This is a genomic window from Xanthomonas sp. NCPPB 2933 (assembly GCF_056725225.1).
Map to the genome: position 1 here is coordinate 4,313,167 of NZ_CM161518.1, position 112,932 is coordinate 4,426,098.

Consider the following 112,932-nt stretch of genomic DNA (forward strand, 5'->3'; position numbering starts at 1 on the left):
CCTATCACGGTTGTGTGACGCCAACGCTCGCGGCTTATCAGCCTGCGGGCGTTGTCGTTTCTGGGATTTCGTTCAGCGCCATCCTCCACACAACGCTTACAACCGCCGCGCGCGCACTGCCTAGAATCCGGATTCCTCAACTGGCGTAGCGGACAATGGCAAACATTGCAGTGGTGATGGTCGACGGCGTGGCCGATTGGGAAATCGGCGTCGTACTGCCGGCGGCGCGTGAATGGTTCGGCGACCAGGTTGCCATCGCCAGTATCGACGGCCAGCCGGTGCAGTCGATTGGCGGCTTGCGCATCACACCGGACTTCGCGCTTTCCGATCTGGCACCGCTGGAGGCCGATCTCTGGATCCTGCCCGGCAGCGAACGCTGGCAGGCCGGCGAGATTCCCGGATTGAGCGGCCTGTTGGTGGAACGCGTGCAACAGCAGCGCCCGGTCGCTGCAATCTGCGGCGCCACCATCGCATTGGCCTATGCCGGTTTGCTCGACGACCGCGCGCATACCAGCAACACGTTGGCCTTTCTGCAGGAACACGTGGTGCCTTATGCAGGCGCTGCACACTATCGCCACGAAAAAGTCGTCGCTGCCGACGGCGTGATCACCGCGCCCGGCACCAGCCCGGTCGGTTTCGCGCTGGCCTGCATGCGACTGCTGCATCCGGAACGCACCGACATGCTCTCGCAGCTGCGCGGCATGTTCGCCGGTGAGTTCGTCTGACCTGGAAGATGTGAGCCGGCGGATCTGAACCGGCACAGCTGATTGTCTGCACGCATTGCATCGCTGCTCCCCGCCGCGTCGCAGACATTGCCTTGCGACCGCCGCAAAAAAAGATGGCCACGTTGTCTCCAACGTAGCCATTCAAGTTGCCTGGCATGCACTCCCATGCGCTGCCTGATCGTGATAACGCTGCCGGTCACTGTTGGCCATCGGCACGTCACCACAATGGATGACAGCGCTCAATCCGACCCGCCTTTCCGTCAGGCATCCAGCCCGATCGGGCAGCTCACTCCCGTTCCGCCAAGCCCGCAATAACCATTGGGATGTTTGGCGAGATATTGCTGGTGATCGTCTTCGGCGTAATAGAACGTAGGTGCCGGGAAACGGATCTCCGTGGTGATTGCGCCATACCCGGCTGCGTCCAGTTGTTGCTGGTACGCATCGCGGCTGGCCAGCGCAGCGTCGTATTGCTCCTGTGTCGTGCAATAGATCGCCGAGCGGTATTGCGTGCCGACGTCGTTGCCTTGCTGCATGCCCTGGGTGGGGTCGTGGCTTTCCCAGAAGGTGCGCAGCAATTGCGCAAACGACACCGCCTGTGCGTCATAGACCACCAGCACCGCCTCGGTGTGGCCGGTCTGCCCTGAACACACTTCGCCGTAAGTGGCATTGGGCGTTTCGCCACCGGCGTAACCCACTGCCGTGCTGTACACCCCTGGCACGTTCCAGAACTTGCGTTCTGCGCCCCAGAAGCAGCCAAGCCCGAATTGCACCTGGGCCAGGCCGGTGAACTCCCCGCGCAACGGATGGCCGTTGATCAGGTGCGTGTTGTGCAGCGGCAGCGCTTGCTCGCGTCCCGGTAGTGCTTCGCCTGGACGTGGCATGCGTTGCTTGAAGGCGCCGATTCCCAGCATGGTGCAACTCCCGCGTGTGTAAGGGTTGCCTGCTGGATGGCGCCGGCCGTAGCGGCTTTCAAGCCACTACGGCCAATACGGCGTTACTTCTTGGTCAACGAGGCAGTGGCGGTGTCCACTTCCGGCATCGCCGAGCTGTGGTGGTTGATGATCAGCCACTTGTCGTCGCGCTTTTCGTACACGAAGGTGTAGCGCGCCTGCACCTTGCTCTTCTTGCCGTCCTTGTCGGTCAGCGTGAAGGTATAGACACCGGCATCAACTGCGCTGTCTTCATCGAGTACGCGCACAGTGCGGTAGTTGACGACGCCCTGCGGCTTCTTGGTCAGGAACATCTCGAAGTACTTTTCGATCTGCGCCCGCGAAGCGCGCACTTCGTTGGAGACGGTCGGCAGCAGCACACCGTCCGGTGCGTACAGATCGGCAACCTTGTGCGGGTTGCCGGTGGCCAGCGCCGCGTTCCAGGTGTCGAACAACGCAGCCACTTCGCGCTCTTCGCCATCGGCAGGCAGCTTGGCCTTGTCGGTGTAGTGCATCACGCCGCCAGCCAGCGCCGGGGTGGCAGCCAGAGCCAGAACCAGAGAGATAAAGGTGCGACGCATGGGGAATCTCCGTGTAGTTGATGGGGGTGCCTCATCGGGCAGGCTCAGTATCGAAATCGCCTGGCCTCGAAAATTCTGCCGAGTGGCATATACTCAAATATGCTGATCGGCCTAGAGGCAAAACATGGAAACCCCCACCAATGCTGGTGATTGGCGCCTTGCGCTACGGCGCGACGCCGCCGATAGCGCACGTTGGCAAGCGCTCTGGGAGACCGCTGTGGCGCTGCGGCAGGCACAGACCCCGGAGCAGGCCTGCGATGCGGTGCTGGGACGCGTGTTGCTGTTGCTGGGCCTGGAACACGGCGCGGTGCTCGCGCAACGCGGTCCGCGCGCGCAGGTACTCGCCAGCCGCGGCCGCGCACTGCCGCCCGGCGCCAGCGCTGCCGGCGACAGCCATGAGGCGACCTGGTTGATGCCACCGCGCCCGGCCGATATGCGCGAAGCCAAGGTACAGATCCATGCGCTGGGTACCACCCACGGCATGCTGTGCGTTGCCTGGAACGACAGCCGCCCCGCACCTGGCAACGACGATGTGCAGGCGCTGCAGGCGTTCGCGCTATTGCTGCCGGCAATGGTGGCCGAACCGGCCAAACCGCTCGCCACGCGCCGGCGTAAACCGGTGCAGGACGATCGCCTCAGCGCACTGAGCAAACGCGAGAAACAGGTGCTCTCGCTGCTCCCGCGCGGGCTCACCAACGCTACGCTCGCAGCTGAACTGGGGATTTCTCCCGGCACGGTAAAAGTGCATGTGGAGCGAATCCTGCAGAAACTTGAGGTAAAAGATCGCACCCAGGCCGCGGTGTACGCGGTCCATGCCGGACTCGCGCTATGAATGCTTTGGCGGTGCGTTGGAACGATTGGCCGATCACCCGCAAGAGCCTGGCGGTGGTGACCTTGCCGCTGCTGCTGCTGGCGGTCGCACTGATGGCGATCTACAGCGTGGAACGGCAGAACATCGCCGCCGAAAACGATGTGCGGCAGACCCTTGAAGTGCTGAGCGATCTATACGAAGCGCACGCACTCTTGGCAGAAACTGCAGCCGGCGTGCGCGGTTATCGCCTGGTGCGCCGCGATGAATTCCTCACCCCGTATCGCGATGCCGAACCGCGTTTGCAACGCGTGGCAGAGCGGCTGTCGCAACGCATCACCGACCCGGGGCAAGCGCAGCGGTTTGCGCGCATCAAGCCGTTATTTGCCGAAAAAATGCAGGGCTGGCGCCGTTTGCTGGCACCGGATCTGAGCCGCGAAGAAGAGATCCGCCAGCTCTGGGACGGCAAGTACAAACTCGACATCCTGCGCGCCGAATTGCGCGAACTGCGCAACTACGAAACCGCGCAGTTGCAGGTGCGCACCGCCAAGGCGCAGGGGCTGCGCCAGCGCAATCTCATCATCACCTTGAGCGCGGCGATGCTCGGTGGCCTGGGCGCGGTCTTTGCGGTGGCGTGGTTCGCATCGGCGTTGTCCGGGCGCTTGCGCACGTTGGCGGCCAATGCGGATCGGCTGGGCGAAGGCTTGCCGCTGGCACCGCAGCCGCGTGCAGGCGATGAACTGGGCCAGGTCGGTCAGCGCCTGGCCCAGGCCAGCGAACTGCTCGCCGCGCGCGCGGCCGAAGCGCAATTGGCACGTCGCGAGGCCGAAACCGCCAACCGCGCCAAGACCGAATTCCTGTCGCGCAGCAGCCACGAATTGCGCACGCCGCTCAATGCGATTCTGGGCTACGCGCAGGTGCTGGAAATGGATCTGCCCGAACCTGCGCACCGACGCCATCTGCAACACATTCTCGGTGCCGGCCGGCATCTGCTGGGGCTGATCACCGAGTTGCTGGATATCGCCCGTATCGAAGCCGATCAGCTGGATCTGAGCCCGGAACCGATCTCGGTGCGTGCCGCCGTCCACGAAGCCCTTGGCCTGATCGCGCCGGACGCGGACAAGCACGGCATCGCGCTGCAACCGGCCGCCATCGATGGGCCATGGACAGTGCGCGCCGATGCGCAGCGGCTGCGTCAGGTGCTGCTCAATCTGCTGTCGAACGCGGTCAAGTTCAATCGCACCGGCGGCCAGGTGCAGGTGAGCGCGCAGCCGGATGGCGAGCAGGTGCGGATCACGGTCGCCGACCAGGGCGCGGGGCTCACGCCGGCGCAGATCGAACGCCTGTTCACGCCGTTCGAGCGGCTGGGTGCGGAGCGTTCGGCGGTGGAAGGCACCGGCCTGGGCCTGGCGTTGAGCAAGCGCCTGATCGAGGCAATGGGCGGGCGCATCGGCGTGGACAGCAGCCGCGATGGCGCGCGCTTCTGGATCGCGCTACCGCAGGGTGACCCGCAACGTAGCGAACCGGCGCGCACCATCGTGCCGCCGAGCAGCGCCGGCAGCGGTGTGTGCCGGTTGCTGAGCATCGAAGACAACCCATCCAACCAGGCTTTGATCCGCACCCTCAGCGAGCGTCGCCCGCAGTGGCAACTGCTCGAAGCGGCCAGCCTGGCGCAGGCGCGCGAGCTGCTGCAGCAAGGCCTGCCGGATCTGATCCTGCTGGATCTGCATTTGAGCGACGGCAACGGCGAAGAATTGCTGCGCGAGTTGCAAAGCCAGCCGGCCACTGCGGAGGTGCCGGTGGTGGTGATCAGCGCCGATGCCACCACTGCCACATTGGCACGTGTGGGCAATCAGGGCGTACGCGCGTATCTGACCAAACCGCTTGATGTGGCGGAATTCTTCACTGTGATCGACGAGCTGCTGGCATGACACGCGACGAAATCCTAGGTTCCCGCATCCTCATCGTCGACGACGAGCCGGCCAATGTGCGGTTGCTCGAAGACCTGCTGCAGCGCGAAGGCTTCCAACAGGTGATCGCCACCACCGACCCATTGCGGGTGATGGGGCTGGTGTCTGCATTCGCGCCGGACCTGATTTTGCTGGATCTGAAAATGCCCGAGCTGGATGGCTATGCGCTGCTGGAACAACTGGCGCGGCTGTCCGACCCCGGCCACTTTTTGCCGGTGATCGTGCTCACCGCCGACCCCAGCCGCAGCGCGCGCCACCGTGCGTTAGGCCTCGGCGCGAAGGATTTTTTGACCAAGCCCCTGGACACCTTCGAGGTCGCGCTGCGGGTCTGGAACGTGGCCGAAACTACGGTGCTGTTCAAGCGTCTGCGCGCCCTCGCTGCGCCTGATGCTGCGCCGCCGGGGTGGCGTCAGCAGAGTTAAGTTTTTAGAGCCGATGGTCTGCGGCTTGGCTGTAGGGCCCTTGCCCGCCGACCGTCGCGGGACACGCCGCAAGTACGTCCTTGTAGTAGCGTCTGCGCGTCGGATGCTGCGCCGCCGGGGTGGCGCCAGCAGAGTTGGGTTTTTAGAGCGGATGATCTGCGGCTTGGCTGCAGGGCCCTTGCCTGCCCACCGTCGCGGGACACGCCGCAAGTACGTCCGTGTAGGCTCTTACGCGGCATCCATGCCGCGTAAGGTCCCGCGACGGTGGGCCGGCAAGGGCCAGTCGAGAGTGTCGGTGTGCATGGCTTTCAAAAAAGCAACCAGCAGACTCTCTGGCGCGGTGCCCTCACCGCTTGCGGGACCGTGTGGCGGCATGGATGCCGCCACCGAGCCTCCAGGGACGGATTTACGGCGTGTCCCGCTAGCGGTGAGGGGCATCGCGCCCTCGACCACCTAGGCTCATGACCTAGACATTTGACTGCATCTAAGCCACACCACGACTCGAAAGAGTCGCTAACAAAACGACTACTCAACCGCTCGCTACGTCCTGATTGCCGCCATGAACATCACACCGCCCGCGTAACCTCGCCGCACAACCCGATCTGAGCCAGCACCGCCTGCGCCTGACTCAGATGCAGGTCGGCCACGCAGACCTGCAGTACGCCGAATGCGGGTAGTTCGCCGGCGCCGCCCAATAGCGACTCGCCGAACACAAACGCGGTGATGCCCGCATCTTCCAGCGCGTGCTTGGCCAGATGCGCGTCGATGATGTGACTGGCGCGATACGCGATCTGCATGATCAATGATGCCCCAGACGTTCGCGCTCGGCGCCCTGCTTCCACTCGCGCAGTGCCGGCAATGCATCGAGTGCGGCCAGATAGTCGCCAGCGGCTTCGAACAGCGGAACGCCGTAGCCGGCAAAGCGCAGTGCGACCGGGGCGAACATGGCATCGACAATGCCGAACTCACCGCACAGGTACTGGCCTGCGTGCCCATGCTCGGCGCGCAGGCTTGCCCACAGCGCCTGGATGCGGGTGATGTCACGCTCAGCGGCCGCGTCCCAGTGCGCGGGGCCGGGCGCGCGGGCCAGATCCATCGGCAGTTGGGTACGCAGGGCGGCGAAGCCCGAATGCATTTCCGCGGCGGCGGCGCGCGCCTGCGCCCGCACGGCCAGGTCGGCCGGCCAACCGCGCCCGGCGAGCCAGCGCTCGTTGACGTATTCGCAGATCGCCAGCGAATCCCAGACATGCAGGGTGCCGTCCCACAGCACCGGCACCTGCCGGGTCGGCGAATAGCCGGCGATGCGGGCCTGGAACTCGGGCGTATTCAGCGGCAGTGCGATTTCCTCGAACGGCACCTGGAAGTGCCGCAGCAACAGCCACGGGCGCAGCGACCAGGAGGACAGGGTCTTGTCGCCGATCACCAGGCGGGGCAATGGCATGCGTGGGGCACTCCGAAGGATCGGCGCAGCGTACGCGTCGGCGGCGATGACGGCCAGCCTGGTTATCGCTCGCCAATGCAGTTGGTCCTGCATGGGGTCGACCACACGGAGCCCTTGCCAGCCCGGTGATTGCCCGCAGGTAACGAAGGCGCGCGATCGCCGCAAACTGCCCGGCTACCGACACGCGTCCTACCCCTAAACCGGTGCCACCGCCTAAACTTGTGGTTTACCTATTGCTGATGCGCGCATGTCCGAGACCCTAGCCACCGACGCCACCGCCCCGGCGGAGAAGAAAGACTTCATCCGCCAGATCGTCCGCGAGGATCTGGCCAGCGGCAAGCACACGGTCATCCGCACCCGCTTCCCGCCCGAGCCCAACGGCTACCTGCATATCGGCCACGCCAAGGCGATCTGCCTGGATTTTGGCCTGGCGGCCGAGTTCGGCGGGCTGTGCAATCTGCGCCTGGACGACACCAACCCGGCCAAGGAAGACCCCGAGTTCGTGGTCGCCATCCAGGACGACGTGCGCTGGCTGGGCTTCGAATGGGCGCAGCTGCGCCACGCGTCGGACTACTTCGAGGTGTATTACCTGGCTGCGGAAAAACTGATCCGCGACGGCCATGCCTTCGTCTGCGATCTGTCCGCCGAGCAGGTGCGCGAATACCGCGGCACGCTGACCGAGCCCGGCCGCAATTCGCCGTTCCGCGAGCGCAGCGTCGAGGAAAACCTGGACCTGTTTCGGCGCATGCGCGCCGGCGAATTCCCCGATGGCGCACGCACGCTGCGCGCCAAGATCGACATGGGCAGCGGCAACATCAACCTGCGCGATCCGGCGCTGTACCGCATCAAGCATGTCGAGCACCAGAACACCGGCAACGCATGGCCGATCTACCCGATGTACGACTTCGCACATTCGCTGGGCGATGCGGTGGAAGGCATCACCCATTCGCTGTGCACGCTGGAATTCGAAGACCACCGCCCGTTGTACGACTGGTGCGTTGACAAGGTGGATCTGGCCGCGCATCCGGAGTTGCTGCAGCCGCTGCTGGACAAGGGCCTGCCGCGCGAGGCCGCCAAGCCGCGCCAGATCGAATTTTCGCGCCTCAACATCAATTACACGGTAATGAGCAAGCGCAAGCTCACCGCGCTGGTGGAAGAACAGCTGGTGGACGGCTGGGACGACCCGCGCATGTACACGCTGCAGGGCCTGCGTCGACGCGGCTACACGCCGGCGGCGATGCGCCTGTTTGTGGATCGGGTCGGCATCAGCAAGCAGAATTCGCTGATCGATTTCTCGGTGCTGGAGGGCTGCCTGCGCGAGGATCTGGATACGGCCGCCGCGCGCCGCATGGCGGTGATCGACCCGATCAAGCTGGTGCTGAGCAATCTGCCGGAAGGCCACACCGAGACGCTGACCTTTTCCAACCACCCCAAGGACGAGAGCTTCGGCACGCGCGAGGTGCCGTTCTCGCGTGAGCTGTGGATCGAGCGCGAGGACTTTGCCGAAGTGCCGCCCAAGGGTTGGAAGCGTCTGGTGCCGGGCGGCGAAGTCCGCCTGCGCGGTGCCGGCATTGCGCGCGTGGACGAGGTGATCAAGGACGCTGCTGGCGAGATCGTGGAGCTGCGTGGCTGGCTGGATCCGGAATCGCGTCCGGGCATGGAAGGCGCCAACCGCAAGATCAAGGGCACCATCCACTGGGTCAGCGCCGCGCATGCGGTGGAAGCGGAAATCCGTCTGTACGACCGTCTGTTCTCGGTCGAAAAGCCCGACGACGAATCCGAAGGCAAGACCTACCGCGACTATCTCAACCCCGAGTCCAAGCGCAGCGTGCGCGGCTATGTGGAGCCGAGCGCCGCGCAGGCTGCGCCCGAGCAGTCTTTCCAGTTCGAGCGTACCGGCTACTTCGTTGCCGATCGCCGTGACCACGGTGCCGCCACGCCGGTGTTCAATCGCAGCGTGACCCTGCGCGACACCTGGGCCAAGTGAGTCAACTCCGCACCGGATGGCAGCCATCCGGTGCGGCTGCGGCAATGACAGTCGCAGTGACGCGTGGCATCCGGTTAGCGGCGCGTTGATGGCTGCCACGCGCGTCACGCACCCCACGTGACACCACCTCAGAGCGTTGTCTTCTGAGCTAATGAACAATTGAACAAGCGCAATGGAGCCTGCGTGCAGCACTTCATTGCATGCTGCACGGCATAAAGGAGCAGCACGATGCGTGAGCGCTTGATGGTGGGTGTCGCCTGCGGGATCGGTGCAGGCGCGCTGTGGGGATTGGTGTTTCTGGCACCGCAATTGCTGGCGGCATTTACGCCGTTGCAACTGGCCGTGGCACGCTATCTGTCGTATGGCGCAGTGGCGGCGTTGGTGCTGGCACCGCGCGCACGCCAGACCGCTGCACGGATGGGGCGCGCCGAATGGTGGGCGCTGGTGCGTCTGAGCTTGTTGGGCAATCTGATCTATTACGTGCTGCTCGGCAGCGCAGTGCAGTGGGCCGGCAGTGCGGCCACCGCGCTGATCATCGGCCTGTTGCCGGTGGTGGTCACCGTGATCGGCACGCGGGCCGCCGGCGCAGTGCAATTGCGGCGCCTGGCTGCGCCGTGCCTGTTGTGCGTCATTGGCGTGGCGCTGGTCGCACTGGACACCTTGCAACACGATTCCGGCCAGCACGCCAGCGATCGCGCCACCCGCATTGCCGGCCTGCTGTGCGCATTCGGTGCGTTGGCATCGTGGTCGGCCTATTCGATCGTCAATGCGCGCTGGCTGCGGCGGCGCCCGGACCTGTCCGGCGGCGATTGGTCGCTGCTGACCGGCGTGGTCACCGGTGCACTGGCGCTGGTGCTGGCGCCGGCCGCGCTGATTGGCAGCGCGACGCACGCGCCGATCGAATGGGCGAGTTTCTGGGGCATCTCGCTGTTGCTGGGCATCCTGGCCTCGGTGATCGGCAACGCATTGTGGAACCGGGCCAGCCGGGTATTGCCACTGACCCTGGTCGGCCAGATGATCGTGTTCGAAACGATCTTTGCGCTGCTGTACGGCTTTGCCTGGGAAATGCGCCTACCCACGCCGCTGGAGCTCGCCGCTATTACCTGTTTATTGGTCGGCGTGTTGTGGTGCGCGGCGCTGCATGCGGAAGCGAAATGACACAGTCGGCTTGCAATGCGTGATGAACCGCAATGGACTCCACTGAGACGGATTACCCGGCCTCATTGTCTGCACAAGATCAGCTGGTGATAAATCGCTACTACGGACACGACCAAACCGCCGTAAGGCCTGAAGCATGCACGAGTGCGCGGTGCCCTCGCCGCTCGCGGGACACGCCGTAAATCCGTCCGTGGAGGCTCGGTGGCGGCATCCATGCCGCCACACGGTCCCGCAATCGGCGAGGACACCGCACCAGAAAGTTTGCCGGCTGTTTTATTGAAAACCCTGCACACCGACCATCTCGACTGGTCCTTGCCCGCCCACCGTCGCGGGACCTTACGCGGCATGGATGCCGCGTAAGAGCCTACACGGACGTACTTGCGGCGTGTCCCGCGATGGTGGGCGGGCAAGGGCCCTGCAACCAAGCCGTAGATCAGACGCTCTACGACCGATCTCTCCGCAATTCCACAAGTGCTCCGTCACCAGTTGCCCGAACTAGACCAGGCAAAGCAGCCGTCACTGACCCAAGTCTCGCCACACTCCGCACATCAGGGGCTTACCATGGCAGCTCACATGTCCTGATCGGAGCGGCCGCATGTCCCGTCCTTTGTCCTGGTGCCTGAGCACGATATTGCTGCTGGGCTGCCTTGTTTCGATCGGCTGCGTGGCCGCACCACCAACCGATACAACCACGCCGCCTCCGGCCACCGGCTCGGCAAGCGGGCCGGCAACCGGCAAGCCGATCACCGTCACCACCACCTGCCGCACCGATGCCGATTGCACGGTGAAGAACGTCGGCAACTGCTGTGGCGCATTTCCCGCCTGCGTCAACGTCGACAGCGCCACCGACCCCAAAGGCGTGATGGCGCAGTGCCAGGCCAGCGGCATGATGAGCGTGTGCGGATTCCGCGAGATCAGCGCCTGCCAGTGCGTGGCCGGGCAATGTGCCGCAAAGGACGCCCAGGCCGATACACTGCGCCCCGCTCCCCCCTCTACCGAAATGGTCCACTGATGCTTTACGCGCAAGTCCACCTCACGCTGCCCGATTGGATCCACGCGCATGTCGACGACAGCCGTGCCTATCCCAGCGACGCCGACAAGGTGGCGCTGGCGATCGAGCTGTCGCGGATGAACGTGCAGGAACGCAGCGGCGGCCCATTCGGCGCGGTCGTGTTCGGCCCGGATCACCGCATCATCGCTGCGGCAGTGAACCGCGTGGTGCCGCAGACCACCTCGCTGGCGCATGCCGAAAACATGGCCTACATGCTCGCGCAACAGCGCCTGCAGACCCCGCGCCTGAACGACGTGCTGTCGCCGGTGACACTGGCCACCTCTGCGCAGCCGTGCTGCCAGTGCTACGGCGCCACGGTGTGGGCCGGCATCGATCGCCTGCTGATCGGCGCACGCGCCGAAGACGTGATGGCATTGACCGAATTCGACGAAGGCCCGCTGCCCGCCGATTGGGTGGGCGAACTCACCCGCCGCGGCATCGAGGTGGTGCGCGACGTGCATCGCGACCAGGCCTGCACCGTGCTGCGTAACTACGGCGAGGGCGGCGGTGACCATTATTGATCTCGAACGCCTCGATCAAGCACGCCAGGCACTGCGATGAGCGGCCTGCTGTGTTATTGCCGCCAAGGCTTTGAGCCGGAGCTGGCTGCCGAGTTGAGCGCACGCGCCGCATTCGTCGGCATCGCCGGCTATGCGCGCACGCAACGCAACGATGGCTATGTGCTGTTCGTCTGCGATGAGGCCGCACAACTGGCCGCCAAGCTGCACTGGCGCGAGTTGATCTTCGCGCGGCAGAAGCTGGTGGTCATTGCCGAGCTGAAAGGCATCGACCCCAAGGACCGCATCACGCCGATCCTGGCCGCACTGGAAGGGCAGCAGCGCTTCGGCGATCTATGGGTGGAACACCCGGATTCGGACGCGGGCAAGCCGCTGGCAGGGCTGGCACGCAGCTTCGGCAATGCGCTGCGTCCGGCCTTGCGCAAGGCCGGCCTACTCACCGACAAACCGCAGCCGCGCCAGGCACGCCTGCACATCTGCTTTCTCGATGGCGACCACGCCCTGCTGGCGGTGGCCGACAGCGCCGACAGTGCGCCGTGGCCGCTGGGCATCCCACGTTTGAAACTGTTGCCAGAGGCGCCATCGCGCTCGGCGCTCAAACTCGACGAAGCACTGCTCACCCTGCTCACACCCGAAGAACGCGAAGCACTGGTCAAGCCAGGTATGCGCGCGGCCGATCTGGGCGCGGCGCCTGGCGGCTGGACGTGGGTGCTCACGCGCCAGCACGTGCATGTCACCAGCGTCGACAACGGCCCGTTACGCGAGCATGTCCTGGAAACCGGTCTGGTCGAGCATCTGCGCGCCGACGGGTTTCATTGGAAGCCTGCGCAGCCGCTGGACTGGATGGTCTGCGACATGGTCGAACAACCGCGTCGCGTCGCCGAACGCATGGCCACCTGGATCCGCGAAGGCTGGTGCCGCAACACTATCTTCAACCTCAAGCTGCCGATGAAAAAGCGCTGGGACGAAACCCGCCTGTGTCTGGATCTGTTCGAGCAACAGTCCGAGAAATCGCTGATCGTGCGCGCCAAGCAGCTGTATCACGATCGCGAAGAGATCACGGTGCTGGCGATGCGGGGCTGAGAGCTGGGATTGGGGATTCGGGATGGGGGATTCGTAAAAGCGGGGGATTGGTGGCGTCATTGCTTTGGGCGCTGGTGAGCATTCGCGTGGCTTGATGTGATGTTTCACCCGCGCGCAGTCGCAGTGTTGGCAGTCCGGCGTGATTGCTGGCAGCCGCTCCGTTAGTGGACTGCACGGCCTGTGGTACGTCATCGTGGCAGGCTGGTGCGCGCCAGCCTGCTCGCTTGGCTCAGGCGGGCCTGCCCCGTCGATTGACGAAGCGAGGCGCGATCACAGCACGATCCGCTTGCTGCCCTCGCGTGCCGAGCGGTAGATCGCATCGACGATGCGGATGTCGCGCAGGCCTTCTTCACCGGGCGCACGCAGCGGCGTGCCGTTGATGATCGCCAGTGCGTCTTCATCCATTTGCAACGCCTGCTGGTGCGGCACCTTGGCGTCGAACACGCGTCCGTCGCTGGCCTTGCCGGTCACGCCCTGATAGCTCTGGAACGGCGACAGCTCGTACCAACCGCGCTCGCACTCGGCGCGCAGCACATTCATGTTTTTGCCGAAGCTGGTCTTGCACTCGGCGCGCACCGCATTGGGGAATTCCAGGGTGAAGTCCATATGCTCGTCGACTTCGTCGAATAGGTCGGGACGATCGGTCCAGCGCTTGGCCGTCACCGCAAGTGGTTCGGTGCCCACCGTGTAGCGAGCGGCATTGAGCGGATACACACCCATGTCGTACATCGCACCGCCGCCGAATTGCGAACGCAACCGCCACGGACGATCGGCCTTGGTCGCATCGTGATAACCGTTGTAACCGGCCTCGGCACGCACACGCTGCATCGCGCCGAACGGCTTTTCGCCAGCCATCGCAATCAGGCGACGCGTATTGGGCTCGTGCTGCATGCGGTAGCCGATCGTCAATGCCACCTTGTTGCGCTTGCAGGCCTTGATCATGGCCTCGCATTCGCCGGCATGCATCGCCATCGGCTTTTCGCACCACACATGCTTGCCGGCCGCCGCGGCGCGCAAGGTCAGCGGCGCATGCAGATGGGTTGGCGTGACGATGTACACCACGTCGATCTCGTCGTTGTCGGCGATGCGATCGAAGTTCTCGTAGTTGTAGACGTTGCGATCGGCGATGCCGTACTTGGCCTGCCACTGCGGAATCTTCGAGGGAGTGCCGGTGACGATGCCGGCCAGTTTGCAATGTTTGGTCAATGCCAGACCCGGCGCGAGTTGTTCGCTGGCATAACTGCCCAGGCCGGCCAACGCCACATTGAGCGGCTTGCCCGGCTTTTTCTTCGGCAATGCCCAGCCAGGCGCAGCAAGCAGAATGCCTGCACTGCCGAAAGCGGCGAGCAAACGGCGACGTGTGATCGATTCCACGGACATGCAAACCTCCTTCGCAAGATGAGAGCGGCTGACACAGCCAGCGCGCGCAATCGTCATCTGACGACGACGCACCCAAACCGGAGTGCCAGCGGATACATGCCGCACCGCGTCCCGATCGCGCCACCCGAAGGTGGGCGCCATCGTGAAACTGGTCGCCGTCGGCCAATGCTGCCCGGGCACCTTACTTGATCGTGCATGATCACCGCCATGGTCGCTGCGCACGTTCTGGCACACTGCCAACGATCCCATCCGGAGCATGCCGCATGATCGCTGTCGCACGCCGTCGTTTCCTTCCCTTGGCATTGCTGTTGTCCAGCTCGCTGGCGATTGCCGCCGATGCGCCCTTCGTTGCGCGCGACCTGATCGGCGATGGCGCCTTCACACATAACGCCGAGGGTCCAGCAGCCGGGCCAGATGGCGCGCTCTATGCGGTGAATCTGGGCAAGGACGGCACCATCGCACGCATCGTCTTGCACGCCGATGGCAGCGCAAAAGCCGAGGTCTTTGTGACCTTGCCCGAAGGCAGCACCGGTAATGGCATCCGCTTCCGCGACGGCGTGATGTATGTGGCCGATTACACCGGCCATAAAATTCTGCGCGTGAACATGCAAACGCGCGCAGTGAGCACCTTCGCCGCGCTGCCCGACGCCGATGGCCCCAACGATCTGGCACTCGCACCCGATGGCAGTTTCTATGCAAGCGACCCGAACTGGAAGGACAACAGCGGGCGCCTGTGGCAGATCAGTCGCGAGGGCGTCGTGCAATTACTGGAAGCCGGCATGACCACGCCCAACGGGCTGGACGTCAGCCCCGACGGCAAGCATCTCTACGTCAACGAAAGCATGTCGCGCAAAGTGTGGGTGTACGACCGCGTCGACGGCGCATTGCGCAACAAACGCCTGCTGATCCAATTCCCCGACTTCGGCATGGACGGCATGCGTTGCGATGCCGACGGCAATCTCTACATCGGCCGCTACGACGCCGGGCAGATTGCGGTTGTCTCGCCACAGGGCAAGTTGCTGCGTACGGTCGCACTGAAAGGCCGCAAGGCCAGCAATGTCGCGTTCGGCGGCAAAGATGGCAAACAGGTGTTCGTCACCTTGCAGGATCGCGGCGCAGTTGAAACGTTCAGATCCGATCGCCCGGGGCGCGAAACCGGACGCTGAAACTGCTGCCCGCGTCGCATTGGTTCTCAGGTCGCGCAACAGCGTCCTGGCATCCTGCAGATCACCTGTAGAGGACTCCCCCATGCAACCGATCGAACTCAAGGACGCAGCCGCCTTCGGCAACGAATTCCTGCGCCTGACCCTGCTGCAGGGTTTCCAGTCGCTGACCAAGCGCGATCTGGAATTGCTTATCTTCGTGCTGCTAGAACGCGACGGCGCCATCTCGCGCAACAGCTCCAACGCGATGGTCGCATTACACCTGCGGGTGACCTCGGCCAAGGTCAAGGCCTTGCGCCGCGACGGCTATGCGCGCTGGCGCTCGCTGGTGCCCGAAGAGGGCGACGCGGCGATGCAGCGCATCGTCGCCAACGTGCTCACCGAAGACAATCTGCGCTCCGGTGCCAAGCACGTCAGCGAACGCAGCCGCAAGGAAGGATTTCTGGCGGTGCGTATCGAACACCCGGATGATGCGCAGCAATTCGAGCAGGCCATTCTCGATGTCGGCGCCCTGCCGGTGTACGAGCGCAATCGCGAAGTGGTTGCGGTGCGCTTCGACACGCTGCTGAAGATCGCCGAACGCTGGGGTTATCTGCAGCCGGATCCGCAGGCCACCGTGCGTGAACTGCAAAAGCTCACGCCCACCGCTGAAGAAGTGGGGGATCTGTTGAAGAAGGACATCGCGCAACTGCGGTGGGAAGACGTGCGGCGCGCACTCAACAGTCTCGGTGCCAAGGCCGTGGCCAGCACCGCCGAGGGCGGCTTGAAGGGTCTGTTAAAGATCGTGTTCCCGTTCATTCCTGGCTGAGCAGGACGCACAGTGGCGTGTCCCCCGGTGGCGCGCGATCACCGTGGCGACACGCCATGCATCATGGCTCATCACCAACGCAGATCCTCGCAAGGGGCGCCACACGTTCTAGACTTGCGGGCTGTTCCACATCAGGGGGATCTGATGACCATCACCACCCGCATCACCGTAACGACCATCTTGCTGCTTTTGGGCAGCAACGCTTTCGCGCAACAGACGCCCACACCCGCCAGCAGCATGCCGCTGGTCGACGTTCCCAACGTCATTCGCACCCAGCCGCTGTCCAGCGGCGACGTCACCCACCAGACTCAGTTGGAGCGCCCACGCGGCGAATCCAGCGTGATCGTGCGTTCGATTCAACCCAGCAGCGTGGTCGGCAGCTACCGCATCGACTTTCAGGCGATGGATACCGATGGCGACGGCCGCATCAGCCGCGCCGAAGCGCAGGCCAACCCCGCGCTGGCCGACGAATTCGATGCGCTAGACACGCGCCATAGCGGCCACCTGACCCGCGAACAACTCGCCGGCTGGTTGATCCAGTAACCAAGAGCGACCAACAAAAACTGCCAAACGCCGTAGCGATAGCTGCAAGTGTTTGGCCACACGAGCCTTCGTTGACGGCTGGTGTGATGTCGAAAATGGAAGTGGCCTTGTTCGGATCGAAAGGACCGATCGACCGCACCTCATCGAACGGCCGCAAAACGCACACTGCTCGCAACCAAGCTCACCGACCACCTCCACTGGTCCTTGCCCGCCCACCGTCGCGGGACCTTACGCGGCATGGATGCCGCGTAAGAGCCTACATGGACGTACTTGCGGCGTGTCCCGCGAGGGTGGGCGGGCAAGGACCCTGCAGCCAGCCTGCAGATCAGTCGCTCACACGAGCCAACACACCGACACTACGCCATCGCGCACCACGCTTCGTTTGTCATCGCATTTGCCTAGATGGACGTACCTGCAGCAGGTCCCGCGATGCTGGGCGGGCAATGACCTTGCAGCCAGGCCAAAGATCAGTCGCTCTACACGTGCCAACACGCCGCCGCTACGCCATCGCGCACCGCGCTTCGTTTGTCGTCGCATTTGCCTCTTGCAGCGCCCGCTTTGGTCGGCTAGATTGTATTTAACGGATACAATTTGGATGGATCGATGACCGCTCGCCTGGCACTTGCCGCAGACCTTGGCTACCAACTGCAACTGGCCGCATTGGCGTCCAGCCATGCCGCGCGCCAGGAGCTGGCCGAGCTGCAACTCACCCCGGCGCGCGTCACCGCGTTGATCCATATCCGCGACCAGCCCGGCTGCGACCAGACCGAACTCGGTAACCGCCTGCTGGTCAATCGCGCCGCCGGTATGAAGATCGCCAACCTGCTGGCCGAGCAAGGCCTGATCGAACGCCTGGCCGGTCGCGACCGGCGCAGCAAGGGCCTGTATCTCACGCCATCGGGCGAACGCACGCTTGCCATGGCGCAGGCCTGCCTGGCGCGCGCGGTCGAGCGCACCTGCAGCGATCTGCAGGCCTCCGAGCGACAAACACTGCTGCGCCTGCTGTGCAAATTGAACGCCAGCGCCGCACTGGAACGGGCCGGCGTGGCAGACACCGCGCTGACCGAAGAACTCTGATCCCCGCACCATTACGACTCCAAGGAGACGCCGCTTGAACGAGCATGACGTGGTATCGGTCCGCATCGAAAACCGCATTGCCTGGGTGAAGTTTGCACGCCCCGACAAGCGCAATGCGATGAGCCCGGCGCTCAATCGCCGCATGATGGATGTGCTGGACGAGCTGGAATTCGACGACAACGTCGGCGTACTGGTGCTCGGTGGCGAAGGCACCGCCTGGTCGGCCGGCATGGACCTGAAGGAATATTTCCGCGAAACCGAAGCCCAGGGCCTGCGTGGCGTACGCCGCTCGCAGCGCGAATCCTACGGCTGGTTTCGCCGCCTGCGCTGGTACCAGAAGCCGACCATCGCCATGGTCAACGGCTGGTGCTTCGGCGGCGGTTTCGGCCCGCTGTTCGCCTGCGATCTGGCGATTGCCGCCGATGAAGCGCAGTTTGGCCTGTCTGAAATCAACTGGGGCATCCTGCCCGGCGGCGGCGTCACCAAGGTCGCGGTGGAATTGCTGTCCATGCGCGATGCGATGTGGATGACGCTGACCGGCGAAATGGTGGACGGCAAGAAAGCTGCCGAATGGCGCCTGGTCAACGAAAGCGTGCCACTGGAACGGTTGGAAACGCGTACGCGCGAAGTGGCCGAGCTGCTGCTCAAGAAAAACCCGGTCGCACTGAAATACGCAAAAGATGCAGTGCGCCGCGTCGGCACCATGACCTACGACGAAGCCGAAGACTATCTGGTGCGCATGCAGGAAGCAGCCAATTCCTTCGACAACAACGCCCGCAAGGAAGGCATCCGTCAGTTCATCGACGAAAAGAGCTACAAGCCCGGCCTGGGCGAATACGACCTCACTAAAAACAGCGCCTGAGTAACGCCTACGGCGCCTGGCGCGATGCGTGCACAACACGCATCGCTGGCGCTGCCAGTGGTTTTTCGCACCGAGGAGGCAGTATGGAAGCCTTGTCCGCAACCCTGCGCGGGATTGCCGCGCGTGGGCCGTTGGGTCTGTTCATCGATGGTCAGTGGCGCGCCAGCACCGGCGATCGCCATGTCGATGTGATCGCGCCGCACACCGAAGAGCGCCTGCTGCGTTACACCGAACCCTCCTCTGCCGATACCGATGCGGCAGTCGCTGCTGCGCGTGCCGCGTTCGACACCGGCCCCTGGCCACAGCTGTCGCCGCCCGAACGTGGCGTGGTGCTCAAGCGCATTGCCGAACACCTGCGTGCACGCATGCCGGAACTGGCCGAGGCCTGGACCGGCCAGGTCGGCGCCACCATCGGCTTCAGCCGCCGCGCCTCGCAGCAAGCGCCCGGCCTGTTCGATTACTACGGCGACCTGATCGCCACCCATCCGTTCGTGGAGCCGCGTACACGCGCCAACGGTGGCCGCGTGCATGTCGTGCAGGAACCGGTCGGCGTGGTCGCGGCGATCACGCCATGGAACGCCCCATTGGTGCTGCTCTGCTACAAGGTCGCCGCCGCATTAGCCGCCGGTTGCACGGTGGTGGCCAAGCCCTCCCCGGAAACACCGATCGATGCCTACATCCTGGCTGAATGCATCAGCGCCGCCGGTGTCCCCGATGGCGTGTTCAATCTGTTGCCGGCCGGTCGCGAGGTCGGCGAACAACTGATCGGTCATCCGCAGGTGGACAAGGTGAGCTTTACCGGTTCCACCCAGGCGGGCCGAGCGATCGGCATTGCCTGCGCGCAGCGGTTGGCACGGTGCGGGCTGGAGCTGGGCGGCAAATCCGCAGCGATCGTGCTCGACGATGCCGATCTGGCCAAGGTGCTGCCCAGCCTGGTGCCCTACTCCATGCCGATCACCGGCCAGGTGTGCTTCGCGCTCACTCGCGTGCTGGTGCCGGCGCAGCGGCGCGAAGAGATCCTGCAGGCCTATTGCGCGGCATTGAGTGCGCTCAAGCTCGGCGACCCGTTCGCCGCCGATACCGGCATGGGCCCGTTGGCGCTTGGCCGCCAGCTCGAGCGCGTGCAGTCCTACATCGCGCAAGGCAGCGCCGAGGGTGCGCGCCTGGTCATGGGTGGCGGTCGTCCGGCGCACTTGCCGCGCGGTTTCTTTATCGAGCCAACGGTATTTGCCGAAGTGACACCGGACATGACAATCGCTCGCGAAGAGATCTTCGGCCCGGTGGTCAGCTTTATCGATTATCACGACGACGCCGACCTGATCGCCAAGGTCAATGCCAGTGACTTCGGTCTGCACGGCACGGTCTACAGCGAAGATCCCGAGCGCGCGTATCGCATCGCACGCCGTGTGCGCAGCGGCAGCCATTGCATCAATGGCATGTGGGTGGATATCGAGATGCCATTCGGTGGGTTCAAGAATTCCGGTATCGGCCGCGAAGGCGGTATCGAAGGCCTGCACGCATTTCTTGAAACCAGGACCATTTATCTCAGTTAGAGCGTCCATCGACACAACGACGCGTCCGCTACATAAACGCTCGCTACGTTCTGTTGGCCACCTCTGTCAGCCACGTTCAACCTTCAGCTCTCAGCAGTCGCACTCACGCCAGTCACTCCCCAACTCCGCACTCCGGAAGACCGCGCCATGACCATGCCGACCGACTCGATCGCTTTTCACGCCCGTCTTGCGCCACACACGCTCGCCGCACGCGACCTGTTGCTCGGCGTGCAATGGACCTACGCCGAACTCGATGCGTTGATCGGCTGCTTCGCCGCGTTGCTGCAAGCGCGCGGCTGTGCGGATGGCGAACGCGTCGCGGTGCTGGCACGCAATTCGGTCTGGCAGGTAGCGCTGCATTTTGCCTGCGGGCGGGTCGGCGCGATCTACGTGCCGCTCAACTGGCGATTGAGTGCGGCAGAGCTGGATGCCTTGTTACAGCGTGCCGAGCCGAGGCTTTTTTTAGGCGATGACGTCGCCGCCGGGCGCGCCGATGTCGTGCCGCTGATCGACTTCATCGAAGAGGCCAACGCACGCGAACCCGCCGACACCGCGCCGATTCCGCCCGATCGCGTCAGCCTGATCCTGTTCACCTCCGGCACCTCCGGCCAGCCCAAAGGCGTGATGCTGAGCGAGCAGAATCTGCAGCAGGTGGCGCACAACTTCGGCGTCACCACCCGCGTGGATGCGACCAGCAGCTTTCTGTGCGAGGCGCCGATGTTCCATATCATCGGTCTGGTCACCAATGTGCGCCCGGTATTGGCCGTCGGCGGCTCGATCCAGGTGTCCAGCGGCTTCGAACCAAAACGTACCCTGGGCTGGCTGAGCGATCAATCGCTGGGAATCACGCATTACGTCGGCGTGCCGCAGATGATGCAGGCCTTCCGCAGCCAGCCCGGTTTCGATGCGGCCTCGTTGCGTCACCTGACCGCGCTGGTCAGCGGCGGCGCGCCACATGCCAGCGAGGATCTGCTCGGCTGGTTGGATGACGGCATCCCGATGGTGTGCGGTTTCGGCATGAGCGAGGCCGGTACGGTATTCGGTATGTCGGTGGACTGCGCGGTGATCCGCAACAAGCTCGGCGCGGTCGGCATTTCGACACCGGCGGTGCAGACGCGCGTGGTCGATGGCGATGGCAACGACTGCCCGGCCGGTGTCCCCGGCGAGCTGTTGCTGCGCGGGCCAAATCTCAGCCCCGGCTATTGGCGCGACCCGCAGGCAAGCGCCGAGGCGCTCGATGAGCACGGCTGGTTCCGCAGCGGCGACATCGTGCAGCGCGATGCAGATGGTTTTTTCTGGGTCGTCGACCGCAAGAAAGACATGTTCATTTCCGGCGGCGAGAACGTCTATCCGGCAGAAATCGAAGCCGTGCTCGCCGAGCATCCGCAAGTGCGCGAATGCGCGGTGGTGGGCATCGCCGACCAGCAGTGGGGCGAAGTCGGTTACCTGGCAATCGTGCCCACCGATGAGGCACCGGATCTAGACCAGATCCGCGCCTATCTGGTCGAACGCCTGGCCAAGTACAAGGTGCCCAAACACCTGCGCGTCGTCGAGACGCTGCCACGCACCGCGACCGGCAAATTGCAGAAGGGGCGTTTGAAAGAGGCATTGGCGAATGAGGCGTGACATGCGTTGGGCGCGTGCTGCGCCCAGCCATCTTCAAGCCATCAATTCAGCGGCCGGATGCGGACGACTTGGCCGCGCACAACAAAACGGGCAGCCTGGGCTACCCGTTGTTCGCTTGAATCAGACCCACAGCGCAGTAATCGACAGCACGCATCAAGCCCTTACCACGGCACTTTCAGTCGATTACGCAGACGCGTCCAGCAGCATATCGTCTTCGCCGATCTGCTCATCCACCCACACCGCACCCTGCTCGGCCATCACCCCCAACTGGTGCTCCAGCTCGCGCATCAACAAGCGCACGCCGGGTTTATGGATCGCTGCGCCATCGCGGTAGATCACTCCGCCTGCGCGCGCCTGCGAGGGCTGCTGCAGCTGGAACGCGCGCAGCTCGCCACGTGCGATATCGCCGGCCACCATCATGCTCGGCATCACCGCAATGCTGTCGGTGCCGAGCAAAATCTCGCGGGTGAAACTGGCCGAGCTGGAACGCAACTGATCGCGCGTGGCCAGGCCGTGTTCGCGCATCACCTGGGCCACGTCGCGCTCCACATGCTGGCTCAACGTCGGCAGCACCTGTCGATAGGCCGCGGCTTCAGCAATGCGCACCGGGCCGTTGGCAAACAAGGGGTGATCGCTGCGCGCGACCAAGGCGATCGGATCCTGGTACAGCACCTTGCGGATCAGCGCATCGTAACGAGCCAGCGGATACAGCCGACCCACGACCAGGTCGATCTCGTTGCCGGCCAGCTTGGGCAGCAACTCGTCGGTGCGGCCGTGCAGCAGGCGCACCCGCAACGTTGGCTCGGCGCGGTACAACGCGGCCAGCACGGCCGGCAATAATCCGCTTGCCGCCACCGGCAATGCGCCCACGGTGATGGTGAGCGCATCGTCCTGCAGCAGACCCTCGAAGGTATCTTGCGCACGCCGTAGCTGGCCAAGAACGACATGCGCGGTCTGTACCAGCACCTCGCCCATCGCGTTGGGGCGCACACCGCGCGAATGGCGCTCGAACAACGGCGCGCCGACGATCTCTTCGATCTCCTGCAGGGCGCGCGTTAATGCGGGCTGGGTGACGTTCAATACGCGTGAGGCGCGCAACAGGCTTTTTTGCCGGTCCAGCGCCTCGATGACACGTAGATGCCGGACCTTGATGCGGTGTTCGAAGAACACAGAGGACATGGTCATGGGGAGGACCTTACGTTTGGGAAGTCGGGTGAAGCCGCGCTGCGGCACAGGGCCGACGCGTGCAGATCAGCGTGCATCGGGCACACGCCGCGTCTGCATGAAGTCTTCGAAAGATTCGCCGCGCATGATGGCGTAAACCTGCAGATTGGTCATACGCACCACGCGTGCAAATTTCTCGATCACAAAAAAATTGGCGCCATACTGCACCAGGCCGAGCCAGTCGCGCGCACGGATCAGCGCTTTTTCCTGTTCGGTGAGCTCGGCTTCCTGCATCAGCGTTTCGGCATCCTGCAAAAAACGATCGCGCCAAGGGGCGCGGATCATGTGCCAGAAAAAACGATTGATGCGCAGCGCGCGGTTGCTGGTGCGCAGATCGAACACATAGGTGCCGCCAATCTGCTCCATGCCCTGTACTTGCGGATTCATCGTCAGGTCCTCATGCCGCGTTCGCGGTGTGTGCGAGCAACTCTGCCGAGCGCAGCGCGCCGGCGGCTTCTTCGCCAGGCTCGTACAGCACCACGGTCATCGCAGTGGTGGTCATCAGGTAGTAGTTCTGATGCAGCTTGCGGATCGGCCCGTCCAGAGCACCACGCATCGCCAGCCACATGATCTGCTCCACGCTCTCGGCACCGCCCAGGCGCACGTAATCGGTGTGGGTCAACTCGGTCAGCGTTTCCGGCGCATGCTGGAAGCGATCCAGAAATTCCATGTCCCACTCGGTGTTGTTGAAGCCGGTGCGTTCGCCATGGATCTGATGCGAGAGCCCGCCGGTGCCCACCACCACCACCTTGAGATCTTCCGGATAGGATTCGATCGCGCGGCGCACGGCCTGGCCCAGGCGGTAGCAGCGGCGCGCGGTCGGCAGCGGGTACTGCAGCACGTTGATGGCGATCGGCACCACCGTGCCCGGCCAGTCCGGCACGTGCGGCCACAGCAGTGGCAATGGCGCCGCGCAGCCGTGGTCGATCGGCTTGTCCTGGAACACGGTCAGGTCGAATTCGTCGTTGACCAGACATTCGGCGATATGCGCCTGCAGCTGCACATCGCCGCGGATCGGCGGCAGATTGCGCAGCCCCGCGCCTTCGTCGGCGACCGGAAAGCGCTCGCCGATGCCCAGTGCGAAGGTCGGGTACAGATCGAAGAAGAAGGTCGTGCAATGGTCGTTGTAGAAGAACACCAGCACGTCGGCCTGTTGTTCGGCCAACCAGGCGGCCACCGGTGTGTAACCGTCGAACAGCGGCTTCCAGAGCGGATCCTGCTGCTTGCCCTTGTCGTAGGCCACCCCGATGGTGGGAACGTGCGAGGTTCCGATGCCGCCGATGATGCTTGCCATGTTGCACTCCTGCGACGCGGGCCGGCCGCTTTTGGGGCCAAACGCGCGTCATTGGTTGAGTCGGGATCAGCGACGCAATGGATCCCAAAGAAGGAAGGACAACGACTCCGGACCGCCAAAACGGTATCCTTGGGATCCAAATTGCCATCAAGCGTTCTCATCCGCAAGGTTTTTATACAAGTAATTGCAAGTTTCCCCGCTCGAAGGAACGTGCGCTGCGGTACGGCGCGAGAGAATGGAGCCAATGGCGAACAACCACCGATTGCAAGCGGTCCAGCAACTACGCGAATTGATCCTGTGCGGCACCTTTGCCCCGGGCGAACGCATCACCGAAGCGGCCTTGGCCGAGCGTCTGGCCATTTCCCGCACCCCCATCCGGCAGGCACTGCCGGCGCTGTGCCAGGAGGGCCTGCTGGTACAGACGGGCAACCGCGGTTATGCGGTGCGGCGTTTCAGCCAGCAGGAGAGCCTGGACGCGCTGGCGGTCCGGGCGTTGATGGAAGGTATGGCCGCACGCGCCGTGGCCGAACAAGGCGCCTCTGCCGACCTGCTCGCCGCCCTGCATGCCTGCCTGGACGAGGGTGACCGCATCCTGGCAAAGCGCACCCTGGATGCCAGCGACGAGCTGGCCTACGGCGACATGAACGCGCGGTTCCACCGCATGATCGTGATGGCGGCCGACAAACCGATCCTGATTGAGACGGTGGACCGCTGCACGCTGGTACCGTTTGTCAGCCCCACCAACGTGGTGTTCGGGCAACGCTCGCCGACGCTGGCCTACGACGATCTGTTCTACGGCCACCGCCAACATGGCGCGATTGTCACCGCCATTGAGCAACGCGACGGCGCGCGCGCCGAACTGTTGTTCCGCGAGCATGCCAACACGCAGCGGCACAGCATGGGGATGTAACTCTGCGGCTTGGTTGCGTTTTCAGCGCAGCCAAACCGCGAAGCCAGCCGACGTCAACACTCACGCGCGTCTGCTCCCTTGCGTTGCGCAAGCGCGCAGTGCGACTCACGTCACTCCCGCGCTGCACGTCACGTGCATGCCGACTTTGCGCCCGCATGCACGCCGTTGGGCCGCACTACAACGAATGCACGTACATCAGGTTCACGCTGTTACCGGCGACCGAATTCTCCACGTCCAGCGGGATGTAAAGGTTGAGGTTGAACAGGTTCTTTGCATCCACGCGCCATGAGAGCCCGGGCCCCAGATACAGCTGCATGCGCTTGCTGTCCGCCACGCGCGTGCCATTGGTCCGGTTGTCTTTGAGCTGCTGCAGGAAATAGCCGTTCACACCCACGCGCAGTTGCTCGCTCACTTTCACCGAGCTGGCAAAGTTGACCCAGACCGCGTCGCCGGCCTGGCCATTGCGAAACCGAAAGCCCGGGATCGGCGGCACGCCACCGGCACGGTCGGTGCGGAAATTGTAGAGATAGTTGATGCGCGCACTGATTTCCCAGTTATCGGTGGGCTGCACCGTGAATGCCCAGTGCGGTGCGATCGACCAAAAGCCGGTGCCCTGGTTGATGGCAGTATCGCGATCGAACTTGCCGACCGGTGCGAACAGATCCAGCGCAAAGCGCTGAAAGAAGAACACACGCCCGTCCCGCATGACCGGCGGCATCTGCAGCGCCGGACCGAACGAAATATCGCCCATTCCAAATCCATTGCTGCTCAATCGCACCGGGCTGTCGGCTGCGAACGAGGTGTCGTAGTTCACCAGCGGGATGATGGTGTTGAAACTCAGCGAACCGCGCCCCAGCGAATACGGCGTCACATAGATCAACTGGGTCAGTAAGGCGCTGACCCCGACCTGCGGGTCGCGAAACGCAGGCGAGTTATCCCCGCGCGCATTCTTGATCGTGTTCAAGTCGTAGTAACGCAGGTATTCCAGCACCGTCCAGCCCGGCGTGGTGGAGCCGAAGCCATCCATGAAACTGGTGCCGCCCAGGTTGATGCCCTGCGGCATGGCCACTGTGTCGGGCGCTGCCTGCGCGAGGACGACCGCCGGTGCCAGCGTGCCAAGCAAGAGGGCCAGCCTGCCCGCATGCTGGCGGCGCGACCGGGACGATGAAGGACGACGACCAACAGACAAGCGTGCGCGTTCCACTAGGCGATTCTCCGATAAGGATGGGCGATTGAGGCAACGCGACAGGGGGGGAGGAGCAGTGGTGCGATGCCACCCGGGTTCGCCGGGGCAACGTTGAACAGCGGTGGTGGGTGTCTAGTGCGCTTCCACGCGCACCAGCAATGCGCCGAGGCGTTGTTTGAACAGCCAGTGGTCGTCCTGGCGCACCAGCACATCGTCGAACGTGCCAATCAATGCCGGCGCCTGTGCGGTCCACGGCGGCGGCGCGGTGGCCTGTGGTGCGCTGTACAGCACCACGTAGCTGTGTGCATGGGCCAATGCGTCTGAGTGCACGCTGACCAGGGTATTGAGCATGAGATGGCAGGTACTACGCGGCGCCCGTGCACGGAATGCCTCGCGGATCGCCTCGCGCCCATGCACGGGCGCGTCTGGTGCGCTAGGCCTTGCAAAGACGCCATCTGCGGTGAACAACGCAGCCAGTGCGTCATGTTCATGGCGATCGTTGTGCAAGGCGAACCGGCGGATCAGCTGTTCGCAAGCAACGATGATCGAAGCGTCTGGGGACACGCGGTGGCCTCACTGACAATGGGTGATACGAGAAAAAGTGGCGGGCGACGCTGACGTCAGCCAACGTGCATTCGCGAGCCGATGGGTGTGACGCCGCACGGGGAGACGGTGGTCATGCAGCCAGCCAATCGCGCAGCGCGGCACTGACCGCAGCAGGCGCTTCCACCGGCGTCATATGCCCGCTGTGCTCGAACACCACCAGCTGCGCGTGCGGGATCTGCCGCGCCATGTCCTGATGACGTTCCAGCGGACTCCAGCTGTCTTGCCGGCCAACGCCAAGCAGCGTCGGGCAATGCACCTGCGCCAGCACGGGCGCGGCATCGGGCCGATGCAGTAGCGCGGTCACCTGGGCGGCATAGCTCTGCGGGGTCTGCCGCATGACCATGGCGACCAGTGCCTGCATCAGTTCGGCGTCGTCGTGGCGGTCGGGGTGCAGCATCGGCGGCAACCACTGGCGGGCCAGCGCCTGCATGCCGTCGCGGCGCGCCAGCTCCACGAGCGCACCACGCTGCGCATGCTCCTGCGCGTGCGCCGGATGCACGCCGGTGTCCAGCAGCGCCAGGCGCTGCACGCGCTCCGGCGCCTGCCGCACGATCTCCAGCGCCACCCGGCCGCCCATCGAATGACCGGCCAGCGCAAACTGGTCAGGCGCCGCGGCCAATGCCTGTGCAGCCATCTGCTGCACGCTTTCGATGCCCGGGAAATCGAGCACGCGCACCTCGGCGATGTCCGCCAGCGCCGCACGTTGCGCGTCCCAGATGCTGGCGTCACACAGCAGCCCGCTCAGCAGGAGCAGCGGCGGGGTGAGTCGTGCGGAAACGGCGGAGGTCATGGCCCGACTGTAGCCAGCCCGGGCGCGTCCGTCGTATGGAAACTGCGGCCTTCGCTATTAACGCTGGAACATAGCGGCCAGCAGACCGTCAGCGCGGTGCGCTCACGCGTTGCCGGACGCGCGTTTCCACAACAGGTCCACCAACGGCGGGAGCTTGCCCGCCGCCCCCAGCACCGCGCCACGCAGCAGGGTCAGATGCATCTCGTCGTTGGAGAACACCGTGTTGATCGCGTCGAAGCCGTACGCGGCAACGGTGTTTTCGCTGCGCCGCGTGCGTGCCCAGCGCTGCAGGCGATGTGGTGCGGCCCAGTCGGCGCGCTTTGCAAGCGCGTTGCGCACCTCATCGCGCAACGCCGCCACATCGCGCAGGCCCAGGTTGACGCCCTGCCCGGCCAGCGGATGCACCACGTGTGCGGCGTCGCCCAAGGTCAGCACGCGGCCGCTGACGTATTGCTCCACCAACTGCCGCTGCAGCGGAAATGCCGCGCGCGCAGACACCACCCGCACGTCGCCCAGTCGCGCGGCAAAGGCCTGGGTCAACTCGCGCGAGAAGTCGGCATCGTCGAGTGCCAACACGCGCTCGGCTTCGGCATCCGGCAAGGTCCACACGATCGAACTGCGGCCATCGGCGAACGGCAGAAATGCCAGCGGGCCGGTGGGCAAAAAGCGCTGCCAGGCGGTGGAGTGATGCGGCTCATCGGTCTCCACGAACGCCACCACGCCTCGCTGTGCATAGGCATGCCGCGCCACCGGCAGGCCGGTCAACTCGCGCAACGTGGATGCCGCGCCATCGGCAGCAATCGCAATCGCCGCCTCCAGCCGGCTGCCGTCATCCAGGCGCAGGCGCACGCTGCTTGCGTCCTGCTCCAGCTCGGTCACGCGCGCCGGGCAATGCACTGCGATGCCTGCGGCATGCACGGCGGCCCACAGGCGATCGACCAGCAACGCGTGTTCGACGATCCAGCCAAGTTGTTCGCGGCCCAGCGTGTCGGCATCGAAGCTCAATTCGCCGCCACCGCCTGCGTCCCAGACCCGCATGCGCCGGTACGGCTGCACACGTGCGGCGCGCACGGCCTTCCACACGCCCAGGCTCTCCAGCAGAGCGGCATTGTCAGCGGCAAAGGCGTACACGCGCAGATCGGGTTGCTCTGCGCGCCACCGCGCAGGCTCACGGCCTTCGACTAGAACGACGCTCAAGCCCGCATCGGCCAGGGCCAGCGCGCAGGCGGCACCGACCACGCCACCGCCGACGATCAACGCATCGCGCATGCCACGGCGGCTCATGCGATCCCCCGGCACAACTGCGGCACATCGCCACGGAAGCCCATTGCCCCGCCGACCAGCATCGATTGCAGCGGTGCCGCCTGCGAGGTGGCCAGCAGCCCGAGACTGCGCAACAGCTGCAGCAACGGCGCCGGATTGCCGGTGAGTCGTGCCAATCCGCTGGAAAACCCGATGGTCTGTTCGCGGTCCACGCGCCGACGCGCCAGATACTCGTTCAACAGCGCGCCGGCACCGGCATCGCTGCGATCGTGTTCGATCAATTCGGCCAGCGTCAGCGCATCGCGCAAGCCGAGGTTGAAGCCTTGTGCGCCGATCGGGTGCAGCGTCTGCGCCGCATTGCCGATCAGCACCACGCGCTCGGCCACCAGGTTGGTCGCCAGCACCTGCACCAACGGATACGCGCTGCGCTCGCCGCTGGCGACAAAACGCCCGGCGCGCCAGCCGGCTGCGCGCTGCAGGCGGGCCAGCCAGCCTGCCTCGTCGAGCGCAGCCACCGCCTCGGCGTCGGCACGCGCCACGCAATGAATAGCACCGTAATGTCGGTCGCCGCGCGGCAGTAATGCGGTTGGCCCGTGCTCGCCGAAGCGTTCCCACGCGGTGCCATCCGGTGGTCGAGAGGCACGCACCCGCGCCACGAACAGGGTCTGGAAAAAGTCGTGCGCGTCGCTGCCGATATGCAGCAGCTCGCGCACTGCGCTGTCGCGGCCATCGGCGCCGACCACCAGCCTGGCCCGCACAAGCTGCTCGCCTTCATCGGTGGACAGGCGCAGTGCGCGCAGGCCGTCCTGCACCGGTTCGACCCCGATGCAACGCGCCGGGCGATAACGGCGTAGATGGGTCAATTCGTCCAGGCGTGCCTGCAAGGCGTCACCGAAGTCGCGCGCCACCACCACTTGGCCGAAGCTGTCGCGCCCGTAGTCGGCGGCGTCCAGCTGCACCCGGCCAAAGTCGCCGGCGCGGCTGACATGGATGCGCCGGATCGGCCCCGGCGGGCTGCGCAGCTTGGCCATCACCCCAAGTACGCCGAGCGCGTTGACGGTGGCGGCGGCAAAACTGAGGTTACGTTGGTCGAACACCGCTGGCGGAGTGCCGGCCGGGGTGGCTTCCACCAGCCCGACATCCAGGCCGATGCGGTCCAGCGCGATCGCCAGGCTGGAGCCGACCAGGCCGCCGCCAACGATCAGAACGTCATGTAGGTGTGTCATCCCCACATGATAAGCCTTCGCCCATGGCCTGTTGGCGTGATCGGGTGGGACAGCTTGACGCGCCAGGCGCGCGTGGCGCGGCAGGTTCCACGCTACACTCCCGGGCCTGTGATCCGGCTCCTTTCGCGCATGACTCCTCGCTCGCACGACACCCTGATTTTGAGCCTGCTCGCCATTGCGATGGCGGCCACGCGGATCAACCACTTCGCGCCGGTCCCGGACGCGTCCTGGGCGGTGTTCTTCATTGGCGGATTCCATCTGGCCGCGCGTAGCAAACTGGCGTTCCCGCTGCTGATGCTGCTGGCGGTGGCGGTGGACTGGCTGGTGATCACCAACCAGGGCCTGAGCTTCTGGCAGCACTACTGCGTGTCGCCCGCTTACTGGTGCCTGATCCCGGCGTATTTCGCGCTGTGGGCCGGTGGCGTTTGGCTGCGCCGGCATTACCATGGCGCCGAGTGGAGCGCGCTGGGCAGGCTGGTGCCTGCATTGCTGATCGCCGTGGCGCTGTGCCAGCTGATCGCCCAGGGCAGCTTCTACTGGATCAGCGCCAGCGTGGCCGAGCCGACCGTCGCCGGCTGGTTCAAGAACTACACCGACTGGCTGGGTCCTTACCTGCGCAGCGCCGCGCTCTACGTTGTGGCGGCCGCAGTGATCCAGGTCGCCGCCGAGCGCCTGACCAGCGCGCACGGCCAGACCCAGGCCGGCTGAGATGGGCAACCGGCTCTCACGCATCTATACGCGCACCGGCGACGACGGCAGCACCGGCCTGGGCGACGGCAGCCGCACCGGCAAGGACGCGCTGCGCGTCACTGCCTACGGCACCGTAGACGAAGCCAATTCGGCCATCGGCGTATTGCTGGCCGCCCCGGGCGTGCCGGAGCCGATCGCCGCGCTGCTGACGACCATCCAGCACCAACTGTTCGATCTGGGTGGCGAGCTGTGCATCCCCGGGCACGCAGCGATCGACGCCGCCGATATCGAGGCGCTGGAGCGTCAGCTCGACCACTTCAACGACACGCTTCCCCCGCTGCAGGAATTCATCCTGCCGGCCGGTGGCGAAGCGGCCGCACGCTGCCATCTGGCCCGCACCATCGTGCGCCGGGCCGAGCGCGAGACCATCGCGCTGTCGCGTCAGGAGGAAGTGCGCAGCGAGGCGATCGGCTATTTGAACCGCCTGTCCGACCTGCTGTTCGTACTCGCCCGCGTGCTGGCGCGTGCCGATGGCCAGCAGGAAGTGCTTTGGCGGCACGACCGCCGGCGCGGCTGACATGCACATGGCACGGCGGACAGGCTAGATTTGCCCCATGTTGGTCTTTACCCATCCCGCCTGCCTCGGCCACGACGCCGGCCCCGAGCATCCCGAGCGCCCCGCCCGTCTGGAAGCGGTGGTCGATGCCCTGCGCGACGCCTTCCCGGATCTGGACTGGCGCGAGGCGCCGCTGGCCAAGCTCGGCGACCTGTGCCGGGTGCACGAGCGCGAACAGGTCGATGCGGTGCTGGAAACCGCCTTCGAAGGCCATCACCGGCTCGATGTGGACACCGTGATGTCGCCCGGCTCGCGCGCGGCCGCCTTGCGCGCGGCAGGTGCCGGCATCGCGGCCGTGGACGCGGTCATGCACGACCTCACCCGCACCGCGTTCTGCGCGGTCCGCCCGCCCGGCCACCACGCCACCGGGCAGGTGTCGATGGGTTTTTGCCTGTTCAACAACATCGCCCTGGCCGCCGCCCACGCGCGCGACCGACATGGGCTGGAACGCATCACCATCGTGGATTTCGACGTCCACCACGGCAACGGCACGCAGGCGATCTTCGAGCGCGATCCGACCGTGCAATACCTCAGCACCCACCAGTCCGGGCTGTATCCGCACTCGGGCAGCGTCTATGAACGCGGCCTCGGCAACATCCACAACCTGCTGCTGCCACCGGGCAGCGACGGGTTGCGCTTCCGCAACGTGTGGGAAGACGAGATGCTGCCGCTGATCGACGCCTTCCGCCCGCAACTGATCCTGATCTCTGCCGGCTTCGATGCGCATCTGCGCGATCCGCTTGCCGATCTGATGCTCGACGCCGACGATTTTGCCTGGCTGACCCGTGCCTTGCGCACCCTGGCCGAACGGCATGCGCGCGGCCGCGTCGTCTCCATGCTGGAGGGCGGCTACGACCTGCAAGCCTTGCGCGAGAGCAGCGTGGCGCACGTGGCCGCACTGCGTTGAACCCCAACGGCGCGTTGGTCGCGCCACCCATTGCGATGAACCTCGCCCTCCCGATGCTGGGGCTTTTCATTGCCCCCATGCGGGGTATACGGCAAGCTAGTCGCCATTTTACTGGTTGAACCCACGCGTGCGCCGAGTCCTTCGCCTGCTGCCCCTGCCTTTGAGCATTGCCATCTGCCTCCCGGCCATGGCTGCCGACAAGCCGCTGAACTGGGGATTGTGCCCTGCCGTGGACCCGCTTCCCGGCTTCGACGGCGCCCCGGCCGCCGATGCCAAGGCCGCCGAGATGCGCCAACAGCTGCCCACCGATATCGAAGGCGATCAGCTGTCCGGCACCAGCACCACCCCGCAATACCAGGGCAACGTGGCGCTCAAGCGCGGCGACCAGTTCCTGGGTGCGGACAACCTGCGCATGGACACCGAAACCGGCAATTACATCGCCGAAGGCAACGTGCGCTATCAGGACACCTCCTTCCGCATGGTCGCCGACCGCGCCGAAGGCAATCAGGACACCGACGCCCACAAGGTCAGCAACATCCAGTACCAGTTGGTGGATCGCCGCGGTAATGGCGCGGCGGAATCGGTGGACCTGCAGGGCCAGGTCGGGCAGATGCACCGCTCGACCTATACCACCTGCGATCCCTCGCAGCCGATCTGGCGCGTGCGCGCGCCGGAGATCGACGTCGACAACGAAGAAGGCTTCGGTACCGCGCGCAACGCCGTGCTGCAGATCGGCAAGGTGCCGGTGCTGTACTTCCCGTGGTTCAAGTTTCCGATCGACGACCGCCGCATGACCGGCCTGCTGTTCCCGCAGTTCGGCCTGTCCGGCCGCAACGGGTTCGATTACCTGCAGCCGATCTACCTCAACTTGGCGCCGAATTACGACGCCACGCTGCTGCCGCGCTACATGAGCAAGCGCGGTTTCATGTTCGGTACCGAATTCCGTTATCTGTACGAGGGCGGCCGCGGCGAGATCACCGGCAACTATCTGCCCAACGACAAATTGCGCGACAAGGACCGTGGCAGCGTCTTCTACAGCGGCTATCACAACGTCAACAAGTACTGGCAGGCGCGCAGCAGCATTGCCTGGGTCAGCGACACGCGCTATGTGGAGGACTTCACCAGCCGCATCAATGGCATGGGCTCGGCTTCCAGTGTGCAAAGCACCGTGGGCATCTACGGTACCGGCGAGACCTGGACCGCGGGCCTGATGGCAGACCGCTGGCAGCTGACCGACTACACGCTTGATGAGCAGTCACTGCCCTATAACCGGCAACCGCGTGCGTATTTCACCTGGGAGAAGCCGTTCGGCATTTTCGAAGCTGGCGTATATGCCGAAGCGGTGCGCTTTACCCACGACGACTCTTATTTGGTCAGGCCTCCGACCGACGGAAACACCAACGGCGATGACGGGGACGATTACGTCCGCACCAATATCCGCAACAAGGAATACGGCAGCGGCTCACGCCTGGACATCAAGCCTTACATCTCGATGCCTTTGTCAGGTGCGGCGTGGTTCCTGACGCCGACCGTGGCCTGGCGCTATACCACGTACCAGTTGGATTCGACGCTGGCCAACACGGCGCCGCTGACCGGCGATCGCTCGCCCTCACGCAGCCTCCCGATCGCCTCGGTGGATGCCGGTCTGTATTTCGACCGCGAGACCTCGCTGTTCGGCACCAACTATCTCAATACGTTGGAGCCGCGCATGTATTACCTGTACGTGCCCTACCGCGACCAGGACGACCTGCCGGTCTTCGATACGCGTCCGTTTACTTTCAGCTACGGGCAACTGTTCCGCGATTCGCGCTACACCGGCGCCGACCGCCAGAACGATGCCAACCAGTTGACCTTGGCGGTGACCTCGCGCTGGCTGCGCCAGGACGATGGTCGCGAAAAGTTGTCATTGAGTGCAGGCCAGATTCTGTACTTCAACGATTCGCTGGTCACCATCAACAACAGCACCAACTCGGCGGCCGGTAGCGAGCAGACCATCGAACAGGGCAAGTCCGCCTGGGTGGCCGATGCCAACTACATGATCAACGATCGCTGGTCGATGGGCGCCACCTATCAGTGGAACCCCAACTCGCGCAAGGAAGATCTGGCCAGCCTGCGCACGCGTTATCTGCTCAACAACGACGGCGTCATCAACCTGGCGTATCGCTACCGGCGCAACCTGATCGACGAAAGCGATCAGCTCAAGCAGGCTGATTTCTCGTTTCTGTATCCGATCAATCCCACCTGGAGCGCTGTCGGTCGTTATTACTACTCGCTGCTGGACCGCAAGCCGCTGGAAATCATCGGTGGCGTGCAGTGGGACAGCTGCTGTCTGGCCGTGCGTGGGCTGGTGCGCCGGTTCGTGCGCAACCGCAATGGCGAGATGGACAACTCCATCCAGGTGGAGTTCGTGCTGAAGGGCTTGAGCTCGTTCGGGCAGAACACGGACCGCACTTTGCGCCGTGCTATTCTCGGCTATTACCGCGACGACCTGTACTTGGTCCCGCCCAGCAACACCACGACTAATCCGGACGATTACGATCCGAACTTGATTCCATGACCAAGCCTTTCTCTGTGTTACTTGCCTCGCTGCTGGTGATCACCAGCACGGTTTCGCCGCTGGCCTCGGCACAGCAATCCCAGCCACTGGATCGCATCGCTGCCATTGTGGACGAAGATGTGGTGCTGCAGAGCGAGCTCGATCGCGCTGTACGCAACGTCAAGTCGCAATACGCCGGCCGCGATAATCAGCTGCCGCCGGACGATGTCCTGCAGCGTCAGGTGCTCGAGCGTCTGGTGCTGGTCAAGTTGCAGGTCGGCCGCGCCGACAGCACCGGCATTCGCGTCAGCGACGAGGAGCTCAACCGGGCGATCGCCAGCATTGCGCAGCAGAACGGCACCACGGTGGATGGCTTGCGCCAGAAGCTGGCCGCCGATGGCATGGGCTATGGTGACTTCCGTGCCTCGGTGCGCGACGAAATCATCGTGCAGCGCCTGCGCCAGAGCTTTGCGCAGAGCCGTATCAGCGTGAGCGAAGGTGAAGTGGATACCGCGTTGGCCCAACAGGCCACCACCGGTAGCCAATATCACCTGGCGCACATCCTGGTCGGCCTGCCGGAAGGCGCCAACGCCGAACAGATCGCCACCGGTCAGAAAAAGGTCGATGGCGTGAAGGCATTGATCGATAAGGGTGAGCTGGATTTCTCGGCCGCTGCGGTGCGTTATTCGGACAGCCCGAATGCACTGGAAGGCGGCGACCTGGGCTGGCGCAGCCTGGACGAAATTCCCAACGCGTTCGCTCAGCTGATCCGCGACATGCAGCCTGGCCAGGTGGCCGGACCGCTGCGCGGCCCGAGCGGCTTTCAGCTGCTCAAGCTGGTGGAAATGCGCGACGCCAATGCCGGTGGCGAAAAGAAACTGGTCACTGAGTACAACGCACGCCACATCCTGGTGCGTATCGGCGACAACCAGACCGAGGCGCAGGCCAAGGCCAAGATCGATACGCTGCGTGCACGCATCACCGGTGGCGCCGACTTCCAGGCCACGGCGAAGGAGTCTTCCGAAGACACCAACAGTCGTGGTCAGGGTGGCGATCTGGGCTGGTTCCCGGCCGACGCGTTCGGCCCGGATTTCGGCAAGCAGGTCGAAGGCCTGGCAGACGGCGCAGTGTCCGAGCCGTTCCGCACTCAGGCGGGCTGGCATATCGTGCAGCGCGTCGGTAGCCGCCAGACCGATGTCAGTGCCGAGAGCCAGCGTGCGCAGATCCGTGAAACGATCGGCCGTCGCAAGCTGGAAGAAGAGTACAACCGCTACCTGCAGGAACTGCGCGGCGAAGCGTATGTGAGCTTCCGCACCGGCGACCGTGCCGATGGCGACGCCACTGCCGCTCCGGCCAAGCCGGCAGACCCTGCGGCGCCTGCCGCACCAACGCCGCCGCCGGCACAGCCGACGCGCTGATTCGATGCTCCCGTCGCTCGCGCTGGTGCCAGGCGAGCCGGCCGGGATCGGGCCGGAACTCTGTGTCCGGCTCGCCCAGCGGCCGCGCTCCGATGCGCACCTGATCGCCTACGCCGATCCCGATACCCTGCACAGCGCCGCAAAGGCGCTGTGTTTGTCTATGCGCCTGCTCGATCCGGATCAACCTGCGCGTGCACCCGGCGATCTGCCGTTGCATCCGATCCGCCAGACCGTGGCAACCCGCTTTGGCACACCCGACCCTGCCAACGCGGCGGCGGTCATCGCCGGCCTGCGTGGCGCGGCCGGCGACTGCCTGTCCGGCAAGTTGCAGGGAATTGTCACCGGCCCGGTGCACAAGGCAGTGATCAATGCCGGCGGCATCCCTTATTCCGGCACCACTGAATTGCTGGCCGAACAGGCCGGTTGCCCGGTGGTGATGATGCTGGCCAATGCGATCGTGCGTGTGGCGCTGGTGACAACCCATCTGCCGCTGCGCGCAGTGGCCGACGCGATCACCGCCGACACCGTTGCACGCTGCCTGCGTATCACTGCGGCGGCATTGCAGCGCGACTTCGGTCTGGAACACCCGCGTATCGCCGTGCTCGGCCTCAATCCGCATGCCGGCGAAGACGGGCATCTGGGCCGCGAGGAACTGGACATCATCATCCCGGTGCTGGAGCAGCTGCGCGGCGAAGGCTTGCAGCTGATCGGCCCACTACCGGCCGACACCGCATTTTTGCCGCAGAAGCTCACCGGTTTCGATGCGGTGGTGGCGATGTATCACGACCAGGGCCTGCCGGTGCTCAAGTACAGCGGCTTCGAGCAGGCGGTGAATATCACGCTCGGCCTGCCCTACCCGCGCGTGGCGGTCGATCATGGCACCGCGCTGGAGCTGGCCGGGCGCGGGATTGCCGACCCGTCCAGCCTGATGGCGGCAACCGCCTTGTGCGCGCGATTGGCCGCACGCGGCTGAGCGATGCCTGATCGCGTGCGCATTTGCGCGCCGATCGTCCTTTAGATTCGTCAGGCAGTCAGAAACGACACCGCTTGCATGCACTGGCTCCGTTAAACTGCGCACATGAATCATTCCTTCAGCGCTCCGGCCAAGAAGTCGCTTGGCCAGCACTTTCTTGCCGACCGGTATTACATCGACCGCATCGTGCAGGCAGTGGCCCCGCGCGCCGGCCAGCATCTGGTCGAAATCGGCCCTGGCCAGGGTGCGATCACCTTCCCGCTGCTGCGCAAGCACGGCGCGTTGACCGTGATCGAGTTCGACCGCGACCTGATCGCGCCATTGACCGACGCCGCCGCACCGATCGGCGCGTTGAGCATCATCCATCGCGATGTGTTGAGCGTGGATTTCACCGCGCTGGCCAATGGCACGCCGATCCGGCTGGTCGGCAACCTGCCCTACAACATTTCCTCGCCAATCCTGTTCCATGCGCTGGACCATGCAGGCGCCGTGGCCGACATGCACTTCATGCTGCAAAAGGAAGTGGTCGACCGCATGGCCGCCGGCCCCGGCAGCAAGGTCTATGGCCGGCTGAGCGTGATGCTGCAGGCGTACTGCGAGGTCACCGCGTTGTTCGTGGTGCCGCCCGGGGCGTTCCGGCCGCCGCCCAAGGTGGACTCGGCGGTGGTGCGGCTGGTGCCGCGCGACCCGGCCACGGTGCTGATCAAGGACCGCCGGCGCTTTGCCGACGTGGTGCGCGCCGGCTTCGGGCAGCGCCGCAAGACCTTGCGCAATGCCCTGTCCGAGGTCTGCGAGCCGGCGCATTTCGAGGCCGCGCAGGTGCGCCCGGATGCACGCGCCGAACAACTCGAGGTCGCGGATTTCATCCGTCTGGCCAATGTCGAGCTGGCTTGAGCGCCCCTCCCACATCGTTTTCCTTAGACTTTCCCCATGCAAGATGATCCGCGCTATCGGGTCGAGGTCGAGGTATCGCCCCGCTTCCTCGCTCATCAATCGACCCCGGAAGAAGGCCGCTATGCCTTCGCCTACAGCATCCGCATCCAGAACGCGGGCGCGCTGCCCGCGCGCCTGATCGCGCGCCATTGGCAGATCACCGACGCCAACGGACGCACCGAGCAGGTGGATGGCGAAGGCGTGGTCGGCGAGCAGCCATGGCTACGCCCGGGTGAGGCCTTCAACTACACCTCCGGCGTGCTGCTGGAAACCGAGCAGGGACAGATGCAAGGTCACTACGACATGGTGGCCGACGATGGCACCGAATTCACCGCCCCGATCGCCGCCTTCGTGCTGAGCGTACCCAGGACGCTGCACTGATGGATGTTGCAATGAGGGAGCGCACGCGATGAGCGTCTGGGCAATTGGCGACCTGCAGGGTTGCTACGACATCACCCAGCGCCTGCTGGAAAAAATCAATTTCGATCCCGCCCAGGACACGCTGTGGTTCTGCGGCGATCTGGTCAACCGCGGTGGTCAATCGCTGGAAACGCTGCGGCTGGTGCATTCGCTGCGCGCGCACAGTGTGGTGGTGCTGGGCAACCACGATCTCTCGCTGCTGGCGATTGGCGCGCGTTCGGAAGAAGAACAGCGCAAGGTCAATCCGGATCTGCTGCGCATCGTGCTGGCCGAAGATCGCGACGTGCTGCTCGACTGGCTGCGCATGCAGAAACTGGCGCATGTAGACCGCGCGTTGGGCTGGATGATGATCCATGCCGGGCTGGCGCCGAAGTGGACCACGCAACTGGCCGAGAAGCATGCGCGCGAGGTCGAGCAGCAATTGCAGGGCGGCGGCTATCGCAAACTGCTGCGCAACATGTACGGCGATCAGCCGGGCTGGTCGCCGGGCTTGAGCGGTTACGACCGCAGCCGCGCAATCATCAACCTGTTCACGCGCATGCGCTACTGCACCCCGCGCGGGCGCATCGCCACCGACGACAAGGGCACGCCGGGCACGCAGGCGCAGGGTCTGTATCCGTGGTTCGAAGTGCCGGGCCGGGTGGAGCGCGATCTGAAGATCGTCTGCGGGCATTGGTCCGCGCTTGGACTGACCATCACCCAGGGCGTGCACGCCATCGATACCGGTGCGGTGTGGGGCGGCAAGCTCACCGCCCTGCAGCTGGACACCGACGACCTGCGCGTAGTGCAGGTGCCGGGAATCCCGATCACGCACCCGCCGCAGGCAGCGCAGCGCGCGCGACCACCGCGTCGTCGGCAACGCCAGCGTGGTGGCGGTGGCGACACCGCGAACGCGAACGCAAGTTCCACCACTGCTCCCAACACGCCCCCGCCCGCCGCAGACTGATAAGCGGGATTGGTCGGCGTGCTGGTTGCAGCATGCCGAGCGTTTGCTTGGCGGCAGCGTGGCGGCGTTATCGTGGCACTGCCACGTGACGGGAATGCCTGCGCTCTCGGCTTCCAGCACGCGTGCATGCCGAGATACGTTGCGACTGAAGTAATCGGCGCTTCGATGAAATGCGGGAAGCCGCAAAGCCACGCCGATGCCCTGCCCAACGACGCCACGTTCGGCGAACTGCGGCGGAGTTTCGATCAGGTTCGCAGCGCTGAGTTAATCGTGCTCCACCCACATTCGGTCTGCACTTATCTCCGCAGGCAGTTTCGTCATGCCATCGGCATCATGAGTGGCGATGGAAAGATCGATAAAACACGGCGAATGACGCGTTTTTCATAAAGTCATTCTCAAATCTGATAAGCCATCAGCGCATTTGAAGGTAGCGTGCATTGCCATATCTGCCAGTGTGCAGTCAGATGGGATGCCACGCTGTCGATACAGAAAACAGTGTCGACGCACTGCTCTTTACCTTGCAGCAACACTGTTGTTATCCGGATGACACAGATTACGTGACCGCCCGATACCGCCACCACAGGACTCTTGCATGCGCACTCCGTTGAATGTCGTTGCCGTTTCCGGCGGCACCTCGCGCCCTTCGCGCAGCCTTGCGTTGGCTGAGGCAACGCTTGCCGAACTTGCACAACGACTGCCGATCAAACCAAGCATTCTCCAACTCGGCGATATCGCCCGGCCACTGGGCGCGGCGCTGTGGCGCAGCGAATTGGATGAGACGACCGAACAGGCGTTACGCCAGATCGAATCGGCCGACCTGCTGCTGGTCGTCGCGCCGGTGTATCGCGGCTCCTATCCCGGCCTGCTCAAGCATCTGTTCGATCTGATCGACATCAACGCGCTGATCGACACACCGATCCTGCTCGCTGCCACCGGCGGCAGCGAGCGGCATGCACTGGTGATCGACCATCAACTGCGCCCGCTGTTCGCCTTCTTCCAGGCATTGACTTTGCCGATCGGCATCTACGCCACGGAGACCGATTTCCAGGAGTACCGCGTGGTCAATCCGGCCCTGCGTCAACGCATCGAACTGGCCGCCGAACGCGCCGCAGGCGTACTCGGCGCCCGCCCCGACGCGCTGCGGCGTATTGCCTGAGCAAATCCTGCATGCGCAAGTGCGAGTTCTGATAGGTCAGCCGCTTATTAAGTCCCCGCGCACGTAATGACGGACTATTCCTGCAAAGAACTCGCCTAGCACACGTACGCATAGATGCGATGGCTCGCGCAACGAATTGGCCCGTTCCCCACACGGATGTGCGGCTCCTGCGACGGACTCGCCCGATCTAATCCCCGCACATGGATGTGCGGGCTCCTGCGAGGGACTCGCACCGAATGCTCGCACCAAAGAGACCAACCATGGACATGTTCTGGTTCATTCCCACACACGGCGACAGCCGCTATCTGGGCACCAGCGCCGGCGCACGCCAGGTCAGCGCCGAGTACGTGACCCAGGTGGCGGTTGCGGCCGACACCCTGGGCTACGACGGGGTGCTGATTCCCACCGGGCGCTCCTGCGAAGACCCGTGGGTGGTCGCGTCCAGTCTGATCAACGCAACACGCCGGCTGAAGTTTCTGGTCGCGCTGCGCCCTGGCCTGATGGCGCCAGCGCTGGCCGCACGCATGGCCGCCAGTTTCGATCGGCTGTCCGGAGGGCGCCTGCTGGTGAACCTGGTCACTGGCGGCGACCGTGGCGAGCTGGAAGGCGATGGCGTGTTTCTTGACCACGCCGAGCGCTACGAGGCCTCGGCAGAATTCATCCGCATCTGGCGCGAGATCATCGCCCACAGCCACGCAGGCGACAGCTACGACTTCGACGGCAAACATCTGCAGGTGAAGGCGGCCAAGCTGCTGTATCCCACCGTGCAGCAGCCGTATCCGCCGGTGTGGTTCGGCGGTTCTTCCGATGCTGCGCATGAGTTGGCCGCCGAACAGGTCGATACCTATCTCACCTGGGGCGAGCCGCCGGAAGCGGTGGCGGAAAAGATCGCCTCGGTGCGCAGCAAGGCCGCCGCGCTCGGGCGTACGCTCACCTTCGGCATCCGCCTGCATGTGATCGTGCGTGAGACCGATGAACAGGCGTGGGCGGCAGCCGAGTCGCTGATCAGTCACCTGGACGATGACACCGTAGAGCGCGCCCAGAGTGCCTTCGCACGCATGGACTCGGTGGGCCAGCGGCGCATGGCCGCGCTGCACAGCAGCGGTCAGCGCCGCACCCGCGCCGATCTGGAAGTCAGCCCGAATCTATGGGCCGGCGTCGGCCTGGTGCGTGGTGGCGCCGGCACCGCGCTGGTCGGCGACCCGCAGACCGTGGCCAAGCGCATCGAGGAATACGCAGCGCTCGGCATCGACACCTTCATCTTCTCCGGCTATCCGCATCTGGAGGAGGCCTACCGCTTCGCCGAGCTGGTGTTCCCGCTGCTGCCGCGCGCGCTCAAGCAGAAGCTGCCCGGGCAGGCCCTGAGCGGCCCCTTCGGCGAGGTCATCGCCAACACCATCGTGCCGCGCGCTGCGGCGCGCTGACTGGAGCATTTATGAAGCGCCGCAACCTGCTGAAATTCGGAACCCTCGCCAGCGTCGCGCTCGGCGCCTCGCCGCTGTTGTCGAGCACCGCCCTTGCGCAAGCCAACGGTGCGGTTCCCAAACAACTGCGCCTGGACTACGCCTACTACTCGCCGACCTCGCTGGTGCTCAAGCACTTCGGCTGGCTGGAACAAGCGCTCAAGGCGCAGGGCACGCAGGTCAAATGGGTGCTGTCGGCCGGCAGCAATCGCGCGCTGGAATACCTGGGCGGCAACAGCATCGACTTCGGCAGCACCGCCGGCCTGGCCTCGCTGCTGGCGCGCGCCAACGGCAATCCGATCAAGGCCGTGTACATCTATTCGCGCCCGGAATGGATCGCGCTGGCGGTGGGCAAGAACTCGCCCATCCGGCAGCTGAGCGAACTCAAAGGCAAACGCATCGCCGCCACCAAGGGCACCGACGCCTACCTGTTCCTGCTGCGCGCGCTGCGGCAGGCCGGGTTGAGCAAGAACGCGGTGGAGATCGTCCATCTGCAGCATCCCGACGGGCGCGCCGCGCTCGAACGCGGCGATGTGGACGCGTGGTCCGGCCTGGACCCGCACCTCGCCGCGAGCCAGATCGAAGCCGGCACGCGGTTGATCTACCGCAACGTCGCCTTCAATTCCCGTGGCTTCTTGAATGTCAGCGAGACCTTCGCGGCCGCTTACCCCGATCAGATTCCGCTGGTGATCCAGGCCTATGAAAAAGCGCGCAAATGGGCGATCGCCCACCCCGACGAACTTGCCGCGCTGATCGCCACCGAGGCCCGGTTGTCACCCCAGGTCGCCAGGCTACAGCTGCAGCGCACCGACCTGCGCAATCCGGTGATTGGTCCCGAAGAGCGGGCGGCGCTGCAGAGCGCGGCGCCCATCCTGCTGGAAGAAGGCCTGGTCCGGCCCGGCACCGATCTGAGCAAGGTGCTGGCCGCACTGATCGATCCCAGTTACGCCACACGCGCACGTGTGGCGCAGGGCTGAGCGCGGCGATGAACGACACCTCCTTGCGCGTTACACGCAGCTTACCGACCACGGCGCCGTCGCGACTGCGACTCGGACTGCCGGCCAGCAGCCTTGGCTGGCTGTTGCCATTGAGCTTCTTCGGCGCGCTCGAAATCGCCTCGGCGCTCGGCTGGACACCGCGCTACCTGCTGCCGCCGCCAAGCCAGATCCTGGCCACGCTGGCAGACGAGGCCGGCCGCGGGCTGGCCAGCCATATCGGCGCCAGCGTATTGCGGGTGCTGGCCGGCTTCGCCATTGGCGCCGGCCTGGGCTTGCTGATCGGCGTCGGGGTTGGACTGAGCCGCTGGCTGGAACAGCTGATCGACCCCAGCTTCCAGGCGCTGCGTGCAGTGCCCAGCCTGGCCTGGGTGCCGTTGCTGTTGCTGTGGATGGGTATCGACGAGGCGCCGAAGATCACCCTGATCGCCATCGGCGCGTTCTTCCCGGTGTATCTGGGCGTGGTCAGCGGCCTGCGCCAGGTCGACCGCACGCTGGTGGAACTGGGCGAAAGCTACGGCCTGTCCAAACCTCGCCTGGTGCGGCGGATCCTGCTGCCGGCGGCGCTGCCGTCGATCTTCACCGGGCTGCGCACCAGCCTGAGTCTGGCCTGGATGTTTCTGGTGGCGGCCGAACTGATCGCCGCCACGCGCGGGCTGGGCTATCTGCTGAGCGACGGGCGCGAAACCTCGCGGCCGGACATCGTGATCGGTGCGATCGTGCTGCTGGCCCTGCTCGGCAAGCTCAGCGATAGCGTGCTCAAGGCGATCGAATCGCGCACCTTGCGCTGGCGCGACAATCTGCAGAACCGCAGCGTGCCTGGCCATGCAGGAAACCACACGTGAGCAGCACCGGCCTGCAGCTGCGCATCGCCAGCAAACAATTCGGCGCGCGCCAGGTGCTGCGCGACATCGAGCTGCAGGTGGCACCGGGCGAGATTGTCAGCCTGATCGGCGCCAGCGGTTGCGGCAAAAGCACCCTGCTGCGCATCGTGGCCGGTCTGGAACGCGATTACGCCGGCGATGTGCTGCTGGATGGCGCGCGCGTGCGCGGCATCGACCGGCGCATCGGTTTCATCTTCCAGGAACCGCGCCTGCTGCCGTGGCTGGACGTGGCCGCCAATGTCGCCTTCGCCGACGATTCGGATCTGTCGCCAGCTGCGGCGCGGCAATCTCCACGCGTGCAGCAGTTGCTGGGCGAAGTCGGCCTGCTGGACTATGCAAGCGCGCTGCCCAAGCAACTGTCCGGCGGCCAGGCGCAACGCGTGGCGCTGGCCCGTGGGCTGTACCGGCAACCGCGCGTGCTGCTGCTCGACGAGCCCTTCAGCGCGGTGGATGCGTTCACCCGCATCAAGCTGCAGGACCTGCTGCTGCGTCTGGCTGGCGAGCATGGTTTCAGCGTGTTGCTGGTCACCCATGACATCGAAGAAGCGGTCTATCTGAGCGACCGTGCGATTGTCATCGGCGGCCAGCCCGGATCGATTGCACATGCACTGCAGCTGGACACGCCGCGTCCGCGCGACCGTCAGGCCGACGAACCGGCACTGCGTCAGGCCCGCCAGACGCTGCTCGCGGCGCTGCACGACATTCATGTGTTTTGAAGTGATGATCAGGCGCGAGAGCGGCCGTCGGCCGGCCTTGGACAAGTCGCAGACAACGTCATGCAAGCGTGGCACATGAGATTCCGAGTACCGTGCATGCCGATCTGATGAGCGCACAGCCGTTTTGCTCGCCACGCCTGATGCGTCTGCCGAACTGGAATGCAGGCGCAAGACCCTGCTTGGCTGCCGCCCGATCATCAGCACCCAACACTTGCTACTGGTCAACCCGCACTGACCGCACTGTTTCCCATCCGACAAGGCCATCGCGCATGACGAGCCTCCCACCACAACCACCCCTGCTCACTCCGCTGCAGACCGCCCAGCGCCTGGCGGCCGAATTCGCCGAGACCGCGATCGAACGCGATGCACGCGGCGGCACGCCCAAGGCCGAACGCGATGCATTGCGCGCCAGCGGACTGCTCGCGCTGAGCATTCCCGTGCAGTACGGCGGCCTTGGCGCCAGCTGGAGCGAGGTGCTGCAGATCGTGCGCGCATTCGCCAAAGTCGACAGCTCCATCGCGCATGTCTTCGGCTTCCATCATTTGATGCTGGCCACCGTGCGCCTGTTCGGCCAGCCAGCGCAGTGGCAGCCATGGCTGGAACAGACCGCGCGCGCGCACTGGTTCTGGGGCAACGCACTCAATCCGCTGGATACCCGCACCGTCGCCGTGCACCACGACGGCTGGCGCGAGTTTTCCGGCAAAAAAAGTTTCTGTTCCGGTGCCATCGACTCGCAGATGCTGATCGCCTCCGCATTGGACGAACGCAGCGGCAAACTGCTGATCGGCGCCATTCCCACTGCGCGCAGCGGCATCTCGCTGGGCCACGACTGGGACAACATCGGCCAGCGCCAGACCGACAGCGGCAGCGCCACCTTCGAACGGGTGCGCGTGGAAGAAAGCGAACTGTTGCTCGATCCCGGCCCATTGAGCACACCGTTCGCCTGTCTGCGCCCATTGATCGCGCAGTTGCTGTTCGCGCATCTGTTCCTGGGGATTGCCGAGGGTGCGTTCGAAGAAGCGCGCACCTACACCCTGACCCAAGCCCGCGCCTGGCATCGCTCCGGTGTCGAACAGGCCAGCGAGGATCCCTACATCCTGGCCCATTACGGCGAGTTCTGGCTGGGCCTGGAAAGTGCCCGGCTACTCACCGGCCGCGCCGCCGAGCTGCTCGATGCCGCCTGGCGCAAGGAACACGCACTGAGCAGCGACGAACGCGCGCAGGTCGCGTTGGCGGTGGCTGCCGCCAAGGTCGCCACCACCCGTGTCGGGCTGGAGGTCTGCAGCAAGCTGTTCGAAGTCACCGGCGCACGCGCCACCCACGCCGCGCTGCGGCTGGACCGCTACTGGCGCAACCTGCGTACCCAGACGCTGCACGACCCGGTCGATTACAAGCTGCGCGAGCTCGGCGAATGGGCGCTGCGGCAGCAGCCGCCGACGCCCAGTTTCTATTCCTGAGTGTTCCATTCCTGAGTGCGCTGATGTTTCGCCTGCATCCACGCACTCGTTGTGTCAGCCGCGCTTGGTTGCTTGAACGTGATGCGGCGGTAGCGACCAACCGCTCATTCAACGCACGCGCCACTGCGCACTGCAGCGATCGGTCTTTCAGCAACGCGCATGCCTCAGCGCCGGCGATAGTCCACATAATCGAATGCGAATGCATGGCGGGCATCGGCCGTGTGTCGCTCGCGCTGTACCGGTTCCCACACGGCCGGGTCGATCGGCGGAAAGTGGGTGTCGGCCTGCTCCACGATCGTGGCGACCTCGGTCACGGCCAGAACATCTGCCAGTTCCATCGTCAGGCGATACACCTCGCCACCGCCGATCACGCACAGCTCCTGCGCACCGGCCGCATCGGCCTGCACGATCGCTTCATCGATCGAACTCACCGCCTGCATGCCCTCGAACGGCACCTGCGCGGAACGCGTCAGCACCAGATTCAAGCGCCCCGGCAACGCACGCCCCAAGGACTGCGCGGTCTTGCGCCCCATCAGGATCGGCTTGCCTAACGTCAGCGCCTTGAAGCGCTTGAGATCGTCCGGCAACTTCCACGGCAATTCGTTATCGCGGCCAATGGCGTTGTTGCGGTCGAGGGCGACGATCAAGATGATTTTCATGCCTCAGCATACCGCGCAGGCAGGCTGCATCATGCGACCGCCGCTCACACCGCAACCGGTGCCTTGATCGCCGGATGCGGGTCGTAACCCTCGATGGCAATGTCGGCGAAGCGGAACGCGAACAGATCGGTCACCTCCGGATTCAGGCGCAACGTGGGCAACGCGCGCGGTGTGCGCGTCAGTTGCTCGCGCGCCTGATCGAAGTGATTCGAATACAGATGTGCGTCGCCCAAGGTGTGCACGAAATCGCCAACGCCCAGCCCGGTGGCCTGCGCCACCATATGCGTCAGCAATGCATAGCTGGCGATGTTGAACGGCACGCCCAGAAAGATATCGCCACTGCGCTGATAGAGCTGGCAGCTGAGCTTGCCGTTCACCACATAGAACTGGAACAGGCTGTGGCACGGCATCAGCGCCATCTGAGGTAGCTCGCCCACGTTCCAGGCGCTGATCACCAGCCGGCGCGAATCCGGGTTGCGCTTGATCTCGTCCACAAGCCATTGCATCTGGTCGATTTCCACACCATCCGGGCCGGTCCAGCGCCGCCACTGCTTGCCGTAAACCGGGCCGAGATTGCCATCGGCGTCGGCCCATTCGTCCCAGATGCGGACCTGGTTGTCCTTGAGATAGCCGATGTTTGTGTCGCCTTGCAGAAACCACAGCAGCTCGTGGATGATCGAGCGCAAGTGCAGCTTCTTGGTGGTGACCAGCGGAAAGCCGTCGTTGAGGTCGAAGCGCATCTGCCAGCCGAACACGCTGCGCGTGCCGGTGCCGGTGCGATCGGACTTCTCAGCGCCGTGTTCCAGCACATGCTGCAGCAGGTCCAGATACGGCTTCACTTGGCAGCTCCCGCCACGGCGGTGTCCACCACCACTGGCTGCAACACCGGCGCGCGGCGCGACATCGCCAGCAACACCAGCCCGCCGATGATCAACGGCAGGCTCAGAATCTGCCCCATCGTCAGCCAGTTGAAGGCCAGGTAGCCGATCGGCGCGTCGGGCACGCGCACGAATTCCACGATGAAGCGGAACACGCCATACAGCAGCGCGAACATCCCCGACACCGCATAACGCGCACGCGGCTTCAGCGAGAACGCCCACAACACCACGAACATCACCACGCCTTCCAGCGCGGCTTCGTACAGCTGCGAGGGATGGCGCGCGAACTGATTCAACGCACCGGTGGCGTACTGCGCCTGGATCTGGGCAGGCAATTGGCCGGCCAATTCCGGCGCAAGCGGGAAGATCACGCCCCATCCGGCCTGGGTGAACTTGCCCCACAACTCGCCGCCGACGAAATTGCCGAGCCTCCCGAAGCCCAGACCCAACGGCACCAGCGGCGCCACGAAGTCCATCACGTCGAAGAAGTGCAGCCGGTGCTTGCGCGCCCACAGCCCGCAGGCGATCAGCACGCCCAGCAGGCCGCCATGGAAGCTCATGCCGCCCTGCCACACCTTGAACAGAATCAGCGGGTTGGCCAGCAGGCTGTCGAACGCATAGAACAGCATGTAGCCGATGCGCCCACCCAGTACCACACCGAGCATGCCGTAGAACAACAGGTCGGAAAATCCGTCCATGTCCACGCCCGGCAGGCGGCCGCGCAGGATGCGCGAGCGTCCCAACGCCCAGGCGGAGAAGAACGCGGCCAGGTACATCAACCCGTACCAGTGCACCTGCACCGGGCCAAGCGAGAAGGCGATGGGGTCGATGGCGTGCAGATAGATCATGCGGACCGCGGATCACAAAAAAGCGAGGCGTCTATTCTGACATCTCGCACGCGCTCAGCCTAAGAGCTGGGGACGATCGGGCAGCTCGTCTTCATGCTGCGCGTTCGCAGCAGCCGGGAAATGCTCGCTCAACAGCTCGGTCGCCGCCTCGATCCCGGCTAGCACCGCCGCCTCGTGCTCGCCGTCGCGCAGAAATTCCTGCATGCGCCGACACACCTCCGCCCACTGCGCATCCGGCACGCGGCTGCGCAGACCGCGGTCTGCGACCACTTCGATGGCGTGGTCGGCCAGCAGCAGATAGAGCAGCACCCCGTTATTGGCGTCGGTGTCCCAGGTGCGCAATTGCGCGAAGGCCTGTTCGGCGCGTTGCCGGGCGGTGTGCCCACGCCATAGCGCGCTCAGCGGCAGATCGGCTTCCACCGCCACCATGATCTGGCCGGTATGGGTACGCTCGCTGGCTGCAACGGCTGCGGCAATCGCGTCCATGCAACTGGCCGGGAAACTACGCTGCGCCGAGGGCGCAAAGACATGCCTGAGCCAACGCATTACCAGCTCCCCGAGGCGCCACCGCCTCCCGATGACCCGCCACCACCACCCCAACCGCCGCCGCCGAACCCGCCACGGCCGCCGCCCCCAAATCCGCCGAACCCGCCGCCGCCCCAGCCGCCGCCGCCGACAAAGCGCCCCGGCGAGCCGGATGCCAGCCCCGCCAGCAGCCCGATGACCGCAGCGCCAACGCTGGCGAACAACAATGAGGTGAAGAGCAGTGCGGCACCGCCGGCTGCGACGCCGGTCAGCAACGCGCGCAGCGGCCGCGGCAACGCGCCGAGAATGCCGCGCGCCACCATCGCGACGACAAAGCCGATGAACAACGCCATGATCCAGCCGCCGCCACCGCCCGAGCCATTGCCCAAGCCGCCATCGGCATGCCCGCTGACCGGCGCAGGCAAGGCCTCGCCCTCGATCAAACCGGCCAGCGTCGCGGTTGCAGCGCTGATGCCGCCGGCGTAGTCGCCCTCACGGAAGCGCGGTGCCAGATACTCCTGGATGATGCGGTTGGCCGTGATGTCGGGGATCGCGCCTTCCAGACCGTAACCGGGCTGGATCCGCACGCGGCGGTCGTCCTTGGCCACCAGCAGTAACACACCGTCGTCCACGCCCTTGCGGCCGATCTTCCACTGGTCGAACACGCGCTGGGTGTACTGCTCGATCGCCTCCGGCTGGGTGGTCGGCACGATCAGGATCTGCAACTGCGCGCCCTTGCGCTGCTGCAAGGCAAGTGCCTGCTGCTCGAGTTGCTGGATCTGGGTGGCGTCCAGCGTGCCGGTGACATCGACCACTGGCGAGCGCAATGGCGGAATCGCCGCTAGATCCTGCGCCAGCAGCGATGCCGGCAATAGCAGTAGCGCCATCAGCCACAACACCCATCTGTGCGTTTGCCGCATTAGCTAACTCCTACCTGATGAGTACTGAAACTCAGCCGTTCCCTTCTCCCATCGGGAGAAGGTGCCCCGAAGGGGCGGATGAGGGTACGAACGAAGCCTCGTGCAATTAGATGACACAGAGGCTTCGCGCCGTACCCTCACCCCAACCCCTCTCCCGCTGGAGAGGGGCTTGATGCCCAGCTTCTGAAAGTTGGTTGAGCAAGCGGACGATAGATAGATCGACATGCCTAACCTAACAATTGCCTCGACATGCCGTGCGGCCAACCCCGCAGTATTTGATGCTGCGCAAATCGCAATTACTTACTGCGCAGGCTGCGGTTGCTGCACAGGCTGCTGCTGCGGCGCTTGTTGATTACCGAAATCCACCTGCGGCGCACGCGAGATCTGCGCTTCGTTTTCCACAGTGAAATTCGGCTTGGGCTGATACCCGAAGATCTTGGCGGTGATCACCTGCGGGAACGAACGGATATAGGTGTTGTACTCCTGCACCGTCTGGATATAACGACCGCGCGCCACGGTGATGCGGTTTTCCGTGCCTTCCAGCTGTACCTGCAGATCGCGGAACGACTGGTCGGATTTGAGCTGCGGATAATTCTCGCTGACCACCAGCAGACGCGACAGCGCGCTACCGAGTTCGCCCTGCGCTTGCTGGAAATTCTTCAGCGACGCTGCGTCGTCGGCGTTGACCTGAATCTGCCCGACGCGCGAACGCGCATTGGTCACTTCGGTCAGCACCTGGCGCTCCTGCTGAGCGTAGCCCTGCACCGTGCGCACCAGATTGGGAATCAGATCGGCGCGGCGCTGATATTGATTCAGCACTTCCGACCAACCTGCCTTGACGCCTTCCTCCTTCTGCTGGATCGCGTTGTAACCGCAACCGGACAGCGAGACGGTCAGCATCAGCAACACCAGGGCGCGAATCAGGACAGGCATGCAGGCGACTCCGTAGAAGAGAGCCGCAGCATGCCATGTGGCAAGTCAAGCCGGCATGCACATGCGCCCGCCTGGCGGGTTGTTCCACTGGGCGAGCAGTTCTTGGATTAAGAACACCCTCAGTTCGAACGCATCGGTGCGCGCGCGCTCGCTAGGCGCGGCAGAGGCTGGCAATTGTTGAAGAGAGTCACTACGCGCCACACGAACGCCGGGCTCTTCCGCTGACGCACTCGCACTCGCACTCGCACTCTGATGCGTCGCATCGCCATGTACGTCTCCACGCTTTCGCTAAGCAATCGCCTACAAGGGCCTGGCTGCCACGGCGCGCGCGTGACCAATCGCTCTCAGAACACCCGCGGCAACAGAATCAGCCCCCAGCACAGCAGCACATTGATCAGCAGCAAGAACACCGCCGCCGAGCCCATATCCTTTGCGCGGCCGGCCAGTACATGGTGTTCCGGGCCGTAGCGCTCGATCACCGCCTCGATCGCGGAATTCAACAATTCGGCGGCCAGCACGATCAGCAAGGGCGCAATCAGCGCGATGCGCTCCAGACCGGACTGACCGAGCCACAGCCCCAGCGGGGCCAGCACCACGGCCAGACAGACCTCGAGCCGAAACGAAGATTCATGCAGCCATGCCGCGCGCAATCCCTGCCACGACCAGATTGCCGCCTTGAGCATGCGGCGCGGGCCGCGCGGCACGTGTCCCAGTTGATCGGCCACGCGTCAGCGCTTCCGGCCGCAAGGGCGTATCAGGGGACGGATCGAACGCATGGTGTGGTCGCTACTCAGGAAAGGCCGAATTTTGCACCGTGGCGCTGCGCACCGCCAGGGCGTGACACCTGTCCGAACAGGTGGCGTTGGGCCTACAAGGCAGTCGGATCCTGCCGCAAGGCGCACCATCTGCCGCATGGTCGGGCCAGGCCCGAAGAAGCGATCTGCGCGCAAAGCGATGCCACGCCATGGAAGCCGGCAGGTTTGCCCTCCGCTTCCAGCCTGTCGCACCATGGCGGTCCGCTTCACTGCCGCAGGCTCTCTCGCATGATCAAGCATCCCTTGCGCACACTGCTGTGCGCCCTTGCGTTGTTGTCCGGCCACGTCCACGCCGACACCACACACACCGCGCCGCAAGTCCCGGCGCAGGTCTCCAATGCCGCATGGGAAAACGACATGCAGCGCTTTGCCGACAGCGACGCGCAGCAGCCGCCACCCAAGCACGGCATCGTATTCGTGGGCAGCTCGTCGATCCGTTTCTGGGACACCTTGCCGCAGGACTTTCCCGGCAAGCCGGTGATCAATCGCGGCTTCGGCGGCTCCGAAGTGCGCGACAGCACCTGGTACGCAGACCGCATCGTGCTCCCCTACGCGCCGCGCCAGGTGGTGCTGTATGCCGGCGACAACGATCTCAACAGTGGCCGTACGCCGGAGCAGGTGCGCGACGATGTGCTGGCATTCGTAACGCGCATTCGGCGCGATCTACCGAAGGCGTGCATCAGCTATCTGTCGATCAAACCCAGCCCGTCGCGCGCGCATTTGCTGCCGGCAATCGTGACTGCCAATCGCCTGATCAAGGACGCACTCGCGCCGCTGCCGCGCGTGGACTACGTGGACGTTTACACGCCAATGCTGGATGCCAGCGGCAAGCCGCGCCCGGAGTTGTTTCGCGAGGACATGCTGCACATGACCGCCGATGGTTACGCGATCTGGCGCAAAGCGGTGGCACCGGTGTTGGAGCAGAAGTAAGACCAGGCAGATCGGCCGACAAAAGATGCCCTCAGGCCACCACCACCGCCACCGACGTCCCCACATCGGCCTCGCTATGCAATTCGATCCGCCAACCGAAGCGGTCGCACAGCCGGCGCACGATCGACAGGCCCAGGCCGGTGCCCTGCGGGCGTGTGGGATCGGCGCGGAAGAATGGCTCGAATGCACGTGCACGTGCTTCTTCGCTCATGCCGATGCCGGTGTCGCGCACGATGATGCGGTCCTGGGTCACTTCGACTTCGATGCTGCCGGTGTCGGTGTAGGCACAGGCATTACGCAGCAGGTTGCTGAGCACCACGCGCATCACCCGCGGCGGGGCGAACATCTGCAGGCTGCGGTCGCCGACCATCTGCAACGACACCGGCTTGTCGCCAAGCAATTCACGCGCGCTGTCGACTTCTTCGCTGGCCAGTTCGGCGGCGTCGAAGGTTTCGCTTTGCGGGTCGATTTCGGCCTCGCGTGCCAGGATCAAAAACGCATCGATCACCGCTTCCATATCGTGGCCGGCGCGCTGGATACGGCGCAGGCTGCGTTGCGTGCGCGGCGACAATTCGTCGTCGGCCAGGGCCATGTCGCTGGCCACGCGGATCACCGTCAGCGGCGTGCGCAATTCATGACTGGCATCGCGGGTGAAATTGCGTTCGCGCGCAACGTGGTCGCTGACCCGTTGCCCCAGCGCATGTAACGCTGCGGCCAACTGCCGTGTTTCGCCCTGTAATTCGGCAGGCAATCGCTCCGGTGCCAACTCATCCACATCCGGATTGCGCGGGTCCCACTGTGAAACGCGCCGTGCGAGCCAGCTGATCGGCGACACCAGGCGTTTGGAGATGCGATAGGTAAACCACGACACGCCGTAGATCGACAGCAACACCACGATCGCCGGCACCACGCCGTACCACAAGGTCAGATGGGCGGCGCGCGAACGCGAAAACACCAGATACAAGCGTCCTTCCGGACGTTGATCCACATACACCAGCGCGTCGGCAGCGGCCACTTCGCTGAAGCCGCGCGGCAACCGTTGCAACACCGGCGGTGCGTTGTCGCCGAGCTTGCCGGCAGGCGAGAAATAGCCCTGGATATTGCGGGTATTCGGCGGCGGGTTGTTCGGCGCACTCTTGTGCAGGCGCCAAAAATGCACCGCCTCGTCTGCCAGTACGGTGCGCACCAGGCTGTACTTGATCACGAAGGAGATCAGATAGCCGCCAAGGACGATCGCCAGACTCGCCAGTGCGACCTGCAACAGGAAGGCGAGACGTATTTTTCGTGGGAGCCCGTGCGGCATTGCGGCATCCAGGGAGAGCGCCGGATTAGAGGCAACGCTTCCGTGAGCCCGTCGTGCAACCAGCCGGCAGCACGCGGAAGCGAGCGGCGCGTGAGCGCCTACAGGAAAAGCCGGCCGCCAGAAGGCGACCGGCCAGTGACATCAGGCCATCGGTTGGGCGATGTCGGCGATGCGATAGCCGGCGCTTTGCACGGTGTGCAGCAGGGGGCGATCGAACGGCTTGTCGATGATCTTGCGCAGGTTGTACAGATGGCTGCGCAAGGTGTCCGAATCCGGCAACCCATTGCCCCAGATCTCGCGCTCGATTTCCTGGCGGGTGACCACACGCGGCGATTCGCGCATCAGGATGGTGAGCAGACGCAGGCCGATCGGCGAGAGCTGCAGCTCGGTGCCGGCACGGGTGGCGCGCATGCTGACCGGATCGAGCACCAGGTCGGCGACCTTGAGCACTTCCGAACCCACCTGGCGGCGCTCGCGACGGATCAGGGCACGCAGGCGCGCTTCCAGTTCCTGAATCGCGAAGGGCTTGGTCAGGTAATCGTCGGCGCCGAAGCCCAAGCCGGTGAGCTTGTCGTCCAGCGTGTCGCGGGCGGTCAGCATCAGCACCGGGGTGGACTTGCGTGCGTCGTTGCGCAGTCGGCGGCACACTTCGATGCCGTCCAGGCGCGGCAGCATGAGATCCAGCACGACCACGTCGTAGCTGTTCTCGGCGGCCAGACGGTAACCGTCCAGTCCGTCCTGCGCATAGTCGACCTCGAAGCCACGGCCTTCCAGGTACTCGCCGATCATTTCGGAGATATTGCGATTGTCTTCGACGACCAGCACGAGGCCGGACGTTTCCTTGGTCTGACGCATGGACTTTCCTCGGTCTTCAGCTTTGTGAAACATGCCGGATCGACGGTGGAAAGGGCGTGAAGGACCGGCGACGTTCTGTGACAGACGACGCCTAGCGACCGAGCAGTGGACGCAGCGCCGGCAAGACCGTTTCCAGCACCTTCGGCTGAGCCGCAGCGGTCGGATGCAAGCCGTCAGCCTGCATCAGCCCAGGCTGTAGCGCGACCTTTTCCAGGAAGAACGGCACCAGCGCGGTTTTGTACTGTCTGGACAGGTCAGCATAGGTCGCCTTCAGGCGTTCGCGGTAGGCCGGGCCGTAGTTCGGCGGCACATCGATACCGAGCAGCAGCACCTTTGCGCCGGCCTGCTGGCTGAGCTGGATCATCTTTTCCAGGTTGCCCTTGAGCTGGGCCGGGGTCAGGCCGCGCAGCGCATCATTGCCGCCGAGTTCGATCACCACCACGCCGGGGTGGTGCTTTTGAAGCAGGCCCGGCAGTCGCGTCAATGCGCCAGACGTGGTTTCGCCACTGATGCTGGCATTGACGACCGCCGGTGGCGTCGCCATGTCACGCTTCAGGCGTTGGTCCAACAAGGTGACCCAGCCGGACTGCAACGGGATGTTGTGCGCAGCGCTCAAGCTGTCGCCCACGACCAGGATCGGTGCGGTTGCCACCGGACTTTTGGCAGAGGCAATTCCCGGCGCAAGCAGGGACAGTGTCAGCAGCCACAGGACCAGCCCGCCATATCGCAGTGTTCTTTCACGCATTCGGAGATTCCTCATCGACAGTCTGGCCCCCCGCTCCAGCACCCGCACCGCCATCGACGTCCGCGAGGTCGGCAAGTCCGTCAGTGGACCGGAGGGAACACTCCACATCCTCGACAACGTGAGCTTGACGGTCAGTGAAGGCGACAGTATCGCCATTGTCGGCGCATCCGGTTCGGGCAAGACCACCCTGCTCGGCCTGCTTGCCGGGCTGGACCTGCCCAGCCGCGGCAGCATCGCGCTCTCCGGCCAGGACCTGGGCCAGCTCGACGAAGAAGCCCGTGCCGCCCTGCGCGCGCGCGAAGTCGGCTTCGTGTTCCAGAGCTTCCATCTGCTGCCGGCACTGACCGCCGAAGAAAACATCGCGCTACCGCTGGAACTGGCCGGGCGCGAAGATCCGGCACGGGTGCGCGAGGTGTTGGAGGCGGTCGGCCTGAGCGCACGTGCGCGCCACTACCCGCGCCAGCTATCCGGCGGCGAGCAGCAACGCGTGGCGCTGGCACGCGCCTTCGTGGCCAAACCACGCATCCTGTTCGCCGACGAACCCACCGGCAGCCTCGATCAGACCACCGGTGCGCAGATCAGCGACCTGCTGTTCGCGCTCAATGCCACCAGCGACACCACCCTGGTGCTGGTCACCCACGACATGACGCTGGCGCAGCGCTGCCATCACATCTACCGCATCGACAGCGGCCGCCTGCACGCTCAGACCGGTCCGGCCGCATGAATGTGCTGCGACAGGCCGCGCGTGCGGTGCGCCGCGAGTTCCTGGCCGGCGATCTGCTGACCGTGTTCGCAGCGCTGGTGCTGGGCGTGGCGGTGATGACGGCGGTCGGCACGCTGGTCGACCGGGTGACGTTGGCGCTGACCTCCAGCGCGGCCGAAGTGCTCGGCGGCGATCTGGGCGTGACCGGCCGCCAGGAGATCCCGGCCGACTTCGCTGCTGAAGCGCAGCGGCGCGGGCTGCAGAGCACGCGCATGGTCAGCTTCCCCAGCGTGTTGTTCCATGGCGAATCCAGCCAGATGGCCAACATCCGCGGCGTCGGCGCTGGCTACCCGCTGCGGGGTCAGTTGCTGGTCTCCAAGGACAGCACTGGCACGGAAGGCAACGTCGCCAGCGCACCGCCGCCGGGGCAAGCCTATGCCGACCCGCGTCTGCTCGAGGCGCTGGGCCTGCGGGTGGGCGAGCAGCTGGAATTCGGCGCCGGCCATCTCACCATCGCCGGCGTGCTGCGTGCCGAACCGGATGCCTCCGGCGAGCTGATGCAGTTGTCGCCGCCGTTGTTGGTCAATCGCGCCGATATCGACGGCGCCGGCCTACTCGGCCCCGGCAGTCGCGCTTCGTACCGGCTGATGTTTTCCGGTGCGCCGGAAGCCATCGCCGACTTGCGCGCCTGGTTGAAGCCACGCGCCAGCGAATACCGTCTGGTCGGCATCGAAGACACCCAGCGCGGCATGCGCGCGGCGTTCGACCGCGCCGGGCGCTTTCTGGCCTTGTCGGCGCTGCTGGCGGTGCTGTTGTCCGGCGTGGCCACCGCATTGGCGGCCAACCGGTTTGCGATGCGCCGCATCGACACCGTCGCCGTGTTGCGCTGCCTGGGCGCACGCCAGCGCGACATCCTGGCGATGCTGTCGCTGCAATTGCTGTTGACCGCGATCCCGGCCTGCCTGGTCGGGATCGGCCTGGGCATGCTCGCGCAGGAAGGCCTGGTGCAGGCGCTGGGTAGCCTGATCCCGAACCGGCTGCCGCTGCCGCAGGCCACCCCTGCCCTGGCGGGCGCAGGCATCGGCTTGGTGCTGTTGCTGGGCTTCGGCCTGCCGCCGCTGCTGCGGCTGCGCAACGTGCCGCCGATGCGCGTGCTCAACCGCAGCTTCGCCGCAGTACCGCCGAGCTCGTTGCTGGTCTACGCCGCTGCGTTGGCGGCCACGCTGGCGCTGACCGTCTATGCCACCGGCAATCTGGTGCTGGCCGGCTGGGTGCTGGGCGGGCTGGCTGCATTGGCGCTGGTGGCGATGGCCCTGGGGCTCGGGCTGCTCACGTTGTTGCGGCCGATCCAGCATCGCCTGCGTGGCGCCTGGAAGTTGGGCTTGGCCTCGCTGACGCGGCGGCGTGGCCTGAGCGTTGTGCAACTGGTCGGGCTGTCGCTGTCGCTTTGCGCGCTATTGCTGCTGGCGGTGGTCGGCCCCGGATTGCTGGGGCAATGGCGCGAGCGTCTGCCGGTGGATACGCCCAACTACTTCCTGATGAATATCCAGCCCGAACAAACCGCGCCGGTGCTGCAGACGCTACGCGGCTTGGGCGTCAACGATGCGGCCGTGGAGCCGTTTTCGACCGGGCGTCTGGTGGCGATCAACGACAAACCGCCTGCGCGCGGCGACCGCGATCCACAGGACAATGGCGACGGCGACAACCGCCCGGTCAATTTCTCCTGGCGGCATGCATTCCCCCCCGCAAATACCTTGCTGGAAGGCAAATTCTGGGCCGCCGACAGCACTGCGCCGGAGGCCTCGGTGGAAGAAGGCTGGGCGCAGCGGTATCAGCTCAAACTCGGCGACCGCATCACCTTGCTGCTGGGCGAGCAGCAGCGCAGCTTCACCGTTACCAGCATCCGCAAGGCCGACTGGGATTCGTTCCGGGTCAATTTCTTTTTGCTGCTCAATCAAGGTTCCGTCGGCGATGCGCCATACAACCTGATTTCCAGCTTCCATCTGCCACCGGGCAATGCGCCCAAGCTGGCGTCGTTGAGCCGCGACTATCCCAACATCTCGGTGCTGGATATCGACGCCATCCTCGGCCGCGTGCGCGAAGTCATCGACCAGGTGGCGCAGGCGGTGCAACTGGTGATGGGCTTCAGCCTGCTGGCCGGCGTGCTGGTGCTGCTGGCGGCGTTGCAGGCCACCGCAGGCGAGCGTCGCTACGACAGCGCGGTACTGCGCACGCTGGGCGCGCGGCGCGGGCAGCTGCGTGGCGCGGTGCTGGTGGAATTCGGCGCGCTCGGCTTGCTGGCGGCAACGCTGGCGGTGACCGCAGCGGCGGTGATCGGCGCGGTGGTGGGGCGCCAGGCGTTCGAAATCGCGTTGACGCCGGATTGGCCGCGTCTGCTGATCGGCGGCGCCTTCGGCCTGGCACTGAGTCTGTTGGCCGGTTGGTCGGGCACCCGGCGCATCCTGTCGACGCCGCCGGCGTTGGCGTTGCGGGCGGAATAAGAGTGCACCACAAAGCGACTGCGCTGCCCCAGGCGGCGCTCGCTGCGTTGCTACACACTCATCGACGTAAAGCAGTTGAGCTCGAATCGGGTGGCGCCAAGCTGCGTCGCCCGTCATGCCGGGTCGCATATACCTGCAGCGCATAAGCACGTTGCCAATCGTACGTTCGCAGCGGCGGCACGACTGCCTAGAGTGGTCTGTCCGGTCGCCGGCCCAGGCGGCCTTTCGTTGCCGTCGAGGTGCCACCGTCATGGCCAGCGTCACTTCCGCCGCGCGTGCGCAGACCCCGCGCGATGCGGTTTCCACAGTGCAAGCTTCCGGCGTGCAGATCGTGCCGTTCGATGCCCCGCTGGGCGCCGAAGTGATCGGCCTGGATCTGTCGCAGCCGCTGGATGCGGACACCTTTGCGCGTATCCATCAAGCGCATCTGGACCACCACGTGCTGGTGTTCCGCGACCAACGCATCACCCCGGCGCAGCAGGTCGATTTCAGCCGTCGCTTCGGCCCGCTGCAGATCCATGTGCTGCGCAATTTCCAGTTGCGTGGGCATCCGGAAGTGCTGGTGGTGTCCAACATCAAGGAGAACGGCGAACCAATCGGTCTGGGCGATGCCGGGCATTACTGGCACTCGGACCTGTCGTACAAGGAAACGCCCAGTCTGGGCTCGCTGCTGCACGCGCAAGAGCTGCCCAGCGAAGGCGGCGACACCTTGTTCGCCAATCAGCATCTGGCCTGGCACACCTTGCCCGATGCGCTCAAACGCACCGTGCAGGACCTGCGCGCCGAGCACAGCTATCTGGCCAAGTACGAAGAGCTGCGTGCGCGCAATCCGTGGCGTCCGGCGCTGACGGCCGAACAGATCGCCGAAGTGACACCGGTGCAGCATCCAATCGTGCGCACGCATCCGGAGACAGGACAGAAAGCGCTGTTTGTCAGCGAACATTTCACGACTCGCATCGTCGGCTTGCCCGACGACGAAAGTGATGCGCTGCTGCAGGCTCTGTTCGAACACAGCACCCGCGAAGCATTGGTGTATCGGCATCGCTGGCAACCGCACGACATGGTGTTCTGGGACAACCGCTCGGTGATGCATCTTGCCGCCGGCACGCCGGATCACCTGCGCCGTCGGCTCAACCGCACCACCATCGAAGGCGATGCGCCGTTCTAGAAACGCGCTGCCTCGAGCGCGTCTCACGGCACGTAACGCGTGGTGAGACACGCATCTTCCCTCCCCTCTCGACTGGAGCGCCGCATGCGTTTGACCGTCACTTCTCACGCAGCTCCGCAGCGCCGACGTTTCTCCCGGCGTATTGCATTGCTGCTTCTCGCCGCGTTACCGCTGCTGCTCAGCGCGCATGCGCAGGCAGAAGGAAAACTGCGCGTTGCCAAACAGTTCGGCATCGTCTATCTGCTGCTGGACGTGGCGCAGGATCAAAAACTCATCGAGCAGCAGGGCAAGGCGGCTGGCGTGGACATCGACGTGCAGTTCCTGCAGTTGTCCGGTGGCGCGGCGGTCAACGATGCCTTGCTGACCGGTTCGATCGATATCGCCGGTGCCGGTGTCGGGCCGTTGTTCACCATCTGGGACCGCACGCATGGCCGCCAGAACGTGCGCGGCGTGGCATCGCTGGGTAACTTTCCGTATTACCTGATCAGCAACAATCCGCGCATCAAGTCCATTGGCGATTTCACCCCGCAGGACCGGATTGCGGTGCCGGCCACCGGCGTGTCGGTGCAGTCGCGTTTTCTGCAGCACGCTTCGCAGCAACGTTGGGGCGACAAGGGCACGCATCAGCTGGATCCGCTGCAGGTCGCATTGCCGCATCCGGATGCTGCCGCCGCGATCATCCGTGGTCGCACCGAGATCACCGCGCACTTTGCCAGCCCACCGTTTCAGGAGCAGGAACTGGCGCGTAACCCGGCCGCGCATATCGTGACCAGCTCCTACGAGATCGAAGGCGGCCCCTCGTCGGCGACGGTGCTGTATGCCACCGAAAAATTCCGCCGCGACAATCCCAAGACCTATCGCGCCTTCGTCGCTGCGCTGGATCAGGCGGCACGTTTTGTCACCGCGCACCCGGAACAGGCGGCGGATATCTTTCTGCGTCGCAATGGCTCAGGCATCGACCGCGCGCTGGTGTTGCAGATCCTCAAGGACCCGAAAGTGCAGTTCACCGTGGTGCCGCAGAACACGCTGGGGCTGGGCAAGTTCATGCAGCACAGCGGCGCGATCAAGCAGACGCCTAGCAAGCTGAGCGACTACTTCTTCGACGACCCGCTGATTGCGGGCGGGAGCTGAGCGATGCCCACGCCGACACCATTGCTGCAAGTCGACCACGTCAGCCTGGAATACGCCTCCGCGCAGCGCGTGGTGCGTGCCACCCACCGCGTGCGTTTCGATGTGCATGAAGCCGATCGCTTCGTGCTGCTGGGGCCGTCGGGTTGCGGCAAATCCACCTTGCTCAAGGCGGTGGCCGGCTTTGTGACCCCGCGCGAGGGGCAGATCCGTCTGGATGGCAACGCGGTCACCGGGCCGGGGCCGGACCGGGTGGTGGTGTTCCAGGAATTCGATCAACTGGCGCCGTGGAAAACCGTACGCGAGAACGTGGTGTTCGGCCTGCGCGCGGCACGCAAGCTCTCGCGTGCCGAAGCGCGCGAACGTGCTGACGACAGTCTGGCGCAGGTCGGTCTGAGCGCCTTTGCCGATGCCTATCCGCACACCTTGTCCGGCGGCATGAAGCAACGCGTGGCGATCGCGCGCGCATTGGCGATGCGCCCGCGCGTGTTGCTGATGGACGAGCCCTTCGCTGCACTCGATGCATTGACGCGTTCGCGCATGCAGGAGCAGGTGCTGGAGCTGTGGGAGCAATCGCGCTTCACCTTGCTGTTCGTCACCCACTCGATCGAAGAAGCCCTGGTGGTCGGCAATCGCGTGTTGCTGTTGTCGCCGCATCCGGGGCAGGTGCGGGCCGAACTCAACGCGCATGCGTTCGGGCCGCAGAGTGCCGGCAGCGTGGCGTTTCAGCAGACCGCGCAGCGGATTCATCGACTGCTTTTCGACTTGCCCGACGACACCCTGGACGACGACAAGGTGGCACCATTGCGTCGCCCGGCCGTGCGTCAACGCGAGGCGCTGCCATGAGCCGTAGCGACGCCACCGCGCTGCCGCCGATCCCGCCGGTGCGGCCCGAGTACGAACGTGCACTACAACCGCTGGACCCCGCATTGATCGCCACCGCCGCGCCGACGCGCTGGCAGGCGCCGCCGTGGCTGCGCAAGGCGCTGGTGCTGGTGGTGCTGGTCGCCATATGGGAGATCGCCGCACGCGTGGTTGGCGACGACCTGATGCTGCCAAGCGCGCTGCAGACCGCACGCGCGTTCTACGACGGGCTGCTGTCCGGCGAGTTGCTGCGCCGCGTGGGCGCTTCGCTGCGCGTGCTGGCGCAGGGCTATGCGCTCGGCGTGGTGCTGGCCTTCGTGCTGACCGCACTGGCCGCCTCCACGCGCTGGGGCCGCGACGTGCTCGGCACGCTGACCGCCATGTTCAATCCGCTGCCGGCCATCGCGCTGCTGCCGCTGGCCTTGCTGTGGTTCGGCCTGGGCACCGGCAGCCTGGTGTTCGTGCTGGTGCATTCGGTGCTGTGGCCGCTGGCGCTGACCACCTATGCAGGCTTCCAGGCAGTACCGGAAACGCTGCGCATGGCCGGGCGCAATTACGGGCTGCGTGGGCCGCGTTACGTGGCGCAGCTGCTGATCCCGGCCGCGCTGCCGGCGATCCTGTCCGGGCTGAAGATCGGCTGGGCGTTCGCCTGGCGCACCTTGATCGCCGCCGAGCTGGTGTTCGGGGCCACCTCCGGCCAGGGCGGTCTGGGCTGGTACATCTTCCAGAACCGCAACGAGCTGTATACGGATCGGGTGTTCGCCGGCCTGGCGATGGTGATCGTGCTGGGCCTGCTGGTGGAAGGGGTGGTATTCCAGGCGATCGAGCGGCTGACCGTGCGCCGCTGGGGCATGCAGCGCTAGGCGGCACCGGGCTCATCGGCACGGTCGCGTGCGCTTAACGGAGCTGGATTATGCTGCCGGCCCGCTCACACCCCGACCGCCGTCATGCCCACCGCGCCCTTCACTGCTTACGTCTACCCGATCCTGCTGTTGCTCGCCAGCAATGTGTTCATGACCTTTGCCTGGTACGGGCATCTGAAGTACAAGAGCACGCCGTTGATGATCGCGATCCTGGTCAGCTGGGGCATCGCGTTTTTTGAATACTGCCTGCAGGTGCCGGGCAACCGGCTCGGGAGCGCGGTGTATTCGGCCCCGCAGCTCAAGGGCATGCAGGAAGTGATCACGCTGCTGGTGTTCGCCGGCTTCTCGACGTTCTACCTGGGCCAGTCGTTGAAATGGAATCACTGGGCCGCGTTCGGTCTGATTCTGGTGGCCGCGTTCTTGATGTTCAAGGAATAAGGCTAATGCCCCGTGGGAGCGCGCTGGCGCGCGATGAGGCGTTACCGATAAAGCCTCAATCGCGCGCCAGCGCGCTCCTACGACATGCGGGTGCCTAGTTCGCCGGTTCCACCCACTGCGCGAACACCGCATCGAGTTGCGCGTCCTTGACCCGCTTGCCCTTCTGCACGGTCTCGGCCTGCTGGAACATCGGCATGATCATCGCCATGCCGTCCGGCTTGGTCTTCAGATGCAGGCCGGGCGGCGTGTCCAGGAACCTGGCCCAACGCGTGCGCACCTTGGCCCAGTAGCCCTGGGTGCCTTTCCAGTAAGCATAGGCCGGGGCGAAATCGACCTCGGTGGTCTTGCGGTAATCGTTGAAGCCGAACTCGCGCGCGATCGCCTCCTGGCTGCCATCGGGCTTGCGCAGCACCTTGGTGTTGAACTGTTCGTGGGTCCAGCCGTTGGGCGTGAGCGTGTGGCGATTGATCACCGACAGCGCGTTGTAGTCGCTACGCTTGGTGTATTCGCGGCGTGGCAACGGGCGCCAGCTCAGATCGCTGGTCCAGGTGGGATGACCCTCGGCATAGTCCCAGCGACCGGTGCCGCAATAGCGGGGCGCATCGCTGACTTCATACACGCATTGCGTCCATGCGCCAGACGTGACGGCTGCCGGCAATGCATGCACCGTCCAGGTCTGCTCGGCAGTGAACTCGAAACGCTGCGGCGCCTCGAAGATCCAGTCCTGCCGCCAGTGCTTGGTCACATACTTGCTCTTTTCGTCGACCAACAAGTGCTGCAGCACCACTTTGCGCGGTGAATCTTCGACCACGATGACCACTTCGCTGGCGCCGCTGCGCATGGCCGAGGCACGTTCGTAACCGGGCTTGAGCAGCACGGTTTCGTCGAAGGCGAAGTCCACGGCGTATTCGCCCTGCATCGCCAGGATGCTCTGGCGATCGCGCTGGGCGTCGGCGGCGGCAATCAACGGCAACAGGCTCAGCGTCAGTGCGATACAGCGGGGAAACAGTGGGCTCATCGGAACTCTCGGTGGTGGTCTCAGGAACGTCAGCGGCGCAAGCGCACCAGCGACGTCGTCATGTCGGGTGGATCAGTATTGCTTGATGAGGTGGAGTCAGCGCGCAAGGCCGCAGCGCGTGCGCAGCAGCAATCATCCACCGCCACGCGTCCGTCGATGCCCTCCTCGCGCGCCAGGCGTGCGGCCACTTCCGCGCCCAGTGCCGAGACTGTCGCCAGGCTGGCGACAAACGGTTGCTCGCGAGTGGCTGCGGTCTGCAAACGCAGCGCGCTCAATCGCCAGGCCTCACCGCGCATGCGCCCGGCCAGGCGCCGCCATAGTCGCTCACCGACGCCGAGCTCATGGGTTTCCATCGGCAGCGGCGGCAAGCGCGAGACAAGGCGATCCCAGATCAAAAAATCGCTGTCCGGCAACAGACAAATCCGCCAGCAGCAGTGTCCTTCGGCATCGAAGAACCAGATGCTTTCGCGCACGCCGTCGCTGTCGACCTGCCGGCATGCCGCCGCATCCACCGCGTGCTGCCAGCCATCCAGCTCGTTGCCCAGCGCGGGCCGATACAGACATAGCACCGTGCCCAGTGCCGCCAGCTGCTGCGGACGCGGCAGCGCGGCGCGGGTGGCACGTGCATGCGACAACTGCGGCAGTGGGCGGGCGCTGGTCATGGCCGCTACCAGCTCACGGCCAGGCTGACCGAGGCGGTACGCCCGGCGCCGGTGAAGCGGTCGAGCACCGTGCTGCTGGCCAGCGTGCCGTTGGGCAGCGCGTTCCAGTCCACATAGCGGCGGTCGGCCAGATTGAAGATGCCGGCGGTGACCTTGGCGCCGGGCGCAAATTCCCAATGCCCCATCAGATCCAGCGTGGCGTAGCCGGCCGGCGTGTAATAGCTGTCCAGCTGCGGGCGGCGTTTGCGTGCAACGACCGTGCCGATCAACTCTGCGCCCCAGCCATCGCTGTCGAAGGCCACGCCGAGCGTGCCACGCAGCGGGTCGACCGAATTAAGCGGGGTGTCGTCGGTGAGATTGTCGCCTTCCGAGTAGGCGACGGCGCTGTTGAGCGACCAGCCCTGCCAACCCGCCAGCGCGCCCAGATCGACACCGGCGCGTGCTTCGGCGCCCTTGATCACCACATCGTCCACGTTGCGCGACTGGAACAGCATCAGCCCATCGGCGTTGAAGCCGGCCGGCGCATACGATTCGATGAAGTTGCGGTAGTCGGTGTAGTACACGGCGACGCCCAGATACCCGATCGCGTCGTTGAAGCGCAGCCCCAATTCGCCACCGCGACTGGTCTCCGATTTCAGGTCCGGATTGGCGATGGCGGTGTAGCGCGCCTGCAGATTGGTGAAGCCGATATTGACGTCGTTGTACGGCGGGGCGCGGAAGCCGTGCGCGTAATTGGCATACGCCGACCATGCGTCCGAAAACCGCCACACCGCACCGAACTTGGGCGAGACCTGGGTTTCGTCGATGGTCGCAGCGGCTACGCCGGGATTGTCTTCGCGGAAGATATCGTCCACCTGTGGCGAGAGGCGGAAATAATCCACGCGCACGCCGGGTGTCAGCGACAGCTTGCCGTCGAACAGGCGGATCTCGTCCTGCGCGTATAACCCGAGCTTGGTGGTTTCGCTGTTGGGGAAATCACGCACCGGGAACACGTCCTGACCGACCCGGTTGGTCACCACGCCATTGGCCAGATTCACCGAATACCCGTCGCGCTTGGCGCGGGTGTCGGTCCAGGTGCCATCCAGACCGTAAGTGATGTCGTGGCTGAGCGTGCCTGTGTCGATGGACTTGTGCGCGTTGACCAGCAGCCCGTACACGCGCTGATCGAAATTGTGTTCGTTGTGGCGGCGCGTGTTGTTGCCGCGCAACTCATCGGTACGCTGCAGGCTTTTGCTGTCCTGGCGATACAACTGCCACTGCAGATCGTCGGCGAGCGCCCACTCCAGTGCATCCAGCTCGTGCCGCAGCGAGACGCGCGCACGGGTCTGATGGTCGCGCCCTTCCTGCGACAGAATGCGCAGCGAGGCCATCGCGTTACGCGGGTCGATACCGGTGAGCGCATCGATGCTGCCGTAGTCTTCGTTACCTTCCACGGTGAGCTTGAAGCGCTGCTGCGCGCTCGGCGCGTAGACGAGTTTGGCGAGCACGCTGCGGCCGTCGATGCGCTGCGGATTGGCTGCGGTGCGGGTGAAATCGCGGCTACGGTTGTCGCCCTGGTTCTGCGCTTCCTGACCCTGGCGGTGACTCACCGCCACCATGCCGCTCCAGCGCTCGCCGCCGAACGCGCCGGTGGCACCGGCGAACAGGCCATTCCAGTCGCCCTCGTAGCCGAACTTCAGCCCGACGTAGCTGTGCTTGTCGGCGCTGAGATAATCGGCCGGGTCCTTGGTGACGAAGGCCACCACGCCGCCCAGCGCATCGGAACCGTACAAGGAGCTGGCCGGCCCGCGCACCACTTCGACGCGCTTGAGCGTTTCCAGATCGACGAAATTGCGGTTGGCGTTGAGGTAGCTGCCGAAACTGAAGGTATCCGACACTGGCACGTTGTCGACCAGGATCGTCACGCGGTTGCCGTCCAGCCCGCGGATGCGGATGCCGTTGGCGCCGGTGAAGCGGCCGCTGGTACTGGTCACCGACACGCCCGGCGTGTAACGGAACAGATCCTTGAGCTCGCGCACCAGTTGGTTGTCGAGTTGTTCGCGGTCGATCACATCCACCGTGCTCGGCACATCGACCAGGGCGCGCTGGGTGCGCGTAGCAGTGACCTGCAGCCGGTTGAAGTCGTGCACCTCACGCGCGGCATCCCCGCTGCCGTCGAGTTCAGCAGCATGGGCACACAACGGAACAGCAGGCAGCGCCAGCGACAGCGCGACCACCAGCGGATGCAGGCGGATCATCGGAGACCTTCGAGAAGAACCCCCGACAGCGCGCGCTGTGGCAGACGCCGCGTGCAGCAGCCGAGGGGAGATAATGAAGTGGCGGGCGGCGGCGGCAACGCCCGCGGCAGACAGCTCCAATACCTGCGCGAGCGGGCATCGGTGGGGTGAAGCGACTTAGAACATCGTGCGCGGCAATCAGGCTGCGGGAGCGAACGAGTCCGGCTGATGCTGGGCACCTGCCGATCTCGACACCGCCCGTGCCCGCTTGGCGGTGCGCAGCGGGTTATCGGCGGTGTTACTTAGTCAGGATGAGCTTGTCGTTGCTGGTATGGCGCAGGCGATAGACGCGATCGCCATGCTGAATCAGCACTTCGCGACGGCCCTTGAGCAGCGCCTCGCTGCTGATGACGTCTTCTGCGGGGACAGCGCGCGGGACGGCGCGGTCGCGCAGGTTGACCGGTTCGGAGCGAAGCAGCACGGGGTGAGCGGTCATGATCTGGATCTCCAGTCGGTTGGCCAGACAAATAATAACCATTCTCATTTAATGATCAAGAGCCATTCTCATTTGAATGCCTGGATCTTTAGATGAATACCCCCATATCGATTGCATTTATCAATCGATGTGCGCAGCGGTCGTGGCGCAGCTCCATCGTCCGTCATGAAAAGCCTGCCGTCTCACATTCCAGCCGGAGCCGACCTCGCCCAGTTGGATCAACAACCCCACCTCTCAGCGCGTGACCTCTTCCACCCGCGCCCAGTCAGCTGCATCGACCTTGGTCAGCGTTTCCAGCGCGCCGAGGTTTTCTTCCAGTTGCGCTACGCGGCTGGCGCCGAGAATCACCGTGGATACATGCGGATTGCGCAGGCACCAGGCGATGGCCAGGCGTGCGGGCGACTGGCCCAACTCGGCGGCCAGCGCGCAGAACGCGCGGGCACGTTCCAGGCGGCGGGCCTCCGGTGCACCCAGCACTTCGTCCTGCAACCAGTGATTGCCCGGCTGGCCCAGGCGGGTGTCGGCGTCCACGCCGGCGTTGTACTTGCCGGTCAGCAGGCCCGAGGCCAGCGGTGACCAGATCGTGGTGCCCAGCCCGGCTTCGCATAGCGGGGCATACTCGCGCTCCAGCCGGTCGCGATGCAGCAGGTTGTACTGCGGCTGTTCCATCGACGGGGCGTGCAGATGCTCCTGCTCGGCGATGGCGATGGCGGCGCGCAACTGTTCGGCGCTCCATTCGGAGGTGCCCCAGTACAGCACCTTGCCCTGGCGGATCAGTGCGTCCATGGCGCGCACGGTTTCCTGGATGGGCGTCTCCGGGTCAGGCCGGTGGCAGAAATACAGATCCAGATACTCCACGCGCAGGCGCTTGAGTGCGGCATGGCAGGCGTCGGTGATGTGCTTGCGCGAGAGTCCGCGCTGGGTCGGGCGCGGGCTGTCCACCGCGCCGAAGAACACCTTGCTCGAGACGCAATAGCCATCGCGCGGCAGGCGCAGGTCGGCGATGACATCGCCCATCACTTCTTCGGCGCGGCCGCGTGCATAGACCTCGGCGTTGTCGAAAAAGTTGATGCCGTTGTCCCAGGCGGCGGCAATCAGGTTGCGCGCTTCGCTGCGCCCGATCTGCTTGCCGAAGGTGACCCAGGCCCCGAACGACAAGGCCGACAGCTGCAGCCCGGTGGAACCCAGACGACGGTAATGCATTGGCAGACTCCAACAACCTCCGCGGCGCCCTGCCCCGGATCGGCGTGCGCAGTGTAGGACGTGAGGTTGCTGGGGCGACAGGGCATGTCGTACTGGCCTAATAATCACTGTGGATCCGCAGGTACGCTGTTTGCCCGAAGGCATCGCTTTCCGATCAGCAGCCACGAAGAGTGGAAGCGCGGTGTCGTATCCGGGGGCGGGACCGTGTGGCGGCATGGATGCCGCCACCGAGCCTCCAGGGACGAATTCACGGCGTGTCCCGCTCCCGGATGCGGCGCCGCGCATCTACCGCTCCCACCCGCGACGTCTGACCGGTTTTTGAGAAAGCCTCGGTCACTGCGGGGCGCTTGCACGCGTACCGGCGTGGGACACGCCGCAAGTACGTCCATGTAGGCTCTTCTGCGGCATCCATGCCGCATAAGGTCCCACGCCGGTACGCGCGCAAGCGCCACCGATTGTGGTTGGTGGCTGGAAGAACAACGTATTTGTGGCCGCCGGCTGCCGGAAGGCGGCGTCTGGCTGGCTGATCGTGCTTGGGAACGTGCCCTTGCTGGCGGCATACGGCCGGCGAGTCGACTCGGCACATGCCCTACTTTGCGCAAGCGTGACTCACCAGCTTGCCAACTCCACCCTACCCGCGCCCGCTGCATCTCGGTTGCGGGCTGACGGGGAACGTCTGAACACCGCTCGCCTTGCCCACCGTCACCCCCTGCTCTAGGCTTCTCGGTTTGCCGTCTGCGCCGGGGAATGGAATGGTCGAAGGTTTGGGAAGGATCGGCTTTGGCCTGTTCGGTCTGGCGGTGCTCATCGGCATCACCTGGCTGTTTTCGAACAACCGCCGCGCGATCGACTGGAAGCTGGTCGCCACCGGTCTGGCGCTGCAGATTTCGTTCGCCGCACTGGTGCTGCTGGTGCCGGGCGGGCGCGACGTGTTCGACTGGCTAGGCCAGGGCTTCGTGAGGGTGCTGAGCTTCGTCAATGAGGGCTCCAGCTTCATTTTCGGCAGCCTGATGGACATCAAGAGCAACGGCTTCATTTTTGCGTTCCAGGTGCTGCCCACCATCATCTTCTTCTCCGCGCTGATGGGCGTGCTCTACCACCTGGGCGTGATGCAGGTGATCGTGCGTGCGATGGCCTGGGCGATCACCAAGGTGATGCGCGTGTCGGGGGCGGAAACCACCAGCGTGTGCGCCAGCGTGTTCATTGGCCAGACCGAAGCCCCGCTGACGGTGCGCCCGTACATCCCCAAGATGACCCAGTCCGAGCTGCTGACGATGATGATCGGCGGCATGGCACATATCGCCGGTGGCGTGCTGGCTGCGTACGTCGGCATGCTCGGCGGCAGCGACCCTGCGCAGCAGGCGTTCTACGCCAAGCACCTGCTCGCCGCCAGCATCATGGCCGCGCCCGCCACCTTGGTGGTGGCCAAGCTGCTGGTGCCGGAAACCGGCACCCCGCTGACCCGCGGCACGGTCAAGATGGAAGTGGAAAAGACCACCAGCAATGTCATCGATGCGGCTGCGGCCGGCGCCGGCGATGGCTTGCGGCTGGCGCTGAATATCGGCGCGATGCTGCTGGCTTTCATCGCGCTGATCGCGTTGATCAACGCACCGCTGACCTGGTTGGGCGATGTCACCGGCGCCGCCAAGGCACTGGGCCATCCGACCAACCTGTCTACAATCTTCGGCTACGTGCTGGCGCCGATCGCCTGGGTGATCGGTACCCCATGGGTGGACGCGACCACGGTCGGTTCGCTGATCGGCCAGAAGGTGGTGATCAACGAGTTCGTCGCCTACAGCGAGCTGTCGCGGATCGTGAAGGGCGAAGTGCCGGGCGTGGGCCTGAGCGCCGAAGGCCGGCTGATTGCCACGTATGCGCTGTGCGGCTTTGCCAACTTCAGCTCGATCGCGATCCAGATCGGCGGCATCGGCGGTCTGGCACCGGAACGCCGTCACGATCTGGCCAAGTTCGGGCTGCGCGCGGTGCTCGGCGGTTCGATCGCAACGTTCATGACCGCTACCATTGCCGGCGTGCTCTCGCATTTCGGTTGAGGTGGCGCGGGTTCATCGGTGTGCCGGTCTAATCGCCGCACGCCACGTTTTATTCAGTCATTCAAGTTAAGGGTATTTATGAGTTCGGTCGTCGTTGTCGGGTCCTTCAATGTCGATCACGTGTGGCGCTGTGATGTCCTGCCCGCGCCGGGTGCCACCATCGCCGGTCGCTACAGCACCGGCCCGGGGGGCAAGGGGTTCAATCAGGCGGTCGCGGCCGCGCGTGCCGGCGTCAAGACGCATTTTTTGTGCGCGCTGGGCGACGATGCCGGCGGTGCGCTGGCGCGCTCGCTGGCGGCGCACGATGGCTTCGCGCTGATCGCCGAGCCCAGCAATGAGCCGACCGGCACCGGCGGCATCTATGTCGATGCGCACGGCCGCAACACCATTGTGATCGGTGCCGGTGCCAACTCGGTGCTGAGCGCCGCGTTCGTCGACAACCAGCGCGCGCTGGTCGCCTCGTCCCGGGTGTTGCTGGCGCAGCTGGAATCGCCGGCGGAAACCATCGAATCGGCGTTGGCCTTGGCGCGCGAATGCGGCGTGCTCACTGTGCTCAACGCCGCGCCGGCCAATGCGCCGACTTCGATCGGTCTGCTCAAACTGTCGGATGTGCTGACGCCCAACGAAACCGAATTCGCCGCCCTGCTCGGCCGCCATGTTGGCGAACGCATCAACGCCGACGATGTGGCGGCGCTGGACGGCAACACGCTGCATTCGCTATGCCGCAAGTTGCTGCCGGGCGGCACCGTGGTGGTGACGTTGGGTTCGGTGGGCGCGTTCATTTCGCACGCAGAAGAACAGCTGCGTGGCGATACGGCCGCGCATTACCGCGTGGGTGCGGAAAGCGCGCAGACGGTCGACACCACCGGCGCCGGCGATGCCTTCAATGGCGCGCTGGTGGCCTCGCTGGCGCAATCGCCCACCGCCAGCTTCAACACCCACGTGCGCTTTGCCACCCGCTATGCCGCACGCTCCACCGAAGTGGAAGGCGCTGCTACTTCGATGCCGCGAATGGTGCCCGAACCGGCCGTTTGATCCGCACGCTTCACGCGACGACGAAGGCGACCGCAGCGATGCGGTCGCCTTTTGCGTTCAGGGCGTTGGACTGCATGTTAGAGACTGTTTTTGATTGGAGAACGGCATGTTGAGACCTGTCTGCCGACGGATGCTGCGAACACTGTCAGCAACGAAACCTCTGTCCTCTTCATCGGACAGTCGTCTGGGGTAAACAGGACGAGGCCTGATGCAGTGTCGGCGCCCGTACCCTCATCCGGCGCTAACGCGCCACCTTCTCCCGATGGGAGAAGGAAACAAAGCCCCTCTCCCCGCGGGGCGAAAAGGCGCTGCTTACGCGCCACTGGCGCGTGTGCCTTGGAGCCCGCGCCGCAAGCGCGGGCAGGGGCGCGAAGCGGGGGTTGGGGTGAGGGTTACGACGGAAAACAGTCAACTCCACAGCACAGTTGGAGTGAGGTACGGCCAACCAATACTCCCGTCACTGTCGTCCTTTACACGTCGCACTTTGCCAATCACGCCGACATCGCTCGAACGACTCCTAGCAATCGCTCAGGCCGAAGCCCGCAAGCGCTCTTACGATTCCCCAATCCCCATTCCCGACTCCCCCTTCCCCTCCCAGCTACAATGCCGCCATGCACATCGGCCCCTACTCCATCGACCCCAAGGTGATCCTGGCCCCGATGGCCGGCGTCACCGACAAGCCGTTCCGGCTGTTGTGCAAGCGGCTGGGCGCCGGGCTGGCGGTGTCGGAGATGACCATCTCCGATCCGCGTTTCTGGGGCACGCGCAAATCGCTGCACCGCATGGACCATGCCGGCGAGCCGGATCCGATCAGCGTGCAGATTGCCGGCACCGAGCCGCAGCAGCTGGCCGAGGCCGCACGCTACAACGTGGACCACGGCGCGCAGCTGATCGACATCAACATGGGTTGCCCGGCAAAGAAAGTCTGCAATGCCTGGGCCGGCTCGGCGCTGATGCGCGACGAAGACCTGGTGGCGCGCATCCTGCGCGCAGTGGTGCAGGCGGTGAATGTGCCGGTGACCTTGAAGATCCGCACCGGGTGGGATTGCGATCATCGCAACGGCCCGACCATTGCGCGCATTGCGCAGGACTGCGGCATCGCCGCGCTAGCCGTGCACGGGCGCACCCGCGATCAGCATTACACCGGCAGTGCGGAGTACGCGACCATTGCCGAAATCAAGGCTGCGTTGCAGATTCCGGTGATCGCCAATGGCGATATCGACTCGCCGCAGAAGGCTGCGCAGGTGCTGCGCGACACCGGCGTGGATGCGGTGATGATCGGCCGCGCCGCGCAGGGGCGGCCGTGGATCTTCGGCGAGGTGGCGCATTACCTGGCCACCGGCGAGCTGTTGCCGCCGCCGTCGTTGGCGTTCGTGCGCGACACCTTGCTTGGCCATCTGGAAGCGCTGCATGCGTTCTACGGGCAGCCGCAAGGTGTGCGCATCGCGCGCAAGCATCTGGGCTGGTACGCCAAGGATCACCCGCAAAGCGCCGACTTCCGCGCGGTAGTCAATCGCGCCGAAACACCAGAGGCGCAGCTGGCGCTGACCCGCGATTATTTCGATGCGTTGATCGCCGGTGTGTCGCCGGCGCTGTCGGCCGCAGCCTGAACCTGATTTTCTAGCTTCAATTTTTTGAGAGCTGCACGCATGAGCGCACCTGGCGATACACCCACCTATCTGCATGGTTTTTCGCCCACCGAACAGGCACGCCTACTCAAACAGGCGCGCTTGCTCGAAGCCACCTTGTTCAATCAGATCGACTACAGCGGGGCGCGACGTCTGCTGGAAGTGGGCAGCGGCGTAGGCGCGCAAACCGAGATCCTGCTGCGCCGCTTTCCCGACCTGCATGTCACCGGCGTGGACTTGAGCGAGGCGCAGTTGGGCGCGGCACGCGCGAATCTCGAGCGGCTGGCGTGGTGCCGCGAGCGCTACACCTTGCAACAGGCCGATGCGACCGACCTGCCGTTCGAGGCGCGTCAATTCGATGCGGCATTCCTGTGTTGGGTACTCGAACATGTGCCCTCACCCGCACGCGTGCTCAACGAAGTGCGCCGCGTGCTGTTGCCCGGTTCGCCGGTGTACGTCACCGAGGTCATGAATGCCTCGTTCCTGCTGCATCCTTACTCGCCGAATCTGTGGCGCTACTGGATGGCGTTCAACGATTTTCAGCACGACCAGGGCGGCGATCCGTTCGTCGGCGCCAAGCTGGGCAACCTGCTGCTGGCCGGCGGCTTTCGCGATGTGCAGACCGAGATCAAGACGCTGCACCTGGACAACCGCGAGCCGGGCCGGCGCAAGACCATGATCGGGTTCTGGGAAGAAGTGCTGCTGTCGGCGGCCGAGCAATTGCTGCAGGCCGGCGCGGTCAACGCAGACACCGTGGACGGCATGCGCCGCGAACTGGCGCAGGTGCACAGCGACCCGAATGCGGTGTTCTTCTATTCGTTTGTGCAGGCGCGCGCCACGGTGTATTGAGCGGGCGCCGAGAGGGTCTACTGCGCGGTTCTACTGAGTCACCGGCGCAGGCGCGGCGGCATGTTCCAGATCGCCGGTCAGTACCGTGCCGGCCGGCTCGTGCCAGATGCGGTGCCACATCTGCGCCAGCACTTCGCCGATCTGATCGCGTGCCACCGGCGCCCGGTAAGCCGCCTGGACCTGCCGCGGCGCAATCGGCTGCCACTGCCCGTCTTCGCGATGGGCGACCACGAAGTTGAAGTTGTAGTCCGGCTCCAGGCCCATGCGCAGATCGCTGAGCATCAACTCGTCGTCGACCAGGCGCGCGCGCATGAAGCCGCGATTGAACCAGGTCAGCCGGCGCACCGAATCGAACCTCGCCACTTCGCCCAAGGCCTGGGTGTTGCTGGAATAGCCGCGGAACTGCATCGGGCCCTTGTCGGCCACCAGCGAGCGCTCGCCGATCACATAGCCGTTGGGCGTCATCGCCACCACCCGCCATAACAGAGTGTTGAGCGGCATCGGCACCGAGAAGCGCGGCGCATCCTTCAAGCCGAGTGCGGCCAACGCGCGGTCGGCTTCGCGGTCGACCAGGTGCTTGGCCAGCAGCGACCAACCCAGATACGCAGAACTCAACGCAAGCCCGATCACCAACGCGTGCTGGGCAAGCGGCCGCGCACGTGCAAACCACGCCACTGCACAGGCCAGCAACAGCCATAGCGTGTAGCCCGGATCGATGATGAACACACTCGACCACATCGCCGGATGCGGCTGCAACGGCCACCACAGCTGGGTGCCATAGACAGTGAAGGCATCCAGCAAGGGGTGCGTGATCAAGGCCAGTTGAATCGCCCAGAACCAGCGCTTGGGCGCACTGGCCACGCGCCGGTTGCCGTAGCGGCGGTATAGCCACCAGATCAGCCAACCGACGAATGGCAGCACCAACAACGAATGGCTGGCGCTGCGATGCACGGTCATCTGCGTGACCGGGTCACTGGTAAAGGGCAGCAGCGCCAGTGCGTCGAGATCGGGCAAAGTGCCCAGTGCCGCGCCGGCCAACAGGGCGGCACGGCGCTGTCCGGCCGGGGCGATGGCGGCAGCGACGGCGCCGCCGAGAACGATCTGGGTCAATGAATCCATCGCCCGATGCTAGCAGGCCCAACATGCATTGGCAGGCATGTTTGTACGCGTTTTCAGTTGAATGCAGGGCGATCAGTGGCGAGGCTTGGCTGGTCGTCCTGCACGGCAGCGCCTTGCTGTCACCGACGTCTGCTTAACTCCATTGCCACCTGTTCAGGCGCACAATGCAACGGACATGCGGGGCGTGTATCATCCGCAGCCATCTTTTCATCCGAATCAAGGGATATAAGCCAGATGTCCAGCTACCTGTTCACCTCCGAATCGGTCTCCGAAGGCCATCCGGACAAGATCGCCGACCAGATCTCCGACGCTGTGCTGGATGCCATCCTGGCCCAGGACAAGCGTGCCCGCGTGGCGTGCGAGACGATGGTCAAGACCGGTGTTGCGATCGTTGCCGGCGAAGTGACCACCAGCGCCTGGATCGACCTGGAAGCGCTCACCCGCAAGGTGATCCTGGACATCGGCTACAACAGCTCCGACGTCGGCTTCGACGGCGAGACCTGTGGTGTGCTCAACCTGATCGGCAAGCAGTCGCCGGACATCAATCAGGGCGTTGACCGCAAGAACCCGGAACAGCAGGGCGCCGGCGATCAGGGGCTGATGTTCGGCTATGCGACCAACGAGACCGACAGCCACATGCCGGCGGCGATCCACCTGGCACACCGTCTGGTCGAGCAGCAGGCCAAGATCCGCAAGAAGAAGAACTCGGCGCTGTCCTGGCTGCGTCCGGATGCCAAGTCGCAGGTCACCTTGCGCTATGAAGACGGCGTTGCGACTGCGATCGATGCGGTGGTGTTGTCGACCCAGCACGATCCGGGCGTCAAGCAGAAAGACCTGATCGAAGCGGTGCGCGAGGAAATCCTCAAGCCGGTGCTGCCGGCCAAGTGGCTGCACAAGGGCACCAAGTTCCACATCAACCCGACCGGCAAGTTCGTGATCGGCGGCCCGGTGGGCGATTGCGGCCTGACCGGTCGCAAGATCATCGTCGACACCTACGGCGGCTGGGCACGTCACGGCGGCGGTGCGTTCTCGGGCAAGGATCCGTCCAAGGTCGATCGTTCGGCTGCCTACGCTGCGCGCTATGTGGCCAAGAACGTGGTGGCTGCCGGCCTGGCCGACCGTTGCGAAGTGCAGGTTTCCTACGCCATCGGCGTGGCCGAGCCGACCTCGATCTCGGTCACCACCTTCGGCACCGGCAAGATCGCCGACGAGCAGATCGAAAAACTGATCCGCAAGCATTTCGACCTGCGCCCGTTCGGCATCATCCAGATGCTCGACCTGATCCACCCGATGTACCAGCAGACCGCCTCCTACGGTCACTTCGGCCGCAAGCCGAAGGACTTCAGCTACACCGACGCAACCGGTGCGCAGCACAACGCCACCGCGTTCTCGTGGGAAAAGACCGACCGTGCCGACGCGCTGCGCGCCGACGCCAAGCTGAAGTAAGTCAGCGGCTCCTGCGGGAGTGGATGTAGTGAGTTGCACATGGGCCGCTGATGCGGCCCATGTGCGTTTTAGCGGAACGCGTATCGTGATCAATGCTTGCGTGGGGAGCATCGCCTGCCGATCAGCGGTAGCAATACTGGGAGCGCGGTGTCGCGTCCGGGGGCGGGACCGGGTGGCGGCATGGATGCCGCCACCGAGCCTCCAGGGATAGATTTACGGCGTGTCCCGACACCGGATGTGGCACCGCGCCGCCGACCGACTCCGCATACCGATCGGCCTTGCACACGACATCTGGCGTTTTCATGCGAATGCTTCGGTTTGCTGCGGGCGCTTGCACGCGTACCGACGTGGGACACGCCGCAAGTACGTCCGTGTAGGCTCTTACGCGGCATCCATGCCGCGTAAGGTCCCACGCCGGCACGCGTGCAAGCACCACCGATCATTGTCGGCGACTGAAAGAAAAGCGGGGTCTGGTTGAACTGATCGAGCTTCGGAGCGTGGACTTCGCTGGCGAAGTGATAGTTCAACGACTGGCACTATGGCAGCAGCGTCGAATGGCAACGTGTTGAATTGATACCGACAACATCGCCTGCGGAATCAGTAAGCATTAGGCCGCTTGAAAGCCTTTAGCTTTGCTTTGCGACAGCGACAATTAGGAACGTGGTGTCATTTCCGGGCAAGACCGTGTTTCTCGCCCCTCTCCCCTCGGGGCGAGAAGGCACTTCTTGCGCGCCACTGGCGCGCATGCCTTGGAGCGCCCGCGCCGCAAGCGCGAGCCGGGGCGCGAAGCGGGGGTTGGGATGAGGGGTACGGGGCGAAGCCTCCTTGAGTAATCGATGACGCCAGGCTTCGCACGTACCCTCATCCGCCCCTGCGGGGCACCTTCTACCGGTGGGAGAAGGAACGGCCACTGATCGCCTTTTTCGAGATAAAGATTGCTGCTACACGGTTTACCGATCGAGTTGCAGCTGCTTCTCAAGCGCCTGCGTGAACTCCGGCAACGGGCACGCCATGCGTTGCTCTGCTGTGCAAATGCCAAGCGCCAACTTCTGCTGCAACGGCGGATGCTCCAGATTGAGCGGCGCCAGCGTCCGCAGTTGGTCCAGCGATTGCGCCAGATACTGCGCACGCACCACCTGCTTCCCACTCGGCTCGCGCCATAGGCTAAGCACCAACGCACCGCCCGGCGGCGGATCATCCACGCCGTAGCCGGGCAAGTGAAAGTGCACACCCAGCAAACTGCTCAACGCGGCGATATGCGTGTCGCTGCCGACGAACAGCGACACCTTCGCCGCCTGCGCGTCACCGAAGCGTTGCAGCACTTCGCGCGCCAGCGGTGCGCCCGAGCGCGCGGCTATGTAGTGCGGCCGTGCATAGATGTCGAACAGCAGCGCATGCAGCCGCGAGACCTGCGCCAGCCGCTCGGGCGTGGCGCGGCCCCAGCCGACCTGCGACTGCGGCAAGCCTTCGGCGTATTGCAGCAGCAGGACCTCGCCGGTGCCGGAGGTCAGATCGATCGGCCCACCCAAGGCCAGGCCGCGGCCATTGGCAGACGGCGTCAGCGTGGATGGCATCTGCGCAAAGTCGCAGGGCGTGCGGGTGCAGCCCAGAATCTGCTGCATCGCCTGCAGTTCGGCCGCATGCCCTTGCAGCAACGCGGCAGGACCACCGGTCTGCTTTTCGATCGATGCCACTGCTGCGGCGGCATCGAATGCAACCGCGCCGGCTTCGATCGGTCGAAACAACGGGTCGTTGCTGCCGGCCTCACGGTGCCCGGCCACGATGCCGCAACCGGGTGCCAGCGCCTCGGCCAGCAAGGCGCCGCTGTCGATGGTGCGCTGATCGGTGTTGGCCCAGATCGACACGCTGCCTGGCGCCGGGCAACCGCTGCTCGGCAACACCTTGTGCTGCGCCAGCCATTGGCGCAGATACTCGCCGCTTAATTGCACACCGATGCGCCCATGCGCAGTGAGCAGGCTGGCCGGGGTGGACCACTGCGGCCACGGTGCGTCTGCGTAGTGCGCTGCGGCGGCTTCGCCCTGCAACGGCGCACGTACACCATGCCGGAACACGACAACCACGCGCTCCAATTGCGCGGTCTGAACGACTGCAGGCGGCGCAGAGGGCCGCGGCGTGCAAGCGATCAGCAGCACGCCAAATACGAGTGCCGGCATCAGCCAGCGCGGCCGAGGCGCTGTCTTCGAGTCTTGCCTGACACCTGCGTGCAACGGCGCAGTGATCCCACGCGACGGCAACAACGCAATCCCCAGCGCGTCGCTGCTGTCATCGCCTGCGGGCGTCTGTTCACCACCCTGCCCCGTTTTCATCGCTTGCCTGGAACACATACTTGGCGGTCATCCCGTTGGTCATGGCGGAATGTACGGTGCCAATATGCAAGGCAGACGACACCTGGCGAAACTTCCTCAAATGTCCGGGCAGCCGCCACGCGGCGATAGATCCCCGGAATCAGCCGCAGTTGCGGTACTAAGTGGGGTATCACTCTTGTCTAACCATGACTCGCCGCAGGGTGCGCTGCCTTGCGTGGCTAACCCGACACACCGGTCGTCAGGACGCACTGCACAAGGCAGCAGCACGATGACATGCAGATGGGCCGGCATCAGCCCATCGACACACGCCCAAGCCGCGTGCGTGGTACGTCACCTGTCCGCGCTCGCACGGCCCTGCGTCTCCATGCGAGCGATGCCGCGCAGATCGGCTCGCACTCAGGTGCGCAGGAATATCTCCACACGCCGATTGAGCTGCCGCCCGCCCGGGTTGTCCTGTCCATTGAGCGTATTCGGTGCTACCGGCTGCGATTCGCCGTAGCCCTTTGCGCCGGCCGACTGCGCGGCACCGCGTGTGCGTAATGCGGCCAGTACCGCATCGGCGCGGCGCTCGGACAGCGCTTGGTTATAGGCGTCGCTGCCCTTGGCATCGGTATGCCCGCGCACTTGCATGTCCTTGGTGCTGACCTTGCCGAGTGCGGCGGCCAGCACGTCCAGTACGCGCACGGCATCGGGGCGGATCTCGGCCTTGTCGAAGTCGAACAGGATGCGCTCGTTCAAGGTGATCAGATAGCCGCACGGCGCACCGGGAGGTGCGAATTTCTGCAGCAGCGGAAAGCGCCCGGCGGGCGGCACCTTCGGCAGCGGCGGCATGCGTACCTCGCGCGGCGGTGTGCCGACGGTACCGGTGCCATCGCCGCGGTTCTGCACCAGCCCGTCCGGGCCGTTCCAGGTTCCCGAACCGTCGGCGTTGATGGTGATCAGGCCGCGTGGACCGTTCCAGGTGCCGCTGCCATCGCCGTGATTGTTGACCAAGCCGCTCTTGTCGCTATTCCAGGTACCCGCACCCTTGGCGTCCAGGCTGATCAGACCGGCCGGGCCGTTGTAGGAGCCGGCACCATTGGCCTGCACCTGGATGATCGCATCGTCGCCACCGGCGCCGCTCGCATTGATGGTGCCGCTGCCGTCGGCGTTGACGCTGATCAGGCCGCCCTCGAAGTTGGCGGTGCCGCTGCCGTCGGCCTTGAGGTCGAACAGCCCGCCGTCGCCGTTGCGCAGCAGATTGCCGTTGGCATCGACGCTGGTGATGCCGGCATCGTTGATCAGCGTGCCGCCATCGCCGCAACGTGCCGGCGCAACGCTGACGCCTTCGATCGGGTCGAGAATGTCCTGCAGCGAGGCTTCCAGCGCGCGTTGCGCCGGGGTCACGCCGGCGATGTCCGGCACCACGATCAACGGGATGGACGGGAACTCGGGCACCGCCTCATCGGTGGCCGGCGGCGCATCGGATGTACGCGCTGCAGTCTGCGCGGCCGGCGGCATTGCACCCGCAGCGTCTGCCGCGCTCTTCTGACCTTCGCCGCGGCCGCAACCGGCCAGCAGCAAGGGCACCCAGATCACTGCCGACAGCGTCTTGCGCATCGCGTCTTCCTTGTTGGAGCGTGTTCGAGAGAACCGCCTGATAGCATGAGACTGGTAAACAATGCGCTAAGAACGGCGAACAACACCGCTGCGCGGCTGCCAGGCGTGAGTGCAGTGATTTTGTCGGCCATTTTTTGGTGAATGCAGTCAAAAGCCTAGTTAGTCGAGGGCGCGGTGCCCTCACCGCTCGCGGGACACGCCGTGAATCCATCCCTGGAGGCTCGGTAGCGGCATCCATGCCGCCACACGGTCCCGCAATCGGCGAGGACACCGCACCAGACAGGTTGCTGGTTACTTTATTGAGGACAGGACACGGCGTCAGCCAGTCTGCTGGTTGCCTTATTTAAAACACTGCACATCGACCATCTCGACTAGCCCTTGCCCGCCCACCGTCGCGGGACCTTACGCGGCATGGATGCCGCGTAAGAGCCTACACGGACGTACTTGCGGCGTGTCCTGCGATGGTGGGCGGGCAAGGGCCCTGCAGCCAACTCGCAGCGTCGAGGGCGCGGTGCCCTCACCGCTCGCGGGACACGCCGTGAACCCATCCCTGGGGGCTCGGTGGCGGCATCCATGCCGCCACACGGTCCCGCAATCGGCGAGGACACCGCACCAGACAGTTATAGGTTGCCTTGTTGAAAGCCTGCCTATTTCTCGGCTTGTCTTGGAAGCTGATCGGGCGCGCCGTCACCTAAACCACGCACGTCATGCATTGCTTGCACCATGCAAAACGACACTCTCGACTGGTCCTTGCCCGCCCACCGTCGCGGGACCTTACGCGGCATGGATGCCGCGTAAGAGCTTACAAGGACGTACTTGCAGCGTGTCCTGCGATGGTGGGCGAGCAAGGGCCCTGCAACCAACTCGCAGCGTCAAGGGCGCGGTGCCCTCACCAGAGAGTTGGCCGGCTGTTTTCTTGAACGCAACACCATGCGCACCGACCATTCGCTGACAACAACGGCGTTTCAATTCTGCTTGCTTTCAGAACGTTGCCGAGGGTGCAGCCGGTATCTCGCCTTGCGCGCCGTGCGCACTCGTGTTTCCCGCCTCCTCGGCCTGCAGCTGCGCATGCAGGATGCGGCGAATCTCCAGAATCGCCTGCGGCGTTTCCTGCACGCTATGCCAGGAGGTCACCACCAGTTCCGACTCGGCGCCCTGCAAATGTGCGCTGCGATAAGGCACCAGACCATCGTCGGAATCGGCCAGCGGCACCTGCGGTTTTTCGCGCCCGACGATGGTGTGGTAATGCACCTGTGGGGAGATCGGCAGGTCCATGCTGGCGCGCACGAACGGGTCGGTATCGCGCAGGTTGTCGATGCTGGTCGGCGGCAACAGCCGGCCTTTGCGTCGCGGATCGCCGCCCTGCCCGTCACGCTCGCTGTTGGCCAAGTCCTGCAGCACATCGCCGAAGCGATCCAGCAAGGCGATCGGCAAACGCACCAGGCGGCCGACAAAGCGCCCCAGCCCGCCTTCGGCCAACGGCGTGCCGCGATGCGGCGCGGCGATGAAGATGGCGCGGTCGACCTGCGGCAGTGGCGAAAAATGCAGCAGCGGCGACAACTTCGCGCGCACGCGTGCGCCGCGCTCGCCTTCCAACCGGTAGTTTTCCAGCAATGAATTCCACAACGTGTCGCCGGAAGACGACACCAGCAAGCGCCCGATCACCCCGCCCATGCTGTGGCCGATCAACACCATATCGTGCGATGCGATCGCAGTGCCGGCCGGGTCGAAGTGCTGCAGGCTGCGCTCCACCAATGCATGGATTTCTGCGCGGTTGACCGCCACCGGCGCGTTGGTCGGGTAATACACCTGCCAGATCTGATAGCGCTGGCGCAGCGTTTCATCGCCCATCACCTCGTTGGCGACATTGACCCAGGCTTCCGGGCTGCTGGCCAGCCCGTGCAGCATCAGCAGCACGCGTCGGTCCGGATCGTAGGGCTGCATCAGATACAGATGCGGGCGATCGATGCCGCGCGCACTGCCCAGCATCGAGCGCAACGACTGCGCGGCAAAACCGGATTTGGCCAGCCACAAGCCATAGGCGGCAGTGAAGTTGGCCGCCAGCGGCACGCGCTGCCCATGCAGCACCACCTCGTTCTGGCGATACGGGTCGTACGGCACCACAGTGGCGATGTTGCCGCGTAGCACGGCATCCAGCGTCTCGCCTTCGAAACGCAGCAGCAGCGTGGCCGGTGCGTACGGCATCTCGCTGAAAGTGGGCAACGGGCGCTCTGGCGATGCGACTGCAGTGGCGGCTTGTTGCAAGGCCAGCCCGGCGGGATCGCCGACCACTTGCGGGTCCACTTCGGCCACCAGCTCGGCACCGAAGCCATCGCGCCGATAGGTGCTGCGCAGTCCGTTGAAGCGCAAGGCCGAGGCGGCGAAGATTGCGCGTGGCGTGTTGCCGCCGCCCGGTAACCGATACGCAGACATGTCGATACCGACCTGCCAGCGGCCTATGCTGGTCGGTTCGCGCTCGCTCTGGCCGGTCTGCTGCGCGCGTGCGAACAGGCGTTCGATCACCTGCTGCACGGCGTAGTTGTAATAGTCGCGCACCTGCGTCTGGCGATTTTCAAACGCACGCGCACTCGGCGCCCGATCGGTGAAAAACAGGTACGCGTACGCATGCCGCGCGGCTTCCAGCCAGGCGTCGACTGCTGCGTCGCTCATCGTTGTCGGGTCGCGCCCGCCCAAGGCAATCGCATGCGCGGTCCATAGCTCGGCTTGCGTTGCCAGACGGCGCTCGTCGCCGATGCCCGCCACGCTGGTGAGTTGCTGCAGGCAGGGCAGCGGGTCGCTGCGGCAGGCCTTGGGTTGCAGCCCGGCCACCTGCAGGGTCTCGCTGCTGGCCTGGCTCAACGCGCCGGTGCTGAGCACATCTCCGCGTGTACGCGCGATGTAGTCGCCGCTGCTGTGCGATTGCACCGTGACCATGGCACAGCCGCTCAGCAACAGGCTGCCCAGCACACCCGCCAACAATGCAGCGGTGCGGCGTCCACGCAGGCGCGACGTCACCGGGGTGCGCTCGTGGTGGCAGCAGGCGCCGGGGCCTGCGGCATGCCGACACGAATACGCTCGGAGAAATCTGCCGCCTTATCGGCTGCGATCGCACGTGCGGTGAAATGCCCGCGCTGCTTCAAGGTGGCAAAATCGTAGCCGGGCAGCAGGCCCTGATGATCGTAGGCGTATGCGTCCACGTAGCCGGACAGCAGCAGGCGATGATCCAGCGGCAGCGTCGGCTGCAATTGCCGCGCCAGCGCAAACACAATCGTGGTGCAGTTGCTGGTGAGCGTGTTGTAGAACGCCGGGGCGCGATTCAAGTCGTTGGCCATGCGCACATAACCCATGAACATGCGGCGCAGACCGGCCTTGGGAATCGCCAGCCGATACAGATACATGTCCTCGCCACGCACGTTGGTCCGCACGCGCAGAATGTCGCGCTCGTCGGCGGCCACCAGGGTTTCTTCGAAGCTGCGGAAAAACCCGCCCAATGCAGAAAACGACTCGCCGCGTTCCTTGCGGATTTCCAGCGAGAACACCACGTGCGAGCCGTCGTCGAAGCCGAACGACACCAGCGTGTGCGCAATGGCAGGCCCCATCCAGTACGACAGCGCCAGATCTGCGCTGACCAGACGGTCCAGATCGTACTGGCGGGTTTCCCAACGCGGCTGGTAGTCGGTTTCGCTCTGCCAATCGAAATTGCGCACGCTGCGCAATGTGACGATGTTGCCGTGCACTTCGGGCTGCAGCCGCTGTGCAACATCGTCGGCCCAGTCGCGGTCCTGGCTGGGCTGCATCATCCACCACGACACCGCCAGCACCGCAAACGCCGCACTGAAGATGCCCACCAACGCCCAGTTCTCGCGGCCACGGCGCAGGCCCCACAACGCCGCCAGCGCCATCGCGCACCACGAGCCCACCCAGGCCGCGCGCACGAACGCATTGCCAGTGATCGCGAAGTAGATCGCAAGTCCACCCCATAGCGCGGCCAGCACCAGCGCCACGCGCAGCGCCCAGCGACCGAGGCGGGACCGCGTGGCCGGTGTCATCGGGTGCCGCCTTCCGGCACCTGCATGCCCAGCGCATGCATCAGCAGATCGGCCGAGCGATGGGCAAGCCGTTTGCGTTCGGATTCGTCATTGCCACGCAGGCAACTGCCCAGCATGTCGATCACCAGCAGCAACTGCTCGTCGTCGACATCGGCGCGGCACAGGCCGGCGTCGCGGGCACGATGCACGAACGGCAGGAAGATGCGCACCACACGCCGGTCGGCCGCTTCCACGGCCGGGTGCGCGCGTTCGATCGAACGCCAGAAATCCACCAGCGGTGCGGATTGGGCGATGTGCTCGGCCACGTCGTGCAGCAGCACGGCCAGCCCGTCCGGGCGCTCGCCCAGATCGGCGGCCAGCCGCTCCAGCCCGTCCAGGCCGCGGGTCATCAGCGCGGTCATCAGCGCGAGCCGATCGGGAAAATTGCGATACAGCGTAGCGCGGCCAAGGCCGGCACGTTCGACCACCAGTTCCAGCGGGGCATTGACGCCGTGTTCGCTGAACACTTCGTCGGCGGCATCGAGTATCTGCCGGCGGCGCAGCGCGGCATCAGGGCGGGGAGTCGTCATGGCGGCATTATCGGACAGATTTGTCCGGTAACGCCAGAGTCCGCTTGACGAATCCGCACCCTCTCCGACCAACGGTCTGATCCGGCCGTCGGAGCGGACGGCCGGAGCAGCAGACCGGATCAGCCGGTGTTCTGCACGCCTTGCGAGACGCCGTTGACGCAGGCGACCAGTGCGCGCAGCAGCTCGTCGTCTTCGCCATCGGTGGCACGCCAGCGTTGCAGCAGATCCACCTGCAACACGCTGATCGGGTCGATGTAGGGGTTGCGCAGGCGGATCGACAAGGCCAGCCGCGGGTCGTGCTGCAGCAGCGATTGCTGCCCCGTCAACGCCTTCACCCAGCCCTTGGTCAGCGCCAGTTCGTCGCGAATGCCCGGGAAAAAGCGCTCATGCAGTTCACCCGACAGCCGCGAAAACAGCTCGGCGATGTTGAGATCGCCCTTCGACAGCACCATCGCCACGTCGTCCAGAAAGGTGCGGAAGAACGGCCAGTCCTGCGCCATCTCGCGCAAGGTCTCTTCATGTCCCGCATCCACTGCCGCCTGCAGGCCGCTGCCCACGCCGTACCAGCCCGGGATCACCGCACGCGCCTGGCTCCACGCGAACACCCACGGAATCGCGCGCAGGTTGGACAACGCCGCGTCCTGGCCCAGGCGCCGCGACGGGCGCGAACCCAGGGTCATGCGTTCGATCACGTCGATCGGCGTGGCGCGGCGGAAATACTGCATGAAATCCGGCGCGCCAACGAACGCGCGATACGCCACGGTGCTTTGTTCGGCGACCAGATCCATCACCGGCCGCCAGCGATCCTCGCGTGGCTCGGGCGCACGCGGGCGCAGGCTGGAGAGCAGCACCGCGCCGGTCATCTGTTCCAGCGAGCGCAATGCCAAGGCACGAATGCCGTACTTGCGATGGATCACCTCGCCCTGCTCGGTGACGCGCAGGCGGCCATCGACACTACCGCGCGGTGCGGCATCCAGCGCGCGGCTGGTCTTGCCGCCGCCACGCGCGATCGAGCCGCCACGGCCGTGGAAGAAGGTCAGCCGCACGCCCAACTCGGCAGCAGCTTCAAGCAATTCCACCTGCGCGCGCTGCAGGCCCCAACGCGAGGCGGTGATGCCACCGTCCTTGCCGCTGTCCGAATAGCCCAGCATCACCATCTGCGTATCGCCGCGCGCGGCCAGATGCTGGCGATAGACCGGATCGGCGAGCAGATCCTGCACGGTGCCGGTGCCGCCGCGCAGATCGTCCACGGTTTCGAACAGCGGCACGATATCCAGCGGCACGGCGCCGGCGTCGTCGACCAGGCCCCCGCGTCGCGCCAGCGCGAGCACGGTGAGTACGTCGGCGCGGTTGTGCGCCATCGAGATGATATAGCTGCCCAGCGCATCGGCGCCGTGGCGGCTGCGTGCATCTGCGAGCGCGGCGAACACCGCATCCAGCCGTGCATTGCCTTCGTCGGCTACGCGCGGCAGCACCTGCTCGCCGGAGGCATACGGGCCGAGCAAGGCAGCGCGCTGCTTGGCGTCCTGGTCGTCCCAATCGGCCTGGCCCAATGCATCGGCCACCGCACGCGCATGCACGCTCGATTCCTGGCGCACATCCAGACGGGCCAGATGGAAGCCGAACGTGCGCACGCGCCACAACAGACGGCGCACCGCGAACCAACCGGCGTGCAGCCCCTTGTTGGCCTGCAGGCTGTCCAGGATCAATTGCAGATCGTGTTCCAGCTCGGACGGTGCGGTGTAGGCGCCCTCGGCATCGTCCAGCGTGGCCTGCAGACGCGCGCGCATCAGATCGTTGAGCAGCCGGTACGGCATGTCGCCATGGCGCGGGCGCGAGCGTGCGGCGTCCTCCGGCAGCAGTGCGCGGTAGCGCTCCAGTTGCTCGCTCAATTCCGCACTGACTGCCACCAGCGTGGTCGACTGGCTGAGCAGGCTGGCCAGTTGCCACAGCTCGTTTCGATAGCGATCCAGCACCGCGCGTCGCTGCGCATCCAGCGTGCCGGCAATGGTGGTGGCATCCACATTGGGATTGCCATCCATGTCGCCGCCCACCCAGGTGCCGAAGCGCAGCAGGCGCGGTAGGGTCGGCACGCTGCCGTAGGTTTCTTCGATGGCGTGTTCGAGGGTTTCGTACATCACCGGCACCACGCGATACAGCACCTGGGTGAGATAGAACCCCACATGCTCGCGCTCGTCTTCCACGGTGGGACGCACCGGCGAGGAATCGGCGGTCTGCCAGGAGGCGGTCAGGGCCATGCGGAAGCGCGCCGCATCGGTGGCGCGCTCGTTGGGCGTGCGCATGCCATCCAGGTTGTCGACCAGGCTGGCGACCATCAGCTGTTCTTTTTCCAGCAGCGCGCGCCGCACCGCTTCGGTGGGGTGCGCGGTGAACACCGGCTCCACGTCGATACGCGGCAGCCATTCGCTGAGTTCGTCCAGCGTCACGCCCTGCGCCTTGAGCCGGCGCAATGCATCGTGCAAGCCATCCGGCTGCGGGGTGTCGGTACTGCTGCGCTGGTACTCGCGGCGGCGGCGGATGCGATGCACGCGCTCGGCGATGTTGACCACCTGGAAATAAGTGCTGAAGGCCCGCACCAACGACTCGGCTTCGCGCGGCTCGCGTCCGGTCAGTTGCTCGCTCAGCGTGGACGGCGGTGCATCGCCCTCGCGCCGCGCAATCGCCGTGGTGCGGACATGTTCGATCTCTTCGAGGAATTCCGCAGAGACCTGCTCGGCGAGCAGATCACCGACCAGTGCACCGAGCCGACGCACATCGTCGCGCAAGGCAAGATCGGGGGTAGCGAACACAAGACTGCTGCGGTACTCGTTCATCGGAAACGCACACCCTCTTCAAGCGCAAAGTCGTCGAAGACTAACCCAAAAGGATTAGATGGTTGCGACAAGCGCGACGGTTTCAACGCCAACCATCGCGTACCAGAGCCCCCTATCGATGGCTCTCGTAGGAGCGCGCTCGCGCGCGACGTGGCTTTCCCGGTAATGCCCCGTCGCGGGCAAGCCCGCTCCTCCGCGGTGTGGCTGTCCTGGTCATGCCCCGTCGCGCCCAGGTGCGTTCCTACGGGTGATCGCGAGAATCGTGTGGACGCCGCAGCGAATCTTCCCGGGACGCGCGGCGGCCGCATCCACCGTAGGAGCGCACCCGGGCGCGACGAAGCTTTATCGGTGACGCCTCATCGCGCGCGAGCGCGCTCCTACGGGTGCCAGCGCACTCTCGATCAACGCGTGCGCGTCGCGCCGGTCTCCTTCACCGGCTCGCCGAGATTGGTCTTCAACCATTGCTCGCTCTCGGCCAGCATCTGCAGGATCGATTGCCGCGCACGGTAGGCATGCGACTCGTTGGGCAGCATCACCAGGCGTGCGTTACCGCCCAGCCCCTTGATCGCAGCGAACATGCGCTCGCTCTGAATCGGGAAGGTGCCGGTGTTGTTGTCGTCCTGGCCGTGGATCAGCAGCAGCGGGTCCTTGATCTTGTCGGCGTAGTTGAACGGCGACATCGCCTGATACACCGATTGCGCCTGCCAGTAATTGCGTTCTTCGGCCTGAAAACCGAATGGCGTGAGCGTGCGGTTGTAGGCACCACTGCGCGCGATGCCGGCCTTGAACAACCGCGTATGCGCGAGCAGATTGGCGGTCATGAAAGCGCCGTACGAATGCCCGCCGATGGCGATGTGTTCGCGGTCGGTGACACCGCGTCGCACCACTTCGTCCACCGCCGCCTGCGCGTCGGCGATCAACTGCGGCACATAGGTGTCGTTGGGTTCGGCATCGCCTTCGCCGACGATCGGCATGGTCGGGTTGTTGAGCACCACATAACCGATCGCCAGAAACGCCTGCGGCCCCCAGTAGCTGATCGCATTGAAGCGGTACGGCGAGTCGGTGACCTGGCTGGCGGTGTCGGCACTCTTGAACTCACCCGGGTAGGCCCACATCAGCAGCGGCCGCGGGCCATCACGCTTGGGGTCGTATCCGGGCGGCAGCAGCAGCGTGGCGGTGAGGTCCACGCCATCGGCGCGTTTGTAACGGATCTGCTCCTTCTGCACGCCGCGCAACTGCGGCAGGGGATGCGCGAAATGCGTCAACGCGCGCGGCGCAGGCGCTGCATCGCCCAGTGCCTGCACGAAGTAATTGGCCGGCTCCTCGGGCGATTCGCGGCTGAGCAGCAACTGCGTGCCCTGCGCATCCAGCAATGCCAGCGGCGCGGAATAGGTCGGCGCCTGGGAATGGAACAGACGCGCGGCGCGTTTGCTCTGCAGATCGAAGCGATCCACGAACGGGCGATCGCCTTCCGGCGAGGCGCCCTTGCCGAGCAGAAACAGGCTGTTGCCATCGGCACCGGTCTGCAGCAGCGCGCGGCCCTTGCCATCGGCCACCGTCGCCGGCGTGCCGGGGTCGTTGTAGCGGTCCTGCGAGGAACGGTCCCACAGCAGTTCGGGTGCGCGCTGCGGCTGATCCGGCGCGATGCGCCACTGTTTGGTGCGGCGGGTCTTCCACCAGCTCTCGCTGAGGATGGCCAGATCGCCCCGGCCCCACTGGATGCCGTCAAAACGGCTGCCCAACTGCGCCAGCGTCACCGGTGCACGCGCGAACGGCGCGGCCTGCATCAGCACCGCATCGCGGATCTTGCTGGAGCGTGCCGGGTCGCCATCGTCCTGCGCTTCGGCCCAGACCAGCGTGGCCGGTGCATCAACGCGCCAGGCGATATCGCGCACGCCGGTGGGCACTGCGTCGTTGCCGGTCGGCAGGCCTTCCACCAGCGGCAACTTGGCGATCTGCCGAACCAGCTTGCCCTGCAGGTCCAGCACTTCGATGCGACGCGCGAAATTGTCCACCGGCACCACATACGAGAACGGCCGCTCGCTGCGTTCGCTCAGGATGTAACGGCCATCCGGCGACACCGACAGATTGAGATAGATGCCGGGCGCGGCAATCGGGCGGACCTGCCCGGTGACGCTGACGATGATCGGCTGGCCGGTGGCGTAGTACTCGAATACGCGCGCATCGGCCTCGTTGCGCAGCAGGTCCTGATAGGTCGGCAGCGAACGCACGCCGGCGGCGGCGCTGGTCTGCTGGGTCGCAGGACCGTCCGGCACCGCATCGCGCGTGGGCGGCGCGCCCTGCCCTGCCACTTGCTGCTGAACCAGCAGCCCGCTGCCATCGGGCAACCAGCCCAACTCGTCGTTGACGCTGGTGTTCAAGCCGGCCACCAGACGCCGCGCCTGCCCGGCCGACACATCCACCAGCCACAGCTCGTTTGCACCGCTGGTCGCATCCTCGCGGCGGAACGCCAGGTAGCGTTGATCCGGCGACCAGCTCAACGTAGCCAGCGACAGTGGCGACGGCAGCCCGGCAATCTGCCGCTCGCTGCCGTCGGCTACCGACAGCAGCCACAGCTTGCCGGCGAAGGCAAACCGGCTGCTGGTGAAGGTCTTGGGATGGATGCGCAGACCGGCCAGCTTGAGCTCGGGCTGGGCGACCTCGGCGATATCCGGCAGCGCCGGCATTTGCAGCATCGCAGCCAGATCACGTTTCGGCGAGATGTGCAGTAGTGGCGCGCGCGGTGCGTCCACCACCGCCTGCAGCGCCTTGGAGGGCAACTGGTACCCGCTGGCCGCCGCAGTGGGTTGCACAGTTGGCGTGCTGGCCGCCGATGCCAGCAGCGGCGCGCTCAGCGCCAACACGCCCGCCCACGCCCACGTGTATTGCCGCCTGCCCTGCGCATTCCGCTTTGCCTGCATTGTCCGTCCCCGGTCTCGATCGACCCTGGACCATAGCAGCCGTTGGTCGGCGACTCCCCTGCCGTTGGTTGGGGGTCATGCCAATTGATGCCGGCCAATTCATGCCGGAGGGGGGTGCTGCCGATATAATCAACGCTCTCGTCGAGGGGCGCTGCGACCGGTATGGCGGACTGATCCGCCAACTGCACAAACCGTGCAGGCAATACGGCCAGGCTCGACAAGCATTCATCGTTCAACGGCGCCCCGAATTGCAGACATTGATCTGCTTACCGGAGCTATTGCATGAACGCTGTCACGAAAATCGCCCCACATACCGACTACAAGGTCGCCGACCTCTCCCTGGCCGATTGGGGCCGCAAGGAGCTGGACATCGCCGAGCACGAGATGCCGGGCCTGATGTCGATCCGCCGCAAGCATGCGCAGAGCAAGCCGCTGAAGGACGTGCGCATCACCGGCTCGCTGCACATGACCATCCAGACCGCCGTGCTGATCGAAACGCTCAAGGACATCGGCGCCAACGTGCGCTGGGCCTCGTGCAACATCTTCTCCACCCAGGACCATGCCGCCGCCGCGATCGCGGTCACCGGCACCCCCGTGTTCGCCTGGAAGGGCGAGACGCTGGAAGAGTATTGGGACTGCACCCTCGACGCGCTGACCTTCACCCTGCCCGACGGCACCCAGACCGGTCCGGAACTGGTGGTGGACGACGGTGGCGACGTCACTCTGTTGATCCACAAGGGCTATGAGCTCGAAAACGGTTCGACCTGGGTCGACGAGCCGGCGGCTTCGCACGAAGAAGGCGTGATCAAGGCGCTGCTCAAGCGCGTTGCCGTCGAGCGTCCGGGGTACTGGACCCGCGTGGTCAAGGACTGGAAGGGCGTCTCCGAAGAGACCACCACCGGCGTGCACCGCCTGTACCAGATCGCCGAGGCCGGCAAGCTGCTGATCCCGGCCATCAACGTCAACGACTCGGTCACCAAGAGCAAGTTCGACAACCTCTACGGCTGCCGCGAGTCGCTGGCCGATGGCCTGAAGCGCGCGATGGACGTGATGCTGGCCGGCAAGGTTGCCGTGGTCTGCGGTTACGGCGACGTCGGCAAGGGCAGTGCCGCCTCGCTGCGCGCCTATGGCGCCCGCGTCATCGTGACCGAGATCGACCCGATCTGCGCCCTGCAGGCGTCGATGGAAGGCTTCGAAGTCAACACCATCGAATCCACCCTAGGCCGCGGCGACATCTATGTCACCACCACCGGCAACAAGGACATCATCACCGTCGAGCACCTGCAGGCGATGAAGGACCAGGCCATCGTGTGCAACATCGGCCACTTCGACAACGAGATCCAGGTCGATGCGCTGAACGCACTGCCGGGCGTCGAGAAGATCAACATCAAGCCGCAGGTCGACAAGTACGTGTTCGGCAACGGCAACGCGATCTTCCTGCTGGCCGACGGCCGCCTGGTGAACCTGGGCTGCGCCACCGGCCACCCGAGCTTCGTGATGTCCAACTCGTTCGCCAACCAGACCCTGGCGCAGATCGACCTGTGGGAAAAGCGCGACAGCTACGAAAAGAAGGTCTACATCCTGCCCAAGCACCTGGATGAAGAAGTGGCCCGCCTGCACCTGGAGAAGATCGGCGTCAAGCTGACCACCCTGACCAAGGACCAGGCCGATTACCTCGGCGTGGACGTGGCTGGCCCTTACAAGCCGGATCATTACCGCTACTGATCACCTGGGCTGATGATTGGCCGGATGTCACAGGTTGAGCAGAACGGGCGCCGAAAGGCGCCCGTTTTCTTTGTAGGATGCTGGATGGCTATGCGTAGAAGCGGACCCACATGGCAATCAAACTATGCTCGCAACATGCGGCGACATCAAGGCGCGTCGCAAGTGCAACGCCTTGAGCAACACCATGGAAACTCAAGAGCTCCCGCGATAGCTTTGCCGTGGGCGTGCCAGCTATTCCTGTATGCGATACTCACTCAAGGCTTGCAAATTACCCGGCGTGGCGGCAAGACTGACCGATAACTACGTAACACCCATCGTCGAAAGGAAACAACATGGGCGGCTTTAGCATCTGGCACTGGATCATCGTTCTCTTCTTTTTTTTCAGCATCGCTGCTGTCATCAGCCTGATCGTCTGGGTCGCAAAGCGGGCGTCGCGCAAATCACCAATCGCGACGACAGGGTCAGCAGTGCCAAAGACCGCTCAATCCAGACTGTTGGAACTGGACACGCTAAGGTCCCAGCAGCTGATCACGGACTCGGAATATCACCAGCGCCGCACCGACATCCTGAGCGAAATCTGAGCAGCAGCTGCAGCGCATGAACTATGTCTCCGCTGTGCTGGATCAACATGTCCATGTCATTTGCGAAGTTGCCATGCGCCAGAAATTACTGGCGCGCGGCACTTCGATACAAGACGGCATGAGTCTGAGCTTCAAGACCCCTCAAGAACTTTCCAAGATCCTCAGCCTGCTGCAATCACTGCAGATTCCCTTTGCCGACGCACCTGCAGGTTGGCCGCCTACTGCCGTGTTCGCGCGGCTCAGAGATCAGGGACTGGTGCAAGGCGCGATCACTACCGTTGCATGGGTCGCCCCCGACATGCCCGTGCTCGGCGTCGGCTAGCGCGCATCTACGCGAGGGTTACCGGCGGCTCGCCAGGCGCAATCAACGCAATGGTGGGCTTGAGAATGTCGGCCGCTGCGCGCACACGCCTGCGGCTAATAACTTTTCAAACTCCGCTGATTAACGTCGCGCTGCAACGCTTGCGCCGACTCATTGCCTGCGTTGGTGATTCCCTGCCGCACTCGTATTCTCAAGAGAACTTGTCATGAAAAAAAGCATGCTCACGTTGGCGCTCTCGGCGCTGGTCCTGACAGCAGCACCCGATGTCTTTGCACAGGGCGCATCCGGCGACGGATCAGGGTGGTTCGTCAACGGCGGCGTCGGCCGCACCTCGCTCAAGAGCGGGCCATACGATGGTAGCGATACCGGCTACAACGTCTCCGCCGGGTATCGCTGGAACGTGCTGTTCCCATGGCTATCGATTGGTCTGGAAGCTGGTTACAACGATCTTGGCAATATCCAGGCAAAAAATCTCTTCAACGGTGACGCGGTCGTCGAAGACGAGAGCCAGCTGCGTGGATGGACGGTAGGCGTGAATCAGCGCTTTGCACTGGGCGACAAGTGGTATGCCAGCATGCGCGGTGGGCTGTATGGCTGGAAGGGTCAAGGCCTGCGCAATGACACCGTGTCGGACCGCGCCGACCTGGACAAGCTGTCGTGGTATGCAGGCGCCGGCGTGGGCTACAACCTGGGCCAGCACTTCAGCATCGGCGCCAACTACGACCATTACAACGCCAAGAAATTCGAAGTGGACTTGAGCACCGACATGGCGTCGGTGAATGCCGAATATCGGTTCTGACAGTCATCAGAATGTCGAGCTGCGGCGAGTCCGAAAACAGCACACGCAGCTCGGCTCTGCAGTCGTAAGTGCAACCACATCTCACGCTCAGGGAAAGGATACGCGCGCGGCGGCGAAGCAGCACCGCGCCGCTGACAGGCCTGAGTTCGAGAGCAGTGCTCTTTTGTCTGCCGCGCGAAAATCGCACGATACGACACGAGCGATCTGCCTGCTACGGCCGCCAATTCGCATTGCGTTCCCAGAACGCAACGCTGCGCCGATACGCGTCGCGATCCAGTGGCGTGCCGGAGCCGCCCTCTTCCACGCCCAGTGCGTTGCGCAACATCGTGATCGGCGCCATCGGGATTTCCTCCGGCTCGGTGGTATAGAGGCAACCGACTACGCCCCAGTCAGCGTCGATGGGCGAGCCTTCTTTCGCTAGCTGATCGCGGCTATACAAAATCGGCAAGAGATACGTGGCCACCGGCGGTTCGACACCTTCGAACCAACGCACCAGCACCGGCAATTCCTGCGTACTGCGCGCCTCGTAGCCGGAACGCAGCAAGTGACGATTGTCGCCGGTGATCGGCGCGGTAAGGCAGCGGGTCGAGGTCCAGTTGCGGTGCACGTGCAACCGGCAGAACGGCGCATAGCCTTCGATCACGCGTACCGGCGCTTCATCATTGAGCCGCTGGATGAACTGCTCGGGCGTGCAGTCCTGGATGGCGTTGCCGCGACCACCGCGCGGGAACAGGCGGGTACGGGCGAACGGCGTTAGAACGATCGACATGGCAGTGTTGGAGGCGACAAAGACCGCCAGGGTAGCGTGCAGCCTTGCACGCGGCCACTTACCAGATCAGATCGTCCGGCACCTTGAACTGGCTGTAATAGTCATCGTCGCTGTCTGTCGCTGCCGGGGCGCTGCCGCAGCCATGGTCCAGCACCACGGTGTCCGCATCGCGGCTGTAGACCTTGTCGGCGGCTGCGCGTGGAATCAGCTCAAAGCTGTCGCCGTGGCGTGCGATCACCAGTGCGCCACTAGCCAGCTGGCTGCGCAGCGTGGGATTGACCAGCACGCTGCGGATGACGCTGCCGTCGTTGAAACGGTAGTCGATCTCGCCCTCGCGCTTGACCTTGCTGGTCTCCACGATCTGCCGGACCTGGGCCAGCACCTCCTGCCGCCGAAGTTGCACCTTGCGCTCCTCGGCCAGCGCGCGATCGCGTTCGGCGCGCTCGGCCTGCAGACGCACGGTGTCCACCTTGTCGACGTCTGCCGGCGCCACCGCTGCGCCCTTGGCGTGACGCTGCTTGAGCTGCTCGCGTGCGACCTTGTCCACCTGGGCCTTCTTGACCAGGCCAGCCTTGAGCAGTTGTTCTTGCAGTGGATTGCGCATGGGAATGGGTCGGCAGGTGGGTATGGGCATAGTTTAGCGGCCAGCGCGTGGTCCTGGTGCTCGGCGCGCTTACCGGGGGCATCTGCTTCATCCGCCGGCCACGCCTGGACAGCACGCGTCATCCCCATCCCCTGCCCGCGCGCGGGGCACGTATGTGGCGTCGTTGAGTTGCGAAGCAATCCAGGCGAAGACGCCACACGCCACTGTTCTCATCGCACGACAAGGTGACTTGTAGCGCACCTGTGAACCTGCCAATACACCGCCTTGTTGAGATCGACACGGTGCCTCTGCCGCGTGATGGCCCGCGAATGATTTTTTATCTCCCGAATAATTTGCGTAGTTTTCCTATGTTTTCAGTAACGCTCGCACACGTGATGCGGCAACGCAGAAGGAGCGAAATATCGCAGCACCATCAACGCGCGCTCGCGTTCAACTCGCATTGATTGAAAAAAGAAATCTCACGACTGCAACGAAGCCGCTTGTTCGCCGGACCTACGGGGGCAACTCGACGCATGCAGTGTCATCAGCACATCGCATGCGCCGCAGCTATCCCCCGATGAGGCGACGCCGCCTTGCTTCAGGCAGCGACGCCTCAGTCTCGATGAACTATGCAGCAGACCGGAGCAATGCGATGCCTCTCTATTTCGTGCGCCATGGTGAGTCGCTCGCCAACGAACAGAACTATTTTGCCGGTGCGCAGAACTCACCGCTCACGCAGCTCGGCCGCCGCCAGGCACAGCAGGCAGCACGCTACGTGTGCCAGCGCGCATTACGTTTCGACGAAGTGCATGTGTCCACATTGGAGCGTGCACAGGCCACAGCGGCCATCATCTTGGAGGGTGCGCAAGGCAACCCGCAGGTGCGCTCGAGCGCCGCCTTGGTGGAGCGCGATTTCGGCATTTTTGCCGGCAAGAACAAGACCTTGATCAAGAAGTCGATCGGCCACCGTCTCTACGACGCCTGCTTTCACGACGCCGATGGAGCGCCACCCGATGGCGAACACTGGATGGACATGTATGCGCGTTGCAAGCACTACTACGACACCGTGCTGGCACCGCTGGATCGACAAGGCAAGCAGGTCCTGGTGGTGGCGCACAAGTACATCGTCGAGGTGTTCGCGCTGATTGCCTCTGGCCTGCCGCCTGCCGAGTACATCGACTTCCGCCTGCCCAATTCGCGCCCGCTGTCGTGGGACGAACTCAAGCAGATGACGGCGCGCAGCTCCTCGCGCATGAATTATCTGGGCGAGCAGACCGAGATCCGCCTATTGCAATGGATGTTGCTCGCGGCAATCAGCGGCTTCGCACTGTCGTGCCTGGGCGTCAGTCTTCCGCATGTCGTCACCACCACCGCCATCGTCGCGCTGCTGGCAGCGAATGCCTTCTTCCTGTCGCTGCGTATCGAACCGGGCGCACTGCGCCTGACCCGAGGTCCGGAAAACATCGCACTCAGCATCATCAGCGTGGCACGCGCGCTGTGTGCCATGTTCCTGCTCACACAGTTCCAGAACGAATGGATCCATGTGATCGGCTTGCTGCTGATCGTGCCGCCCGCCTTGTCGGTACCGACCTTCTCGCTGGCGCGCGGTGGCGATTACTTTTTTGCGGCACGCTACACACTGGTGCTGTCGATCCTGCTGCCGGTGCTGTTATTGGTCTTGTATGTGGACCACCGTGAAGTACTGGGCAACGCGCATGCGCTGGAGCGCTTCTTCGTGGTGCTGTTGCTTGCCTTGGCGTTGCCCTCCTTGCTCGCTCAAGGATGGCGGCGTACGCGCCCGATCGCGGCCGGCAAGCTCGCAACCAACTGGGGCTGGGTTGGCTCATTGACGATGGTGCCGATGGCCTTGCTGGTTTCGCCGCGCGCCGACGGAGCGGCGCTGGCCGATGCATTGCTGCATGGCGGCTGGCAGGCATGGGCTGCATTGCTGCTGCCGTTTACGCTATTGATGGCATGCCGCGTGGGCAGCGCGTTGTATCTGCACGCGCACCAGGTGGTGACCGGCAAGCGCATCAGTGCGGCCATCGCATCGGACATCCATCTGCTGCAGACCTCGCCCAATATCTTTCTGTGGCTGAGCCTGTTGCTGCCCGGCACGTTTGCGCACGCACCCACGCTGGTAGCCGGTACCTTGCTGGGCTTCTTTGCGTTTGCGCTGCTGGACGAGGCATGGGTGGTCAGGCGCTTCCGCGCGCAGATCGCACCTGCGATGCACAAGCTTGCAAGTCGTTCCACTTCAGCCAATGGCGTGACCACTACCGCCACGGTCGGGCAGGACGAGGCGGTGCTGGACAGTCGCTGAGACATGCCGGCAGCAGAAGTGTCGACCCGAGGCGTTTGCTACCGATTCGCTGGAATACGCTCGTGCAAACGCGCGGTCTCTGACGCAGAAAAAAAACACCGGCCAATGGCCGGTGTTTGCAATGCTGCAGCACCCTGGAGAGCGCGGCCGACTACCAGGCAAACGGCGCGGTAACCTTGCGTGCAGCCAGCAGAAACGCGTCGGCCACGTGCACGAATGGCGCGACATCCACTTCCGACTCGCCGCTGCGCACCAGCTGCACAAAGCGCCGATACAAGCCGTCATATTCGCCGGCCGCATCCACTGCCTGCGCCTGCCCATCGATGCTTAGCTTGGCACCGCCCTCGCTGAGCATGAGCAGGCCTGCGGTGGTTTCCACCTCGATATCCCAGCGCTGATGACCGGTTTGCAGGAAGTCGAATTCGGCCGTCACCGGCACACCCGCAGTATCGACAAAGGCGAGCTTGGCATATAGCGGTGCCTGGCGGTTTGCCGGCGTATGCAACTCGGCCTCGCGCAGCGCGAAGGGGCGTGGCAACAGATGCGTGACGATGGACAACGCATTGATGCCGGGATCGAACACGCCCATGCCGCCCGGCTCCAGAATCCAGTCCTGCCCCGGATGCCAATGACGAATGTCTTCTTTCCAGGTGATGTGCGCGCGCAGGATCTGCTTGTCGGCCAACCACGCCCGCGCAGGCTCCACAGCGGCGGCACACCGCGAATGCCAGCTGGTAAACAGGCTACGTTGCGCACGCTGCGCCACTGCACGTAGATCATCGATTTCTGCGAGCGTGGCGGCGGGGGGTTTTTCCAGGAACACATGGCGGCCAGCGCTCAGTGCGGCTTGGGCAAGCGCATGACGCCCGACCGGTGGCGTGCACAACGCCACTGCCTCGATCTGCGGATGCGCAGCAAACGCCTCTTCCAACGTGTGATAGGCCGGCACGCCATCGACCGTGCCGTGACGGCTCACGGTGGCGACCAGCTGCACATCCTCGCGCGCGGCGATGGTGGGCACATGCTGGTCGCGGGCGATCTTGCCGATACCGACAAGGGCAATGCGCAATGCGTCTGGATGCTTCATCGAAACCTTCGTGCTGATGTGGAAGTGACAGCGCCGCTTCGATCGCATGAAGCAAGCGATTGCGCGGGGCCAACGCGGCAATGGCGCAATGCAGCTCCGCAGCCCTGCACGCGAGCACGCAGTGTACGGTCAGGGTGCGGCTCGCCGCGAGACATCGCTCCTGCTTGTTTTGCTATACCTGCGGCGCGTGGTGGCCGCGCAAGGACGGCCATTGCTGCGCGCTTTTACGACTCCGTGCTCGGCGCGCTCGGCTATGTGCGGGTGTGGTCCGATCTGGAGCCAGGCACGCCCGATCAGGGGTCGGCTACGGCCGGCCCGGCGGCAAAGACAGCCTGGCGTTGAAGCATCGTGAAGCCGGCGTCCGGTGGATTGATCCATACACAAACCCGCTTGGGTGCGCATTGCAATGCGCTATCCGACAACCTCACGCCGCGACAGGAGTCGGCTGCCTGACACGCGCCCGCATGCCAGGCAGCTGACCGCAGGCAGTCACATCTCCAGCACCACCTTGCCCAGGTGGCTGCCCTGTTCCAGATAGCGATGCGCCGCAGCGGCCTCGCTCAGCGGGAAGCGCTTGTCGAGCAGCACGCGCAGCTTGCCCTGCGCGATCCACGGCCACACCACGCGCTCCACTTCCGCCGCCAGACGCGCCTTTTCGTCGGCACTACGCGGGCGCAGCGTCGAGCCGGTGAGGATCGCCTGCTTGCGCATCAGCAGCGGAATCGGTACCTCGATGGTCGAGCCGGCCTGCGAGGCGATGTAGACGATGCGCCCGCGCGGATTGAGCGCCTCCAGGGTATCGGCGAACACCGCAGCGCCCACCATGTCGAGCGACACATCCACACCGCCGTGCGCCTTGGCTACGGCGACAAAGGATTCGGCAGTGGAGTCGATCGCCACATCGGCGCCCAGTTCGCGCGCCTGTGCCGCCTTGCCCGCCGAACGTGCGGTAGCCAATACATGCGCGCCGGCGGCCTTGGCCATCTGGATCGCGGTGACGCCGATCCCGGAGGTGGCGCCATGCAGCAACAGCCACTCGCCGGCCGCGAGCCGGCCGTGCTCGAACAGGTTGGCGTAGGCGGTAAAGATGGTTTCCGGTAATGCGGCGGCGTGCACCAGATCCATGCCGGCCGGAATCGGCAGCACATGGCGCGCGTCGACCGCTGCGTACTGCGCGTAGCCGCCGCCGCCCAGCAATGCACACACGCGATCGCCCACTTTCCAGCGCCCAGCCGGCTCCACGATTTCACCTGCGATTTCCAAGCCAAGGGTCTCCGGCGCGCCGGGCGGCGGCGGATAGTGGCCGGCACGTTGCAGCAGATCGGGACGATTGATGCCGGCGGCGTGCACGCGGATCAACACGTGCCCCGGCGCGGGACGCGGGCGCGGTTGCTCGCTGACGTACAGCGCATCCGCATCGCCCTTGCCATCGCGGATGGCGATGGCGGTCATCGTGGTGTCGCTCATGCAAGGCGCTCCGTAGAAAGTGCGCCCAGTGTAGGCATGCAGGCGTCAACGTTTGGCGCAGGTCGGCAGCGATGCTGCGCAGCGCAAGACCACATGAATCGCCACGCGCGCCTGCACCGACGCAGACGCGCGTGGCACGCATCACTCCTCGCTGGGAGCGACGCCCTGGTCGATGTACTGGCGAATCGCCTCGAACACCTTCGAGGTGCCGTCGTCCTGCCCGGAGGGCAGGCGCGCAGCGAAGTCGCTCAGCAACTTGTCGCCATCCACACCGGGTTGCTCGGCCAGGGCGAGCGCCAGGTCGCCGACGCTGCGCGCCAGCGCGACCCAGATGCGGCCCAACGATTCGGCGATGACATCCATTTCCTCTTCTTGCATGTTGCGCTCCGATCAAGTGGCGTGGGGGTGCCGGAAGCTTACCGCGTGCGCCGCCCAGTGATGCCCTCGCGCAAGCAGCCGCAGCCATGCGGATATCACGCTTGCACCCGGATGCCCACATGAAGGCGAACGCGAAAATCGGGACGCCCGCAACCAAATATGCATTCATCGCGATGAAGCGATATTATGCGCGCACGCTCTGCCGGACCCGCCGCGATGACGCATCTCAGTTTCGAGTTTTACCCGCCCAAGACCGACGACCAGCGCGCGCAGCTGGACCGCACCGCGGCCAGGTTGAAGGGCTACGCGCCGGAGTACGTGTCGTGCACCTTCGGTGCCGGCGGCTCCACGCTCAGCTACACCTCCGAGACAGTGCGCCACCTCAAGCAGAAGCATGGCTTCGAAGCCGCCCCGCATCTGTCCTGCGTCGGCGGCAGCCGCGAGGAAATCCGCGAACTGCTCAAACTCTATCGCGCGATCGGCTGCACACGCATCGTCGCGCTGCGCGGCGATCTACCTTCGGGCATGGGCCATCCGGGCGACCTGCGCTATGCCTCGGACCTGATTGCCTTCATCCGCGCCGAACACGGCGATGCGTTCCGTATCGAAGTCGGTGCGTACCCGGAAACCCATCCGCAGGCGACCGATGCGCTGAGCGATCTGCGTTACTTCAAGGCCAAGGTGGATGCCGGCGCCGATGCGGCGATCACCCAGTACTTCTACAACGCCGACGCGTACTTTCATTTCCGCGACACGGTGCAGCGCATGGGCGTGGAGATCCCGATCATCCCCGGCATCATGCCGATCTCCAATTTCTCGCAGCTGCGGCGTTTTTCCGAGCAATGCGGTGCGGAGATTCCGCGCTGGATCGGCAAGAAGATGCAGTCCTACGGCGACGATGCCGATGCGGTGCGCGCCTTCGGTGCGGAAGTGGTGGCCACGGTATGCGAACGCCTGATCGCCGGCGGCGCGCCGGCCCTGCACTTCTACACGCTCAACCTGGCCAAGCCGACCACGCAGGTGTTGCAGCTGATCGGGCGCTGAGTGCGGGCTTTGCGCGCGCGTGCGCTGCTGGCGCGCGTTTGGCCGGCCTTGCATCACAACCACAGCACGTCCCACACCGACGCGCAGGCCCTGATGCGCACGCGTGCTGCCGAGGTTGAACGCGTGACCGGCCGGTATCGCATGCACGTCTGCGCGCGCACGTATCTCGCCAGCTCACACGCCCCCCGCTACGCTGCGCTGATGCATCGCCTCCTGCTGCCTTTGTTGCTGTTGTTCTGCCTTGGCTCCGCCATGCGCGTGCAGGCGCAGGAGATCCGCCGCTGCGTCACGCCGGATGGGCAGACCATGTTCACCGACCGCCGCTGCGAAGACGTCGGCGCCGCTGCGCGTCCGCCACCGGCCACGCGCACGCAGGGCAACACCGGCCTGTATCGCTACGGCTGCCCGCGTCGGCTAAGCGAACTGGTGTCATTGCTGCAACTGGCGGTGGACGGCCGCGACGTCAACCGGCTCTCCAGCCTCTACCTCTGGAGCGGGCAGTCCGATGCCGCTGCCAACCAGGTCTTGAGCCGCCTGGAAGCCATCGTGCAACGCCCGTTGCTGGATATCGTCCCGATGTACCCGCAAAGCGAGACACCAACCTGGGAAGCCGAAGCCGGCAGCACAGCCACAGCCGCTCCATCGTTGGACGGCAGCGCCATCGACGCCCCGCTTCCCGCCCCCCCGGGACGCCCACGACCGTGGGGCCTGCGCCTGGAACAGAACCTCCCCAGCGGCACCCCCGCACGCAGCGTGCTGCGCCTGCGCCGGCAGTACAACTGCTTCTGGGTGACGTTTTAAAGCCGCCCATAAACGACTGCACTCATCGCTGCCAGCCCTCGGAATCGGCATCTACCGCGCTGTGATGCCCCCCACACCTGCATCACGACTGCTCGCTACGCACTGTCAGCAGTTCTCAAAATGGCAGCGAGATTGCATCTATCTATCGCACGCGTGGGCTGCCATGACCGTCTCTGCTTCGAACAGCCCTCTCAAATGACGTTGTCCGCACGTAGGCACACAGCTCGCCAAACGCTTTCAGACTAAGCAGCAAACCGACGCATGATCTCTGCAACCGCTTGCTCTGGACTCAGCACCGCGCTGTCGATCACCCAATGCGGCTCGGTCCAGGCTACATAGTCATGCGCAAGTACGGACGACCACTCCGGCGTGCGCAGTCCGGGGATTTCGCTATGCCGCGATTCCACGCGCTGCCGATGAACGTCGCGATCGCTGCACACCACTTCGATCTCCAGCAGGCGGCTTTGTGTGCGACGCGCCACGCCACGCCATGCCTCGCGGGTGACCGGCAAGGGATTGACGCTATCGGCAACCACCACCTGGCGTTGGCGCAGATTCGCCTCTGCAATGGCGTAGGCAATCAGATAGCCGGCTGGCCCGACGTCGTGGGCGAGTGCACCGCTGTCGCGCAGCGCTTGCTCGATGGTGTCGATGCGTAGATACATCGCATTGCAGTGCGTGAGCAGCAGCTGCGCAATGGAACTCTTGCCGACGCCCGGCAATCCGCCGAACACCACCAGGGTCGCCGACGGTGCAATCACTGCGGCCAGAGCGAGCGAATCGCCGCAATACCTTGCGCGCCATGCGAGCGTGCTTCACGCAGGTCGTCGATCTGCATGCCGCCGAGTGCGTAGATCGGTAGCGAGACCTGCTCGCGCAAGGTTTCGAAACCGTCCCATCCCAACGGTGTCGCACCCGGATGCGAGGGCGTCGTCTGCACCGGACCCAGTACCGCAAAATCGCAGCCGAGCCGCTGTGCGTGACGCAGATCTTCCAGTCCGTGGCACGAGGCGGCAACCAGCTGTTCGGCCGGCAGCGGGCGCTGTTGCAGTGCGGCCAATTGCTCAGATCCCAGATGCACACCGATGCCGAGTTCGCCGGCCAGCGCGATGTCGCGATTGAGCAGCAACTGCGCGCGCGCACGACCACGCAGGCGCATCACCTGTTGCAACAATGCCAGCCAACGCGCGGGCTCGGCCTGGCGAGCACGCAACTGGATGCGCGTAACGCCCTCTTGCAGCGCACGCTCCAGACCTTCCAGCCACAGCATCTCGTCATCCGGTTCGGGCGTGATCAGATAGCGGTCGGGCTGGCGCAACGCACCGACCACCGGCACGTCGGCCGGCGGCATCGAATAGCGGGTCAGCTTGTCTGCGGCCACCCAGGTCATCGCCTGGCCTTCGCGCCCGCGCGGGCTGCCCTTCCATGCGGTGATGTGGCGCACTTCCAGACGCAGCCGCTTGTCCGGGTACAACTGCGGCACATCCATCAGCCACTCGCCCACCTGCGCCTCGATACCGAGCTCTTCATTGAGCTCGCGTACCAGCGCCTGTTCGGAGGTTTCGCCAGGTTCGCGCTTGCCGCCGGGAAACTCCCACAGGCCGGGCATGTCACGGGTTTCGGTACGGCGGGTCAGCAGGATGCGGCCGCGGGGATCGGTGATCACGCCGGCAACGACGTGGATGGATCTTAGAGAATCGGGCATGGGCACAAGAGTGCCGCGAGTGAGCCGTTCAGTGCAATCGCTTGAGGGCGGGGATTGGGGATTCGGGATTGGTCAAAGCCCAGCATATGTGCTTCTGCCAATCCCTAATCCCTAATCCCGGCCCTACAGCGGATGCCCGATGCGCCAGAGCACTCCGCTGGGATCGTGCAAGGTGAAATCGCGTGCGCCCCATGGTCGATCTTCCGGCGCACTGCAGGTCACCCCGAACTGCTCGCCCAGCCCGGTGTCGTGCACGTGCTGCCACCAGCCATCGGCGTCGTCCACCCACAGGTGCAGCATCAGATTCTCGGCCAGCTCGCGCAGATAGAAATCCTGCAACAAGAACGCGCAGTGCGTGCCATGCCGGAAGCAGGTCACGTTACCTACCTCGTCTTCCTGCACGAAGCCCAGCGCGCGATAGAACCGCTGCGACAACGCGTAGTCGCGCGCAGGCACGAACACCTTCAGTTGCTGGCTGGACAGCGACATGACCGCACTCCACGCAAGACGTGGAATGAGCATACGCCCCGCAGTCATACAGTCACGCAAGGCGGCGCATGTTTCTATGCGGACGGCACAGTCGGCGCCACAAGAGATGTAAAAGCGTGCGATGTATGGGCGTAAAGCGGACTTGCCGCGCTGACGCTCACCGGGGTAGAGCCCGCCAAGCGTGCCCTCCTCGCCCCTCAGCCGTGCTTTCCAAACAAACGCCACCGACTCTGCAAGCAACGCTCTTGGTGGCTAGTTCGCCAAACGCAAACGGAATCTGGGGACAGGGCCTTGCACCCAGCCTCCGACATTCAATCCCGCTGTCCAAACAATTCCCGCTTCTCAACAAGCCCCACGAATCCCCTCGTCAGTAGAGCCCCCTTGGTAAGGGGGCGCGCCAAAGGCGCGGGGATCGGAGGAACACCGTGCACCCAGCGTCCGCTACGCGGACACTGGGTGTGCAGCCCGCCAAGCGGGCTGCACCACGGTCAACTCAGCTCAGCTGAGTTGACCGTGGCAGTGCTTGTACTTCTTGCCGCTGCCGCAGGGGCACGGGTCGTTACGGCCCACCTTGGGCTCGTCGCGGGTCACCTGCGACACCGGCACCGGTGCGTTGCCGGCCTGCATCTGTTCCACTTCCTCGTCGGCACCGTAACCGCCCGCGTCCTGATGCTGGAACTGCGAAGCCATCAAGCGCGCTTGCGCCTGCAGACGCTCCTGCTCTTCCAGCTCGGCCACTTCTTCTTCGCTGCGAATGCGCACGCGCGCCAGCAGGTTGATCACTTCGCGCTTGACGTTCTCCAGCATCTCGGAGAACAGCTCGAAGGCTTCCTTCTTGTATTCCTGCTTGGGCTGCTTCTGCGCGTAACCGCGCAGATAGATGCCCTGGCGCAGGTAATCCATCTTGGCCAGATGTTCCTTCCAGCCCTGGTCGAGCACGGTCAGCATCACGTGCTTCTCCAACGCGCGCATGGTGTCGTTGCCCACCGCCGCTTCCTTCTCGGCAAAGTGCGCATCCACCGCCGCCTGCACCTTGGCCGCAATCTGCTCGGCGTCCAGTTCTTCCTGCGTGCGCGCCATCTCGCTCAGCGCCAGCGGCATGCCCAGTTCCGATTCCAGCGTGGCTTCCAGACCCTTGAGGTCCCACTGCTCGTCGACCGAATTGGGCGGCACGAAGCGGGCGACCAGGTCATAGATCACATCGCCACGGATGCCGTCGACGTTGTCCTTGACCGATTCGGCATCCAGCAATTCGTCGCGCTGGGCGTAGATCACCTTGCGCTGATCGTTGTTGACGTCGTCGAAATCCAGCAGGTTCTTGCGGATGTCGAAGTTGTGCGCTTCCACCTTGCGCTGCGCCTTTTCGATCTGCCGGCTGACCAGGCGATCTTCGATGACGTCGTCTTCCTTCATGCCCATCATGCGCATCGCCTTCTGGACCCAGTCCGAGGCGAAGATGCGCATCAGGTTGTCTTCCAGCGACAGATAGAAGCGCGAGGAACCCGGGTCGCCCTGACGACCGGCACGGCCGCGCAACTGGTTGTCGATACGGCGCGACTCGTGCCGCTCGGTACCGATGATATGCAGGCCGCCGGCCGCCTTGACCGCGTCATGCCGACGCTGCCATTCGGTCTTGGCCTGCAGCCGCTGCTCGTCGCTGATGTCCTCGCCCATGCCGTGCAGCTCGGTTTCCAGCGAACCGCCCAGCACGATGTCGGTACCGCGACCGGCCATGTTGGTGGCAATGGTCACCGCACCCGGCTGGCCGGCGTTGGCCACAATGGTGGCTTCGCGCTCGTGCTGCTTGGCGTTGAGCACTTCGTGCTTCACACCTGCATTGCGCAGATGCTCGGACAGCATCTCCGAGGTTTCGATCGAGGTGGTCCCCACCAGCACCGGCTGACCGCGCTTGGCGCAGTCTTCGATGTCGGCCAGCACCGCGTTGAACTTGCCCTTGCGGTTGAGGAAGACCTGGTCCGGATGGTCCTTGCGCACGGTCGGGCGGTTGGTCGGAATCACCACCACTTCCAGGCCGTAGATGCTCTGGAATTCGTAGGCTTCGGTGTCGGCCGTACCGGTCATGCCGGACAGCTTCTTGTACATGCGGAACAGGTTCTGGAAAGTGATGCTGGCCAGCGTCTGGTTCTCGCGCTGCACCGGCACGCCTTCCTTCGCCTCGACCGCCTGATGCAGGCCATCGGACCAGCGACGCCCTGACAGCGTACGGCCGGTGAATTCGTCGACGATCACCACTTCGCCATCGCGCACGATGTAATCCACATCGCGCTGGTAGATCGCATGCGCACGCAGTGCGGCGTTGAGGTGATGCACCACGCTCAGGTTCTGCGCGGCATACAGGCCATCTTCGGCATTTTCGAGAATACCGGCCTGCATCAGCAGTTCTTCGGCGTGGCCCATGCCCGCTTCGGACAGGTGCACCTGCTTGCCCTTCTCGTCGATCCAGTAATCGCCCTCGCCCTCTTCGCTTTCCTGCTTGGTCAGCTGCGGCACGATGCGGTTGACGCGGATGTACAGCTCCGGCGATTCGTCGGCCGGGCCGGAAATGATCAGCGGGGTGCGCGCTTCGTCGATCAGGATCGAGTCGACTTCGTCGACGATCGCGTAGTGCAGATTGCGCTGATAGCGGTCTGCACGCGACAGCGCCATGTTGTCGCGCAGGTAATCGAAACCGAATTCGTTGTTGGTGCCGTAGGTGATGTCGTTGCCGTAGGCCTCGCGCTTGTCGCTGTGCGGCATGCCCGGATACACCACGCCCACGCTCAGGCCCAGCCAGTTGTACAACTTGCCCATCTGCGCGGCATCGCGGCGCGCCAGGTAGTCGTTGACCGTGACCACGTGCACGCCTTCGCCCTGCAGCGCATTGAGGTACACCGGCAGCGTGGCCACCAGGGTCTTGCCTTCGCCGGTGCGCATCTCGGCGATCTTGCCCAGGTGCAACACCATGCCGCCGATCAGCTGCACATCGTAATGACGCATGCCGAGCACGCGGCGGCTGGCCTCGCGGCAGACCGCAAAGGCTTCGGGAAGAATCTTGTCCAGGGACTCGCCGGCGGCAAGTCGCTGCTTGAACTCCGGGGTCTTGGCTTGCAGCTCGGCGTCGGAGAGCTTCTCGATCGTCGGCTCCAGCGCATTGATCTGGGTGACGAGGCGGGTGAGCTGGCGCAGCTGGCGTTCGTTACGACTGCCAAAGACACGGGTAAGCAGACTGTTGATCATTGAAGAAACCGGTTGAAAAGGAACGGTTTGACCGACGCCGGTCCCCAAGACCCGGCCGCCGTAAACGAAACAGGGCGCACTGCGCCCTGTCGATGGCAACACCCTATTGTAGCTTGGGGCGGGCCTTCACGAATCAAGCGCTGAGCGCGCCTTCGTCAACCGCGCCCGCGGCGTCCCACCGGCGTGTTGGTGTCACCCAGGAACTTGCGCGGATTGACCACCCGCCCGTCCGCCCACACTTCGAAATGCACGTGTGCGCCGGTGGAACGGCCGCTGGAACCGGCCCTGGCCACCTGCTGGCCGGCGCGCACCAGATCGCCCACCTTCACCACCAGCCGCGAGTTGTGCGCGTAGCGGGTCACGTAACCATTGCCATGGTCCACTTCGACCACGTTGCCATAGCCGCCGCGCACGCCGGCGTAGCTGACCACGCCATCGGCGACCGACATCACCGGGTCGCCCACGTTGGCATGGAAGTCCACACCCTTGTGGAAGGCCGAACCGCCGTCGAACGGATCGGCGCGGCCGCCGAAGCCCGAGGTGATGTAGGTGTTGCGGATCGGCATCCGCGAGGGCACCGAATTCTGCTCGAGCTGATGATCGAACATCAGCGAGGCAAGCACGTTCAATTGCTGGCCGGAGGCGGAGAACTGCTGTTCCACTTGCCCTAGGGTCTCCTTGAGCGATTCCACCGGCATGTCGCTGACCGGCTCATCGCCGCCACCGACGCCGACCGGCGCATCGAAGTCGAACTCGCCGTCCTTCAACTTGCCCATTTCGGTCAGCCGCTCGCCCAAGGCATTGAGGCGGGTGGCCTGCGCCTGCAGCTCACCCATGCGCGCGGCCAGTGCATTGACCTGCGCCTGCGAAGCGCGCTGCGCCTGGGCCAGCTCGACCTGCTGCTGCGCAACCTTGGCCTGCAGCGCGGAATTGGTCACCATGCCGGTGGCGGTGCTGGCACCGACGCCGATCAACATCCCCAAGCCCAACACCGCGCCGAGGACTACCATCGGTCGATCTGCGGCGAAGCCCTGGAACTGTCGGACCACACGCTGGGTCCGGGTTTGCCGAGATTTGATTACAACTTTCTTCAACGCCATATGAGTGTCATGTCCAAGCCCAAGTCCAACGCACGCAACCCTTCCGCTCCACAACCGGCCATCGAAGCCGCGTTGGGTGAAAAGGCTGGCGACCCCTTGCGTCGCGCCTTGTGGCTCGATGCGCTGGACCGGCAGTTGCGCCCCCTGTTACCGCCTCATCTGGCCACCCGTTGCCGGTTGGCCAATGTCCGAGGCGAACAGCTCGTTTTTCTGGTTGATTCACCTGTCTGGCATGCCAAGTTGCGGCTTGCCGAGACCCAATTATTGGATGCCGCCCGATCCATCGGACTGAAGGCCACCGCAGTGACCATCAAGACCATCACGACCCCGCTGCATTCCCCAATGCCGCAGAACCGTGAGAGTCCACGCCCTGTCTCCGAGGCGACGCACAAAGGACTGCGCGACGCCTTGGCCTCCTTGCAGGACGTTCCACCGACCAAGCGGTGATGTCCGTGCCGCCTTTTCGAAACGGCCGCCGGTGCGTGAAAGAATTGCGAAGACCGCACACGACCCGACGCATCCTAGCGGGCATAGGCCACGCAGGAGTTAGAGAAGTCTTAAATAAACGTTAAGAACGGGCCGGAAATCCGACGGAGTTCACACTTCGAACGCCAACTAAGGCATTCCCTGACATCAGGCGTAGACGGGGCTGGCGTAGGTGACCGGCGGCTGCACGCTGCCTTCGGGGAAGCTGACCCATTCCCAGGCGGCTTGATCGGCCAGCAGCGCACGCACCAGCTTGTTGTTGAGCGCGTGGCCGGATTTGAAGCCTTCGTAGGCGCCCAGGATGGCACCGCCGGCCAGATACAGATCGCCGATGGCGTCCAGGATCTTGTGCCGCACGAATTCGTTGGTGTACCGCAGGCCGTCCTCGTTGAGCACGCGGAACTCGTCCAGCACGATGGCATTGTCCATCGAACCGCCCAGGCCCAGATTGCGCTCGCGCATGTACTCAAGGTCGCGCATGAAGCCGAAGGTGCGGGCGCGCGAGATTTCCTTGACGTAAGCCGAGGTGGAGAACTCGATTTCCTGGCGCGACTGCTTGGCCGGGATCATCGGGTGATTGAATTCGATGGTGAAACCGAGCTTGTAGCCCTCGTATGGCTCGAAGCGCGCGACCTTGTCGCCCTCGCGCACTTCCACCGTGTGCTTGATGCGGATGAAGCGCTTGGCCTTGTTCTGCTCGACGATGCCTGCCGACTGCAGCAGGAACACGAACGGGCCGGACGAGCCATCCATGATCGGCAACTCGGCCGAAGACAGTTCGACGATGACGTTGTCCACACCCAGGCCGGCCAATGCCGACATCAGATGCTCCACGGTCTGGATCTTGGCGCCATTGCAGGTCAAGCCGGTGCACAGCGTGGTCTCGGTGACCAGCTCGGCATCGGCGGGGACTTCGACGACAGGTTCCAGGTCCACACGCCGGAACACCACGCCATGATCGACAGGAGCCGGTCGTAGCGTCATATACACCTTGTCGCCGCTATGCAGGCCGACGCCGGTGGCACGAATGGTGTTTTTGAGAGTGCGTTGCTGGGTCATATGCGAAGTCTGGATGAACAATGCAGACAGGCGCTGAACCGGCTGTCCAATCGTTGAGATTATCCGAATTTTAACAAGTCACGCGTGACGGCAACTGTAATCGACCGGTCACGCCACTGCAAAAGCTGCCGGATCAACGCGTCGATCCGGCAGAAAGAGGACATGGCATTGCAACCCCGAAGCGAACCTCGGGGCATTGCGGGCGGCGCCACCAAGGTGGCATCGCAGTGAAGCGTCAGTCTGCCTGGCGGCGCAGGAACGCCGGGATATCCAGGTAGTCGTTGGGCAGGTCTGCCGCCGGCGCAGAGGAACCGCCGCCGTTGGTGTTGCTGCTGCCGACCGAGTCGCTGCTGGGACGACGCAGGCCAAGGCCCATGCTGCCGCCAACGGCCTTGGACACCGCATCGCCGCTGGTTTCGAAATCGCCGAATTCCGGCTGGCCGGTGGTGGCGTTGCGCACCAGCTTGATCGGCGCGCGCTGGTCCGGACGCTGGGTCTGACGTGCAACCGCACGGTTCAGGCCAGTGGCGACCACGGTGACGCGCACTTCGTCCTGCATGTCCGGGTCGAGCACGGTACCGACGACCACGGTGGCATCTTCCGAAGCGAACGCTTCGATGGTGCGGCCGATCTCGTCAAACTCGGCCATGGTGAAGTCCGGGCCGGCGGTGATGTTGACCAGGATGCCGTTGGCGCCGGCCAGGTTCACATCGTCCAGCAGTGGGTTCTGGATGGCGGCTTCGGCAGCGGCCTGCGCGCGATCGTCGCCGCGTGCCGAACCGGTGCCCATCATGGCCAGGCCCATTTCCGACATCACGGTGCGCACGTCGGCGAAGTCGACGTTGATCAGACCCGGACGCACGATCAGATCGGCGATGCCCTGCACGGCGCCCTGCAGCACGTCGTTGGCAGCGCGGAACGCCTGAATCATGGTGGCGTTGCGGCCGAGCACGGTGATCAGCTTTTCGTTGGGAATGGTGATCAGCGAATCGCAATGCTGGCTCAGTTCCTCGATGCCCTTCAGCGCAACCTGCATTCGGCGGCGGCCTTCGAACGGGAACGGCTTGGTGACCACGGCCACGGTCAGGATGCCCATTTCCTTGGCAAGCTGTGCAACCACCGGCGCTGCACCGGTGCCGGTGCCACCGCCCATGCCGGCGGTGATGAACACCATGTCCGCACCCTGCAGCGCGTCCATGATGCGCTCGCGATCTTCCAGCGCGGCCTGACGGCCGACTTCCGGATTGGCGCCTGCGCCCAGGCCCTTGGTGACATTGGTGCCGAGCTGCAGCTGCAACTTGGCGCCGCAGTTCTTGATCGCCTGCGAGTCGGTGTTGGCGGTGATGAATTCCACGCCATCGACGTTGGTGTTGACCATGTGTGCAACCGCGTTACCGCCGCCGCCGCCCACGCCAACGACCTTGATTACCGCGTTGGGAGCCATCTTTTCGATCAGTTCAAAATGTGCCATGTCAGTGTCCTCTTGAGCCGGGATTGGGGAGTGGGGATTGGGATTCGCAAAAGCGTTGGTCCCTGTCCACTCCGCACCACGGCGAGTGTTGTTGTTTGAAAGTCGGGATTCGTG

At 64.7% G+C, this 112,932-nt stretch carries 102 protein-coding genes, 1 pseudogene and 1 riboswitch; of the genes and pseudogenes, 55 read left to right on the forward strand and 48 right to left on the reverse strand.

Annotated elements, in window-relative coordinates; translation table 11 throughout:
• Window positions 1-155: 155 nt before the first annotated feature.
• The gene (locus AC1PLU_RS18130; RefSeq protein WP_023902773.1) at window positions 156-725 is read left to right on the forward strand and encodes a type 1 glutamine amidotransferase family protein; all 570 of its coding nucleotides are present in this window, start codon (window positions 156-158) and stop codon (window positions 723-725) included.
• A 260-nt stretch (window positions 726-985) separates the two neighbouring features.
• Here the strand turns inward: AC1PLU_RS18130 and msrA are convergent, their stop codons facing one another.
• Together msrA and AC1PLU_RS18140 are read right to left on the reverse strand one after the other, a co-directional pair.
• Window positions 986-1,636, reverse strand: coding sequence for a peptide-methionine (S)-S-oxide reductase MsrA (msrA, locus tag AC1PLU_RS18135; RefSeq protein ID WP_481106910.1), 651 nt, complete (start codon window positions 1,634-1,636; stop codon window positions 986-988).
• Between the two features lie 83 nt (window positions 1,637-1,719).
• Window positions 1,720-2,235, reverse strand: coding sequence for an SgcJ/EcaC family oxidoreductase (locus AC1PLU_RS18140; RefSeq protein WP_104550462.1), 516 nt, complete (start codon window positions 2,233-2,235; stop codon window positions 1,720-1,722).
• 124 nt (window positions 2,236-2,359) lie between these two features.
• On the opposite strand from AC1PLU_RS18140, the gene AC1PLU_RS18145 reads away from it, so the two are divergent.
• Genes AC1PLU_RS18145 through AC1PLU_RS18155 form a run of 3 tightly spaced genes read left to right on the forward strand, consistent with a single transcriptional unit; the run spans window position 2,360 to window position 5,435 of the window.
• Window positions 2,360-3,067: a helix-turn-helix transcriptional regulator gene (locus tag AC1PLU_RS18145; RefSeq protein ID WP_481106911.1), complete on the forward strand. Its 708-nt coding sequence runs from the start codon at window positions 2,360-2,362 to the stop codon at window positions 3,065-3,067.
• Window positions 3,064-4,974 carry an ATP-binding protein gene (locus AC1PLU_RS18150; protein WP_481106912.1) on the forward strand — a complete coding sequence of 637 codons (1,911 nt, stop codon included), beginning with the start codon at window positions 3,064-3,066 and terminating at the stop codon, window positions 4,972-4,974. The genes AC1PLU_RS18145 and AC1PLU_RS18150 overlap by 4 nt, the downstream gene beginning before the upstream one ends.
• A complete protein-coding gene (locus AC1PLU_RS18155; protein ID WP_006452452.1) occupies window positions 4,971-5,435 on the forward strand; it encodes a response regulator in 465 nt (154 codons plus the stop codon). The genes AC1PLU_RS18150 and AC1PLU_RS18155 overlap by 4 nt, the downstream gene beginning before the upstream one ends.
• Window positions 5,436-6,001: 566 nt before the next feature.
• Here the strand turns inward: AC1PLU_RS18155 and AC1PLU_RS18160 are convergent.
• Window positions 6,002-6,232 carry a putative signal transducing protein gene (locus AC1PLU_RS18160; RefSeq protein ID WP_006449566.1) on the reverse strand — a complete coding sequence of 77 codons (231 nt, stop codon included), beginning with the start codon at window positions 6,230-6,232 and terminating at the stop codon, window positions 6,002-6,004.
• A gap of 2 nt (window positions 6,233-6,234) precedes the next feature.
• Complete coding sequence (locus tag AC1PLU_RS18165) at window positions 6,235-6,876, reverse strand: glutathione S-transferase family protein (RefSeq protein ID WP_481106913.1); 642 nt, start codon at window positions 6,874-6,876, stop codon at window positions 6,235-6,237.
• A gap of 247 nt (window positions 6,877-7,123) precedes the next feature.
• Between AC1PLU_RS18165 and AC1PLU_RS18170 the strand changes: the two genes are divergently transcribed.
• From AC1PLU_RS18170 to rlmM, 5 genes are all read left to right on the forward strand, one after another.
• The gene (locus AC1PLU_RS18170; RefSeq protein WP_481106914.1) at window positions 7,124-8,863 is read left to right on the forward strand and encodes a glutamine--tRNA ligase/YqeY domain fusion protein; all 1,740 of its coding nucleotides are present in this window, start codon (window positions 7,124-7,126) and stop codon (window positions 8,861-8,863) included.
• A 228-nt stretch (window positions 8,864-9,091) separates the two neighbouring features.
• Window positions 9,092-10,021 carry a DMT family transporter gene (locus AC1PLU_RS18175; RefSeq protein WP_104550468.1) on the forward strand — a complete coding sequence of 310 codons (930 nt, stop codon included), beginning with the start codon at window positions 9,092-9,094 and terminating at the stop codon, window positions 10,019-10,021.
• 595 nt (window positions 10,022-10,616) lie between these two features.
• Window positions 10,617-11,033, forward strand: coding sequence for a hypothetical protein (locus AC1PLU_RS18180; RefSeq protein WP_481093459.1), 417 nt, complete (start codon window positions 10,617-10,619; stop codon window positions 11,031-11,033).
• Window positions 11,033-11,593, forward strand: coding sequence for a nucleoside deaminase (locus tag AC1PLU_RS18185; protein WP_176339567.1), 561 nt, complete (start codon window positions 11,033-11,035; stop codon window positions 11,591-11,593). Before AC1PLU_RS18180 ends, AC1PLU_RS18185 begins: the two co-directional genes overlap by 1 nt.
• Window positions 11,594-11,629: 36 nt before the next feature.
• Complete coding sequence (gene rlmM / locus AC1PLU_RS18190; RefSeq protein WP_074056737.1) at window positions 11,630-12,673, forward strand: 23S rRNA (cytidine(2498)-2'-O)-methyltransferase RlmM; 1,044 nt, start codon at window positions 11,630-11,632, stop codon at window positions 12,671-12,673.
• Window positions 12,674-12,943: 270 nt separating this feature from the next.
• Here rlmM and AC1PLU_RS18195 read toward each other — a convergent pair whose 3' ends face one another.
• Entirely contained in the window at window positions 12,944-14,053 is a 1,110-nt protein-coding gene (locus AC1PLU_RS18195) for a Gfo/Idh/MocA family protein (RefSeq protein ID WP_481093460.1), read from the reverse strand.
• Between the two features lie 263 nt (window positions 14,054-14,316).
• Between AC1PLU_RS18195 and AC1PLU_RS18200 the strand changes: the two genes are divergently transcribed.
• The 7 genes from AC1PLU_RS18200 to AC1PLU_RS18230 all read left to right on the forward strand — a co-directional run bounded on the left by AC1PLU_RS18200 (window position 14,317) and on the right by AC1PLU_RS18230 (window position 21,685).
• Window positions 14,317-15,219 carry an SMP-30/gluconolactonase/LRE family protein gene (locus AC1PLU_RS18200; protein WP_481106915.1) on the forward strand — a complete coding sequence of 301 codons (903 nt, stop codon included), beginning with the start codon at window positions 14,317-14,319 and terminating at the stop codon, window positions 15,217-15,219.
• Between the two features lie 82 nt (window positions 15,220-15,301).
• Window positions 15,302-16,024 carry a hypothetical protein gene (locus AC1PLU_RS18205; RefSeq protein WP_023902956.1) on the forward strand — a complete coding sequence of 241 codons (723 nt, stop codon included), beginning with the start codon at window positions 15,302-15,304 and terminating at the stop codon, window positions 16,022-16,024.
• A 144-nt stretch (window positions 16,025-16,168) separates the two neighbouring features.
• On the forward strand, window positions 16,169-16,567 hold the full coding sequence (locus tag AC1PLU_RS18210; RefSeq protein WP_229010751.1) for an EF-hand domain-containing protein: 399 nt from the start codon (window positions 16,169-16,171) through the stop codon (window positions 16,565-16,567).
• 603 nt (window positions 16,568-17,170) lie between these two features.
• Window positions 17,171-17,644, forward strand: a complete 474-nt coding sequence (locus AC1PLU_RS18215; RefSeq protein ID WP_006449019.1) for a MarR family winged helix-turn-helix transcriptional regulator — start codon at window positions 17,171-17,173, stop codon at window positions 17,642-17,644.
• 34 nt (window positions 17,645-17,678) lie between these two features.
• Window positions 17,679-18,506: a p-hydroxycinnamoyl CoA hydratase/lyase gene (locus AC1PLU_RS18220; protein WP_006449020.1), complete on the forward strand. Its 828-nt coding sequence runs from the start codon at window positions 17,679-17,681 to the stop codon at window positions 18,504-18,506.
• Window positions 18,507-18,589: 83 nt separating this feature from the next.
• Window positions 18,590-20,059, forward strand: coding sequence for an aldehyde dehydrogenase (locus AC1PLU_RS18225; RefSeq protein WP_481106916.1), 1,470 nt, complete (start codon window positions 18,590-18,592; stop codon window positions 20,057-20,059).
• A 147-nt stretch (window positions 20,060-20,206) separates the two neighbouring features.
• On the forward strand, window positions 20,207-21,685 hold the full coding sequence (locus AC1PLU_RS18230) for an AMP-binding protein (RefSeq protein WP_481106917.1): 1,479 nt from the start codon (window positions 20,207-20,209) through the stop codon (window positions 21,683-21,685).
• Between the two features lie 183 nt (window positions 21,686-21,868).
• Here AC1PLU_RS18230 and AC1PLU_RS18235 read toward each other — a convergent pair whose 3' ends face one another.
• The 3 genes from AC1PLU_RS18235 to AC1PLU_RS18245 form a co-directional block, all read right to left on the reverse strand.
• Window positions 21,869-22,870, reverse strand: a complete 1,002-nt coding sequence (locus AC1PLU_RS18235; protein ID WP_043888995.1) for a LysR substrate-binding domain-containing protein — start codon at window positions 22,868-22,870, stop codon at window positions 21,869-21,871.
• A gap of 66 nt (window positions 22,871-22,936) precedes the next feature.
• Window positions 22,937-23,296 carry a protocatechuate 4,5-dioxygenase alpha chain gene (locus AC1PLU_RS18240; protein ID WP_023902950.1) on the reverse strand — a complete coding sequence of 120 codons (360 nt, stop codon included), beginning with the start codon at window positions 23,294-23,296 and terminating at the stop codon, window positions 22,937-22,939.
• Window positions 23,297-23,306: 10 nt separating this feature from the next.
• A complete protein-coding gene (locus AC1PLU_RS18245; RefSeq protein ID WP_128416603.1) occupies window positions 23,307-24,203 on the reverse strand; it encodes a gallate dioxygenase in 897 nt (298 codons plus the stop codon).
• A gap of 235 nt (window positions 24,204-24,438) precedes the next feature.
• Here AC1PLU_RS18245 and AC1PLU_RS18250 point away from each other — a divergent pair, with 235 nt between their 5' ends.
• A complete protein-coding gene (locus AC1PLU_RS18250) occupies window positions 24,439-25,113 on the forward strand; it encodes a GntR family transcriptional regulator (RefSeq protein ID WP_023902948.1) in 675 nt (224 codons plus the stop codon).
• Window positions 25,114-25,288: 175 nt separating this feature from the next.
• Here the strand turns inward: AC1PLU_RS18250 and AC1PLU_RS18255 are convergent, their stop codons facing one another.
• The 5 genes from AC1PLU_RS18255 to ubiH all read right to left on the reverse strand — a co-directional run bounded on the left by AC1PLU_RS18255 (window position 25,289) and on the right by ubiH (window position 30,184).
• The gene (locus tag AC1PLU_RS18255) at window positions 25,289-26,317 is read right to left on the reverse strand and encodes a SphA family protein (RefSeq protein WP_481106918.1); all 1,029 of its coding nucleotides are present in this window, start codon (window positions 26,315-26,317) and stop codon (window positions 25,289-25,291) included.
• Between the two features lie 114 nt (window positions 26,318-26,431).
• Window positions 26,432-26,863 carry a nuclear transport factor 2 family protein gene (locus tag AC1PLU_RS18260; RefSeq protein WP_023902946.1) on the reverse strand — a complete coding sequence of 144 codons (432 nt, stop codon included), beginning with the start codon at window positions 26,861-26,863 and terminating at the stop codon, window positions 26,432-26,434.
• A gap of 112 nt (window positions 26,864-26,975) precedes the next feature.
• On the reverse strand, window positions 26,976-27,695 hold the full coding sequence (locus AC1PLU_RS18265; RefSeq protein ID WP_481106919.1) for an alpha/beta fold hydrolase: 720 nt from the start codon (window positions 27,693-27,695) through the stop codon (window positions 26,976-26,978).
• Between the two features lie 102 nt (window positions 27,696-27,797).
• Window positions 27,798-28,979, reverse strand: coding sequence for a UbiH/UbiF family hydroxylase (locus AC1PLU_RS18270; RefSeq protein ID WP_255086864.1), 1,182 nt, complete (start codon window positions 28,977-28,979; stop codon window positions 27,798-27,800).
• Complete coding sequence (gene ubiH / locus AC1PLU_RS18275) at window positions 28,976-30,184, reverse strand: 2-octaprenyl-6-methoxyphenyl hydroxylase (protein ID WP_255086863.1); 1,209 nt, start codon at window positions 30,182-30,184, stop codon at window positions 28,976-28,978. The genes AC1PLU_RS18270 and ubiH overlap by 4 nt, the downstream gene beginning before the upstream one ends.
• Window positions 30,185-30,313: 129 nt before the next feature.
• On the opposite strand from ubiH, the gene AC1PLU_RS18280 reads away from it, so the two are divergent.
• The 16 genes from AC1PLU_RS18280 (at window position 30,314) to AC1PLU_RS18355 (ending at window position 46,294) form a co-directional block, all read left to right on the forward strand.
• A complete protein-coding gene (locus AC1PLU_RS18280; RefSeq protein ID WP_255086861.1) occupies window positions 30,314-30,892 on the forward strand; it encodes a hypothetical protein in 579 nt (192 codons plus the stop codon).
• A gap of 1 nt (window position 30,893) precedes the next feature.
• Window positions 30,894-31,451 carry a cob(I)yrinic acid a,c-diamide adenosyltransferase gene (locus AC1PLU_RS18285; protein WP_255086860.1) on the forward strand — a complete coding sequence of 186 codons (558 nt, stop codon included), beginning with the start codon at window positions 30,894-30,896 and terminating at the stop codon, window positions 31,449-31,451.
• Between the two features lie 37 nt (window positions 31,452-31,488).
• Window positions 31,489-32,397, forward strand: a complete 909-nt coding sequence (locus AC1PLU_RS18290) for a histone deacetylase family protein (RefSeq protein ID WP_023902941.1) — start codon at window positions 31,489-31,491, stop codon at window positions 32,395-32,397.
• Between the two features lie 127 nt (window positions 32,398-32,524).
• Window positions 32,525-34,954, forward strand: coding sequence for an LPS-assembly protein LptD (lptD, locus tag AC1PLU_RS18295; RefSeq protein WP_481093474.1), 2,430 nt, complete (start codon window positions 32,525-32,527; stop codon window positions 34,952-34,954).
• Window positions 34,951-36,351, forward strand: coding sequence for a peptidylprolyl isomerase (locus AC1PLU_RS18300; RefSeq protein ID WP_176339584.1), 1,401 nt, complete (start codon window positions 34,951-34,953; stop codon window positions 36,349-36,351). Before lptD ends, AC1PLU_RS18300 begins: the two co-directional genes overlap by 4 nt.
• A gap of 4 nt (window positions 36,352-36,355) precedes the next feature.
• Window positions 36,356-37,324: a 4-hydroxythreonine-4-phosphate dehydrogenase PdxA gene (pdxA, locus tag AC1PLU_RS18305; RefSeq protein ID WP_481106920.1), complete on the forward strand. Its 969-nt coding sequence runs from the start codon at window positions 36,356-36,358 to the stop codon at window positions 37,322-37,324.
• A gap of 105 nt (window positions 37,325-37,429) precedes the next feature.
• Window positions 37,430-38,218: a 16S rRNA (adenine(1518)-N(6)/adenine(1519)-N(6))-dimethyltransferase RsmA gene (gene rsmA / locus AC1PLU_RS18310; RefSeq protein WP_006451489.1), complete on the forward strand. Its 789-nt coding sequence runs from the start codon at window positions 37,430-37,432 to the stop codon at window positions 38,216-38,218.
• Window positions 38,219-38,254: 36 nt separating this feature from the next.
• The gene (gene apaG, locus AC1PLU_RS18315) at window positions 38,255-38,638 is read left to right on the forward strand and encodes a Co2+/Mg2+ efflux protein ApaG (RefSeq protein ID WP_104550670.1); all 384 of its coding nucleotides are present in this window, start codon (window positions 38,255-38,257) and stop codon (window positions 38,636-38,638) included.
• A gap of 28 nt (window positions 38,639-38,666) precedes the next feature.
• Entirely contained in the window at window positions 38,667-39,623 is a 957-nt protein-coding gene (locus AC1PLU_RS18320) for a symmetrical bis(5'-nucleosyl)-tetraphosphatase (RefSeq protein WP_481106921.1), read from the forward strand.
• A 126-nt stretch (window positions 39,624-39,749) separates the two neighbouring features.
• Complete coding sequence (locus tag AC1PLU_RS18325; RefSeq protein WP_481106922.1) at window positions 39,750-40,010, forward strand: hypothetical protein; 261 nt, start codon at window positions 39,750-39,752, stop codon at window positions 40,008-40,010.
• A gap of 205 nt (window positions 40,011-40,215) precedes the next feature.
• Entirely contained in the window at window positions 40,216-40,779 is a 564-nt protein-coding gene (msuE, locus tag AC1PLU_RS18330; protein ID WP_481106923.1) for an FMN reductase, read from the forward strand.
• Between the two features lie 260 nt (window positions 40,780-41,039).
• Window positions 41,040-42,203: an FMNH2-dependent alkanesulfonate monooxygenase gene (gene ssuD, locus AC1PLU_RS18335; protein ID WP_115039841.1), complete on the forward strand. Its 1,164-nt coding sequence runs from the start codon at window positions 41,040-41,042 to the stop codon at window positions 42,201-42,203.
• Between the two features lie 11 nt (window positions 42,204-42,214).
• On the forward strand, window positions 42,215-43,219 hold the full coding sequence (locus tag AC1PLU_RS18340; protein ID WP_481106924.1) for an aliphatic sulfonate ABC transporter substrate-binding protein: 1,005 nt from the start codon (window positions 42,215-42,217) through the stop codon (window positions 43,217-43,219).
• Between the two features lie 8 nt (window positions 43,220-43,227).
• A complete protein-coding gene (locus tag AC1PLU_RS18345) occupies window positions 43,228-44,082 on the forward strand; it encodes an ABC transporter permease (protein ID WP_481106925.1) in 855 nt (284 codons plus the stop codon).
• Window positions 44,079-44,837, forward strand: a complete 759-nt coding sequence (locus tag AC1PLU_RS18350; RefSeq protein WP_481106926.1) for an ABC transporter ATP-binding protein — start codon at window positions 44,079-44,081, stop codon at window positions 44,835-44,837. The genes AC1PLU_RS18345 and AC1PLU_RS18350 overlap by 4 nt, the downstream gene beginning before the upstream one ends.
• A 269-nt stretch (window positions 44,838-45,106) precedes the next feature.
• Entirely contained in the window at window positions 45,107-46,294 is a 1,188-nt protein-coding gene (locus tag AC1PLU_RS18355) for an acyl-CoA dehydrogenase family protein (RefSeq protein WP_023902927.1), read from the forward strand.
• Window positions 46,295-46,458: 164 nt separating this feature from the next.
• Here the strand turns inward: AC1PLU_RS18355 and AC1PLU_RS18360 are convergent, their stop codons facing one another.
• The 7 genes from AC1PLU_RS18360 to AC1PLU_RS18390 form a co-directional block, all read right to left on the reverse strand.
• Complete coding sequence (locus AC1PLU_RS18360) at window positions 46,459-46,953, reverse strand: dihydrofolate reductase (RefSeq protein WP_481093483.1); 495 nt, start codon at window positions 46,951-46,953, stop codon at window positions 46,459-46,461.
• Window positions 46,954-46,997: 44 nt separating this feature from the next.
• Window positions 46,998-47,792 carry a thymidylate synthase gene (locus AC1PLU_RS18365; protein WP_481093484.1) on the reverse strand — a complete coding sequence of 265 codons (795 nt, stop codon included), beginning with the start codon at window positions 47,790-47,792 and terminating at the stop codon, window positions 46,998-47,000.
• Window positions 47,789-48,679 (reverse strand): prolipoprotein diacylglyceryl transferase, encoded by an 891-nt coding sequence (gene lgt / locus AC1PLU_RS18370; RefSeq protein ID WP_104550680.1) that lies wholly within the window; start codon window positions 48,677-48,679, stop codon window positions 47,789-47,791. The genes AC1PLU_RS18365 and lgt overlap by 4 nt, the downstream gene beginning before the upstream one ends.
• 54 nt (window positions 48,680-48,733) lie before the next feature.
• Window positions 48,734-49,225, reverse strand: a complete 492-nt coding sequence (locus AC1PLU_RS18375) for a TPM domain-containing protein (protein ID WP_481093485.1) — start codon at window positions 49,223-49,225, stop codon at window positions 48,734-48,736.
• On the reverse strand, window positions 49,225-50,124 hold the full coding sequence (locus AC1PLU_RS18380) for a TPM domain-containing protein (RefSeq protein ID WP_481093486.1): 900 nt from the start codon (window positions 50,122-50,124) through the stop codon (window positions 49,225-49,227). Before AC1PLU_RS18380 ends, AC1PLU_RS18375 begins: the two co-directional genes overlap by 1 nt.
• Window positions 50,125-50,424: 300 nt before the next feature.
• On the reverse strand, window positions 50,425-51,057 hold the full coding sequence (locus AC1PLU_RS18385; RefSeq protein ID WP_023902764.1) for a LemA family protein: 633 nt from the start codon (window positions 51,055-51,057) through the stop codon (window positions 50,425-50,427).
• Between the two features lie 344 nt (window positions 51,058-51,401).
• Window positions 51,402-51,782 (reverse strand): diacylglycerol kinase, encoded by a 381-nt coding sequence (locus AC1PLU_RS18390; RefSeq protein WP_023902762.1) that lies wholly within the window; start codon window positions 51,780-51,782, stop codon window positions 51,402-51,404.
• A 318-nt stretch (window positions 51,783-52,100) separates the two neighbouring features.
• On the opposite strand from AC1PLU_RS18390, the gene AC1PLU_RS18395 reads away from it, so the two are divergent.
• Window positions 52,101-52,802, forward strand: a complete 702-nt coding sequence (locus AC1PLU_RS18395) for an SGNH/GDSL hydrolase family protein (RefSeq protein ID WP_481093488.1) — start codon at window positions 52,101-52,103, stop codon at window positions 52,800-52,802.
• Window positions 52,803-52,833: 31 nt separating this feature from the next.
• Here AC1PLU_RS18395 and AC1PLU_RS18400 read toward each other — a convergent pair whose 3' ends face one another.
• From AC1PLU_RS18400 to AC1PLU_RS18410, 3 genes are all read right to left on the reverse strand, one after another.
• Window positions 52,834-54,105: a sensor histidine kinase gene (locus AC1PLU_RS18400; RefSeq protein ID WP_183086883.1), complete on the reverse strand. Its 1,272-nt coding sequence runs from the start codon at window positions 54,103-54,105 to the stop codon at window positions 52,834-52,836.
• 141 nt (window positions 54,106-54,246) lie between these two features.
• Complete coding sequence (locus AC1PLU_RS18405; protein WP_002811889.1) at window positions 54,247-54,960, reverse strand: response regulator transcription factor; 714 nt, start codon at window positions 54,958-54,960, stop codon at window positions 54,247-54,249.
• Window positions 54,961-55,051: 91 nt separating this feature from the next.
• Window positions 55,052-55,720 (reverse strand): arylesterase, encoded by a 669-nt coding sequence (locus tag AC1PLU_RS18410; RefSeq protein WP_481093618.1) that lies wholly within the window; start codon window positions 55,718-55,720, stop codon window positions 55,052-55,054.
• Window positions 55,721-55,829: 109 nt separating this feature from the next.
• Between AC1PLU_RS18410 and AC1PLU_RS18415 the strand changes: the two genes are divergently transcribed.
• From AC1PLU_RS18415 to AC1PLU_RS18445, 7 genes are all read left to right on the forward strand, one after another.
• Entirely contained in the window at window positions 55,830-56,429 is a 600-nt protein-coding gene (locus AC1PLU_RS18415; protein WP_115040279.1) for an ATP-binding cassette domain-containing protein, read from the forward strand.
• The gene (locus AC1PLU_RS18420; protein WP_481106927.1) at window positions 56,426-58,909 is read left to right on the forward strand and encodes an ABC transporter permease; all 2,484 of its coding nucleotides are present in this window, start codon (window positions 56,426-56,428) and stop codon (window positions 58,907-58,909) included. Before AC1PLU_RS18415 ends, AC1PLU_RS18420 begins: the two co-directional genes overlap by 4 nt.
• A gap of 250 nt (window positions 58,910-59,159) precedes the next feature.
• Window positions 59,160-60,077 (forward strand): TauD/TfdA dioxygenase family protein, encoded by a 918-nt coding sequence (locus tag AC1PLU_RS18425; RefSeq protein WP_115039827.1) that lies wholly within the window; start codon window positions 59,160-59,162, stop codon window positions 60,075-60,077.
• A gap of 84 nt (window positions 60,078-60,161) precedes the next feature.
• On the forward strand, window positions 60,162-61,208 hold the full coding sequence (locus AC1PLU_RS18430; RefSeq protein ID WP_481093490.1) for an ABC transporter substrate-binding protein: 1,047 nt from the start codon (window positions 60,162-60,164) through the stop codon (window positions 61,206-61,208).
• 3 nt (window positions 61,209-61,211) lie between these two features.
• On the forward strand, window positions 61,212-62,051 hold the full coding sequence (locus AC1PLU_RS18435) for an ABC transporter ATP-binding protein (protein ID WP_115039825.1): 840 nt from the start codon (window positions 61,212-61,214) through the stop codon (window positions 62,049-62,051).
• Window positions 62,048-62,932: an ABC transporter permease gene (locus AC1PLU_RS18440; protein WP_481106928.1), complete on the forward strand. Its 885-nt coding sequence runs from the start codon at window positions 62,048-62,050 to the stop codon at window positions 62,930-62,932. The genes AC1PLU_RS18435 and AC1PLU_RS18440 overlap by 4 nt, the downstream gene beginning before the upstream one ends.
• Window positions 62,933-63,016: 84 nt before the next feature.
• Window positions 63,017-63,370 (forward strand): DMT family protein, encoded by a 354-nt coding sequence (locus AC1PLU_RS18445; RefSeq protein WP_023902752.1) that lies wholly within the window; start codon window positions 63,017-63,019, stop codon window positions 63,368-63,370.
• Between the two features lie 94 nt (window positions 63,371-63,464).
• Here the strand turns inward: AC1PLU_RS18445 and AC1PLU_RS18450 are convergent, their stop codons facing one another.
• The 5 genes from AC1PLU_RS18450 to AC1PLU_RS18470 form a co-directional block, all read right to left on the reverse strand.
• On the reverse strand, window positions 63,465-64,388 hold the full coding sequence (locus AC1PLU_RS18450) for a DUF6607 family protein (RefSeq protein ID WP_481106929.1): 924 nt from the start codon (window positions 64,386-64,388) through the stop codon (window positions 63,465-63,467).
• Window positions 64,389-64,417: 29 nt separating this feature from the next.
• Window positions 64,418-65,050 carry a Hemin transport protein gene (locus AC1PLU_RS18455; RefSeq protein WP_481093493.1) on the reverse strand — a complete coding sequence of 211 codons (633 nt, stop codon included), beginning with the start codon at window positions 65,048-65,050 and terminating at the stop codon, window positions 64,418-64,420.
• A gap of 5 nt (window positions 65,051-65,055) precedes the next feature.
• On the reverse strand, window positions 65,056-67,287 hold the full coding sequence (locus tag AC1PLU_RS18460; RefSeq protein ID WP_481106930.1) for a TonB-dependent hemoglobin/transferrin/lactoferrin family receptor: 2,232 nt from the start codon (window positions 67,285-67,287) through the stop codon (window positions 65,056-65,058).
• Window positions 67,288-67,564: 277 nt separating this feature from the next.
• A complete protein-coding gene (hemP, locus tag AC1PLU_RS18465) occupies window positions 67,565-67,804 on the reverse strand; it encodes a hemin uptake protein HemP (RefSeq protein WP_023902748.1) in 240 nt (79 codons plus the stop codon).
• A 192-nt stretch (window positions 67,805-67,996) separates the two neighbouring features.
• Window positions 67,997-68,965 (reverse strand): potassium channel beta subunit family protein, encoded by a 969-nt coding sequence (locus AC1PLU_RS18470; RefSeq protein WP_481106931.1) that lies wholly within the window; start codon window positions 68,963-68,965, stop codon window positions 67,997-67,999.
• A gap of 752 nt (window positions 68,966-69,717) precedes the next feature.
• Between AC1PLU_RS18470 and AC1PLU_RS18475 the strand changes: the two genes are divergently transcribed.
• The 4 genes from AC1PLU_RS18475 to AC1PLU_RS18490 all read left to right on the forward strand — a co-directional run bounded on the left by AC1PLU_RS18475 (window position 69,718) and on the right by AC1PLU_RS18490 (window position 74,528).
• A complete protein-coding gene (locus AC1PLU_RS18475; RefSeq protein ID WP_180314206.1) occupies window positions 69,718-71,016 on the forward strand; it encodes a NupC/NupG family nucleoside CNT transporter in 1,299 nt (432 codons plus the stop codon).
• Between the two features lie 78 nt (window positions 71,017-71,094).
• Window positions 71,095-72,051: a ribokinase gene (locus tag AC1PLU_RS18480; protein ID WP_481106932.1), complete on the forward strand. Its 957-nt coding sequence runs from the start codon at window positions 71,095-71,097 to the stop codon at window positions 72,049-72,051.
• Window positions 72,052-72,662: 611 nt separating this feature from the next.
• Window positions 72,663-73,661 (forward strand): tRNA dihydrouridine synthase DusB, encoded by a 999-nt coding sequence (gene dusB, locus AC1PLU_RS18485; protein ID WP_481106933.1) that lies wholly within the window; start codon window positions 72,663-72,665, stop codon window positions 73,659-73,661.
• A 39-nt stretch (window positions 73,662-73,700) separates the two neighbouring features.
• On the forward strand, window positions 73,701-74,528 hold the full coding sequence (locus tag AC1PLU_RS18490) for a methyltransferase domain-containing protein (RefSeq protein ID WP_006448524.1): 828 nt from the start codon (window positions 73,701-73,703) through the stop codon (window positions 74,526-74,528).
• 30 nt (window positions 74,529-74,558) lie between these two features.
• Here AC1PLU_RS18490 and AC1PLU_RS18495 read toward each other — a convergent pair whose 3' ends face one another.
• Window positions 74,559-75,647: a metal-dependent hydrolase gene (locus AC1PLU_RS18495; protein WP_023902742.1), complete on the reverse strand. Its 1,089-nt coding sequence runs from the start codon at window positions 75,645-75,647 to the stop codon at window positions 74,559-74,561.
• 234 nt (window positions 75,648-75,881) lie between these two features.
• On the opposite strand from AC1PLU_RS18495, the gene metK reads away from it, so the two are divergent.
• The gene (gene metK, locus AC1PLU_RS18500; protein WP_006449196.1) at window positions 75,882-77,093 is read left to right on the forward strand and encodes a methionine adenosyltransferase; all 1,212 of its coding nucleotides are present in this window, start codon (window positions 75,882-75,884) and stop codon (window positions 77,091-77,093) included.
• A 950-nt stretch (window positions 77,094-78,043) separates the two neighbouring features.
• Here metK and AC1PLU_RS18505 read toward each other — a convergent pair.
• The 7 genes from AC1PLU_RS18505 to AC1PLU_RS18535 all read right to left on the reverse strand — a co-directional run bounded on the left by AC1PLU_RS18505 (window position 78,044) and on the right by AC1PLU_RS18535 (window position 91,392).
• The gene (locus AC1PLU_RS18505; RefSeq protein WP_481106934.1) at window positions 78,044-79,267 is read right to left on the reverse strand and encodes a histidine-type phosphatase; all 1,224 of its coding nucleotides are present in this window, start codon (window positions 79,265-79,267) and stop codon (window positions 78,044-78,046) included.
• A gap of 549 nt (window positions 79,268-79,816) precedes the next feature.
• On the reverse strand, window positions 79,817-81,019 hold the full coding sequence (locus AC1PLU_RS18510; RefSeq protein WP_481106935.1) for an OmpA family protein: 1,203 nt from the start codon (window positions 81,017-81,019) through the stop codon (window positions 79,817-79,819).
• A 981-nt stretch (window positions 81,020-82,000) separates the two neighbouring features.
• Window positions 82,001-83,953, reverse strand: a complete 1,953-nt coding sequence (locus AC1PLU_RS18515; RefSeq protein WP_481093620.1) for an esterase/lipase family protein — start codon at window positions 83,951-83,953, stop codon at window positions 82,001-82,003.
• Between the two features lie 77 nt (window positions 83,954-84,030).
• On the reverse strand, window positions 84,031-85,068 hold the full coding sequence (locus tag AC1PLU_RS18520) for an Lnb N-terminal periplasmic domain-containing protein (RefSeq protein ID WP_481093500.1): 1,038 nt from the start codon (window positions 85,066-85,068) through the stop codon (window positions 84,031-84,033).
• Entirely contained in the window at window positions 85,065-85,637 is a 573-nt protein-coding gene (locus AC1PLU_RS18525) for a TetR/AcrR family transcriptional regulator (RefSeq protein ID WP_006450143.1), read from the reverse strand. The genes AC1PLU_RS18520 and AC1PLU_RS18525 overlap by 4 nt, the downstream gene beginning before the upstream one ends.
• Before the next feature lie 119 nt (window positions 85,638-85,756).
• On the reverse strand, window positions 85,757-88,471 hold the full coding sequence (gene ppc / locus AC1PLU_RS18530; RefSeq protein ID WP_481106936.1) for a phosphoenolpyruvate carboxylase: 2,715 nt from the start codon (window positions 88,469-88,471) through the stop codon (window positions 85,757-85,759).
• Between the two features lie 401 nt (window positions 88,472-88,872).
• Complete coding sequence (locus AC1PLU_RS18535) at window positions 88,873-91,392, reverse strand: S9 family peptidase (RefSeq protein WP_481106937.1); 2,520 nt, start codon at window positions 91,390-91,392, stop codon at window positions 88,873-88,875.
• A 137-nt stretch (window positions 91,393-91,529) separates the two neighbouring features.
• A riboswitch (S-adenosyl-L-homocysteine riboswitch) is annotated at window positions 91,530-91,643 on the forward strand.
• A gap of 31 nt (window positions 91,644-91,674) precedes the next feature.
• Here AC1PLU_RS18535 and ahcY point away from each other — a divergent pair.
• The 4 genes from ahcY (at window position 91,675) to AC1PLU_RS18555 (ending at window position 94,819) form a co-directional block, all read left to right on the forward strand.
• Window positions 91,675-93,117, forward strand: coding sequence for an adenosylhomocysteinase (gene ahcY / locus AC1PLU_RS18540; protein WP_268212726.1), 1,443 nt, complete (start codon window positions 91,675-91,677; stop codon window positions 93,115-93,117).
• A gap of 332 nt (window positions 93,118-93,449) precedes the next feature.
• A complete protein-coding gene (locus tag AC1PLU_RS18545) occupies window positions 93,450-93,698 on the forward strand; it encodes a hypothetical protein (RefSeq protein WP_481106938.1) in 249 nt (82 codons plus the stop codon).
• A 16-nt stretch (window positions 93,699-93,714) separates the two neighbouring features.
• Window positions 93,715-94,020, forward strand: a complete 306-nt coding sequence (locus tag AC1PLU_RS18550; protein ID WP_481106939.1) for a hypothetical protein — start codon at window positions 93,715-93,717, stop codon at window positions 94,018-94,020.
• Window positions 94,021-94,225: 205 nt separating this feature from the next.
• On the forward strand, window positions 94,226-94,819 hold the full coding sequence (locus AC1PLU_RS18555; protein ID WP_481106940.1) for a porin family protein: 594 nt from the start codon (window positions 94,226-94,228) through the stop codon (window positions 94,817-94,819).
• 211 nt (window positions 94,820-95,030) lie between these two features.
• Here AC1PLU_RS18555 and AC1PLU_RS18560 read toward each other — a convergent pair whose 3' ends face one another.
• Both AC1PLU_RS18560 and AC1PLU_RS18565 read right to left on the reverse strand, forming a co-directional pair.
• Window positions 95,031-95,588 (reverse strand): DUF3228 family protein, encoded by a 558-nt coding sequence (locus AC1PLU_RS18560; protein WP_481106941.1) that lies wholly within the window; start codon window positions 95,586-95,588, stop codon window positions 95,031-95,033.
• A gap of 58 nt (window positions 95,589-95,646) precedes the next feature.
• The gene (locus AC1PLU_RS18565) at window positions 95,647-96,192 is read right to left on the reverse strand and encodes a DUF2058 domain-containing protein (RefSeq protein WP_481106942.1); all 546 of its coding nucleotides are present in this window, start codon (window positions 96,190-96,192) and stop codon (window positions 95,647-95,649) included.
• A 631-nt stretch (window positions 96,193-96,823) separates the two neighbouring features.
• Between AC1PLU_RS18565 and AC1PLU_RS18570 the strand changes: the two genes are divergently transcribed.
• A complete protein-coding gene (locus AC1PLU_RS18570; RefSeq protein WP_481106943.1) occupies window positions 96,824-98,494 on the forward strand; it encodes a histidine phosphatase family protein in 1,671 nt (556 codons plus the stop codon).
• A 151-nt stretch (window positions 98,495-98,645) separates the two neighbouring features.
• On the opposite strand, the gene AC1PLU_RS18575 is transcribed toward AC1PLU_RS18570, so the two are convergent.
• Window positions 98,646-99,581: a Gfo/Idh/MocA family protein gene (locus AC1PLU_RS18575; protein WP_481106944.1), complete on the reverse strand. Its 936-nt coding sequence runs from the start codon at window positions 99,579-99,581 to the stop codon at window positions 98,646-98,648.
• Between the two features lie 174 nt (window positions 99,582-99,755).
• On the opposite strand from AC1PLU_RS18575, the pseudogene AC1PLU_RS18580 reads away from it, so the two are divergent.
• Window positions 99,756-99,937, forward strand: a pseudogene (locus tag AC1PLU_RS18580) (hypothetical protein); the annotation flags it as partial.
• A gap of 133 nt (window positions 99,938-100,070) precedes the next feature.
• On the opposite strand, the gene AC1PLU_RS18585 reads toward AC1PLU_RS18580, so the two are convergent.
• Together AC1PLU_RS18585 and AC1PLU_RS18590 are read right to left on the reverse strand one after the other, a co-directional pair.
• Window positions 100,071-101,048, reverse strand: a complete 978-nt coding sequence (locus AC1PLU_RS18585; protein ID WP_104552280.1) for an NAD(P)H-quinone oxidoreductase — start codon at window positions 101,046-101,048, stop codon at window positions 100,071-100,073.
• 141 nt (window positions 101,049-101,189) lie between these two features.
• Entirely contained in the window at window positions 101,190-101,426 is a 237-nt protein-coding gene (locus AC1PLU_RS18590) for a hypothetical protein (protein ID WP_023903043.1), read from the reverse strand.
• Between the two features lie 216 nt (window positions 101,427-101,642).
• Here AC1PLU_RS18590 and metF point away from each other — a divergent pair, with 216 nt between their 5' ends.
• Both metF and AC1PLU_RS18600 read left to right on the forward strand, forming a co-directional pair.
• Window positions 101,643-102,470 carry a methylenetetrahydrofolate reductase [NAD(P)H] gene (gene metF, locus AC1PLU_RS18595; RefSeq protein WP_104552285.1) on the forward strand — a complete coding sequence of 276 codons (828 nt, stop codon included), beginning with the start codon at window positions 101,643-101,645 and terminating at the stop codon, window positions 102,468-102,470.
• A gap of 141 nt (window positions 102,471-102,611) precedes the next feature.
• Complete coding sequence (locus AC1PLU_RS18600; RefSeq protein WP_481108550.1) at window positions 102,612-103,271, forward strand: hypothetical protein; 660 nt, start codon at window positions 102,612-102,614, stop codon at window positions 103,269-103,271.
• A gap of 242 nt (window positions 103,272-103,513) precedes the next feature.
• On the opposite strand, the gene AC1PLU_RS18605 is transcribed toward AC1PLU_RS18600, so the two are convergent.
• The 5 genes from AC1PLU_RS18605 to AC1PLU_RS18625 all read right to left on the reverse strand — a co-directional run bounded on the left by AC1PLU_RS18605 (window position 103,514) and on the right by AC1PLU_RS18625 (window position 109,802).
• Window positions 103,514-104,032, reverse strand: coding sequence for a P-loop nucleotide/nucleoside kinase family protein (locus tag AC1PLU_RS18605; protein WP_481106945.1), 519 nt, complete (start codon window positions 104,030-104,032; stop codon window positions 103,514-103,516).
• Window positions 104,029-104,976 (reverse strand): Nudix family hydrolase, encoded by a 948-nt coding sequence (locus AC1PLU_RS18610; protein WP_481106946.1) that lies wholly within the window; start codon window positions 104,974-104,976, stop codon window positions 104,029-104,031. The genes AC1PLU_RS18605 and AC1PLU_RS18610 overlap by 4 nt, the downstream gene beginning before the upstream one ends.
• A 123-nt stretch (window positions 104,977-105,099) precedes the next feature.
• On the reverse strand, window positions 105,100-105,465 hold the full coding sequence (locus AC1PLU_RS18615; protein WP_023902735.1) for a VOC family protein: 366 nt from the start codon (window positions 105,463-105,465) through the stop codon (window positions 105,100-105,102).
• Between the two features lie 498 nt (window positions 105,466-105,963).
• A complete protein-coding gene (secA, locus tag AC1PLU_RS18620) occupies window positions 105,964-108,702 on the reverse strand; it encodes a preprotein translocase subunit SecA (protein WP_481106947.1) in 2,739 nt (912 codons plus the stop codon).
• Window positions 108,703-108,857: 155 nt separating this feature from the next.
• On the reverse strand, window positions 108,858-109,802 hold the full coding sequence (locus AC1PLU_RS18625) for a M23 family metallopeptidase (protein ID WP_006448958.1): 945 nt from the start codon (window positions 109,800-109,802) through the stop codon (window positions 108,858-108,860).
• On the opposite strand from AC1PLU_RS18625, the gene AC1PLU_RS18630 reads away from it, so the two are divergent.
• On the forward strand, window positions 109,803-110,249 hold the full coding sequence (locus AC1PLU_RS18630) for a DciA family protein (RefSeq protein ID WP_481108551.1): 447 nt from the start codon (window positions 109,803-109,805) through the stop codon (window positions 110,247-110,249).
• A gap of 186 nt (window positions 110,250-110,435) precedes the next feature.
• Here AC1PLU_RS18630 and lpxC read toward each other — a convergent pair whose 3' ends face one another.
• The gene (gene lpxC, locus AC1PLU_RS18635) at window positions 110,436-111,347 is read right to left on the reverse strand and encodes a UDP-3-O-acyl-N-acetylglucosamine deacetylase (protein ID WP_006448956.1); all 912 of its coding nucleotides are present in this window, start codon (window positions 111,345-111,347) and stop codon (window positions 110,436-110,438) included.
• Between the two features lie 235 nt (window positions 111,348-111,582).
• A complete protein-coding gene (ftsZ, locus tag AC1PLU_RS18640; RefSeq protein WP_074056691.1) occupies window positions 111,583-112,818 on the reverse strand; it encodes a cell division protein FtsZ in 1,236 nt (411 codons plus the stop codon).
• Window positions 112,819-112,932 lie beyond the last annotated feature (114 nt).

Excerpts from the sequence above, each read along its gene's own strand:
- AC1PLU_RS18320 (WP_481106921.1), top strand. The coding sequence starts at position 38,667 with ATGAGCGTCTGGGCAATTGGCGACCTGCAGGGTTGCTACGACATCACC.
- AC1PLU_RS18430 (WP_481093490.1), top strand. The coding sequence starts at position 60,162 with ATGCGTTTGACCGTCACTTCTCACGCAGCTCCGCAGCGCCGACGTTTC.
- AC1PLU_RS18235 (WP_043888995.1), bottom strand. The coding sequence starts at position 22,870 with ATGACCATGTCCTCTGTGTTCTTCGAACACCGCATCAAGGTCCGGCAT.
- AC1PLU_RS18375 (WP_481093485.1), bottom strand. The coding sequence starts at position 49,225 with ATGCGTTGGCTCAGGCATGTCTTTGCGCCCTCGGCGCAGCGTAGTTTC.
- AC1PLU_RS18615 (WP_023902735.1), bottom strand. The coding sequence starts at position 105,465 with ATGTCGCTGTCCAGCCAGCAACTGAAGGTGTTCGTGCCTGCGCGCGAC.
- AC1PLU_RS18140 (WP_104550462.1), bottom strand. The coding sequence starts at position 2,235 with ATGCGTCGCACCTTTATCTCTCTGGTTCTGGCTCTGGCTGCCACCCCG.
- AC1PLU_RS18480 (WP_481106932.1), top strand. The coding sequence starts at position 71,095 with ATGAGTTCGGTCGTCGTTGTCGGGTCCTTCAATGTCGATCACGTGTGG.
- AC1PLU_RS18265 (WP_481106919.1), bottom strand. The coding sequence starts at position 27,695 with ATGACCTCCGCCGTTTCCGCACGACTCACCCCGCCGCTGCTCCTGCTG.
- AC1PLU_RS18130 (WP_023902773.1), top strand. The coding sequence starts at position 156 with ATGGCAAACATTGCAGTGGTGATGGTCGACGGCGTGGCCGATTGGGAA.
- AC1PLU_RS18250 (WP_023902948.1), top strand. The coding sequence starts at position 24,439 with ATGGAGCCAATGGCGAACAACCACCGATTGCAAGCGGTCCAGCAACTA.
- AC1PLU_RS18450 (WP_481106929.1), bottom strand. The coding sequence starts at position 64,388 with ATGAGCCCACTGTTTCCCCGCTGTATCGCACTGACGCTGAGCCTGTTG.
- AC1PLU_RS18600 (WP_481108550.1), top strand. The coding sequence starts at position 102,612 with ATGCACGTCTGCGCGCGCACGTATCTCGCCAGCTCACACGCCCCCCGC.
- lgt (WP_104550680.1), bottom strand. The coding sequence starts at position 48,679 with ATGATCTATCTGCACGCCATCGACCCCATCGCCTTCTCGCTTGGCCCG.
- AC1PLU_RS18345 (WP_481106925.1), top strand. The coding sequence starts at position 43,228 with ATGAACGACACCTCCTTGCGCGTTACACGCAGCTTACCGACCACGGCG.
- ahcY (WP_268212726.1), top strand. The coding sequence starts at position 91,675 with ATGAACGCTGTCACGAAAATCGCCCCACATACCGACTACAAGGTCGCC.
- metK (WP_006449196.1), top strand. The coding sequence starts at position 75,882 with ATGTCCAGCTACCTGTTCACCTCCGAATCGGTCTCCGAAGGCCATCCG.
- AC1PLU_RS18385 (WP_023902764.1), bottom strand. The coding sequence starts at position 51,057 with ATGCCTGTCCTGATTCGCGCCCTGGTGTTGCTGATGCTGACCGTCTCG.
- AC1PLU_RS18405 (WP_002811889.1), bottom strand. The coding sequence starts at position 54,960 with ATGCGTCAGACCAAGGAAACGTCCGGCCTCGTGCTGGTCGTCGAAGAC.
- AC1PLU_RS18590 (WP_023903043.1), bottom strand. The coding sequence starts at position 101,426 with ATGCAAGAAGAGGAAATGGATGTCATCGCCGAATCGTTGGGCCGCATC.
- AC1PLU_RS18630 (WP_481108551.1), top strand. The coding sequence starts at position 109,803 with ATGAGTGTCATGTCCAAGCCCAAGTCCAACGCACGCAACCCTTCCGCT.
- AC1PLU_RS18215 (WP_006449019.1), top strand. The coding sequence starts at position 17,171 with ATGACCGCTCGCCTGGCACTTGCCGCAGACCTTGGCTACCAACTGCAA.
- AC1PLU_RS18155 (WP_006452452.1), top strand. The coding sequence starts at position 4,971 with ATGACACGCGACGAAATCCTAGGTTCCCGCATCCTCATCGTCGACGAC.
- AC1PLU_RS18150 (WP_481106912.1), top strand. The coding sequence starts at position 3,064 with ATGAATGCTTTGGCGGTGCGTTGGAACGATTGGCCGATCACCCGCAAG.
- AC1PLU_RS18565 (WP_481106942.1), bottom strand. The coding sequence starts at position 96,192 with ATGCGCAATCCACTGCAAGAACAACTGCTCAAGGCTGGCCTGGTCAAG.
- AC1PLU_RS18290 (WP_023902941.1), top strand. The coding sequence starts at position 31,489 with ATGTTGGTCTTTACCCATCCCGCCTGCCTCGGCCACGACGCCGGCCCC.
- AC1PLU_RS18520 (WP_481093500.1), bottom strand. The coding sequence starts at position 85,068 with ATGACACCGGCCACGCGGTCCCGCCTCGGTCGCTGGGCGCTGCGCGTG.
- AC1PLU_RS18470 (WP_481106931.1), bottom strand. The coding sequence starts at position 68,965 with ATGCATTACCGTCGTCTGGGTTCCACCGGGCTGCAGCTGTCGGCCTTG.
- AC1PLU_RS18490 (WP_006448524.1), top strand. The coding sequence starts at position 73,701 with ATGAGCGCACCTGGCGATACACCCACCTATCTGCATGGTTTTTCGCCC.
- AC1PLU_RS18425 (WP_115039827.1), top strand. The coding sequence starts at position 59,160 with ATGGCCAGCGTCACTTCCGCCGCGCGTGCGCAGACCCCGCGCGATGCG.
- AC1PLU_RS18185 (WP_176339567.1), top strand. The coding sequence starts at position 11,033 with ATGCTTTACGCGCAAGTCCACCTCACGCTGCCCGATTGGATCCACGCG.
- AC1PLU_RS18165 (WP_481106913.1), bottom strand. The coding sequence starts at position 6,876 with ATGCCATTGCCCCGCCTGGTGATCGGCGACAAGACCCTGTCCTCCTGG.
- ftsZ (WP_074056691.1), bottom strand. The coding sequence starts at position 112,818 with ATGGCACATTTTGAACTGATCGAAAAGATGGCTCCCAACGCGGTAATC.
- AC1PLU_RS18380 (WP_481093486.1), bottom strand. The coding sequence starts at position 50,124 with ATGCGGCAAACGCACAGATGGGTGTTGTGGCTGATGGCGCTACTGCTA.
- AC1PLU_RS18435 (WP_115039825.1), top strand. The coding sequence starts at position 61,212 with ATGCCCACGCCGACACCATTGCTGCAAGTCGACCACGTCAGCCTGGAA.
- AC1PLU_RS18210 (WP_229010751.1), top strand. The coding sequence starts at position 16,169 with ATGACCATCACCACCCGCATCACCGTAACGACCATCTTGCTGCTTTTG.
- AC1PLU_RS18570 (WP_481106943.1), top strand. The coding sequence starts at position 96,824 with ATGCCTCTCTATTTCGTGCGCCATGGTGAGTCGCTCGCCAACGAACAG.
- AC1PLU_RS18200 (WP_481106915.1), top strand. The coding sequence starts at position 14,317 with ATGATCGCTGTCGCACGCCGTCGTTTCCTTCCCTTGGCATTGCTGTTG.
- AC1PLU_RS18585 (WP_104552280.1), bottom strand. The coding sequence starts at position 101,048 with ATGAGCGACACCACGATGACCGCCATCGCCATCCGCGATGGCAAGGGC.
- AC1PLU_RS18550 (WP_481106939.1), top strand. The coding sequence starts at position 93,715 with ATGAACTATGTCTCCGCTGTGCTGGATCAACATGTCCATGTCATTTGC.
- AC1PLU_RS18205 (WP_023902956.1), top strand. The coding sequence starts at position 15,302 with ATGCAACCGATCGAACTCAAGGACGCAGCCGCCTTCGGCAACGAATTC.
- AC1PLU_RS18535 (WP_481106937.1), bottom strand. The coding sequence starts at position 91,392 with ATGCAGGCAAAGCGGAATGCGCAGGGCAGGCGGCAATACACGTGGGCG.
- AC1PLU_RS18355 (WP_023902927.1), top strand. The coding sequence starts at position 45,107 with ATGACGAGCCTCCCACCACAACCACCCCTGCTCACTCCGCTGCAGACC.
- AC1PLU_RS18225 (WP_481106916.1), top strand. The coding sequence starts at position 18,590 with ATGGAAGCCTTGTCCGCAACCCTGCGCGGGATTGCCGCGCGTGGGCCG.
- AC1PLU_RS18495 (WP_023902742.1), bottom strand. The coding sequence starts at position 75,647 with ATGGATTCATTGACCCAGATCGTTCTCGGCGGCGCCGTCGCTGCCGCC.
- AC1PLU_RS18460 (WP_481106930.1), bottom strand. The coding sequence starts at position 67,287 with ATGATCCGCCTGCATCCGCTGGTGGTCGCGCTGTCGCTGGCGCTGCCT.
- msrA (WP_481106910.1), bottom strand. The coding sequence starts at position 1,636 with ATGCTGGGAATCGGCGCCTTCAAGCAACGCATGCCACGTCCAGGCGAA.
- metF (WP_104552285.1), top strand. The coding sequence starts at position 101,643 with ATGACGCATCTCAGTTTCGAGTTTTACCCGCCCAAGACCGACGACCAG.
- pdxA (WP_481106920.1), top strand. The coding sequence starts at position 36,356 with ATGCTCCCGTCGCTCGCGCTGGTGCCAGGCGAGCCGGCCGGGATCGGG.
- secA (WP_481106947.1), bottom strand. The coding sequence starts at position 108,702 with ATGATCAACAGTCTGCTTACCCGTGTCTTTGGCAGTCGTAACGAACGC.
- AC1PLU_RS18560 (WP_481106941.1), bottom strand. The coding sequence starts at position 95,588 with ATGTCGATCGTTCTAACGCCGTTCGCCCGTACCCGCCTGTTCCCGCGC.
- AC1PLU_RS18160 (WP_006449566.1), bottom strand. The coding sequence starts at position 6,232 with ATGCAGATCGCGTATCGCGCCAGTCACATCATCGACGCGCATCTGGCC.
- ubiH (WP_255086863.1), bottom strand. The coding sequence starts at position 30,184 with ATGACACACCTACATGACGTTCTGATCGTTGGCGGCGGCCTGGTCGGC.
- AC1PLU_RS18360 (WP_481093483.1), bottom strand. The coding sequence starts at position 46,953 with ATGAAAATCATCTTGATCGTCGCCCTCGACCGCAACAACGCCATTGGC.
- AC1PLU_RS18175 (WP_104550468.1), top strand. The coding sequence starts at position 9,092 with ATGCGTGAGCGCTTGATGGTGGGTGTCGCCTGCGGGATCGGTGCAGGC.
- AC1PLU_RS18445 (WP_023902752.1), top strand. The coding sequence starts at position 63,017 with ATGCCCACCGCGCCCTTCACTGCTTACGTCTACCCGATCCTGCTGTTG.
- AC1PLU_RS18285 (WP_255086860.1), top strand. The coding sequence starts at position 30,894 with ATGGGCAACCGGCTCTCACGCATCTATACGCGCACCGGCGACGACGGC.
- AC1PLU_RS18625 (WP_006448958.1), bottom strand. The coding sequence starts at position 109,802 with ATGGCGTTGAAGAAAGTTGTAATCAAATCTCGGCAAACCCGGACCCAG.
- AC1PLU_RS18610 (WP_481106946.1), bottom strand. The coding sequence starts at position 104,976 with ATGCCCGATTCTCTAAGATCCATCCACGTCGTTGCCGGCGTGATCACC.
- AC1PLU_RS18420 (WP_481106927.1), top strand. The coding sequence starts at position 56,426 with ATGAATGTGCTGCGACAGGCCGCGCGTGCGGTGCGCCGCGAGTTCCTG.
- AC1PLU_RS18455 (WP_481093493.1), bottom strand. The coding sequence starts at position 65,050 with ATGACCAGCGCCCGCCCACTGCCGCAGTTGTCGCATGCACGTGCCACC.
- AC1PLU_RS18555 (WP_481106940.1), top strand. The coding sequence starts at position 94,226 with ATGAAAAAAAGCATGCTCACGTTGGCGCTCTCGGCGCTGGTCCTGACA.
- rsmA (WP_006451489.1), top strand. The coding sequence starts at position 37,430 with ATGAATCATTCCTTCAGCGCTCCGGCCAAGAAGTCGCTTGGCCAGCAC.
- ppc (WP_481106936.1), bottom strand. The coding sequence starts at position 88,471 with ATGAACGAGTACCGCAGCAGTCTTGTGTTCGCTACCCCCGATCTTGCC.
- ssuD (WP_115039841.1), top strand. The coding sequence starts at position 41,040 with ATGGACATGTTCTGGTTCATTCCCACACACGGCGACAGCCGCTATCTG.
- AC1PLU_RS18240 (WP_023902950.1), bottom strand. The coding sequence starts at position 23,296 with ATGAATCCGCAAGTACAGGGCATGGAGCAGATTGGCGGCACCTATGTG.
- rlmM (WP_074056737.1), top strand. The coding sequence starts at position 11,630 with ATGAGCGGCCTGCTGTGTTATTGCCGCCAAGGCTTTGAGCCGGAGCTG.
- AC1PLU_RS18325 (WP_481106922.1), top strand. The coding sequence starts at position 39,750 with ATGCCGAGATACGTTGCGACTGAAGTAATCGGCGCTTCGATGAAATGC.
- AC1PLU_RS18230 (WP_481106917.1), top strand. The coding sequence starts at position 20,207 with ATGACCATGCCGACCGACTCGATCGCTTTTCACGCCCGTCTTGCGCCA.
- AC1PLU_RS18440 (WP_481106928.1), top strand. The coding sequence starts at position 62,048 with ATGAGCCGTAGCGACGCCACCGCGCTGCCGCCGATCCCGCCGGTGCGG.
- dusB (WP_481106933.1), top strand. The coding sequence starts at position 72,663 with ATGCACATCGGCCCCTACTCCATCGACCCCAAGGTGATCCTGGCCCCG.
- AC1PLU_RS18575 (WP_481106944.1), bottom strand. The coding sequence starts at position 99,581 with ATGAAGCATCCAGACGCATTGCGCATTGCCCTTGTCGGTATCGGCAAG.
- AC1PLU_RS18280 (WP_255086861.1), top strand. The coding sequence starts at position 30,314 with ATGACTCCTCGCTCGCACGACACCCTGATTTTGAGCCTGCTCGCCATT.
- hemP (WP_023902748.1), bottom strand. The coding sequence starts at position 67,804 with ATGGTTATTATTTGTCTGGCCAACCGACTGGAGATCCAGATCATGACC.
- apaG (WP_104550670.1), top strand. The coding sequence starts at position 38,255 with ATGCAAGATGATCCGCGCTATCGGGTCGAGGTCGAGGTATCGCCCCGC.
- AC1PLU_RS18395 (WP_481093488.1), top strand. The coding sequence starts at position 52,101 with ATGATCAAGCATCCCTTGCGCACACTGCTGTGCGCCCTTGCGTTGTTG.
- AC1PLU_RS18400 (WP_183086883.1), bottom strand. The coding sequence starts at position 54,105 with ATGCCGCACGGGCTCCCACGAAAAATACGTCTCGCCTTCCTGTTGCAG.
- AC1PLU_RS18545 (WP_481106938.1), top strand. The coding sequence starts at position 93,450 with ATGGGCGGCTTTAGCATCTGGCACTGGATCATCGTTCTCTTCTTTTTT.
- AC1PLU_RS18170 (WP_481106914.1), top strand. The coding sequence starts at position 7,124 with ATGTCCGAGACCCTAGCCACCGACGCCACCGCCCCGGCGGAGAAGAAA.
- AC1PLU_RS18300 (WP_176339584.1), top strand. The coding sequence starts at position 34,951 with ATGACCAAGCCTTTCTCTGTGTTACTTGCCTCGCTGCTGGTGATCACC.
- AC1PLU_RS18515 (WP_481093620.1), bottom strand. The coding sequence starts at position 83,953 with ATGGTCACGGTGCAATCGCACAGCAGCGGCGACTACATCGCGCGTACA.
- AC1PLU_RS18270 (WP_255086864.1), bottom strand. The coding sequence starts at position 28,979 with ATGAGCCGCCGTGGCATGCGCGATGCGTTGATCGTCGGCGGTGGCGTG.
- AC1PLU_RS18410 (WP_481093618.1), bottom strand. The coding sequence starts at position 55,720 with ATGAGGAATCTCCGAATGCGTGAAAGAACACTGCGATATGGCGGGCTG.
- AC1PLU_RS18245 (WP_128416603.1), bottom strand. The coding sequence starts at position 24,203 with ATGGCAAGCATCATCGGCGGCATCGGAACCTCGCACGTTCCCACCATC.
- AC1PLU_RS18475 (WP_180314206.1), top strand. The coding sequence starts at position 69,718 with ATGGTCGAAGGTTTGGGAAGGATCGGCTTTGGCCTGTTCGGTCTGGCG.
- lpxC (WP_006448956.1), bottom strand. The coding sequence starts at position 111,347 with ATGACCCAGCAACGCACTCTCAAAAACACCATTCGTGCCACCGGCGTC.
- AC1PLU_RS18525 (WP_006450143.1), bottom strand. The coding sequence starts at position 85,637 with ATGACGACTCCCCGCCCTGATGCCGCGCTGCGCCGCCGGCAGATACTC.
- AC1PLU_RS18510 (WP_481106935.1), bottom strand. The coding sequence starts at position 81,019 with ATGCGCAAGACGCTGTCGGCAGTGATCTGGGTGCCCTTGCTGCTGGCC.
- AC1PLU_RS18340 (WP_481106924.1), top strand. The coding sequence starts at position 42,215 with ATGAAGCGCCGCAACCTGCTGAAATTCGGAACCCTCGCCAGCGTCGCG.
- AC1PLU_RS18145 (WP_481106911.1), top strand. The coding sequence starts at position 2,360 with ATGGAAACCCCCACCAATGCTGGTGATTGGCGCCTTGCGCTACGGCGC.
- AC1PLU_RS18195 (WP_481093460.1), bottom strand. The coding sequence starts at position 14,053 with ATGTCCGTGGAATCGATCACACGTCGCCGTTTGCTCGCCGCTTTCGGC.
- AC1PLU_RS18180 (WP_481093459.1), top strand. The coding sequence starts at position 10,617 with ATGTCCCGTCCTTTGTCCTGGTGCCTGAGCACGATATTGCTGCTGGGC.
- msuE (WP_481106923.1), top strand. The coding sequence starts at position 40,216 with ATGCGCACTCCGTTGAATGTCGTTGCCGTTTCCGGCGGCACCTCGCGC.
- AC1PLU_RS18505 (WP_481106934.1), bottom strand. The coding sequence starts at position 79,267 with ATGCCGGCACTCGTATTTGGCGTGCTGCTGATCGCTTGCACGCCGCGG.